Genomic DNA, 111884 nt, shown 5'->3' with positions numbered 1-111884 from the left:
AACGCACCTGATCGCCATCCTGATAGCGCACGCAGAACGGCATGCCCCAGGTCTGGCTGGCGCTGGCGGCCGATCCCAGCGGCAGGTAGCGCTGCTGCCGCAGCTTGAGCGAAGGCGTCTTGCCGTCGCAGTCGACGTCCACCTTCACGTAAGGCACGCCGGGCTGGTCGATGAAGCTCTTGAACGCGCGATCGACACCGGCCGGGTCCTTGCTCTGCGCCGCTACCGCCGCGATGAGATCGCCGCTGGTGGCATTGCCGCGCGCGTGCGCCTTCAGGTAGCTGCGGATGCCGTCGCGGAACGGGGTCTCGCCGATGTAGGTCTCGAACATCGACAGCACCGCGCCGCCTTTCTGGTAGGTGATGCCGTCGAAGGCGGACTGGATCTCGGTGAAATCGTTGATCGGTTCATGCACGCGGCGGGTGCTGACCAGGCTGTCCTCGCCCATCGCCTCCAGCGCGCCTTCCAACAGGCCGCGATCGGCGTGGAAGCCGGGTTGCAGCTGGCCGGTGATCTTGGTGCCCATCCAGGTGGCGAAGGCCTCATTGAGCCAGAGGTCGTCCCACCACTTCATCGTCACCAGGTCACCGAACCACTGGTGCGCCAGTTCGTGCGCGCTGACGCCCCAGTACGCCTGGCGCTCGCGCGGGGTGGATTTCTCGTCCGGGAACATCAGGGTGTCGCGATAGACGATCAGGCCCGCGTTCTCCATCGCGCCGGCCCAGAAATCGGGTGCGGCGACGTTGTCGAGCTTGTCGAATGGATACGGCGTGCCGAAGTACTCCTCCAGCTTGGTGACGATCACCGGCGTGTTGTCCAGCGTGTAACGCATGCGTTCGCCCTGCCCGTGCGCGGCCACGCCGCGCAGCGTGATCGGGGTGCTGCGGATGGCGGTGGCCGGAATGTCCGGTCCCTTCGGCACGTCCCAGGGGCCGACCGCGAACGCGATCAGGTAACTGGGCAGCGCCTCGGTGCGAGCGAAGGTGACCTTCTTCCAGCCATTCCCCAGCGACTCGGTTTTCAGTTCGCGGCTGTTGGCGACCGCCACGTCCTGCTCCGGCACGATCAGGGTGATGTCCCAGGGCTGCTTGAAACTGGGTTCGTCGAAACCGGGGAACGTGTTGCGCGCCCCCAGCGGTTCCATCTGGGTGACCACGTAGTCGCGGCCGTCCGGCTTGACACGATAGGCGCCCTGCAATTGCCCGAACGGCGCTTCGAAGACGATTTCCAAGACCGCCTTGCCGGCCGGAATCGATTCTGCCGCGGTCAGCTTGAGCACGCCGGACACGTCGGCCGATTCGGCGGCCAGCTTGACCCGGCGCCCGTCGGCCAGGATCGCGGTGGCCTGGCGGATGTCGAGATCGCGGCCGTGCATCCACAGGACGGAAGTGGCTTCCCTGACCTCGGCATCGATGCGGGTGGTGCCACTGAAGCGTTCCTGGCGCGGATCCAGCCTCAGTTCGAGATTGACCAGCGACGGCACCACGGTACGCGGCAGCGGGCCCTTGGGAACCGCCGCGGACTCGGCCGCCTGCCCGGGCAACGAGGCCGCCAGCAACAATGCACACGCCAGCGCGCTGCGACGCAATACGGTCATCTCCGAACCCCACAGTGGAAAGCCTTCGAACTTACGACCGGTCGCCACCGGTGCCCCCCTGCCGAAAGTACCAGTCGCCCGTGACCTTGGCCGGGAATCATCGAGTCCCCATATCGATGGGCAGGCTGACTACGGCAATCGATAGACAGAATCTATTGATACAATCTTATCAATCCATTGGATTGATTAGGCTACGCCTATTAACCTAGCTCCCGTCGCTTCATCCCCTGTCCTTCCGCAACCTCAAGAGGAAACCTGATGTCCCTGATCAACACCCAAGTCCAGCCGTTCAAGGCCACCGCGTTCCACGCCGGCGAGTTCGTCGAAGTCACCGACGCCACCCTGAAGGGCAAGTGGTCCGTGCTCATCTTCATGCCGGCCGCCTTCACCTTCAATTGCCCGACCGAAGTGGAAGACGCCGCCGACAACTACGCCGAATTCCAGAAGGCTGGCGCCGAGGTGTACATCGTCACCACGGATACCCATTTCTCGCACAAGGTGTGGCACGAAACCTCCCCGGCGGTGGGCAAGGCCCAGTTCCCGCTGGTCGGCGACCCGACCCACCAGCTGACCCGCGCCTTCGGCGTGCACATCGAGGAAGAAGGCCTGGCCCTGCGCGGCACCTTCATCATCAACCCGGAAGGCGTGATCAAGACCCTGGAAATCCACGACAACGCGATCGCCCGCGACGTCACCGAGACCCTGCGCAAGCTGAAGGCCGCGCAATTCGTCGCCAACAACCCCGGCCAGGTCTGCCCGGCCAAGTGGAAGGAAGGCGCCAAGACCATCGCCCCGTCGCTGGACCTGGTCGGCAAGATCTGATTTCCACGCAGTACCCGTTGTAACGGCGCCCGGGCTGCATGCCCGGGCGCTCTCCCCCGCAGACGGACGTTTGCACCAGCGGCCTGCGCCGCGCCAGTCCTCTCTCCCCTGGCTCCCTCCCTCCGGCCCAGGCCGCTACTGCAAACGCCCTTGCGGTCTCCCCGACCGCACCCGTGTTCTTCCTTCCGCCTTCACCAAGGAGTCCCCGCATGTTGGACGCGAACCTCAAGACCCAGCTCAAGGCCTACCTGGAAAAAGTCACCCGGCCGATCGTGATCACCGCGTCGCTGGACGACAGCGAATCGTCGAAGGAACTTCAGGCGCTGCTGGCCGACCTGGTTTCGCTCTCGGATCGGATCAGCGTGACCGAATCCCGCGACGACAACGAGCGCAAGCCGTCGTTCGCGCTGGGCACGCCGGGTCAGGACATCCACCTGCGTTTCGCCGGCCTGCCGCTGGGCCACGAATTCACCTCGCTGGTGCTGGCGCTGCTGCAGGTCGGCGGGCATCCGTCCAAGCTCGGGCAGGACGTGATCGAACAGATCCGCGGCCTGGACGGCGAATACGTGTTCGAAACCTATTTCTCGCTGTCCTGCCAGAACTGCCCGGACGTGGTGCAGGCGCTGAACCTGATGAGCGTGCTGAATCCCAACGTCCGCCACGTCGCCATCGACGGCGCGCTGTTCCAGCAGGAGGTCGAGGCGCGCGAAGTCATGTCGGTCCCGACCATCTTCCTCAACGGGCAGGTGTTCGGCGCGGGCCGCATGGGCGTGGAAGAGATCGTCGCCAAGCTCGATACCGGCGCCGCCTCGCGCGAGGCCGAGAAGATCAAGGCCAAGGCGCCGTATGAGGTGCTGGTAATCGGTGGCGGCCCGGCCGGCGCGGCGGCGGCCATCTACGCCGCGCGCAAGGGCATCCGCACCGGCGTGGCGGCCGAGCGCTTCGGCGGCCAGGTGCTGGACACCATGGCGATCGAGAACTTCATTTCGGTGCCCTACACCGAAGGCCCCAAGCTGGCGGCCGCGCTGGAACAGCACGTCAAGGACTACAGCGTCGACGTGATGAACCTGCAGCGCGCCGAGAAGCTGGTGCCCGGCAATGACCTGATCGAGATCCAACTGGCCAGTGGTGCATCGCTGAAGGCGAAGACGGTGATTCTCTCCACCGGTGCCCGCTGGCGGCAGATGAATGTCCCGGGCGAGGACCAGTACCGCAACAAGGGCGTGGCGTACTGCCCGCATTGCGACGGTCCGCTGTTCAAGGGCAAGCGGGTGGCGGTGATCGGTGGCGGCAACTCGGGCGTCGAGGCGGCGATCGATCTCGCCGGCATCGTCAACCACGTGACCCTGATCGAGTTCGACGACAAGCTGCGCGCCGACGAGGTCCTGCAGCGCAAGCTGCGCAGCCTGCCGAACGTGCGCATCATCACCAGCGCGCAAACCACCGAGGTGCAGGGCGACGGCAGCAAGGTCACCGGCCTGGTGTACAAGGACCGCGCCGGTGGCGACAGCCACCGCATCGAACTGGAAGGCGTGTTCGTCCAGATCGGCCTGCTGCCCAACACCGAATGGCTGAAGGGCGCCGTCGCGCTGTCTCCACGCGGCGAGATCGAGGTCGACGCGCATGGCCGCACCTCGGTGCCGGGCGTGTTCGCCGCCGGTGACGCGACCACCGTCCCGTACAAGCAGATCGTCATCGCCATGGGCGAGGGCTCGAAGGCCGCGCTGAGCGCGTTCGATCACCTGATCCGGACTTCGGCCCCGGTCGAGGCGCCGGAAGAAACCGCGGTCGCCTGAGCCGGGCCGCCGGTCGGGCTGCGCCGGGGACGCGTCGCGTCCCCGGAATCGGCGTACTCTCTGGGGTGGTCGAGCCCGCCGCGCCGAGCGCCGGATCGGACGGGCCCCGCCACCGGCTTCCCAACGGACTCACCCGGATGAATCTTCGTGATCTGAAATACCTGGTGGCGCTGGCCGATCACAAGCACTTCGGCCATGCCGCGGCGGCCTGTTTCGTCAGCCAGCCCACCCTGTCCACCCAGATCAAGAAGCTGGAGGACGAACTGGGCGTGCCGCTGGTCGAACGCGCCCCGCGCAAGGTCATGCTGACGCCAGCAGGACGCGACGCCGCGGATCGCGCGCGCCGCATCGTGGCCGAGGTCGAGCAGATGAAGGAAGCCGCCCGCCGCAGCCAGGATCCGGAAGCTGGCACGGTGCGGCTGGGGATCTTCCCCACCCTCGGCCCCTATCTTCTGCCGCACGTGGTACCGCGCATCCGCACGCGCTTCCCTCAGCTGGAACTGCTGTTGATCGAGGAAAAGAGCGACGTCCTGCTGTCCCGCCTGCGCGAGGGCAAGCTGGACGCGGGCATCCTGGCGCTGCCGCTGCAGGACGATCAGCTGCATACCGAATTCCTGTTCGAGGAACCGTTCCTGCTGGCCGTGCCGGAAGCGCATCCGCTGGCGGCGCGCGATTCACTGTCGCTTCGCGAGCTGTCCGACCAGCAGTTGCTGCTGCTGGAGGATGGCCACTGCCTGCGCGAACAGGCGCTGGACGTGTGCCGGATTTCAGGCGCCAACGAAAAATCCGAATTCCGCGCCACCAGCCTGGAAACCCTGCGCCAGATGGTAGCCGCCAACGTGGGCATCACCCTGCTGCCGACCCTGGCGGTGAAACCGCCGGTGGCGCGTTCGGACAGCATCCACTTGCTGGGCTTCACGGACTCGCATCCCAGCCGGCGGATCGCGATGGTGTGGCGCCGCAGTTCGGCCATGGCCGCGTTCCTGCAGGAACTGGCCCGGGTGTTCCGGGAACTGCCCGAATCACTGTTCGATCCGGCACAGGACGTGAACCCCGCCGCAACGCGCGGCGGCACTCCGCGCGCCCTTCGCGCGGGCTGAACGACGGTGGCTTGAACCGCGGCCGGCAAACGGCTACGGTAAGCCACACAAACCAACCACGAATGGGCGGCGCGGAAACGCGGCGCCCATTTTCCTTGTTCAACATCCGAAAAGAGGACACGATGAGTACCGCGCATACCAGCGGCCTGCCGCCTTCGCTGATCATTTCCAGCCGCGACTTCAACCGGCTGGAAGCCCTGCTCGATTCCCCCGCCCTGCGCCGCCTGCCGGCCGCGGTGGCCCTGATGAACGAACTCAACCGCGCCGAAGTGCTGCCGCCGGAACAGATTCCGGAAGGCGTCGTGACCATGCACTCCACCATCGACTGCATCGATGAGCTGACCGGCGAGCACCACAACCTGACCCTGGTCTATCCGAACGAAGCCAACGTCGACAAGGGCTACGTCTCGGTGCTGGCCCCGGTGGGCAGCGCCCTGCTCGGCCTGTCGCTGGGCCAGACCATCGACTGGCAGGCCCCCGGTGGCCGCCACCTGCGCCTGCAGGTCACCGGCATCCGCTACCAGCCCGAGGCAAACGGCGAATTCCATCGTTGACCGCTGAACTGGCGGGCGGCGCGAGGCATACTGTGCCTCCCCTCTCGCCGTCATGAGTGTTGCGATGAATTCCCCCGCTTCCCCGTCCAAGCTGGCCCAGTTGCGTGAACTTTCGGTCGTGGTCGCCGATACCGGCGACTACGAGGCGATCAAGCGCCTGAAGCCCGTGGATTGCACGACCAACCCGACGCTGGTGAAGAAGGCGCTCGACCTGCCGGTCTACGCCGATCTCATCGAGCGCGAACTCGGCTGGGCGCGTGGCCAGGACGGCGATCGCGCGGCGATCGTCAACGAAGTGGCCGACCGCCTGACGGTCGGCGTCGGCGCGATGCTGAGCGCGCTGATTCCCGGTCGCGTCTCCACCGAGGTGGACGCGGATCTGGCCTACGACACCGCCGCCACCGTGACCAAGGCGCGCAAGTTCGTCGCCATGTACGCCGAGCGCGGCATCGGCCGCGACCGCATCCTGATCAAGGTGGCATCCACCTGGGAAGGCGTCGAGGCCGCGCGCCAACTGCAGGCCGAAGGCATCGACTGCAACCTGACCCTGATTTTCAACCAGGCCCAGGCGATTGCCTGTGCCGAAGCCGGCGCGTTCCTGATCTCGCCCTTCGTCGGCCGCATCCTCGACTGGTATGTCGCCAACGGGCAGACGCCCGCGAACATCGATGCCGATCCCGGCGTGGTGTTCGTGCGCGGCGTGTACGCGGAGTTCAAGCGCCGCGGCTCCCCGACCGTGGTCATGGGCGCGTCGTTCCGCTCCACCGCCCAGATCGAAGCGCTGGCCGGCTGCGATCGCCTGACCATCTCGCCGGATCTGCTGGAGAAGCTGGATCAGGATCACGGCGCGCTGCCGCGCAAGCTCGAACCCGTCGCGGCCGGGCCGGTGACCGCCGCGGCCATCAACGCGGCAAGTTTCGCCGCGGCGATCGAAGCCGATCCGATGGCCAAGGAGAAACTCGCCACCGGCATCGAGATCTTCGCCAAGGATCTGGTCGCCCTGCGCGACACCATCGCCCAGCGCCTGGCCGAAGCCGCCGCCTGAGCCTGCGCATGCGCTGCCCCCGGAACTTGCTGGTCGGCCTCGCCGGCCGACCAGTGGTTCCCGGCCATCCGCGAAAACGAATCGCATCTGCGCGGTGACGCGGCTGCAACCCGCGCACCTCCCCTTGTGGGAGCGACGTGAGTCGCGAATGCCGCAGCAGCACTGAACCCGGACGACTGGGGGGAGACGAGCCGCGTCTCTCTCAGGAAGAAAGTCGCGCGGCCCATCGCGACTCACGTCGCTCCCACATGACAAAAAAGGACGACCGACGAATTCGAGGCCCGCAACGATCGCGAACGCCTCGCGTGCAGGGCGACGTGAGTCGCGACCTATCAACGCCACGGAAACACGGGTACGTTCGCGGACGATCCTTGTCGCCTGGTGCGGGTTGACGGACGACCTCGTGGCGCGGTCGCGACTGACGTCGCTCCTACAGGTGACGCGTACTAGGCATCCAGGCCGATCGCGCAGCTCACGCCGGTGCCGCCGAGACCGCAATAGCCGTTCGGATTCTTCGCCAGGTACTGCTGGTGGTAGTCCTCGGCGTAGTAGAACTCCGGCGGCGGATACAGGATCTCGGTGGTGATGTCGCCATGGCCGGCTGCGCGCAGGCGCTGCTGGTAGGCGTCACGGCTGGCGAGCGCGGCGTCGTACTGCGCCTGCGAATGGCACAGGATCGCCGAGCGGTACTGGGTGCCGAGATCATTGCCCTGGCGCATGCCCTGGGTCGGGTCGTGGTTTTCCCAGAACACCCGCAGCAGTTCCTCGAATCCAATCCGCTTGGGGTCGTAGATCACCCGCACGACCTCGTTGTGCCCGGTCAGCCCGGAACACACTTCCTCATAGGTCGGGTTGGGCGTTCCGCCGCCGGCGTAGCCGACCGACGTGCTGTACACCCCCGGCAGGCTCCAGAACTTGCGCTCCGCACCCCAGAAACAGCCCATGCCGAATTCCGCCTGCAGCAGGCCGGTGGCCTCCGCGCGCAGCGGCCGACCGTGAACGAAGTGGGTGTTGTTGAGCGGCAGCGGGTGGGCGCGGCCGGGCAGGATTTCCTCCGCGCGCGGCATGCGCTGTTTGTGGGCACCGATTCCGAGCATGGGACACCCCGCAGATGATGGATGTCTCCGGATCTGGGCGCGCCCGGTCCGCTTTCAAGCGCAACGGACTGTCGCGCCGGGGAGCGCCGGTGTAGGCTGCGCCATCTCCCACTGCCCGCGCCCTACCCGGCATTTTTCCGCGCCACGAATTGGATCGATACAAACCGATGATTTCCCGCTACGCCCTGCTCCTGTGCGCCGCCACGGCGGCTACCCCGGCGTTCGCCGCCGACACCCGTCCGCCCGCCGAATTTGGCGCCGACTGGGACGACCCGCGCACCGCCGAGCCGAAGGTGGTCCGCCCGGACATCCGCCATTGCACGGTGGAAATCGTCCGCCACGGCTTCGCCGACTTCGAACCCTACCGTCAGGCATTCACCCCGCCGGCCGACTGTCCCGGCCCGTGGCACAAGGTGGTGCTGGACATGGAGGGCAGTGTGAAGGGCCGCCAGTACGACCGCATGGGCCAGATCAGCGTCGGCGGCGTGACCCTCCTGCGCACCAGCACGCCCGAACCGTCCCGCGAAGGCATCCGCTGGCAGGTCGAGAAGGACGTGAGCGCCTATGCGCCTTTGTTCACCCGCGAGCAGCCGGTGGTGATGGAACTGGGCAACCTGGTCAACGAAACCTACACCGGCGTGTTCGACATCCGCGCCACGCTGACCTTCTACCCCGCCGACGCGGCGCACGCGCCGGCCGCCACCGCCGAACGGATCGTCCCGCTGGATGAGGCCCACCGCGCCGGCGCGGATCTGGTCGGCGGCTTCACCCTGCCCGCCGACACCCGCCGGCTGGTGGCCGAGGTGTACGCCAATGGTTCCGGCGGCGGTTGCGAGGAGTTCTGGTACCTGAGCGTGGCGCGCAAGGAGTATTCCTGCGCGAGCGAGCATGGTCCCTATCGCGAACTGCAGGTGCTGATCGACGGCAAGGTCGCGGGCCTGGCGGCGCCGTACCCGCACATCTACACCGGCGGCTGGTCCAATCCATTCCTGTGGTACGCGATCCCGGCGCCGCATACCTTCGACCTGCATCCGCAGCGCTTCGAACTCACGCCCTTCATCGGCCTGCTCAACGACGGCAAGCCGCACGAACTGCGGGTGCGCGTGGTCGGACTGGCCCACGATGCGACCGGCTGGACGCTGCTGCCCCACCTGCAGATCTGGCGGGACCCGAAGGGCGCACGGACGCGCGGCGAATTGACCTCGCACGTGCTGGGCAAGCCCGCGCGGAACGATGCCTTCAGCGAAGAGAACGGCCGCACGGTGCTGCGCGCTTCCGGCGCCGGCGAACTGAAGCTGGCGGGCTGGATCGAGACCTCCGAGGGCCGGCGCGACATCGAGGTGGCCTATCGGGTCGGCATGCAGAGCCGGCACGATTGGGACAAGGACGAAAACGACGACCGCCTGAAAGCGGAATGGACCGACTCGCAGCGGATTTCGACCCGCATCGCGGGCAAGCCCGCCGTCGTGGAAGAAAACGCATTGGCTTTCAGCCTGGATGGCGGCATCCGCACCGCTCCCGAAGCCGGCAACCCGCGCCTGACCACCGATCTGATCATCCAGGCCAACGAAACCAGCCAACGCCGGCAAGGTGATGCGGCCGCCAGCTGGATGAAGATTGAAAACCGCTTCCAGGGCGAAGCGGCCTACACCCAGAAGGTGCCGCGCGAGCAGCGCCGCGCGACCGGCCATTCCCGCCAGGAGTTCCGCATGACCGACAGCGCCGGCGCCTGCCAGGCGCGCCATATCGCGACGGTCAACGGTTACTTCACCGAAGACGACACCACCTGCGTGCGCTGACGCTCCAGCAGCATGCCTCCGGATGCCTGCCTTTGCCTCCCCCTTGACCAGCCATTCGGCTGGTCAAGGAGGCTGATCCTCGGTTTTTTTGTCGGGCGTTGACCTCGCAGTAGCAGCACAGGTCAAAGAAAGCAGGAGCGACCACGTGGCACGCCCCCGCCACGGCCTCGCGGCCCGTCAGGCCGGCAACGGACTTCCTTCCGGCGAATCCGCCGCGGATTCATCCCCTTCCGGCGGCTTCGCCAGCGGCAGCCGCGCCACCACGTCCTGCGCCTCCGGCCAGGCCGGGTCCGGCACGCAGACCCGCAACACGCCGAACAGCGGCAGTTCGCCCATGCCGCCCATCAGCGATTCGCCAAACACGAACGCCGGCAAGCCGGCGTCCTCCAGCGCGTGCTTGACCATGTGGGCATCGAAGAGGTTGTCGGCCAGGTAGACCACTCGCATCGGCGCATCTCCAGCAATCGCCCGCAGGCTACACCGTCCGGGCTTTACGGCGCCTTGCGGAACGCCTCGGTGCCGGGCACGGATTCGGTCTCCAGCGCCCCCGCCTCGCGCCACTCGCGCATCGCCGGCAGCGCGAACAGCGCCTGCATGTAGTCCTTCGCCACGCCATCCACCGGCACGCCGTAGCCGTCGAAGCGGATCGCCACCGGCGCGAACATCGCGTCGATGATGCCGAAGCCGCCGCACAGGAAGTCGCCACCCTGGCCGAAACGGGCGCGCAGCTCCGACCACAGCGCCAGCACCCTGTCGATGTCGCGCTGGGCCGCCTCGTCCCAGCGGTAGGCGTCAGGCTGGCGGCGGCTGTTCATCGGCAACTGGGTGCGCAGGCCGGCGAACCCCGAATGCATCTCGGCGGCGGCCACCCGCGCCAGCGCCCGCGCGGTCCGCTCGCGCGGCCAGCCGGCGCCGTCCAGCCAGCGTTCGTTGACGTACTCGCAGATGGCCAGCGAATCCCACAGGTGCAGATCCCCGTCCCACAGCGCCGGCACCTTGCCGGTGGGGGAGTAGCGCTGGACCTCGGCAAAGAACTCCGGCGTGTCCAGCGGCAGCCGGATCTCGTCGAACTCGACCCCGAACTGGCGCAGCAGCAGCCACGGCCGCAAGGACCAGGACGAGTAGTTCTTGTTGCCGATGATCAGGATGGGGCGGCTCATGCACGGGTTCCGGCGCGGAAAAGGGCCTACAGGATAGGCCCGGCGCGACGCGGGCGGCGAGCGGACCGGCTAAACTCTCCGTTTGCCCCGAACCGCCCTGCCCCGCATGTCCGAGCCCCCCGCCCCCGCCACCGCCACGCCGGAGAACGCCGCCCCCGAGAAGCGGGACTTCATCCGCCAGATCGTGCGCGAGGATCTGGCCAGCGGCCGCCACCACGCCATCAAGACCCGGTTCCCGCCGGAACCGAACGGCTACCTGCACATCGGCCACGCCAAGGCGATCTGCCTGGACTTCGGCATCGCCGCCGAGTTCGGCGGCGTCTGCAACCTGCGCCTGGACGACACCAACCCGGCCAAGGAAGACCCCGAGTACGTGGCTGCGATCCAGGACGACGTGCGCTGGCTGGGCTTCGACTGGCACGACCTGCGCCACGCCTCGGACTACTTCGAGGTGTACTACCTCGCCGCCGAGAAGCTGATCCGCCAGGGTGACGCCTTCGTCTGCGATCTGACCGCCGAACAGGTCCGCGAATACCGCGGCAGCCTGACCGAGCCCGGCCGCAATTCGCCGTGGCGCGACCGCTCCGTGGAAGAGAACCTGGACCTGTTCCGGCGCATGCGCGCGGGCGAGTTCGCCGACGGCGCGCGCACCCTGCGCGCCAAGATCGACATGGCCAGCGGCAACATCAACCTGCGCGATCCCGCGCTGTACCGCATCAAGCACGTCGAGCACCAGAACACCGGCAATGCCTGGCCGATTTATCCGATGTACGACTACGCGCACTCGCTCGGCGACGCGGTGGAAGGCATCACCCACTCGCTGTGCACGCTGGAGTTCGAGGACCATCGACCGCTGTACGACTGGTGCGTGGACAAGGTCGATCTGGCCAACCATCCGGAACTGCTGGCGCCGCTGCTGGACAAGGGCCTGCCGCGTGAAGCCGGCAAGCCGCGCCAGATCGAATTCTCGCGGCTGAACTTCAACTACCTGGTGATGAGCAAGCGCAAGCTGCACGCGCTGGTCACCGACCGGCTGGTCGACGGCTGGGACGATCCGCGCATGCCGACCCTGCAGGGCATCCGCCGCCGCGGCTACACGCCATCCGCGCTGCGCCTGATGGTGGACCGCGTGGGCATCAGCAAGCAGAACTCGCTGATCGACTACAGCGTGCTGGAAGGCGCGCTGCGCGACGACCTGGATGCGGCGGCGCCGCGCCGGATGGCGGTGATCGATCCGCTGAAGCTGGTCATCACCAACCTGCCGGACAGCCACGGCGAATCGCTGGTATTCCCGAACCATCCCAAGGACGAGGGCTTCGGCTCGCGCGAGGTGCCGTTCTCCAACCAGTTGTGGATCGAGCGCGAGGACTTCGCCGAAGTACCGCCGAAGGGCTTCAAGCGCCTGATTCCCGGTGGCGAGGTGCGCCTGCGCGGCGCCGGCATCTTCCGCTGCGACGAAGTGATCAAGGACGCCGATGGCCAGATTGTCGAGATCCGCGGCGAACTGGATCCGGAATCGCGCCCCGGCATGGCCGGTGCGGACCGCAAGATCAAGGGCACCATCCACTGGGTCAGCGCGCGCCACGCCGTGCCGGCGGAAATCCGCCTGTACGATCGCCTGTTCACCGTGGCCGATCCGGATGACGAGTCCGAAGGCAAGACCTATCGCGACTACCTGAATCCGGATTCGCGCCGGACCGTGCAGGGCTACGTGGAGCCGGCCGCCGCCGCCGCGAAGCCGGAGCAGGCGTTCCAGTTCGAACGGATCGGCTACTTCGTCGCCGATCGCTACGACCATGCTTCCGGCAAGCCGGTGTTCAACCGCAGCGTGACCCTGCGCGACACCTGGGCCAAGGCATGAGCATGCTGTATGCCCAGGTCCACCTGACGCTGCCGGCCTGGGTGCACGACGCCGTTGACGGCGCCGTGGCGTACCCGGGCGACGAGGACAAGGTCGGCCTGGCCATCGCGCTGTCGCGCCGGAACGTGGAGGCCAACAGCGGCGGTCCGTTCGGCGCGGTGGTGTTCGGTCCGGATCACCGGGTGATCGCGATTGGCGTGAACCGGGTGATGCCGCATACCTGTTCGCTGGCGCATGCCGAGAACATGGCCTACATGCTGGCGCAGCAGCGCCTGCAGACGCCGCGCCTGAACGAACGGGCCGGCCCGATCACCCTGGCCACCTCGTCGCAGCCCTGCTGCCAGTGCTACGGCGCCACCGTCTGGGCCGGCATCGATCGCCTGCTGATCGGCGCGCGCGCCGAGGACGTGATGGAACTGACCGAGTTCGACGAAGGCCCGCTGCCGGCCGACTGGGTCGGCGAATTGAACAAGCGCGGGATCGAAGTGGTGCGCGACCTGCGTCGCGACGACGCGCGCGCGGTGTTGAAGCAGTACGGCGAATCCGGTGGCGACAAGTACTGACACCGGCGTCGCTCGCGGAGCGCGGCGATGAGCGGCCTGCTCGGTTTCTGCCGCCAGGGCTTCGAGCCGGAGCTCGCCGCCGAGCTGACCGAACGCGCGGCGATGGCCGGCATCGCCGGTTACGCGCGCGCGCAACGCAACGACGGCTACGTGCTGTTCGCCAGCGACGAGGCCGACGCGCTGGACCGCGCCCTGCCGTCGCGGGATCTGGTGTTCGCGCGGCAGAAACTGCGCGTGCTCGCCGAACTGCGCGACCTGGATCCGCGCGATCGCATCAGCCCGATGCTGGCCGCGCTGGAAGGCCAGCGCTTCGGCGACCTGTGGGTCGAACATCCCGATTCGGACAGCGCCAAGCCGCTGGCCGGACTGGCGCGCAGTTTCGGCAATGCGCTGCGGCCGGCACTGCGCAAGGCCGGTGTGCTCACCGCCCAGGACGATGCACGGCTGCCGCGACTGCATGTGGTGTTCGTGCAGGGCGATCACGCCTTCCTGGCCCGCAGCCAGCCGCGCGATGCCTCGCCCTGGCCGCTCGGCATACCGCGCCTGAAACTTCTGCCCGATGCGCCGTCGCGCTCGGCATTGAAGCTGGAGGAAGCGCTGCTGGTCCTGCTCGATGCGGAGGAACGCGCGCGCCTGCTGAAACCCGGCATGACCGCCGCCGATCTGGGCGCCGCGCCGGGGGGCTGGACCTGGGTCCTGACCCGCCAGCATCTGCGCGTCACCAGCGTCGACAACGGGCCGTTGCGCCAGCACGTGCTGGACACCGGCCTGGTCGAACACCTGCGCGCCGATGGCTTCCATTGGAAGCCCGCGCAACCGCTGGACTGGATGGTCTGCGACATGGTCGAACAACCGCGCCGGGTCGCCGAGCGCATGGCGACGTGGTTCCGGGAAGGCTGGTGCCGGCATGCCATCTTCAACCTCAAGCTGCCGATGAAGAAGCGCTGGGACGAAACCCGGCTGTGCCTGGACCTTTTCGCCGAACAAGCATCGCGACCACTGACCGTGCGCGCCCGCCAGCTCTATCACGATCGCGAAGAGATCACCGTTCTCGCCACCCCGCGGCATTCCTGAGCATCGCGCCGCTGCGCGCGGGTTAACATCCCCGCAGTCCCACCCGCACCCCTTCGCGGTGCGCAGGAGTCCCATGGCCGCCACCTGGATCACCATCGCCGCTTCTTCGCTGCCGGAAATCATCCGCCTGGCGAAGCCGCTGTTCACCCGTACCCCGCCAATCGACACCACCCAGGCGCAGCGGCTGGCGATCATCGACGAGCAGATCACCGAACTGCAGGGCGCCGCGACCCGCAATGCCGATTCGATCACCCGGCTCGCCACCGACATGCAGAAGACCATCGAAGTGTTGCAGGTGGGCGCGGATCGCATGGAGCGCCAGATGCATCGCGCCAATCGCCTGGCCGCGATCGCCACCACGGTGGCGGTGCTGGCCTTCGCCACCGCGCTGTATGCCCTGGGCCGCTGAGGAACCGAACCATGAACCTGCGCCACTGCCTGTTCGCCGCCATCCTCGCCTCGACCGCTTCTGCCAGTGGCGCCGCCGAACCCGAATACGTCGCCCGTGACTATGTCGGCGACGGCGTGTTCTCGCAGGGCATCGAAGGCCCGGCGGTGGGGCCCGATGGTCATCTCTACCTCGTCAGCTTCGAACGCGACGGCACCATTGGCCGCGTGCGCGCGCAGGCCGACGGTAGCGGCAAGGCCGAACTGTTCGTCGAGCTGCCGGCCGGGAGCACCGGCAACGGCATCCGTTTCGCGCCGGACGGTGTGATGTACCTGGCCGACTACAGCGGCCACAACATCCTGCGTATTGATGCCGAAGGCCGCATCGAAGTATTCGCGCACGAGCCGCGCATGCACCAGCCCAACGATGTCGCGCTGGCGCCGGATGGGCGCCTGTATGCAAGCGACCCCGACTGGAAGAACGGCGGCGGCCAGTTGTGGCGCATCGATCACGACGGCAGCACCCACCTGCTGGAAACCGGCATGGGCACCACCAATGGCGTGGAGGTGAGCCCGGACGGCAAGCACCTTTACGTCAACGAGAGCGTGCAGCGGAACCTGTGGGTGTACGACCTGGATGGCGACGGCAACGCCTCCAACAAACGCCTGCTGATGAACTTCCCGGATCATGGCCTGGACGGCATGCGCACCGACATCGACGGCAATCTCTACATCGCGCGCTATGGTGCGGGCACGGTGGCCGTGGTCTCGCCGGAAGGCCGCCTGCTGCGGGAAGTAAAGCTGAAGGGCGAGAAGCCCACCAACGTCGCCTTCGGCGGCGAGGACGGTCGCACGGTCTACGTGACCCTGCAGGATCGCGGCGCGGTGGAAGTGTTCCGCAGCGGCCGGCCGGGGCGCGAGCACGGCCGCTGACCCATCCGGCGCACGGCCCGTCCGGGTTTTGTGAGCTCCGCCGCACGGGGTCTCAGGCCGTGACATGCCCACATGGCAAGATGCTTCCCTGACCCGGAGCCCCTCCCATGCTGCCCATCGAACTGAAGGATCCCGCCGCGTTCGGCAACGAATTCCTGCGCCTGACCCTGCTGCAGGGGTTCCAGTCGCTGACCAAGCGGGATCTGGAACTGCTGATCTTCGTGCTGCTGGAACGCGACGGCGCCATCGATCGCGCCGAGTCCAACTTCACGGTCGCCGGCAAGCTGCGGGTCACCCCAGCCAAGGTGAAGGCGCTGCGGCGCGACGGCTATGCGCGCTGGCGGGCACTGGTGCCCGAGGAGCGCGAGGCCGCGCTGCAACGCATCGTCGCCACCGTACTGACCGAGGCCAACCTGCGCGCCGGGGCCAAGCATGTCAGCGAGCGCAGCCGCAAGGATGGCTTCCTGGCGGTCCGGGTCGAGCATCCGGACGACCAGCAGCAGTTCGAGCAGGCCATCCTGGATGTCGGCGCGTTGCCGGTTTACGAACGCAACCGCGAAGTGGTCGCTGTGCGCTTCGACACCCTGCTGGCGATCGCCGAGCGCTGGGGCTTCCTGCAGACTGACCCCGCGCATATCCGCGGTGAACTGAAGAAGCTGGCCCCCACATCGGAGGAAGTCGCCGAACTGCTGAAGAAGGATGTCGGCAAACTGCGTTGGCAGGACGCCCGCAACGCCCTCAACAGCCTGGGCGCGGACGCCATCGCCAGTACCGCCGAGGGTGGGTTGAAGGCATTGCTCAAGCTGGTTTTCCCGTTCCTGCCGGGGTGATTAGCCGCGCCGGGCGCCGAGCAAGTCCACTTGTAGCGCCGCTTGCGTTGGAGCGCCCCCACCCCAGCCCTCCCCCGCACGCGGGGGAGGGAGCCGTTTGCGTGTTGCGCTCGTTTCTTCGCGGGTGTCGCCCTTCCCCCGCGCGCGGGGGAGGGGGCCGTCTGCGCGTTCGCGCGTTTCCTCGCGGGTGTCACCCCTTCCCCCGCCTGCGGGGGAAGGTTGGGATGGGGGCAATCCTGTCATCGCGCGGAAACGACACGCCGCACTTGCGTTGAGGCACCGCCAAGAAGAGCAGCGGAGCGAGCTCCGCTCTGCGATTACAAGCCGGAGGCGCGGCGCCAGAACAGATTGGCCAGCGGTGGAAGGCGGCCGGCCAGGCCCAGCAGGGGTCCGCGCAGCAGGGTCAGGTGCAGTTCGTCATTGGAGAACAGCCGGTTGATGCCGTCGAAGGCATAGGCGGCGGTCGTGCTTTCGCTGCGGCGCTGGCGCGCCCAGCGCGCCAGCCGGTGCGGGGCGCTCCAGTCGACCCGGCGCGACTGGGCATCGCGGACCAGCGCATGCAGTCCGGCCACATCGCGCAGGCCAAGATTGACGCCCTGCCCCGCCAGCGGATGCACGACGTGCGCGGCATCGCCCATCAGCAGGATCCGTCCCGACACGTAGTGCTGTGCCAGTTGCCGGCGCAGCGGGAACGCCGCCCGCGCGGAGACCGGCCGCGCCTCGCCGAGGCGGGCCGCCGATGCACGGGTGAGTTCCCGGGCGAAGGCTTGGTCATCCAATGCCAGCACGCGCGCTGCCTCGGCGTCCGGCAGCGTCCACACGATCGAACTGCGGCCTTCGGTGAACGGCAGCAACGCCAGCGGACCGGTGGTCAGGAAGCGCTGCCAGGCCGTGTCTTCATGTGGCCGCTCGGTCTGGATGTAGGCGACCACGCCGCGCTGGGCATAGTCGTGCTGCGACACGGCCACGCCGGCCGCCCTGCGCAGGCTGGAATCGGCGCCGTCGGCGGCGATCGCCAAGCGCGCATCCAGCCGGGTGCCGTCCTCCAGCTTCAGGCGCACGCCCGCGTCGTCCTGCTCGACCTCCTGAACCCGCGCCGGGCAATGCAGGCGTACGCCGGCCGCCGGCAACGCCGCCCACAGGCGGTCGACCAGCAAGGCGTTCTCCAGGATCCAGCCCAGTTGCGCATGGCCAAGCGTGTCGGCATCGAACACCATGTCGCCGCCGCCCGCCGCATCCCAGACGCACATGCGGCGATAGGGCTGCACGCGCGCCTCGCGGATCGCGCGCCACACGCCCAGCGTCTCCAGCAGCGCGGCGTTGTCCGGTGCGAAGGCATAGACACGCAGGTCCGGTACGTCCGGCGACCAGCGCGGCGGTTCGCGCCCTTCGATCAGCGCCACTTCCAGGCCGGCTTCGGCCAGCGCCAGCGCACAGGCCGCGCCGACCACGCCGCCGCCGACGATGACCGCGTCCATCTGCCCGCGCCGGCTCATGCCGCCACCTCGCGGCACAGCGCCGGCACGTCGCCGCGGAAGCCCATCGCGCCGCCGACCAGATACGCCTGCAGCGTGGGCGACACGTCCACCGCCGCCAGGCCCAGGCTTCGCAGCGGCCGCAGCAGCGGGGCCGGATTGGCGGTCAGCCGGGCCAGCCCGTCGGAGAACGCCAGGGTACGCTGGCGATCCTCGGCGCGCCGTCCGGTATAGGTCCGCAGCAGACTGTCAGCGCCGGGATCGCCGCCCTGCCCGATCAGTTCGGCCAGGGTCAGCGCATCGCGCAGGCCCAGGTTGAATCCCTGCGCGCCGATCGGATGGATGGTTTGCGCGGCATTGCCCATCAGCACCGCGCGCGGCGCGGTGAGGCGTTCGGCCACGACCCGGGCAATCGGATACATGCTGCGCTCGCCGCTGGCCAGGAAGCGTCCGATCCGCCAGCCGAACGCCTGCTGCAGGCGAGCCAGCCAGGCCGCTTCGTCCAGCGCCCCGACGCTCGCCGCCTGCTCCGAGGGCACGCCGTGGATGGCACCGAAGTGCCGATCCCCGCGCGGCAGCAGCGCGGTCGGGCCGGTCGCGGTGAAGCGCTCGTAGGCGGTGCCATCCGGTGCCTGCTCGGCGCGCACGCGGGCGACGAACAGGGTCTGCCCGTAATCGTGTTCCTGCGCGCCGATACCCAGCGCCTCGCGCAACTGGCTGCGGGTGCCATCGGCGGCCACCAGCAGGCGCGCTTCCAGCATCTGCTCGCCGGCATCGCCCGCCAGCCGCAACCGGCGGGTCCCTTCGCCACCCTCCTCCAGCGCGACGAAACGCGCAGGACGGTAGCGGGCGACATGGTTCAATTCCCGCAGCCGCGCTTCCAGCGCTTCGCCAAAATCGCGTGCCACCACCACCTGGCCGAAGCTCTCGCGGCCATAATCCGCGGCGTCCAGGCGCACCCGCCCGAAGTCACCCTGGCGGCTGATGTGGATGCGGCGGATCGGCCCGGGCGAGGCCCGCAGCTTCTGCATCACGCCCAGCGCGGTGAGCGCATTGACCGTGGCGGCGGCGAAACTGAGATTGCGCTGGTCGAACACTGCCGGCATCGCCGCCGCCGACGTCGCCTCCACCAGGCCCACGTCGATGCCCAGGCGGTCCAGGGCGATGGCCAGGCTGGCGCCGACCAGGCCGCCTCCCACGATTACCACGTCATGCCGTTGCGTCATGCCCACATGATACCGGCTCGGCCGGCGCGGACCGGTGCCCGCGCGCCGGCCGGGCGCGGCGTGCGCCGCGGTCCGCTAGAATGGTGCGCTGAGCCTCCGGAATCCGTCTGCATGAACACGAACTCCCAACGCGCCGCCATCCTCGTCCTGCTGGTCCTGCTGATGACGGCCACCCGCCTGCACCTGCCGGCCACGCTGACCCACTTCGGCCCGGTGCCGGATGCATCGTGGGCGGTGTTCTTCCTCGGCGGTTTCTACCTGCGCGGCTGGACCCGCTGGGCGTTCCCGTTGCTGATGGTGCTGGCCGTCGCGGTGGATTACCTGGTGATCAGCGGCCAGGGCATGAACTTCTGGGCTCACTACTGCACCTCGGCGGCGTACTGGTTCCTGGTACCTGCCTATTTCGCCCTGTGGACGGGCGGCCTGCTGGTCCGTCGTTTCCATGCCACCCACGCCGGCCAGCATGGCCGCGTGCTGGCGGTGACCGTGGCCAGCCTGTTCGCCTCGGTGGTGGTCTGCCACCTGCTGAGCCAGGGCAGCTTCTACTGGTTGTCCAGCGATGTCGTGCCCAACCCCACCGTCGCCGGCTGGTGGAAGAACTACAGCGACTGGTTCGTCCCCTACCTGCGCGTGGCCGCCATCTACGTCGGCCTGGCCGTGATTGCCCACGTCGGCATCGAACAACTCGCACGCCTGGGCCACCAGAAGGCGTCGCGCTGAGCGAAGGGACGCCGCGATGGGCAACCGCCTTTCCAAGATTTACACACGCACGGGCGACGACGGCACCACCGGCCTCGGCGACGGCAGCCGGGTCGGCAAGGATTCGGCGCGGGTCAACGCCTACGGCACGGTCGACGAGGCCAACTCGGCGATCGGCGTGATCCTCGCCGCGCCGAACGTCCCGGAGGACGTCGCCGCGCTGCTGACGGTCGTGCAGCACCAGATGTTCGACCTGGGCGGCGAACTGTGCATTCCCGGCCACGCCGCCATCACCGGCGAGGACGTGGATGCGCTGGAAGCGCGCCTGGATCACTACAACGAAGCGCTGCCGCCGCTGAAGGATTTCATCCTGCCGGCCGGCGGCGAAGCCGCCGCGCGCTGCCATCTGGCCCGCACCATCGTGCGCCGGGCCGAACGCGAGACCGTCACCCTGGCCCGCCACGATGCGGTGCGGCCGGAAGCCATCCGCTACCTCAACCGGCTATCGGATCTGCTGTTCGTGCTGGCGCGAGTGCTGGCCCGCGCGGACGGCCACGGCGAAGTGCTCTGGAACCACGAGCGGCGGCGTCCCACCTGACGCCGTGATCATCTACACCCATCCCGCCTGCCTGTCGCACGATCCCGGTCCCGAGCATCCGGAACGGCCGGCACGGTTGGAGGTGGTGCTGGAAGTGCTGCGCCGCGGGCATGGCGACCTCGAATGGCGCGAAGCACCGCTGGCCAAACTGGGTGACCTGCGCCGCGTGCACGACGAGGCGCTGCTGAAGGACGTGCTCGATACCGACTTCGAAGGCCATCGCATGCTTGACCCGGACACGGTGATGGTCCCGGCCTCGCGCGCGGCCGCGCTGCGTGCCGCGGGAGCCGGCATCGCCGCGGTCGACGCGGTCATGCACGGGGAAACCGGCACCGCCTTCTGCGCCGTGCGCCCCCCCGGTCATCACGCCACTTCCGGTACGGCGATGGGTTTCTGCCTGTTCAACAACATTGCGGTGGCCGCCGCCCACGCGCTCGATAAACACGGCCTGGAGCGGGTCGCCATCGTCGATTTCGACGTGCATCACGGCAACGGCACCCAGGCGATCTTCTACAACGACCCCCGGGTGGCCTACTTCAGCACCCACGAATCGGGCCTGTTTCCCTACAGCGGCGCGCCCTACGAGCGCGGCACGGGCAACGTGTTCAACGCCCTGCTCCCGCCGGGCAGCGGCGGCTTCCGCTTCCAGAACACCTGGGCCGACCAGCTGCTGCCGGCGCTGGAGGAATTCCGCCCCCAGTTGCTGTTGATCTCGGCCGGTTTCGACGCCCACATGCGCGACCCGCTGGCCGACCTGATGCTGGAAACCGAGGATTTCGGCTGGCTGACCCGGGAGCTGCGCCGGATCGCCTGCCGCCACGCCGACGGGCGGGTGGTCTCGATGCTGGAAGGCGGCTACGACCTGGAGGCACTGAAGGAGTGCGCGGCCGCCCATGTCGACGAACTGCGCTGAGGGCACCCGCTGGCGACGCCTTCGGGCTGCATGAACCAGACCCGAAACCGGCCGGGGGTTTTCATTGCCGCGATGCCGGGGATCCGGCAAGCTAACCGCCGTTTCTGAACCGAACCGTCCCGGAGCCCGGTACCGCGTGCGTCCAGTCCTTCGCCTGCTGCCCCTGCCCTTCAGTATCGCCCTGTGCCTGCCTGCACTGGCGGCGGACGAGAAGCCCGAGAGCTGGGCGCTGTGCCCGATCCAGGATCCCGTCCCGGCCTTCGCCGGCGTTCCCCAGCCCGCCGCTGGCGCCAACACCGAGCAGGCCCGGGCCGCGCGCGCGAACCAGGACACCCACATCGAGGGCAACGAGCTTGGTGGCACCGAACAGAACCTGGAATACAAGGGCGACGTCGCCCTGGTCCGTGGCGACCAGTTCCTGGGCGCGGACAACCTGACCTACGACCAGGAAAGCGACACCTACTCCGCCGAAGGCCACGTGCGCTACCAGGACGCGGGCATCCGCCTGGTCGCCGAAAGCGCGCGCGGCGATCAGAACGCCGACCGCCACCAGATCGACAACCTGCAGTACCAGCTGGTTTCGCGGCGCGGCAACGGCGGCGCCGATCGCATCGACATGAAGGGTCCGGAAGGCAGCCTGCTGCACTCCACCTACTCGACCTGCGATCCCTCCGATCGACGCTGGGAGCTGCGTTCGCGGCGCATCGACGTGAACACCGAAACCGGTTGGGGCGTGGCGCATGGCGCGACCGTGCGGCTCGGCCATGTGCCAGTGCTGTACATGCCGTGGTTCAAGTTCCCGATCGACGACCAGCGCCACACCGGCCTGCTGTACCCGGCGCTGAGCCATTCCGGACGCAACGGATTCGACTACCGTCAGCCGATCTACCTGAACCTGGCGCCGAACTACGACGCCACCCTCAATCCGCGCTACATGAGCGAGCGCGGCTTCGCCCTCGGGGCCGAGTTCCGCTACCTGTACAGGGGCGGTGCCGGCAAGCTCGAGGGCAATTACATGCATCGCGACGATCTGCTGGAAACGCGCTCCCACGAACCGGAATTCGTGCCCGAACGCAATCCGGATCCGGACGACAGCCGCGGCCTGTTCCGCTTCAACGGTTACCACAACCTCGGCAAGCATTGGCAGGCCCGCGCCAATCTGGTCTGGATCAGCGACTCCCGCTATGTCGAGGATTTCGCCAACAATCTCGGCGGCCTGACCGCCAGCACGCTCACCAGTACCGCCGGCCTGTACGGCGTGGGTCAGTTCTGGAACGGCGGCATCATGGCCGATGCCTGGCAGTTGTCGGATTTCAACCTGACCAAGGCTTCCCTGCCGTACAACCGGTTGCCGCGCGCCTATTTCAACTACGAGCGTCCACTGGGCCAGTGGCTTAATATCGGCCTGCGCAGCGAGGCCGTGCGCTTCCAGCACGATTTGCATGACGGCGGAACCCGACTGGATTTGAAGCCCACCGTCGGCTTGAACTTCGAAGGGCCGTCCTGGTACATCCGTCCCACGCTGGCATGGCGCTATACCGACTATCGCCTGGATCCAGGCCTGGCCCGTAGCATTGCCGTCACCCGCGCGGCGCGCGCGCTGGGCGTGCCTGCCGGCAGCGTCACCGACGCGATGATGCGTCCGTACTATGACGAATCACCCAATCGCAGCCTGCCGATCGGCTCGGTGGACATGGGCCTGTTCTTCGATCGCGAAACCGAGATCAAGGGAAGTCGCTTCCTGCAGACCTTGGAACCACGGCTGTTCTATCTCAACGTGCCTTATCGCGAGCAGGATGGCATCCCGCTGTTCGACACCCGCCCCTTCACTTTCAGCTGGGGCCAGATGTTCCGTGACAACCGCTATTCGGGCCCGGATCGCCAATCCGATGCCAACCAGCTGACGATGGCGTTGACCACCCGTTTCCTGCGCCAGTCCGATGGCTTCGAACGGGCCTCCATGAGCCTTGGTCAGATTCGTTATTTCGAGGACAGCCAGGTCACCCTATCCCCCTCCGAGGCCCCGCTGTTGAAGGGCAAATCGGCGTGGATTGCAGACGCCAACTACGCCCCGACCGATCGCTGGACCATCGGCGCCTCCTACCAGTGGGATCCGAAGTTCCGCCGGGAAGATCTGGCCAGCCTGCGCGCGCGTTACCTGATTGGCGACGACGGCGTGGTCAACCTGACCTACCGCCATCGCCGGGATCTGCTGGAACAGGGCGATTTCTCGTTCCTGTACCCGGTCAGCCCGTCCTGGAGCATCGTCGGCCGCTACTACCACTCGTTCATGGACAACAAGCTGCTGGAAGGCATCGCCGGCATCCAGTGGGATAGCTGCTGCCTGGCGGTCCGCGCGGTGGTGCGCCGCTACGTGCGCAACCGCGAGGGGGAAATGAACAATTCCATCCAGGTCGAATTCGTCCTCAAGGGCCTCGGCTCGGCCGGCCAGGACACGGAGCGCACCCTGCGCCGTGGTATCCTCGGCTATTACCGAGACGACCTCTATCTCGTCCCGCCGAGCAATACCGCGCCGGATCCGGACGACGACAACCGCTACGCTCCGGATATGCTGCCATGACCATCAAGTTGTACCGCCCCCTTGCCGCCGTCCTGCTGGCCGCCGCCTGCGTGTTCCCGCTGTCGGCCCAGACGCTCCAGCCGCTGGACCGGATCGCCGCGATCGTCGATGAGGACGTCATCCTGCAGAGCGAGCTGGACCGCGCGGTCGCCAATGTGGTCAACCAGTACGCCAACCAGCCTGGCCAGTTGCCGCCGAGGGAAGTGCTGGAACGCCAGGTCATGGAACGCCTGATCCTGATGAAACTGCAGGTGGCCCGCGCCAACGGCAGCGGCATCCAGGTCGGCGATCAGGAAATCAATGGCGCGGTGGCCGCGGTCGCCCAGCAGAACGGCATGACCGTCGACGCCCTGCGCGCACGCCTGGCCCAGGACGGCATGTCCTTCAACGATTTCCGCAACTCGCTGCGTGACGAAATCACCGTCCAGCGTCTGCGCCAGAGCTTCGCCCAGAGCAAGATCCAGGTCAGCGAGGGTGAAGTGGACGCCGCCCTGGCGATGCAGGCCAGCTCCGGCCAGCAATACCACCTCGCGCACATCCTGGTCGCGCTGCCGGACGGCGCCACCGCCGAACAGATCACCACGGGCCAGCAGAAGATCGACGGCATCAAGGCACTGCTGGACAAGGGCGAGATGGACTTCAACGCCGCGGCCGTGCGCTATTCCGACAGCCCCAACGCGCTGGATGGCGGCGATCTGGGCTGGCGCAGCATCGACGAAATCCCGACCGCATTCGTGGAAATGCTCAAGACGATGACGGCCGGCCAGGTCGTCGGCCCGCTGCGCGGCGCCAGCGGCTTCCAGTTGCTCAAGCTGGTGGAGACCCGCGACGCCTCGCAGGCGGAGAAGCGGACCGTCACCGAGTACCACGCCCGCCACATCCTCGTGCGCATCACCGAGGCCCAGGACGCCGCGGCGGCCAAGGCCAAGATCGACACCCTGCGTGCCCGCATTGCCGGTGGCGCGGATTTCGCCACCGTCGCCAAGGAATCCTCGGAGGATCCCAACAGTCGTGGTGAAGGTGGCGATCTGGGCTGGTTCCCGGGGGATGCCTTCGGTCCCGCGTTCGGCGAGCAGGTGGCCGGTGTGGGCGACGGGCAGGTCACCGAGCCATTCCGCACCGATGCGGGCTGGCACATCGTGCAGCGCGTGGAAGCGCGCCAGAGCGACGTCACCGATGCCAACCAGCGCGCCCAGGTCCGCGAGACCATCGGCCGCCGCAAGCTGGAGGATGAGTACAACCGCTTCCTGCAGGAAATGCGCGGCGAAGCCTACGTGAACATCCGTACCGGCGCGCAGGCCCAGACCGACGGCACGCCGGCCAATGCGCCGGCGCCGGCCGAAACGCCCGCGCCCGCTCCCGGCAGCTGAGCATGCTGCCCCGCCTGGCGCTGGTCCCGGGTGAGCCGGCCGGCATCGGGCCCGAACTCTGCGTCAGGCTTGCCCAGCAGCCACGCCGGGATTGCCGGCTGGTGGCGTTCGCCGATCCCGACGTGATGCAGGGGGCCGCCGACGCGCTGGATCTGCCGCTGCGGCTGCTCGACGAACAACAGGAAGCCCGCGCACCGGGTGAGCTGTGCCTGCGGTCGCTGGTCAATCCCGCTCCGACCCGGTTCGGCCACCCCGATCCCCGCAACGCCACCACCGTCATCGCCGCCCTGGCGCAGGCTTCCGATGCCTGCCTGAGCGGCGAATTCGATGGCGTGGTCACCGGCCCGGTGCACAAGGCCGCCATCAACGCCGGCGGCATCGCCTACACCGGCACCACCGAACTGCTGGCCGCGCGCGCAGGCCGCGAGGTGGTGATGATGCTGGCCAACGACATCGTCCGGGTCGCCCTGGCGACCACCCACCTGCCCCTGCGACAGGTGCCCGACGCCATCACCGCCGACGCGCTGACCTCGGTGCTTCGCATCACCCACGCCGCCATGCGTTCCGATTTCGGCCTCGAAGATCCCGTCATCGCGGTGCTCGGTCTCAACCCGCATGCCGGCGAGGCCGGTCATCTCGGCCGCGAGGAAATCGACGTCATCGAACCGGTGGTGGCCGCCCTGCGCGATGAAGGCATGCGGCTGGTTGGCCCGCTGCCGGCCGACACCGCCTTCCTGCCGCAGAAACTCGCCGGCTTCGACGCGGTGCTGGCGATGTACCACGACCAGGGCCTGCCGGTGCTCAAGTACAGCGGTTTTGAGCAGGCGGTCAACTTGACCCTCGGCCTGCCCTATCCCCGCGTGGCGGTCGATCACGGCACCGCGCTTGAAATCGCGGGCCAGGGCGTCGCCGATCCTTCCAGCCTGTTCGCGGCGGTGCGCACCTGCGCGCGCATCGCCCGGCAAAAGCCGGCAAGCTAGCCACACCCGCGCAGCCCCGCTTCCCGCCGTACCTGTTCGCACCCCAATCCCGGATTCCCAGACCACGCCATGTCCCATTTCAAGGCGCCGCCCAAGAAATCGCTGGGCCAGCACTTCCTCACCGACCGCGGCTACATCGAGCGGATCGTGCTCGCGGTGGATCCCAAGCCGGGCGATCGGCTGGTCGAAATCGGCCCCGGGCAAGGCGCGATCACGATGCCGCTGCTGCGCCGCCACGGCGAACTGACCGCGATCGAATTCGATCGCGATCTGATCACCCCGCTGATGGAAGCCTCGGAAGGCGTCGGCCGCCTGACCATCATCCACAAGGATGTGCTGGCGGTGGATTTCGGCAAGTTGGCCGGTGACGATCGCCTGCGCCTGGTCGGCAACCTGCCCTACAACCTGTCCTCGCCGATCCTGTTCCATGCGCTCGAACACGCCGCGTCGATCCGCGACATGGTCTTCATGCTGCAGAAGGAAGTGGTCGATCGCATGGCCGCCGGTCCGGGCAGCAAGGTATACGGCCGATTGAGCGTGATGCTGCAGGCGTACTGCACGGTGACCCCCCTTTTCGTGGTTCCGCCGGGCGCGTTCCGGCCACCGCCGAAGGTCGACTCGGCCGTGGTGCGGATGGTGCCGCGACCACCCGCGGAAATCGGCGTGACCGATCCGCAGCGCTTCACCGAAGTGGTGCGGGCCGCGTTCGGGCAGCGTCGCAAGACCCTGCGCAATGCCCTGTCCGGCGTATGCGACGCCGCCGCCATCGAAGCCGCGGGACTCAGTCCCGATGCCCGCGCCGAGCAGGTCGAGGTGGCCGGTTTCATCCGCCTGGCCAACCAGGCACCGGCGCCACCGGCGGGCTGATCACCGCCGCGCCTGCACGGCGATTCCTGTTTCACGCCGCAATGCATACACTGTCCGGCATGAAACACGACTACGCCATCGATATCGACGTAGCCACCCGCTTCCTCGACGATCAATCCGCGCCCGAGGACGGGCGCTATGTGTTCGCCTACACCATCCGCATCCACAACCGGAGCAACGTGCCCGCGCGCCTGCTGGGTCGCCACTGGGTCATCACCGACGCCAACGGCAAGGTCCGGGAAGTGGAAGGTGCCGGCGTGGTCGGCGAGCAGCCATGGCTGCAACCGGGCGAGGACTTCGAATACACCTCCGGAGCGGTGTTGGAAACCGACATCGGGACCATGAAAGGAAGCTACGACATGATTGCCGACGACGGCACCCGCTTCGACGCGCCCATTCCCCAGTTCACCCTCTCGGTTCCGCGGACGCTGCACTGATGGCGGTCTGGGCGATAGGCGATCTGCAGGGATGCTACGACGCGACCCAGCGGCTGCTGGAGCGGCTGCGGTTCGATCCCGCGCGGGATCGGCTCTGGTTCTGCGGCGACCTGGTCAACCGCGGCGGGCAATCACTGGAAACCCTGCGGCTGGTGCATTCGCTGCGTGACCAGAGCGTGGTGGTGCTGGGCAATCATGATCTGTCCCTGCTGGCGATCGGCGAACGTTCGCCGGAGGAGCAGCGCAAGGTCAATCCGGACCTGCAACGGGTGGTGCTGGCCGACGATGCGCGCGTGCTGCTGGACTGGTTGCGCGGACAGAAGCTGGTGCATGCCGACCGCGAACTGGGCTGGATGATGATCCACGCCGGACTCGCGCCCAAATGGACCACCAGTCTCGCCGAGCGCTACGCGCGCGAGGTCGAGCAGCAACTGCACGGCAACGGCTACCGCAAGCTGTTCCGCAACATGTACGGCGACAAGCCCAACTGGTCCTCCGGCCTGGCCGGCTACGATCGCGCGCGCGCCATCATCAACGTGCTCACCCGCATGCGCTACTGCACCCCGCGCGGGCGCATGGCGATCGAGGAGAAAGGCGCGCCAGGCAGCCAGGCGCAGGGGTTGTATCCCTGGTACGAGGTGCCCGGCCGCGCACCGCGCGATCTGAAAATCGTCTGTGGCCACTGGTCGACCCTGGGCCTGATGATTGGTCATGGCGTGCACGCGATCGATACCGGCGCGGTCTGGGGCGGCAAACTGACCGCGCTGCAGTTGGATACCGACGAACTGCGCATCGTGCAGGTGCCGGGGCGCGACGTGGATCCGGCTTCCTTCCCGGGCCGGGACTGACGCCCCCGAACATCAGGCTCGCACCCGCTTCCGGTGCACCGACCCGGTGTTCCTGCCGGAGGTTCCATCGCGTTGCTCCTCTACAATCGGGCCATGCGTACTCCGACGGTTCCTCCACGCACCTTCGCCGTGGCCCTGTTGTCCGTCCAGTTCCTGGTGGCGTGTGGACGTGCTCCGGCCACGGCGACTTCCACGCATGCTCCCGCGCCCGCCGCTGTCTCCGTCGCGATCGGCGCGCCCGCAAGCGCCGTGTCCCCTCCCCTGGTCGCTGCCGCCCGGTCGCAGATCGGGGTCACCCGTCGCTACGATCCGGCGTATGTCCGGCTGGCGTACCCGGGCGGTGATGTCCCGCAGGATCGCGGTGTCTGCACCGACGTGGTGACCCGCGCCCTGCGTACGCAGGGGCTGGATCTGCAGCAGGCCATCCACGAGGACATGCGCGTCCGGTTCCGCACCTATCCGCAGGACTGGGGCATGTCCGGCCCGGATCGGAACATCGATCATCGCCGGGTTCCCAACCAGATGCACTGGTTCAAGCAGCGGGGCTGGCAACGCGCCATCGGCGCACGGGCAACGGATTACGCGCCAGGCGACATCGTCGCCTGGAAGCTGCGAGGCAGCGGCCTGCTGCACATCGGCATCGTCTCGGACCGACGGAGCGCCGACGGCGTGCCGCTGGTCCTGCACAACATCGGCGCGGGGACGCAGGAGGAGGACCTGCTGTTCCAGCACCCCGTCATCGGCCACTACCGGCCGGTGCTTCCGTAACCGCGCTTCGATTTCGGGTCAGGCCGTCCGCACCCGCAGGTAGTCGACGAACTCGAACGCATGCGCATGACGCGCATCGACCGGATGCGGTTCGCGCCGCACCACATCCCACTCGGCGGCGTCGAAACGGGGAAAATGCGCGTGCGCGTCCTCGACCACCGTGTCGACATGGGTCAGGTACAGCGCATCGGCAAGTGGAAGGGTTTGCGCGTAAATCTCGCCGCCACCGATCACGCAGACTTCCGGATTGTCCTCGCTGGCCGCCCAGGCCAGCGCCAGCTCAAGCGACGCCACCGCTTCCATGCCGGTGAACGGCACCTGCCCTCGGCGGGTCAGCACCAGATTGCGCCGGCCCGGCAGTGCGCGACCGAGCGACTCGGCGGTGCGCCGGCCCATGAGTACCGGCTTGCCCAGGGTCAGCGCCTTGAAGCGCTTGAGATCGTCGGGCAACCGCCACGGCAGGTCGTTGTCGCGGCCGATGGCATGCCGGCGATCGAGCGCGGCGATCAGCGACAGGGAAACGGATGGATTCATGCGGGCTGACTTCCGGCGTATTGCAGACGTGGGGAACGCGGCGTACTTTCGCCACACACCATCTTCGGGGAAGGCCGGATGCCCTCGCAAGCCAGAACGATGCTGTTGGCCGGTGGATTGTTGCTGGCCGCGGCCGCCGATGCCGGCCAATCCCTGCCTGCGCGCTTCGAATCGGACCGCGTCTACCTGGAAGCGCAAGGCGCCCCGGGCGAACATCTGCGCCTGTACACCGACACCGGCGGCGGCCTCTTCCTCAAGCAGGAAGCGGTCGAACGCCTGAAGCTGCCGCTGGCGCCGCTGGAGGATCCGGAAGCACGCCGCGAACTCGGTGATCGCGCCAAGGTGACCCGCCTGCCTGCGTTCGCGGTGGAGGCCGGCATCCCGCCACCGCTGGCCGACGACGGCCGCATGATGGTATTGCCGAGCGCGCTCGCCGGCCCGCAGCTGCCGGGCACCAGCCAGGACGACGGCATCCTGGGGCAGGCCTGGTTCTCCGGCCGGATCTGGACCTGGGACTATCCCGCCCGCCGCTTCCGCCGCGAAGCCGGCGACTGGAAGCCTTCGCCGGAGCTGCGCCGGCTGGCGCTGGGCTTCAAGACCGACGAGCACGGCAAGCGCGTGACCGACTTCCCGCGCCTGCAGGTCGTCATCGACGGCAGGACGCATTCGCTGCTCCTCGACACCGGCGCGATGACGGTACTGACGGCGAACGCGCAGGCCGAACTGGCCGACGGCGGTCCCTCCGAGCGCGCCACCAGCATGATCGCCGACAGCGTGTTCCAGGCCTGGCGCAAGGCGCATCCGGATTGGCGGGTGATCGAGAACGCGCAGGCCGGCATGGGCTCGGCGATGATCGAGGTGCCGGAAGTGATCATCGCCGGTTACAAGGTGGGACCGGTGTGGTTCACCCACCGCGAGAACCGCAACTTCCACGACTTCATGTCCAGCTTCATGGATGCGCGGGTGGATGGTGCACTGGGCGGCAACGCCTTCCGCCACTTCATCATGACCGTGGACTATCCCGGCGCGGCCGCGTACTTCCGCTGCATCGCCGGTTGCCGCGACACAACGCCGCGCTAGCGCGGCGCGGCGTCGGCCTGCCAGTTCGCCAACAGCGCCTGCATGCGCGGCTCGCTCCACCAGCGGTCCGGCACGTAGGCATGCCGACCGGATTGCCCGTGCTCGTAGAGGAAGCGTCCGCCCGCCACCCGCACCACCTTGCCACGCGCTTCGTAGCGTACGTTCGGTCCGGCGCCGAACCGCAACACGCCGGCTTCCACCGACAGGCGCAGGTCCGGCATGGTGTCCAGGCCAGCGAGCGCGGTCCGCTTCCAGCGGCGGAATTCCAGCCACGGCATCACGCCCTGGGCCAGGCCGGCCGCGGCAATCACCACGGCGGGCAGGCGCAGGCCGGGAGAATCCGCGAAGAAAATGACCACCAGCGCGATGATTCCCAGCAACAGCGACACCAACCAGATCCAGCGGCGCCAGCCACTGCGGAACAGCCACCACTTGGAGTACTGCTCGCGCAGGTAGGCATCGTCGCGGCGGAAACCGATCTCCGCCGCCTCGTCAACACCGCTCATACCGCGACCGGCGCCTTGATGGCCGGATGCGGGTCGTAGCCGAGGATTTCGATGTCCTCGTACGTGAAGGCGAACAGATCGGTCACGTCCGGATTCAATCGCAGCTTCGGCAGTGAGCGCGGCGTGCGTGCCAGCTGTTCGCGCGCCTGCTCGTAGTGATTGGAATACAGGTGCGCGTCGCCCAGCGTGTGCACGAAGTCGCCCACGCCCAGCCCGGTCGCCTGCGCGACCATATGGGTCAGCAGCGCGTAGCTGGCGATGTTGAAGGGCACGCCCAGGAAGATGTCGCCGCTGCGCTGGTACAGCTGGCAGCTCAGCTTGCCGTCGACCACGTAGAACTGGAACATCGTGTGGCACGGCATCAGCGCCATCTTCGGCAGATCGGCGACGTTCCAGGCGCTGACGATCAGCCGGCGCGAATCCGGGTTGCGCTTGATCTCCTCGACCACCCATTTGATCTGGTCGATCTCGCCGCCATCGGCGGTCGCCCAGCGGCGCCATTGCTTGCCGTAGACCGGGCCGAGCTCACCGTCGGCGTTGGCCCATTCGTCCCAGATGCTGACCTTGTTGTCCTTCAGGTAGGCGATGTTGGTCTCGCCTTTCAGGAACCACAGCAGCTCATGGATGATCGAGCGCAGGTGCAGCTTCTTGGTGGTGACCAGCGGGAAGCCCTCGGCGAGATCGAAGCGCATCTGCCAGCCGAACACGCTGCGCGTGCCGGTGCCGGTGCGATCGGATTTCTCGGCGCCCTGCTCCAGCACATGGCGCAACAGATCGAGATAGGGCTTCATGCGGATTCCTTGGCCGGAACGACGGGTTGCAGGACGGGCGAGCGGCGCGACAGCCACAGCAGGTACAAACCCAGCAGGATCAACGGCACGCTCAGCAGCTGGCCCATGGTCAGCCAGCCGAAGGCGAGGTACTTGAGCTGCTCGTCCGGCACCCGCACGAACTCGACCAGGAAGCGGAACACGCCATACAGCAGCGCGAACAGGCCCGAGACCGCGTAGCGAGGCCGCGGCCGGCTGGAGAACCACCACAGCGCGGCGAACATCACCAGTCCTTCGAGGAACGCCTGGTACAGCTGCGAAGGGTGGCGCGCGAACTGATCCAGCGCGCCGGCCGCGTACTGCGCCTGCAACTGCGCGGCGCTGAAGTCCTTCAATGCCGGATCGGTCGGGAAGATCACACCCCAGCCGGCCTGGGTGTACTTGCCCCACAACTCGGCGCCGATGAAGTTGCCGATCCGGCCGAAGCCCAAGCCGAGCGGTACCAGCGGAGCGACGAAATCCATGGTGTCGAAGAAGTGCATGCGCTGGCGGCGCGACCACCACAGCGCGGCGGTCATCACGCCGAGCAGGCCACCGTGGAAACTCATGCCGCCTTCCCAGACCTTGAAGATGGACAGCGGATTGGCGAGGAACCCTTCCAGGCCATAGAACAGGATGTAACCCAGGCGTCCGCCCAGCACCACGCCGATCATCGCGTAGAACAGCAGATCCGAGAATCCGTTGGCGTCCACGCCCGGCAACCGGCCCGCCCGCACCCGCCGCTGGCCCAGCCACCACGCCGCGATGAAACCCAGCAGGTACATCAGGCCGTACCAATGCAGCTTCAGCGGCCCCAGCGACAGGGCAATCGGGTCAATCTGGTGAAGGTAGATCATGCGCCTCGGGGACCGGCAGGGAATGCCCTATTTTGCCCCAGCCGGGTTGGCTTGCGCCGTCCGTCCCGCCCCGGGGACAGCCGGCGGCAAGGCTTGCGGCCGGACTCGCGTTCCGGTGCCGGCTCAGAAGACGTGCGGCTGGTTGGGCAGTTCGTCCTCATCCCGCTGGCTGCCGTCCTGCGGAAAGAATGCCGCCAGCAGGTCCGACACCGCGGTGATGCCGCGGATCACCGCGGCTTCGGCGTCACCGGCCCGCAGGCGTTCCTCCATCAACTGGCACACGCCACGCCACTGTTCATCGCTGACCCGGCCGCGCAGGCCGCGGTCGGCGACGATCTCGATGCGGTGATCGGCCAACAGCAGATAGATCAGCACGCCGTTGTTGGCTTCGGTGTCCCAGGTGCGCAGGCGCGCGAACGCTTCCAGCGCGCGCTCGCGGGCCTGCATGCCGCGCGCTACCGCCAGCAGCGGCAGATCCGCCTCCACCGCGAACATCACTTCGCCGCGATGGCGCTGTTCGCCCTGGTGGATGGCATCGGCGATGCGCTGCAGGCTGTCGGCGGGGAACAGACGGCGCGCGGAAGGCGGGAACAGATGGCGCAGCAGTCGCATCACCAGCTCCCCGAGGCGCCACCGCCTCCGGACATGCCGCCGCCACCGCCCCAGCCGCCTCCACCGAAGCCGCCGCCACCGCCGAAACCGCCTCCTCCGCCCCAGCCGCCACCGCCACCCCAGCCCCCCCAGTCGCGATGACGGGCATAGCGGCCGCCGGTGGACACCGACAGCAGGCCATAGATCAGGCCGAACACGCCGGCGATGCCGGCCACGGGAATCAGCGATGACAGCAGGAACGCGGTACCACCGGCGGCGCCGGCGGTGAACAGTCCGCGGATGCCCGCGGGCGCGCGGCCGAACACGCCGCGCACGATGCTGGCGATGATGAAGGCGGCGAACAGCGCGAACAGCCAGTCGCCACCGCGCGAGCGCTCCGGCCGGTTGTCGCTCACCGGCGCCGGCAGTTCCTCGCCATCGATGAGCTTGACCAGCACCGCGGTCGCGTCGGTGATGCCGCCGCCGTAGTCGCCGCCCCGGAACTTCGGCACCAGGTATTCCTGGATGACCCGGTTGGCGATCGCATCGGGAATCGCGCCTTCCAGGCCATAGCCGGGCTCGATGCGCACGCGCCGGTCGTTCTTGGCGACCAGCAGCAGCACGCCGTCGTCCACGCCCTTGCGCCCCAGTTTCCATTGCTCGAACACGCGCAGGGTGTACTGCTCGATGCTCTCCGGCTCGGTGGTCGGCACGATCAGTATCTGCAACTGGCTGCCCTTGCGTTGCTGCAGGGCCAGCGCCTGCTGCTCCAACTGATGTTTCTGCGCGGCATCCAGGGTGCCGGTGGTATCGACCACCGGCGAATCCAGGGCGGGAATGGCCGCCAACTGCTGCGCGGCCGCCGGCAGCAGCAGGCAGCACCACAACAGCAGCCCGGAAAACGCGCGGCGCAGCATCGGCGCGATCGCGATCGGTCAGTTGGCCGGCGCGGGCGCGGGCTCCGGGCCCGGCGGCTGGGCCGGCTGCGGCGCCTGCGGAGCCGGCGCCGGAGTACCGAAGTCGACCTGCGGGGCCTGCTGGATCTGCGCCTCGTTCTCGACCGTGAAATTCGGCTTTTCCTTGTAGCCGAAGATCTTGGCGGTGATCACCTGCGGGAACGAGCGGATGTAGGTGTTGTAGTCCTGCACGGTCTGGATGTAGCGGCCACGCGCGACGGTGATGCGGTTCTCGGTGCCTTCCAGCTGCGCCTGCAGATCACGGAAGGATTGATCCGATTTCAGGTTCGGATAGTTCTCGGTGACCACCAGCAGCCGCGACAGCGCGCTGGACAGTTCGCCCTGCGCCTGCTGGAACTGCTGCAGGGACGCAGCATCGTCGGCATTGACATGGATCTGGCCGACCCGCGCGCGCGCATTGGTGACGTCGGTCAACACCTGGCGTTCCTGCTGGGCATAGCCCTGCACGGTCTTGACCAGGTTGGGAATCAGATCGGCGCGGCGCTTGTACTGGTTGAGCACTTCCGACCAGCCGGCCTTGACCGCTTCATCCTTCTGCTGGATCGAGTTGTAGCCACAACCGGACAGCAGGGCCGCCAGGGCGACCAGTGCGAGCGAACGGACGAACAGGCGCATGACACCACTCCTTCGGCAGGGACGGCGGCATTGCAGCATCCGCCGGTGAAGGATGCAACCGCGCTGGCGCGGTCCGCGGCACCACCGTTGCCACCCCGTCAGCCGGCCCCAAACGCCGACGCCCGGCGGAAACCGGGCGTCGGGGGAGACGGAAACCTCGGCGATGGCTTACCAGTTGCCTGCGCCCGGGATGTGCTTCTGCGCGGCCCGGCGGCGCATCATCAGGTTCAGCCACTCGACCATCACCGAGAAGCCCATCGCGAAGTAGACATACGGCTTGGGCACGTGGATTTCCAGACCATCCAGGATCAGCACCACGCCGATCAGGACGATGAACGCCAGCGCCAGCATCTTGATGGTCGGGTTGGCATCGATGAAGCGGCCCAGCGGGTTGGCCGCCAGCAGCATCACCGCCACCGCCAGCAGGATCGCCGCGACCATGATCGGAATGTGTTGCGCCATGCCGACCGCGGTGATGACCGAGTCCAGCGAGAACACGATGTCGATGATCGCGATCTGGGCGATGACCAAGCCGAACACCGCCGAGGCCTTGGTGGTGGACGGGTCCTCGTCCTCGCCGCCGGTGATCAGCTCCTTGATCTCCATGCCGCCCTTCACCAGCAGGAAGATGCCGCCCAGGATCAGCACCAGGTCGCGGATGGAGATGCCCATGCCGGCGACGGTGAACAGGTCGTTCTGCATGCGCGCCAGGAACGCCAGCGACACCAGCAGCGCGATCCGGGTGATGCAGGCCACCGCGATGCCGAAGCGGCGGGCGCTGGGACGCTGGTGCGCCGGCAGCTTGCTGACCGCAATCGAGATGAACACCAGATTGTCGATGCCCAGCACGATTTCCAGCGCGCTCAGCGTCACCAGGGTCAGCCAGACGTTGGGGTCGGCCAGGAACTCGAGACTCATTCGATTTGCAACCTTGCTAGATCAGGAAAAAAGTTCGGACAAGCGGGGCCAGAAAATCAAGCCCCAGCACAGCAATACGTTCATCATCAGCACGAACACCGCCGCCGAGCCCATGTCCTTGGCGCGCCCGGCCAGTTCGTGATGCTCCGGGCCGTAGCGCTCGATCACGGCTTCGATCGCCGAGTTCAGCAGTTCGGCCGCCAGCACCAGCAGGCAACTGCCGATCAGCAGCACCCGCTCCACCGCGGTGTCGCCCAGCCACAAGGCCAGCGGCGCCAGCACGATCAGCAGGTAGACCTCCAGCCGGAACGAGGATTCGTGCAGCCAGGCCGCGCGCAATCCCTGCATCGACCAGATCGCCGCCTTGAGGATGCGCCCGGGCCCCCGGGGCATGTGTCCGATTTCATCCGCCATGCCTGCTGGATCTCCGGTCAGCCCGCGGTACGGGCGGGCAAGCGGTGCGGAAGACGGGGCGTCGCGGCAGCGGGCATGGAAGGCGGTGGGTCCGTGAGAACCCCGATCTTGCCATATCGGGACACCTTCCCGGCACGTATCGGTTTGCCTTTGGCCGCCCCGGCTGGTTCACTGGCCCTCTCTTCCCGTCCCGGAGACCCGCGCCGATGTCCCGTTTCCCGCTGCCCGCGCATCGCCTAGCCTGCCTGCTGCTGCCGGCCCTGCTGGCGCTGTCCGCCTGTGCCGCCTGGTCCGGTGGTTCCCGCCCGACGCGGATGCCGGCCATCCCAACCGAGGTCTCCAATGCGGAATGGGAAAAGGACATGCAGCGGTTCGCGGCCGAGGACGCCAGCCATCCGCCGCCGCAGCACGCGGTGCTGTTCGTCGGCAGTTCCTCGATCCGGATGTGGGAGTCGCTGGCCCGGGATTTTCCCGATGCCACGGTCATCAACCGCGGCTTCGGCGGCTCGGAGATCCGGGACAGCACCTGGTACGCGCCGCGCATCGTGCTGCCCTACCAGCCGGCGACGGTGGTGCTGTACGCGGGCGACAACGATATCGCCAGCGGCCGCACGCCGCGGCAGTTGCATGACGACTTCGTCGCATTCGCCGAACTCCTCCATCGCAAGCTGCCGAAGACGCGCCTGGTCTACATCTCCACCAAGCCGAGCCCGTCCCGCGCGCACCTGCTCGACGCGCAACGCGAGGCCAACGCGCTGATCAAGGCCGAAGCCGCGCGCCGCAACTTTGTCTATGTCGACGTCTTCACCCCGATGCTGGACGCCAACGGCAAGCCGCGCGAAGAGCTCTTCCTGGCGGACCGCCTGCACATGAACGCGGCCGGCTACGCGCTCTGGCGCGAGCTGCTGGATCCCTACGTGAACTGAGCCTCGGGCGCGTGGCGCCCTTCCCGTTTCCGGACGGGAGCTTTCTAGACGGGGACATAACTCCCGCAGGCGTAGCGTCGGCCTCCCGCAGAGGAGACCCGTCCATGGCTACCACCACGTACCGGCCGCAGGGCTACCACAGCGTCACTTCCTATCTGATCGTCGACGACGCGGCCAAGGCGCTGGATTTCTATCGCGACGCGTTCGGCGCCGAGGAAATGTACCGGCTGCCGATGGGCGACCGCATCGGCCATGCCGAAACCCGCATTGGCGATACCGTGCTGATGCTGTCCGACGAATGGCCGGACATGAACGCGCTGTCGCCGAACACCCGCGGCGGCGCCACTTCCAGCTTCATGATCTACGTCGAGGACGCCGACGCCGCCTATGCCCACGCGGTCAAGGCCGGCGCGCGCGCCGATCGCCCGGTCAAGCAGGAATTCTGGGGCGACCGCATCGGTTCGGTCGTGGATCCGTTCGGACACAAGTGGTCGCTGTCGACCCATGTAGAGGACGTCACGCCGGAAGAAATGCAGCGGCGGATGGAAGCGTGGTCGCAGCAGTAGGCCGCCACCTGAGGTATGCACGACGCCGCCCGCGGACACAGGAGCCACGGGCGGCGTCGCCTCGGCGGACGCGGGCGCCAGCCTATTTCCGTCGCGGCAGGCCGGCGTCCTGGTGCAGGCTAAGCACATTGCGATCCGGATCGACGAAATCCAGCGACAGCCCGCCGTCCGGCGACTCGCTGACCGGCACGACGATCTCCACGCCCCGCCCGGCCAGCGCCTCGGCGTAGTCGTCGATGCCGCCGCCCAGGCTGAACACCACCACCGGCGATTCGCCGGAGCGGACCGCCTGGACGATGAACACCAGGGTCAGCTCGCCGACCTCGGCCAGCGCGAATGGGCCGTCATGGCCGTCGATAGCGTTGACCGGCAGACCAAGGGTGTCGCGGTAGAAGGCGACCGAGCGGGCCAGATCGCTGACGAAAAAGACGATCGCGCCGACCTTGCATTGGGAAAGCATGGGAATCCTCCTTGTGGTTGGTTGTGGTCCCGTCTATCCGTTGCCGCCGGGGCGCCAGGTGTGACCGGGCCGGCGGATCACCAGCAGGTGGCCGTCGGCATCATGGGTGGCCAGCCCGGCACTGCCGCCTAGCGCGGTGCGGAGCCGGCGGCGGACCAGGCCGAACTGGAGATCGACGCTGCGCGCCGGATCGCGCACGTAGGCCATGGCCAGGCTCTCCGCACGGGCGGCGGGCGGCAACTCGCCGAGCGCCTTGCGGATGCGGCTGAGCCGCTGGCGGAAGGCCCCGGGCGACAGCGCCAGGATCCAGCGGATTTCCTCGGCCGACAGGCCGTGCAGCGCCAGCACGGCCACCCGCCGCAGACTGGCCGGCCAGGTGTCCAGCCATCCGGGAGCCGCCGGGGATTCCGTGCCTGCCATCGCTTCTCCGGAGGTGTCGTCGTCCGCGACCAGCGCCTCGCGGCGACGGCGGCGCACCGCGGTGCGCGCCTGCATCGCGGCCAGGTTGCGCATCGTCCCGGCCATCCAGGGTGCATCGGCGCGGCCGGCGGCCAGCGCCGCGGCCAGGGTGTCCTGCACCAGATCCTCGGCGTCCGCGGCGGAGCGCGCCAGCCGGCGCGCCTGCGAACGCAACTCGCGATAGGTATCCAGATCCATCCGCCGATGATGCCGCAGAAGCGCGGCCGGCGGAGCCGGCCTACTGCGAGCGCAACGCCTCGATCGGATCCAGCTGGGACGCCTTGCGCGCCGGGTAGTAGCCAAAGAACAGGCCGGTGGCCACCGAGAAGCCCGCGGCCAACCCGATGACCTGCCCGTTCAACGCCACCGGCAGCTCGCTGAACTTGCCCACCAGCAGCGCGCCGACGATGCCGATGGCGATGCCGAGCACGCCGCCGATCAGCGAGATCAGCATGGCCTCGGCCAGGAACTGCCGGCGCACGTCGCTCGGTCCGGCGCCGACCGCCATGCGCAGGCCGATTTCACGGATGCGCTCGGTCACCGACACCAGCATGATGTTCATGATGCCGATGCCGCCGACGATCAGCGAAATGGTCGCGACCGCGCCCAGCAGCAGCGACATCAGGCGGGTGGTGGCGGTACGGGTGGCGACGATTTCGGAAATGTTGCGGACGTTGAAATCATCGTCCTCGCCCGGCGCGATCTTGTGGCGCTGGCGCAACAGCGCTTCGACCTCGCCCTGCACGTAACCCAGGTCCTTGGCGTCGGCCACGGTGAGCGCGATCTGCATCACCGCGCTGGGTGGCAGGCCCATCGAGCCCATCAGCCGGCGGCGCGCGGTTTCCAGCGGCACCATCATCACGTCGTCCTGGTCCTGGCCGAAGCCGCCCTGCCCCTTTGGGGCCAAGGTGCCGACCACGGTGAACGGCACCCGGCCGATACGCACGCTCTGGCCGATCCCGGTTTCCTCGCCGAACAGCTCGCGGCGCACGGTCTCGCCCAGGATCACGACCTTGCCCGCGCTGCTGTAGTCCTGCGTATCGAACCCTTCGCCGTTGGCGATCGTCCAGCTGTTGATGTCGAAGTAGTCCGGCTGCACGCCCTGCCAGCTGCTCGACCAGTTGTTCTCGGCGTACACCACCTGGCTGCTGCCGCGCAGCGCCCCGGCCACGTACTGCACTTCCGGAATCTCGTTGCGGATGGCATCGACGTCGCCCTCGCGCAGGGTGAAGAAGCTGCTGCCGCTCATGCGCACGCCGCCGCCACCGCGGCCTGCGCCGGGGTTGATGTCCAGCCGCTGCGAACCCAGGCCGGAGACCAGCTTGTCGATTTCCGCCTGGGTGCCCTGGCCCACCGAGACCATCACGATGACCGCGGCGATGCCGATGATCACGCCCAGCGAGGTCAGCGCGCTGCGCATCCAGTTGCCGCGCAGGGCGAAAATCGCGGTGCGCAGAATATCGGTGAAATTCATGGACTGCCTTCCCCCAATCCCGAATCCCGTTTCCCGAATCCCGGCTCCTCATGCAACTCGCCGTCGCGCATGACCAGGATGCGATCGGCGTGGGCGGCCACGTCGGCGTCGTGGGTAATCAGGATCACCGTGTGGCCCTCGTCGCGCAGGCGCTTGAACAGCGCCAGGATTTCCTCGCCGGTACGGCTGTCGAGCGCGCCGGTGGGTTCGTCGGCCAGAATGATCGGCGGTTCGTTGATCAGCGCGCGGGCAATCGCCACGCGCTGCTGCTGGCCACCCGACAGTTCGCTGGGACGATGGCCGCCGCGCTCGGCCAGGCCGACCGCCGCCAGCGCCTTGCGTGCGCGTTCGGTGCGCTCGTGCGGCGGCACCTGGGCATAACCCAGCGGCATCGCGACGTTCTCCAGCGCGTTCATCCGCGGCAACAGGTTGAAGCCCTGGAACACGAAGCCGATCTTGTCCCGGCGCAGCACCGCCAGCTCTTCCGCGTCCAGCGTCGCCACATCGACGCCGTCGCAGTGGTAGCTGCCGGAAGACGGCGTGTCCAGGCAACCGATCAGGTTCATCAGGGTCGACTTGCCCGAACCCGAGGGTCCCATGATGGCGACGAAATCGCCCCGGCCGATGCGCACGTCCACGCCCTTGAGCGCGACCACCTCGGCTTCGGTGCCGGGCGAGTACACCTTGCTCAACGCCCGCGTCTGGATCACCGGCACCTCGCCGGCTGCCGTGTTCATGGCGCTCATTCCTTGGCGCGCTCGCCGACGATGACCTGATCGCCGGCCTTCAGGTTGCCCGCGACCTCGGTTGCGCTGCCGTCGCTGGCGCCCAGTCGTACCATGATCCGTTCCGGCTTGCCGGCCACCAGCTTGTACAGCGGTGCGCGCTTGGCTGACAGCAACGCCTTGAGTTCGTTGTCCCAGCGCTGCTGCTGCGCCGGCTCCAGGCTGGCGCGGAATGCGGCGAAATCCTGCTGGAAGCGCTCGGCCATGCGCTGGCGGATCTGCGCCTGCATCGCGCCGCCGTTGCCACCGCTGGTCACCATGCGCGGGCCGCCGCCGGGGCCGCCGGCGAACAGGCGGTTGCCACCATCCTGCTGGGCCTGGGCCATCCGCGCGGCCTGGCGGTCGCGTACCGCCTTCACCGCCGCGTCGAACGCGGCGCGCTGTTCGGGCTTCAGTTGCAGGCTGCCGGCGATACGCTCCATATCCTCGGTGACGCCGCCGCCACGGACCTGCGCCATCTGCGGCGCGCCCTGCGCCTGGTCGTCCTCGGCAGTGGGCTTGTAGCGCAGCGCCGCGTTGGACACCTTGAGCACATTGTCGCGCTTGCTGACCTCGATCTCGGCGTTGACGGTCAGGCCCGGCAGCAGGATCTCGTCGGCGTTGTCCACGGTCACGACCACCGGATAGGTCACCACGTTGTTGGTGGTGGTGGCGGCCAGGCGCACCTGCTCGACCAGGCCCTTGAACTGGCGATCCGGAAAGGCGTCGACGCTGAAGGACACGGTCTGCCCGACCTTGACCTGGCCAATGTCGGCCTCGTCCACCGCCAGTTCGATCTTCATCTTGCGCAGATCCTCGGCGATGGTGAACAGCTCCGGCGCCTGCAGGCTGGCGGCCACGGTCTGGCCCGGCTCGATGCTGCGGGTCAGCACCACGCCGTCTACCGGCGAGCGGATCACGGTGCGCTCCAGGTTGACCCGGGTGGTCTGGGTGGACGCGGTCTGCTGGCGGATCTGCGCCTGCGCCGAGTTCAACTGCGCGCGTGCCTGGTCCCGCGCCGCGCGGGCCAGGTCGACATCGCTCTGCGCCACCAGTTTCTGCTGGCCAAGGTCGGCCTTGCGGCGATAGTCCAGCTCGGCGTTGTGCAGGGTCGCCTGCGCCTGCGCGAGCGACGCGCGGGCGGCGGCGATCTGGGCCGTGCCCTGCTCGATCTGCGCCTCATAGGTCTTGGGGTCGATGCGGGCCAGCACGTCGCCCTTCTTCACTGGACTGTTGAAGTCGACCAGCACGTCGGTCACCTGGCCGGAGATCTGGCTGCCGACGGTGACGGTGGAGATGGCGCTCAGGGTACCGGTGGCGGAGATCGCCACCCGGATATTGCCCCGCTCGACCTGGGCGGTGCGATAGGCGCCTTCCTCGGCCTTGGCCTGGCGCCCCTTCCAGTACCAGACGCCCGCGCCGATGATGGCGAGGACGGCAATGCCGAGGACGATGCGGGAAATCAGCGGGGAACGACGGCGGGACGGCTGGCTCATGCGGGCAAGTCGGCAATGTCGGTGGGAGAGGTATGCGCCCATTAACGCATGCCGGGCGCGGCGGTTGACAGCGCGTGGACGGCGGCGGCGCCCGTTGGGCTGCCGCTCATCTTTCCGTTCCCGGAGGCTCAGGTGGAGATGCTCAGGTGAAGCGGATGGTCGCGGCCGTGCCCTTGCCCAGTTCGCTCTCGAATTCGATCTTCCAGCCGAACCGATCGCAAAGGCGGCTGACGATCGACAGGCCCAGCCCGCTCCCGCGCGGGCGGGAAGGATCGGCGCGATAGAACGGCTCGAACACCCGCTCCATCGATTCGGCGGACATGCCGATGCCGGTGTCCTTGACGATCACCCGGTCGGCCTCGACCAGCACGTCGATGCGGCCGGCGTCCGTGTAGCTGCACGCATTGCGCAGCAGATTGCTGACCACCACCTGGAACACCCGTGGCGGTGCGTGCAGGCGGGGTTTGGCCACGCAGGTGACCTCCAGGTCGACCGGCTTGCCGATCAGCAGCGCGCGCGCGTTCTCGGCCTCGTCCAGCACGATGTCGGCGACATCGAAATCCTCGCGTTGCGGCTCGACCTCGGCCTCGCGGGCGAGGATCAGGAAGGCATCGATTACTGCTTCCATGTCGCGGCCGGCGCGCTGGATGCGCTGCAGCGAACGCACCACCCGCGGCGAGGCTTCCTCGGCCATGGCCATGTCGCTGGCGACCCGGATCACGGTCAGCGGGGTGCGCAGCTCATGACTGGCGTCGCGGGTGAAGTCGCGCTCGCGCGCCACGTGCGAGGCCACGCGCTGGGCCAGGCCATGCAGCGCCGAAGCGAGCTGGCGCGCCTCGCCCTGCACCTCGGCGGGCAGGCGATCCGGCGCCAGCCCGCTGACGTCGGGCCGGCGCGGATCCCATTCGGCCACCTGACGCGCCAGCCAGCTGACCGGCGACACCAGCCGCTTGGACGCCCGGTAGGTCAGCCACGACACCACGTAGATGGCGATCAAGGTGAGGATGATCGGCAGGGTGCCGAAGTAGAACGCCAGCCGTTCGGCCTGCGAGCGCAGGAACACCAGGTAAAGCCGGCCGGCGGGCTGCTCGTCCACCAGCACCAGCATGTCGTCGGCCTTGAGCTCGTGGAAACCGGGCTTGAGGCCGCGCAGGTTATCCGGCAGCACCAGGTTGGAATGCCCCTTGACCACCAGGTAGCCGCGCAGATTGTGGGTATTCGGCGGCGGCTGCGCGGTGGAGGCGTCGTACAGCTCCCAGAAATGGGTCGCCTCCTCCTGCAGCGCGGTATTCATCAGGCTGTGCTTGATGACCGCCGAGATCAGGTAGACGCCCAGCACGATGGCCAGGCTCACCATCACCGCCTGCAGGATGAAGGCAATGCGTAGCTTTCGCGGCAACCCCTGCGGCATGACGGCTCCCCTCCCCGGCCGGATTATGCCGTGGCCCTCAGCCGATGTCCGCGATGCGATAGCCGGCGCTCTGGACGGTATGCAGCAGCGGCTTGTCGAATGGCTTGTCGATCACCTTGCGCAGGTTATACAGGTGACTGCGCAGGGTGTCCGAGTCCGGCAGCCCGTTGCCCCAGATTTCGCGCTCGATTTCCTGCCGGGTGACCACCCGCGGCGATTCGCGCATCAGGATGGTCAGCAGGCGCAGGCCGATCGGCGACAGCATCAGTTCGTTGCCGCCGCGGGTGGCGCGCATGCTCACCGGGTCGAGTACCAGGTCCGCGACCTTCAGCACCTCGGCGCCGACCTGCCTGCGCTCGCGCCGGATCAGCGCGCGCAGGCGCGCTTCCAGTTCCTGGATGGCGAAAGGCTTGGTCAGGTAATCGTCGGCGCCGGAACTCAGGCCGGTCAGCTTGTCGTCCAGGGTGTCGCGGGCGGTCAGCATCAATACCGGCGTGGACTTGCGCGCTTCATTGCGCAGCTTCTTGCAGACCTCCATGCCATCCATGCGTGGCAGCATCAGATCCAGCACGACCACGTCGTAGCTGTTCTCGGTGGCCAGCCGGTAGCCGTCCAGTCCGTCCGAGGCGTAATCGACCTCGAATCCCCGGCCTTCCAGGTATTCGCCGACCATTTCCGAAATGTTGCGGTTGTCTTCGACGACCAGGACCAATCCCGCGGTTTCCTGTGAGTGGCGCATATGAGGCTCCTGTGCTTCAGGTTTGTGAAGCTACCCGGCCCCAGGTTGAGGTCACGTGAAGGGACACCCTGCCATTCAGCCGCCAGTGAAGCTAGGCTTGCGCGTCCTCCCGCCTTCCTCCTCCCCATGCTCGCCCGCACCCTGCCCCTGCTGCTGCTGCTCGGCTCCAACATCTTCATGACCTTCGCCTGGTACGGGCATCTCAAGTACCGCAGCGCACCGCTGCTGCTGGCCATCTTCGCCAGCTGGGGCATCGCCTTTTTCGAGTACACGCTGATGGTGCCGGCCAACCGCCTGGGCAGCACTGTTTATTCGGTGGTGCAATTGAAGACCATCCAGGAAATCCTGACCCTGGTGGTGTTCGCCGGCTTCTCCACCTGGTACCTGGGCCAACCGCTGAAATGGAACCACTACGCTGCGTTCGCATTGATCGTCGGCGCGGCGTTCCTGATGTTCTACGAATAATCCGCCGCGCTAGGCCGGCACGCCGTCCCCGCGCTGCACGATCGCGATGACGAGATCGGTCAGTGCCTGGCGCGCCTGCGCCGCTTCGATCGCGCCCGCCGCCGCCGCGTAGGACAACGATTCCGCCGCGCCCAGCAGCGCCCACAGGCTGGCCGCCGGCAGCGTACCGCGTGGTGCGAACGGCGCCAGCAGGCCGTGGCATTTGGCCATGAAGGCGCCCTGGTACTCGCGCTTGATCCGCTCCATTTCCGGCGATCCCGCCAACGCGGCGACCACGCCGGGAATCTCGCGTCCCTGCGACAGCACGCAATCCACGAAACAGGACGCGATGATGCGCGCGCGCGCGGGCAGATCCTCGGCCCCGTGGCGGAGCGCCTCGTCCATCAGCGCGGACTGGCGCGAATCGAAATCCTGGTAGAGCGCGGCCAGCAGGCCGGCGCGGGTGCCGAAGTGGTCGTACACCACCGGCTTGGTCACGCCGGCCGCTTCCGCCAGGCGTCCCAGCGACAGCGCCTCGGTACCCTCTTCGCCGATCAGGCGCCAGGAGGCGTCCAGCAGTTGCCGGTAGCGCTGCTCGCGCGCGAGCCGTCGGCGCGGAGCGGGCGTGCCGGCTACGGCAGTCTCCTGGGTGGCTTTGCGGCGGCTTGACATCGCTATATACCAAAAGTAAGTTACGCTTCGTAAGTTACTCGAAGTATATACGCCACCGCCCACTCCCGGAGCCTGCCGTGCATGCCCTGATCGTCACCGCCCACCCGCTGACCCAATCGTTCACCCATGCCGTGGCCCGCCGGCTGGCCGATGGCGTGGAGGATGCCGGGCACACCGCCGAGATCGCCGACCTGGCCAGGGAAAGCTTCGATCCCCGCTTCACCGCGACGGATATCGCCCGTTTCCTCCAGCAGGGACCCGCCGACGCCGACGTGCGCGCCGAGCAGGCGCGCATCGACCGGGCCGATGCGCTGGCCCTGGTGTACCCGGTTTACTGGTGGTCGATGCCCGGCCTGCTCAAGGGCTGGATCGACCGGGTGTTCTCGCAGGGCTGGGCGTACCAGGAAAAGGATGGCCGCGACGAACGCAGGCTCGGTCGCCTGGCCGTGCACCTGCTGGCGATCGGCGGCGCGGACATGCGGACCTACGCGCGGCACGGCTACTTCGGCGCCATGCGCACGCAGATCGATCACGGCATCTTCGAATACTGCGGCGCGCGGGTGTCCACGTCCGAACTGCTGGCCCCGCTCGCAGGTGAAGCGCCGGCGCGGCATCTGGCGACCGCCTTCGACATCGGCCATCGCCTGTTCGCCGCCCACCGGGAACGCGACCTGGCCAAGGTGGCCTGAGCGCGCAGGCTCAGAAGCGAATTCTGCCGGTCAGGATGTCCTTGAACATCACCCAGTCGCCGGCGAAGGAATAGAACGGATGGCGGAAGGTGGCCGGACGGTTTTTCTCGAAAAAGAAATGGCCGATCCAGGCAAAGCCGTAGCCGCAGAACAGCGCGGCCAGCAGCCACCATAAATTGCCCGAGGCGAACGCCCAGGCGACCAGCAGCAGCACGCCGCAGCTGCCGACAAAGTGCAGCCGTCGTGAAGTGCGGTTGCTGTGCTCGCTCAGGTAGAACGGATAGAACTCGCGGAAACTGGCGAAACGGCCCATGGTTCGCTCTCCCGACCCTGATGCGCACCGATGCGCGGCGATCGCCGTGGATGATGGCGCCGTGCGCTGGCAGACGCAACGCCGCGCAGGAATTCAGCCCGGCCGCGGCGCGAACATGATCACCGCCATGCCGAGCAGGCACAGCCCCGCGCCCAGCAGATCCCAGCGGGTCGGCTTGACCGCGTCGACCGCCCACAGCCAGCCAATCGCGATGGTGACATAAACGCCGCCGTAGGCCGCGTACACGCGACCCGAGGCGGTGGGGTGCAGGGTCAGCAGCCAGGCGAACAGGGCCAGGCTCGCCGCCGCCGGCACCAGCAACCAGGCGCTGCCGTCCTTGCGCAGCCACAGGTAGGGCAGATAGCAACCGACGATTTCCGCCAGCGCGGTGATGACGAACAGCAGCAGGGTCTTCATGTGTCCCCTCCTTCGCCGGCACCGATACGGAAACTCACTCCGGCGTGCCCCGTTCGCGCTGCTTGGCCTGCTGCCAGAGCGCCTCCTGCCGCTCCAGCGGCAGATCCTTCATGGTTTCCCCGCGTTCGGCCGCGATGGCTTCCATCGCCCGGAAGCGGCGTTCGAACTTGAGGTTGGCGCGACGCAGCGCGGCGCCCGGATCGACCTTGGCATGCCGCGCCAGGTTGGCGGCGACGAACAACAGGTCGCCGATCTCGTCCTCCAATCGATCATGGTTGGACACGACATCGCCCCGCGCCAGTTCGACCTGCACTTCGCCGATTTCCTCATGCAGCTTGTCGATCACCGGTGCCGGACCGGGCCAGTCGAAACCGACCCGCGCCGCGCGTGACTGCAATTTCACCGCGCGCTGCCATTCCGGCAACCCGCGCGAGATGCCGGCCAGCGCGGAGGCGTCGGCGTTGCCGGCGGCGGCGCGCTCGGCCTGCTTGATCGCTTCCCAGTTGCGGGTCTGCGCTTCGGCATCCTCGAAACTGGCTTCGCCGAACACGTGCGGATGGCGCCGGATCATCTTGTCGCAGATCGCCGCGACCACGTCCAGGAACGCAAACGCGCCCTGCTCCTTGGCCATCTGCGCATGGAACACGACCTGCAGCAGCAGGTCGCCCAGTTCGTCCTTCAGGTCATCGAGATCGCCACGGTCGATCGCGTCGGCGACTTCGTAGGCTTCCTCGATCGTGTACGGCGCGATGGTGGAGAAGTCCTGCTCCAGATCCCACGGGCAACCGCCTTCGGGATTGCGCAGGCGCGCCATGATGTCGAGCAGTTCGCGGATGTCGCGCGGATCAGGCGGTCTGTTCAACGGCGCCATCCTCCAGCCATTCGCGCCACGGCAGCGCGGGATCGCCCAGGGCGATGAAATCGCCGTTGAGCAGGGTCTCGCGGCGGTTGTAGCGGAACGCGCGTCCGTCCGGTGCCAGCAGCGCGCCGCCGGCGGCTTCCAGCACGCACTGCGCGGCGGCGGTATCCCATTCCGAGGTGGGTCCGAAACGTGGATACACATCCAGGGTGCCTTCGGCGATGCGGCAGAACTTCAACGACGAACCCAGCCCCACCAGTTCGATGTCGCCCATCCGCGCCAGCACCGACTCCGTGCGCGCGTCGCGGTGCGAACGGCTGGCGGCCACCCGCAGCGGTGCTTTCGCTGGCGCGCGACTGCGCAATTGCTCGTCCACCTGGCCGCGCCGGCGATACGCGTGGCGGCCGCGTTCGGCGTGCCAGATCTCGCCGGTCACCGGCGCCTGCACCACGCCGAAGATCGGGATGTGCTGTTCGATCAACGCGATGTTGACGGTGAACTCGCCATTGCGCTTGATGAACTCGCGGGTGCCGTCCAGCGGATCCACCAGCCAGTAGGTCGGCCAGGCGCAACGGGTTTGCCAGGGGATGTCGGCCGCCTCCTCCGACAGCACCGGCCATTCCGGCGTCAACCGGCGCAGGCCTTCCGAGATCACCCGGTGCGCGGCCAGATCGGCGGCGGTCAGCGGGCTGTCGTCGGCCTTGCGGGTCACGTCGAAGCCCTGTTCGTACACCGCCATGATCGCCTCCCCGGCTTCGCGGGCGATGACGAGTACGGCTTCGTGCAGGTCCGAGGTCATCCGGCTCATGCCGAGGTACGCAGCCATTCACGGGCAATGAACAGCGCCGCCAGCGAACGACCTTCCGAAAAATCCTCGCGCAGCATCAGCTGGTCGAGGGCATCAAGCTTCCACGGCACTACTTCCAACTCCTCGGGTTCGTCTCCGGGCAGGCGCTCCGGATACAGATCTCGTGCGACCACCAGCCAGGACTGGTGGCTCATGTACAGGGGCGCCTGGGTCAGGCTGCGCAGCACGTCGACGCGCCGCGCACCGTAGCCGGCTTCTTCCTTGAGTTCGCGATCGGCGGCCTGTTCCGGCGTCTCGCCGGCGTCGATGCGACCCTTGACCAGGCCCAGTTCATAACGATGCACGCCGGCGGCGTACTCGCGCACCAGCAGCACGGTGTCGTCGTCGATCAGCGGCACCACCACCACCGCGCCATGCCCTTCCGCGCGAACGCGATGGAAGCGCCGGCGCTCGCCGTTGCTGAACTCCAGATCGAGTTCCTCGACGTTGCGCTCCAGCGGGCCGCCGGAGCGCTCGGTCACGCCGTGGATGATCGGCAGGCGCCGGCTCATGGCTGCGCTCCGCGGACGGGAACCGGGCGACGGAAGGGCAGGCACGCCGATATCATGGCGGGATGGCGGAAACGAATCATGAAACCCGAATGCTAGCAGAGGCCGACGCCTGGCGTTCGCGCGATCTCGCGGTCCTGTGGCACCCGTGCACCCAGATGCGCGAGCATCCCCATACCCTGCCGTTGGTTCCCATCGCCCGGGGCGAAGGCGCCTGGTTGATCGGCCAGGATGGACGGCGCTATCTGGACGCGGTCAGCAGTTGGTGGACCAACCTGTTCGGGCATGCCGAACCGCGCATCGCCGCCGCCATCGCACGCCAGGCCGGACAACTGGAACAGGTGATCCTGGCCGGCTTCAGCCACCCGCCCGCGGTGGAACTGGCCGAGCACCTGCTGGCGCTGGCGCCGCGGCAACCCGGACGCGCGCCATTGGCGAAGGTGTTCTATGCCGACAACGGTTCGGCCGGGGTGGAAGTCGCCCTGAAGATGGCCTTCCACTACTTCCACAATCGCGGCGAGGCGCGGCGGACGAAGTTCATCGCGCTGGAGAACGGCTACCACGGCGAAACCCTGGGGGCGCTGGCGGTCGGCGACATTCCGCTGTACCGGCGCATCTATGCACCGCTGCTCGCCGAAGCGCTGTTCACGCCCTCGCCCGACGCCTGGCAGGCCGAACCGGGCGAGAGCGACGCCGACATCGCCGCGCGCGCGGCCGATGCACTGGCGGATCTGCTGGACCGCCACCCCGGTGAAATCTGCGCGTTGATCCTGGAGCCGCGGGTGCAGTGCGCCGGCGGCATGCGCATGCACCATCCGGATTATCTGCGACGCGCACGCGAGCTCTGCGATGCGCACGGTGTGTTCCTGATCGCCGACGAGATCGCGGTCGGCTTCGGTCGCACCGGCACCCTGTTCGCCAGCGAACAGAGTGGCGTCATGCCGGATCTGCTGTGCCTGTCCAAGGGCCTGACCGGCGGCTTCCTGCCGCTGGCCGCGGTGCTGACCACGCAGGCGATCTACGACGCCTTCCTCGATGATTCCCGCGAACGCGCCTTCCTGCATTCCCACAGTTACACCGGCAACCCGCTGGCCTGCGCCGCCGCGCTGGCCAGCCTGGACATCTTCGCCCAGGATGACGTGCTGGCCCGCAATCGGGCCACCGCCAGCCGCATGGCGACACTGGCCGCGCCGCTGGAGGAACTGCCCTGGGTCGCCGACGTGCGCCAGGCCGGCATGATCCTGGCGATCGAACTGACCCGCGACGGCGACCGCCGCCATCCGTTCGAACCCGGCCGGCGCATCGGCCTGCACGCCTATCGCGCTGCGCTGGCGCGCGGCGTGGTGTTGCGGCCGCTGGGCGACGTGCTGTACTGGATGCCGCCCTACTGCGTGGACGAGGCGCAACTGGAGCTGCTGGCCGCCACCACACGCGCCGCCATCGAGGAAGCCATCGCATGCGCCTGACCCGTTGCCACGTCGACCTGCCGCTCGCGCCGGCGCGGACCTTCGCGCTGCCGGAGTCCGCAGCCAACCATCTCGGCCGGGTCCTGCGCCTGCGCGAAGGCGACGAGTGCGTGCTGTTCAACGGCGACGGCCATGACTACGCCGCCCGTCTGGTCGGCGTGGGCAAGCGCGAGGTGCGCGTCGAAATCCTGTCCGCGTTGCCGGTCGATCGCGAATCACCGCTGCGACTGACCCTGATCCAGGGCATCGCCCGCGGCGAGAAAATGGATTTGATCCTGCAGAAGGCGACCGAACTCGGCGTCGCCCGCTTCCAGCCGGTGAACGCCGAGCGCACCGAAGTGAAGCTGGATGCCGAACGCCTGGACAAGCGGGTCGCGCACTGGCGCAGCGTGATCGTGTCGGCCTGTGAGCAGAGTGGCCGCGGCCGGGTGCCGGAGTTGGCGCCGCCGACCGGGCTGATGCAGGCGGCGCAGGCGTGCGCGGCGTCCGATCTGCGGCTGCTGCTGGACCCGGTCGGCGAATTGTCGCTCGCCGCGATGAGCGTGCCGCCGGATGCCGGCGTCGTCGTCGCCATCGGGCCGGAGGGCGGCTGGTCGCCGCGTGATCGAGAGATCCTGCTGGCGTCCGGATTCCAGGGCATGCGGTTGGGGCCGCGCATCCTGCGCACGGAAACCGCCGGCCTGGCCGCAATCGCGGCCCTGCAGGCGCGCTTCGGCGATCTCGCCTAGACGCGGGTCGCGCGCCTCATCGCCAGGCGGCCAGTTCCTCGGCGGTGATGCGGCCATCGTGGTTGCGATCGACCAGCTTGAATTCGCTCGCCAGTGCGTGGCCCTCCGGTACTTCCTCGCGGCTTACGACGCCATCGCCGTTGCGATCGAGATCGGCGACGGTGACCCGGTAGTCGGCGGCGTTGGGCAGGGTTTCCGGTTGCCCCCAGCGCACGGTGACCGGTCCGCTCTGTTCCTGCAGCTGGCGACTCTGGCCACCGCCGTGATAGGTGGTCAGCGACTCGGTGCGCACCGGCTGCGGCGATCCCTGCTGGGCAGCGGCCTGCGCGGCCAGCAGGCAAAGGGGAAGAAGAATCCAGGCTTTCATGACGGCCTCCCGTATCGCGGTGGAGAAGCTGCGCTCGGCAGCGCGATCACGCTGTCACCGCCGCCGCAAACCAGGCGTGAATGCCCGTCGCCGCGCCGGCAAAAGTTCAGCGCGGTGGAAACCGCGTGAACGGATGCGTCCTCAGGCGGCCTGCAGCGCCTCGTGGATGCGGTCCTCGACCAGTTGCAGGTCGGGCAGGATCGCCACCTCGTCGCCGAGCAGCACGCGCACCTGCACGCCGGCCGGCAGTTCTTCCTCGGTCGCGTCGGCCAGCAGGCCGTCGCGCGGCACCGAGACCAGGCGCGGGAACGACGGCGTCAGCAGCGCGTAGTAAGGCAGTTCAGCGCGTCCGCCCAGCGCTTTCAGCACCACGATCTTGTTGTTGGCCTGCGCCGTTTCGCCGCCCAGTCCGGTCAGTCGCGCGAAGGCGACCAGCGGTACCCGCCAGCCATGCCAATCGATGGCGCCGGCCAGCCAGGCCGGTGCGCCCTCGATCGGCATGATCGGTGCACGCGAGAGCACTTCGGCGATCGTCGCGTTGGGCAACAACAGGCGATCATCGCCGCTCTGCACCAGCACGCCACGGATCTCGTCGTTCGAATGTGCCATGAAGAAAGTCTCCTCAGATCCAGCGTTCGGCCAGTTGCCGGGCCATGTCGACCGGCGAGGCCAGCGGTCCGCCGCGTGCGGCCAGCGCATGCGATGCGGCGGGGTCGTAGCAGCCCTCCGGCGCCTGTGCGGTCACCCAGGCGCCCTGCGCCGCCAGGGACCACGCCGCGTCGACCCAGTGACTGTCGCTGCCGCTGAGCAGCAGCACCGCGCTGTCGCGCGCCGGCAGTTGCGCGATCGCGGTCTCGAGCTCGCCATGAGCGCGGAAATCGATCGCACCCTGTTCCACGCCGACGCCGACGTCGCCCGGCAGCACGTAGACATGCCCCGCCTCGGCCGCGTGCCCGGCTTCGGCCAGCATCACCGGCATCGTCGATACCCGCGCCATCTGGCGCACCAGGTTGTCATAGCGTCCGCCATCCAGCTTCAGGTGGATGATCAACGGACGGCCGAAATCAGGCGGCAACTCGGCCAACAACTTGCGTATGGCATCCGGGCCGCCGATGCCGGCGAACACCAGCACCGCGCCCGGCGTACGCGGACCGCCGCCCGCGGCGGTGGGCTCCAGCGGTTCCAGCGACAGTTCCCACTTCGACGGCGCCGGGTTTCCAGCCAGCGGCGGCGGAACGGCCGGCGATGCCGGGGACGAAGCCGCGGGTTCCGTGGTCACCGGCTCCAGCGCCAGATCCCAGACCGGCTCGATGGCCGGCGGACGCGACGGAGGCGGCGGGATTTCCACGGACGGTTCTTCCTTCGGTGCCGCGCCACGCAACCACTCGTCCGCATCGACCACCGCGGACTGGGCGGTCGCCGATGGCGGCCGGTAGGCGAAATCGTCGTCGGGAAGTTCCCAGGCGCGATCCACCGCCTCGTGCAGGTGCGGTTCGATCGCGGCATCGGCATGCATCTGCGCGGGCGTGGGCGGCAGGCCCGGTTCCAGCGCCAGCGACGCATCCTCTTCGCGACCGGGCGGCAACACGTCGTCATGGCCGTTGATCTTGGCCGCCAGATGGCGGGCCCAGCGCCGCGCTTCCCAGCCATCGCGGCGTGCGGCCAGTTCGGCTTCCTCGAACAGCACGGCGATCGCCGGATCGTCGAGCACGGCATCGAATCGGGCAAGGCTGTCCTCGATGGCCGGCTCCAACGCCACCAGCACCACTTCGGGGGCCGCGTCGGTCACCGTCTGCGCATCGATCGCCGCCGGATCGTCTTCCAGCACGATGTCCGCACCCACCTCGTTGAGTGCGCTGCGCAGGCGTTCCCGCGCCGGTCCGGAGCGGGCCAGCAGGGCGACGCGCTTGACCTCATTCGCGGACACGGGCGATTCCCAGCAAATCGTAGACGTTGCGCATCAAATCCAGTTCCTGGTACGGCTTGCCCATGTAGCGCTGCACCCCGATGTCGAACGCGCGCTGGCGGTGCTTGTCGCCGGTTCGCGAGGTGATCATGACGATGGGCACGTCCTTGAAGCGCGGGTCGGCCTTCATCGCGGTTGCCAGCTCGTAGCCGTCCATGCGCGGCATCTCGATGTCCAGCAGCATCAGGTCCGGCACCCGGTCTTCCAGCTTCTCCAGCGCTTCGACGCCATCGCGCGCGGCGGTGACCTCGAAGTTGTGGCGCTCCAGCACGCGGCCGGTCACCTTGCGCATGGTCAGCGAGTCGTCGACCACCATCACCAGCGGCACGCGCCGCTGCTCCTGCACCGGCGCGGCCGACGCCGGTTGCTGCGGTTGGGCCAGATGGCGACGCACCAGCGGCGCGATGTCCAGGATGACCACCACGCTGCCGTCGCCGGTGATGGTGGCGCCGTAGATGCCGGGAATGGAGGCCAACTGCGGACCGACGGCCTTGACCACGATTTCGCGGTTGCCCAGCACCTGATCCACCGCCACCGCCGCGCGCATGTCGCCCGCGCGGATCAGCAGCAGCGGCACCTGCGCCTCGCCTTCCGCGCGCGCCGGCGCATGGCCGACCAGGTGGCCCAGGTTGTACAGGGTGTATTCCTCGCCGCCGTAGACGTAACCGCCTTCGCCGGCTTCGAAGCGCGCATGGCTGATGCGGCCGATGCCGCTGACCGACGCGACCGGCACGGCGAACTGGGTTTCACCGATCTGCACGAACGCGGCCTGGGTCACCGCCAGCGTCTGCGGCAGGCGCAAGGTGAACTCGGCCCCCTCTCCCTGGCGCGAGGCGATGTCCAGCGAGCCGCCCAGCTGTCGCACTTCGTTGTAGACCACGTCCATGCCGACGCCGCGTCCGGCCAGCTGGCTGACGCTGTCGTAGGTGGAGAAACCCGATTCCAGGATCAACCGATCCAGGTCGATGTCGTCGATGGCCGTGCCCGGCTGCAACAGGCCGCGCTGTTCGGCGCGCTCGCGGATCGCCGCGCGGTTCAGGCCCGCACCGTCGTCGCGGACGCTCAACACCATTTCCGAACCTTCGCGGCGCAGGTGGACCTGCACCGTGCCTTCCTCCGGCTTGCCCGCCTTGGTGCGCTTCTCGGGCGACTCCAGGCCGTGTGCCACCGAGTTGCGCAGCAGGTGTTCCAGCGGCGCGGTCATGCGCTCCAGCACGTTGCGATCCATTTCGCCGTGGGTGCCTTCCAGCAACAGGCGGACCTGCTTGCCGGTATCGGTCGCGGCCTGGCGCAGCACGCGCCGCAGGCGCGGCACGATGCCCTCGAACGGCACCATGCGCGCGCGCATCAGGCCATCCTGCAGTTCCGAACTCACGCGCGACTGCTGGTGCAGCAGGCTGTCGTAGTTGCGCGCCAGATCGTCCAGGACGCCCTGCAGGCCGCTGATGTCGGCGGCCGATTCGGCCAGTGCGCGGCTGAGCTGCTGGAGGGTGGAGAAGCGGTCCAGCTCCAGCGGGTCGAAGGTGGCGTCCTGGTGATCCTGCTCGCGCTGGTAGCGCGCGACGATCTGCGCCTCCGTCTCCAGGTCCAGGCGGCGCAACTGGTCATGCAGGCGGGTGTTGGTGCGTTCCAGTTCGGCCATCGCACCGCGGAACGCACCGAGCTGCTGCTCCAGGCGGGCGCGGTAGATCGCCACTTCGCCGGCATGGTTGACCAGGCGGTCCAGCAGGTCCGCGCGTACGCGCACCTGTTCCTGCTGGCTATGCGGAAAGAACTCCTCGTCCTGCGCGAATTCGGTCTCGACCGGTGCCGACAACGGCGCCAGCGTGACCGGCGCGGGGGCCGGCTCGACCACGCGTTCGGGTCCGGTGGGCGGCTCCAGTCCGCGCGCGTGGGCGACGAATTCCCCGATCAGTCCTTCCGGCAGGCGGACCGCGCGATGCGCGGACACCCGCTTGAGTTGTTCGTGCAACGCATCGAAGCCGCGTTCGAGCAGTTGCACGCCGCGCCGGTCCAGTTCGGTGCGCTGGGCCACGATCGATTCCAGCATCGATTCGATCGCGTGCCCCAGATCGCCGACCGCGTGGATGCCGGCCATGCGTGCGCCGCCCTTGAGGGTGTGCAGATCGCGTTGCAGGCCGGTTACCAGGCTGCGGTCTTCCGGCGTTTCGCGCAGCCTGGCCAGCAGGTCGTCGGAATGGTCGAGCAGGTCATTGCCTTCCTCGACGAAAATCTCGACCAGATCCAGGTCCAGACCGGTCAGATCGAGCGCGTCTTCGGGCTGTTCTTCCATGGCTGCAGCCTCGGCGGATGCCTGTACCGCGTCTTCCGCCACAGCGGAAGTCTCGATCGCCGCGGGCGCCGGCGACGTATCGGCGTCCGTACCTGCGGTCTCCGCTTCCGCGCGTTCCGGGGCCGGCTCGGCCGCGGGCAGGGCTTCGGATTCCGCCTCGATCACGGCCGCATCGAAGGTGGTTTCGGTCGCTGTGGTGGCTTCGGTTTCCGCAAATCCGGCTTCCGCCAGATCCGGTTCGGGTTCGGGTTCCGCTTCGGCCAATCCGGCGATCAAACCGGCGTCGCCGGCTTCGAGGTCGGACGGCGGTTCGTCGCCCGCGCCGATCTCCGGCCTGGCAAAAGATGCCTCCGATTCAATGTCGGCGACTTCAACGTCGACGGCAGCGGAAACCGGTTCTCCATCCGCTTCCGACCCTGGCTGGCCGGCGCTTTCCGTGACGAACGCGTCGGCGGCGGAAGCTTCCACTTCCACGGGCGTGATTTCCGAATCCGGGGAAGCAACGATGTCTTCTTCCCGACCATCCGATTCGTCGGCGTCGTCGCGGATGGCGGACACAGGGGACGCTGGGTCGACGCTGGCTTCCTCGACCAGCGCGACGCTCTCCCATACCAGCGCGTCGTCCAGGCTCGCGGTATCGCCAACGGTCGTGGCATCGTCGAGCGCGATTTCCTCGCCGACCTCTCCATCTGTCGCGTCGAGGCCAATCTCCTCGACCACCAGCGCATCGCCGGAAAGCCCGGCCGTTGTCTCGACCGTCGTTTCCGGTGCAGGCTCGGTAGCCGGCGTCGCATCATCGGCGGAACCGGACGCCGCATCGATCGCGGGGACGGATTCGGCATCGGACCAGGGCGTATAGACATACGAGGTGCGCACGTCGTGCACATCGTAGAAGTTGATGGTGCTGGCGGCCTGCGCCGCCGCGGTGGCATCCGCGACCGAGGCCTCCGGCGCGCCTTCGGACGGGGCGACTTCGGAGGAGGCCGAATCGACCATTGCGGAATCGAGCGCTGCAGGTGCAAGCGGCTCGCCCGCTTCCACGGGTGGCAACGCCCCGGTCTCCTGCACGTCGCCTGCGTCCGTCGTTGTCGCTGTTCCGGTCGTATCACGCCAGCCGGTGACGCCGAGCGCGTCGGCCTGCGAGGGCTCGATGAAGCGGGACAGATCGTGTGGCGCCAACTGCACGTCTTCCAGCGGTGCCGGGCCCGCGGTGCCGGATACGGTCTCGACATAGGTGCCCTGGGCACTGTCGTTGACCAGTTGGGCCCCGGCACGCACGTCGGGCAGGCTGTCTCGCAAGGCGGCCAGGCGCGCGGACAGCGCCGCGAACACGGGGATGCGCGGCGAGGGCCTGTTGAGTGCATCGATGCTGCGGGCAATCGCTGTGGCCGCGTCGGAAAGCGCGTCCACGCCTTCCGGCGCGGGCGTGCCGGCAGCGGCGAGCAACCGCTTGATGTACTGCTCGGCCGGTGCGGTGACTTCGATGATTTCGGGCACGTCCGCCATCGCGAACGCGCCATTCATCGTGTGCATCGCGCGCAGCAGCGGTTCGGTTGCCGGTTGTGGCGCGATACGCGCCGCCGACAGCCAGCCGTGGACGGTTTCCAGATGCGTGGCGACTTCCGCTTCCAGGATCTCCCGCAGGACCGAGTCCACCGAAGCCGGCGTGCCGGACAGGAAATCCGGTTCCGATTCGGCGATGCGGCTGTCCGCGTTCCCAGTCGGCTCGAGCGCCGCGGGTCCTCCATCCTCGACCGACTCGATTGCTGCGATTGCTTCGGCGCCCGCCGTGTCCTGCTTCGAGTAGAACGCTTCCTCGCCCGCCGCGATCCGATCGGCCACGGCCTTGATGCCTTCCAGGTCCGCACTGACCGGCGCCTGTCCGCGCAGTGCCGCGTTCAATTGCGGCAGCACGTCGCAGGCCTGTTCCAGCAGCACCGCCACTGCCGTGCTCGGCGCGCGCGTACGATCCAGCACGCGGTTGAGCATGTTCTCGACTTTCCAGCTGAACTCGCCCAGCGCCTTCGCGCCGACCAGGCGGCCACTGCCCTTCAGGGTGTGGAACACGCGGCGGATCGGACGCAGCCGTTCCAGATCCTCGGGGACCGTCCGCCAAGCTGGCAACAGCTGGCGCAGATTGACGATCTCCTCGTCGAATTCCTCCAGGAATACTTCCCGGATCTCGTCGTCGATGTCGCCACCCTCGACTTCGAATCCCCCGGCCAGCGCCGTCACCGCCGCGACCGGTGGCGGCGCGTGCGGTACCTGCGGAACGGCCTGCGGCTTGGCATGGCCATCGCCGGTCGGCGCCAGCGCGCTGGCCGCCGCGTCGATGTCGGCCATCACCGCGGCGAGTTCGACGTCGTCGCCGGTCGTATCCGATTCGATTTCCAGTTCCGCCGGTTCCCAGCTGACCGGGACCGTGCTCGGCGGCAGCGGCGCTTCCTCGGTGAATTCGAAACCCACCGGATCGAAGGGATTTGCCTGCGCGTCGGTGCCGTCGATGGCAGCGGTGGCGGGTGCCATCGGCGCCCCGGTTTCCGGCTGCGCCGGAGCCCGCGGCTCTTCCTCGGGCGCATCCGCCCGGGCTTCCTCCGGGAGCGGCCAATACCGCAGGTTTTCCAGGCTGCTGCGGGTGATTTCCAGGATATCGTCGCGATTGGGGCGCCGCTCGCGCAGCGCTTCCAGGTAGTACTCCAGGCTGGCCAGCGCATCGGCGAGCGTGTCGAGCTGCTGCCCTCCGGGCACGCGACGCTTGCCGATCAATTCATTGCTGACGTAGCGGCGCACACCCAGCAGGTAATCGCCGGCCTGATCCAGTTCCAGCATGCGCATGGCGCCGGCGACTTCGTCGAGCAGGCGCGGCACTTCGGCCAGTTCGGCGTGATCCCAGTTGGTCTCGATGAAGGCGACGAACTTCTCGCGTGCCGAAGCGAAATTGATGATCGCCTCCTGCGCCAGCACCTCGACGGTGCGCTGCGATTCGACCGCGCTCGGATCCTGCTGGCCTTCGTCGGCCGGACCGCCCAGGCGCGCGACCTGGTCGTCCAGCGACGCGTCCACGTAGAGCAGCGCACCGGCGATATCGAGCAGCGTGCCCTCGTCGGCCTGGCGGCGGCCTTCGGCCACATCGCGCAGCGCGTCGCGCTGCTGCTGCACGACATCGCGTGCCACGCCCAGGCCCATCATGCCCAGGGTGTCGGCGACATTGCCCAGTTCGGAGACCTGCTGTTGCAGCGAAGCGGCATCACCGCGCGTGCGCAAATGCAGGTCCAGCGCGTCCTTCACCCGCAGCAGTTCCTCCTTGACCGCGCCGCCCACCGTGTCGAGCAGTTCGCGGTTGCGCCCGCTGATGCTGCTGCGCGCGTGATCGATTTCCTCGGCGCTCGGCTGCGGCGCCACGCTCGCCGGGGTTCCCGGGGGGAACAACATGCTTTCGTTCAATCCGGACGCGCCGCGGGCGTTGCGGATCTCGTTGAGCAGCGGCAGCAGCACGATCGGGATGTCGCGATGACCGTCCTGCAGGCGCTCCAGGTAGTCCGGCAGCAATACCGCGCCGCGCATCAGGGTGGCGCAGGCTTCGTCGCGGTCGGCGACGTTCCCTTCCTGCAATGCCTGCGCCAACTGCTCCAGTTCCTCGGCGACCATCGCCGGGGCGTACAGCTCCACCATCCGCAGCGTGCCCTGGACCTGGTGCAGGTAACCGGCGCAGAACCGCATCCGGCTGCTGTCGGCCGGGGTCTCGACGAACGCTTCGATCTCGCCGCGCGCCAGGCGCAGCGTCTCGTCCAGCTCGGGTTTGACCCAGCCCAGGACGGCATGGCTCATGGCCTCTCGCAACGCGCTCATCGGCACGCTCCGTCAGCAAGCGGTCGGCATCCCGTGCGGGACGGGTGCCATGCGGTGGAAATTCGGGCTTTCATCCGTGCGATCCGTCCTCAGCCCGGCAGTTTGAAGTCGGCGACCGAACGGCGCAGGTCCGCCGCCAGTTGCGCCAAGTGGCCGATCGAGTCGGCGGTCTGCTTGGCGCCGAGCGAGGTCTGCGAGGTGATCTGGCGGATCACGCCCATCGTCTCGGTGATGTCCGAGGCCGCGGCCGACTGCTGCTGGGCTGCGCCGGAGATGTTCTTGATGAGGTCGTTGAGATCGCTGGACACGCGCTCGATCTCGCCCAGCGCGGTGCCCGCGTCCTCGGCCAGGCGCGCGCCGGACACCACTTCGGCGGTGGTCTGTTCCATCGAACTGACCGCCTCGTTGGTGTCGGCCTGAATCGCCTGCACCAGCGATTCGATGCGGCGGGTCGCGCCGGAGGGGCGTTCGGCCAGCCGCTGCACTTCGTCGGCCACCACCGCGAAACCGCGGCCCGCCTCGCCCGCCGAAGCGGCCTGCACCGCGGCGTTCAAGGCCAGGATGTTGGTCTGCTCGGAAATGTCGTTGATCAGTTCCACCACCGATCCGATTTCCTGCGAGGACTCGCCCAGGCGCTTGATGCGCTTGGAGGTTTCCTGGATCTGGTCGCGAATCTGGTCCATGCCGCGGATGGTCTCGCGCACCACGCCGGCGCCCTCGGTCGCGATCTGCACCGAGCGCTGCGCCACGTCCGCCGACTCGGTGGAGTTGCGTGACACCTGGTCGATGCTGACCGCGATTTCGTTGATGCGTTCGGAAGCGTTGGTGATCTGGTCGGCCTGGTGGCCGGCCGCTTCGGCCAGTTGCAGCGCGGTGGCCTGGGTTTCCTGGGTCGAGGCGGCCACCTGCACCGAAGTGTCGTTGATGGTGGTCACCAGGTTGCGCAGTTCGTCCACCGCGTAGTTGATGGCGTCCGCGATGGCGCCGGTCATGTCCTCGGTCACCGAGGCCTTGACCGTCAGATCGCCTTCACCCAGCGAGCTGATTTCGTCCAGCAACCGCATGATCGCCTGCTGGTTGCGGCTGTTGAATTCGACCTGGGTCTGGTAGCGCGTTTCCTGTTCGCGCTGGCGGTTGCGGTACAGGCTGAAAAGGAAGCCGCCGATCGAGACCAGCAGCAGGAAGCCGGCACCCACCGAAATCCAGAAGTTCGGGAACAGGCGGGTATCGCGCACGGAACCGAATGCGGTGAACGCCTCGAACAACCGGGTGCTGTCCTCCAGCATCTTGCCGGCGCCATTGGTCAGCGCCGCGGCCGAGGACTGCGCGCCGAACAGGTTGCGCGAGCTGCCCAGGATCGCGTCCAGATCCTTCTTCATGTTGTTCCACAGCGCCTGCGACTGATCCAGCGCGGACAATGCGCCGGCGTTGCGGACCGCGGCGATGCCCAGGTCGGCGTTGCCGTTGCGCAGGCCTTCCAGTACCTGGCCGAACAGCACCGCGTCGCGGCCGAGCGCGTCGCCGGCCATCGAGGCGCCGGCGCCGCCGGCGCGGATTTCGGTCACCCGACGGGCCATCGTGCCGGCCAGCACCACCTGTTGCAGCGCGCTGTAGATCTGCGAGGACGGAGCCCCGCCTGCCGACATCGCGCGCACCACTTCATTCAACTGCGCCTGCAGCTGCGGCACCTGGCCGGCGAAGCGGTCGGCGTTGCCGGACAGGGCCAGCACCGCGGCCTCGCTGGCGATGATCTGGTCGGCGCTCTTGTCCAGCGGCGCCCAGGTCGCCTTCAGCTGGGTCAGCGGTCCGACGATGGCGCCTTCCTTGCCGAATCGGCCTTCCAGTTCGGTGACCGTGGTGTCGATGCGTTCCTTGGTGGTCCGGAACGCCTTGAACGCCTCGGCGTTGCCGGCCACGGCCTCGCGGCCGTAGTTGGCCAGCTGTTGCGACAACACGCGCATGTCCGATGCGCCGGTGCTGGCGCCGGACAACCGGCTGCCCTGCCAGGTGGCGACGCCCGTGTTGGCGCCGAACAGCAATACCGCAATCACCAGCAGGACCAGCCAGGACGTGCTGCCCAGGCCGCCCAGCTTGCTGGTGTTGGGGGAATCCGCCGCAGTGCTCATTTCCAAACCCCTGGCTGTTTCTAGTTGTCGTCCGCGTCAGAGCGCGGCTTGTCGGAACTCCGGTGTGCGCGCCAGCAACGACAGCGCGAACACCCCCCAATCGTGCTCGTCGCCGTGATACGCACGGTCGACGAAATATCCATAACGCCCTTCGGCCAGGCTCCCCGGCTCGGTCCGCTGGGTTTCATTGAAGCTGCGTTGTCCGTACAGCTCGTCGATGGTCAGGGCGACGTCCCCGCCCGGCTGGCGCATCACCAGCACCCGCTGCCCCTCGTGCAGCACGGTGCGCTCGCCTTCCAGGAACTGCTTGAGATCGACCACGGGAAACAGGTTGCCGCGCAGGTTGCCGATGCCCAGCAGCCAGGGTTGCGCGCCCGGCACCTGCGTCATCGGCGGCAGCGGCACGATTTCCACCACTTCGGCGAAGTTGGACACCAGCCGGCGCTGGCCGACCCGATAGCCGACCCCGCGCCATTGGTCGGGCGCCTGCTCGACGGCGGGCAGCACGACCGCATGCGCCAGGCTGCGGCGCTCGTATTCGGCGAGGATATCGAACGGCGTACGACTCATGTCCCGCTCCCAGTGCGCGGTGTGGCAGTCGGCGTCACGGCACTCAAGTGCTGACGTGCGCGCGGATCGCGCCGAGGAGTTCCTCGCGCGTGAACGGCTTGGTCAGGTACTGCTCGGATCCGACGATCCGGCCGCGGGCCTTGTCGAACAGGCCGTCCTTGGAGGACAGCATGATCACCGGGGTGCTCTTGAACACCTGGTTGTTCTTGATCAGCGCACAGGTCTGATAGCCGTCCAGCCGCGGCATCATGATGTCGACGAAGATGATCTGCGGCTGCTGGTCGGCGATCTTGGCCAGGGCCTCGAAGCCGTCCGTCGCGGTCACCACCTCGCAACCTTCTCGTTTCAATAGGGTCTCCGCCGTGCGGCGGATGGTTTTCGAGTCATCGATAACCATGACCCGGAGGCCATTGAGTTCCCCGGCCCGGTCAGCGTTCTGCGTCATTACTGGAATCCCCGTGCGCGCGACGCTTCATTGACCAACCGGCGTCGCTGCGATGCCCCTATATTCCAGCCCCGGGGCGGACTGTCAAGTTGAGCCTCGGGAAAGGCCCCAGCTGAACACGGCGATGCGAACTCCGTCTCACTTGGCTCCCAGGCTTCCCGACGGCCCGGCGGGCGCGGCCTGCTACCATCGCGGCACTTTCCGCACCGGTCCGCCGCCTCCCCGCCATGCCGTTCGATGTCATCGTCGTCATGGACCCCATCGGGTCCATCAAGATTGCCAAGGACACTACCTTTGCCATGCTGCTGGAAGCCCAGCGCCGCGGCCATCGGCTCCACTACGTGGTCCCGGGCGGGCTGTCGCTGCGCGGCGGCGAGGCCTGGGCGCGCACCGCCCCGCTGGCGGTGAAGGACGACAAGGCCGGCTGGTTCACCCTCGGCGAACCGGTCAACCAGCGCTTCGGCCCCGGCCAGGTGGTGCTGATGCGCAAGGACCCCCCGGTGGACGGCGAGTACCTGTACGACACCCACATCCTGTCGGTGGCCCAGGCCGCCGGCGCCTTGCTGGTCAACGATCCGCAGGGCCTGCGCGACTTCAACGAAAAGCTGGCCGCGCTGCTGTTCCCGCAGTGCTGCCCGCCCACCCTGGTCAGCCGCGACCCGGCCGCGCTCAAGGCCTTCGTCCATGAACACGGCGAAGCCGTGCTCAAGCCGCTGGACGGCATGGGCGGGCGTTCGATCTTCCGGGTCCGCGCCGGCGATCCCAACACCAACGTCATCCTCGAGACCCTGGTCGGCCCCGGCCACCTGGCCCTGGCCCAGCGCTTCATCCCCGGCATCAAGGACGGCGACAAGCGGGTCCTGCTGGTCGATGGCGAGCCGGTGGACTACGCGCTGGCGCGGATACCGCAGGGCGACGAGTTCCGCGGCAACCTGGCCGCCGGCGGTCGCGGCGAAGGCCGCCCGCTGAGCGAGCGCGACCGCTGGATCGCCAGCCAGGTTGGCCCGGAAATGAAGCGCCGCGGCATGCTGTTCGTCGGCCTGGACGTGATCGGCGACTACCTGACCGAGGTCAACGTCACCAGTCCGACCTGCGTGCGCGAACTCGATGCCCAGTTCGGCCTGAACATCGCCGGGCAGCTGTTCGACGTCATCGAGCGCAAGCTGGCCGGCTGACGTGGACGCGGTTGCCGTTGCCCCGCCCCGCGTCGGCGAGAACGAACGCCTGGGCGCGACCCTGGCGCTGTCGCTGATCCTGCACGGCATGCTGGTGCTGGGCGTGGGCTTCAGCCTGGACGAGGCGGCGCCGGTGGTTCCTACCCTGGACGTGGTGCTCAGCCAGACCCAGACCCCGCTGACCCCGAAGGAAGCCGACTTCCTGGCCGCCGCCAACCAGCAGGGCGGCGGCGACCACGACAAGGCCCGGCGTCCGCGCGACAGCCAGGCCGGCTGGGTGCCGCAGCAGGAGACCGGGCTGGCGCCGCAGCCGTTGCGCGCGCAGTCGCCGGCGCCCGCACCGCCGCCGGAGGCGCGCGTCATCACCACCCGCGACAGCGCGCAGCGGGTGCCGCCGGCCGAATCGACGCCACCGATCGAACGCCCCGACCTGCCGCGGGGCGAGCGCAAGATCCAGCACGATGCCGAGATGGCGCGGCTGGCCGCCGAAATCCACCTGCGCTCGGAGCTGTACGCCAAGCGGCCCAAGCGCAAGTTCGTCTCCGCCAGCACCCGCGAATACGCCTACGCCAACTACCTGCGCGCCTGGGTCGATCGCGCCGAACGCGTGGGCAATCTCAACTATCCGGACGAGGCGCGCCGCAAGCGGCTGGCCGGACAGTTGGTGATCAGCGTGGCGGTACGTCGCGACGGCTCGATCGAGCAGACCCGCATCATCCAGTCCAGCGGCATCCCGCTGCTCGACTCCACCGCGCTGCGCATCGTCCGCCTCGCCGAACCCTTCCCGCCGCTGCCGGAAACCGACGAGCACATCGACATCCTGCACGTCACCCGCACCTGGAATTTCCTGCCCGGCGGTGAAGTGCGGGACGAGTAGTCGCCAGCCACCGATGCCCGCCGCCGCATCAGCGTGTGTCCGGAAGCGCTGATCTGCGGCAACCCGCTGCATCCAGCCAACAATGGATCAACCCGGGGAGGCGCGCGACACGCGTGTGGCCCAGATGAACTGCACCGCGAGCGCAAGCACCACCAGCGACACGGGCACGACGATTCTTGAAATGGGAACGAGTCCGAACCATTCCAGCCCCAGGTACCAGCGATAGGCATACAGGGGCAGCATCAGGAATCCGACCCCGCAGATCAGGACTTCGGGATCCGTGCGCATCCCCAGCAAGGACGCCAGTCCGTTGTCCGGGGCGCCAAACATCCTGTTCGCCAGAAGCATCCTGCCGGCCAGCCCGGCTCTCTCCGATGTCCCGATCTTTCCTTCATACCATTTGAACCGGATTACCAGGTTCATCCAGATCATGAGTGAAGTGAAAACAAGGCAGGCTTGGCCAATTCCTCCCAGCATCAACACCGTTGCCGGCGCCAATCCTTCATCCAGGAGCGTCCTGGCCAGCGGATTCGCTTCGTATTCCAGATCCGGTGAGTGGTGCAACGTCGCGTAGATGTCGAATGTCGCTCCACCGACGATGAAGGCCGCACCAGCCAGCAGAGGAATGGTCACGCGGCCTCTTTTCCATGCCCGGCGGAATCCAAACGCCAAGACAGCACAGATTCCCAGTCCGATCAGGCAGCCAGCAACCATTGGAAGCCGTAACCCCGGCAGAACGTCGAACAGACATAGGGCCAGGATCAGCGCAGTGAAACCAGCTCCTCGGTAAAACATCCGATACACATTCATTCATCACCTGAACGGAAGTATCCCCAGCCATGCGGAATGCATGGCTGGGGCAGTCATCGACATGAAGTCGGATCCACTTATTCGGGAGGTTCCTCCCCCTTCCGCAATCCGCCGGTCGTGGCGCATCCGGAAAGCAATGCAATTCCGATCGCCACCAGTACCGGGGCGAATCCGCCTCCAACCGCCGCCGTTTCGCTCGCTGAAAGTTCGCGCATTTCCGTACTCCTAAAGACGACGCAAACCCCCTGCGTCCGGGACAGGAAAATCCAGATATCTATCCACCGGGCATTTCCTGCGCCCCCTTTCTCATACGCGACCTTCAGCCCGGTCAATTAACATTGAGCGATTCCTTGCACTAGTTCACCGTGTGAGTCTTGAATCCATCAATGCACAACACTCGAACAGATGCATTCGTCCCGATTCGTTCGCAATATCATTCGCCTGGTACAGCAGACAGCCGTTGGCTAACAACTTCCGCAAACGCAACTTGCAATGTGAGAGTCAATGTTAGTTGCAGCGATGCGAATGCGCGCACTACGCTCGTTGCTCCTTCACTGCTGGAATGACGACATGAAACTCACATCACGCATCCGTATCGCCCGCCAGAATGCCGGACTGTCGCAACAGGAACTGTCCGAGCGCATCGGCGTTACCCGCGGCGCCGTCGCCAACTGGGAGTCCGATTCCGAGATCACGCCCACGGTCGAACACATGATCCGATTGGCGATACTCACCGGCGTGAGCTTCGAATGGCTGGCGACCGGACGCGGCGCGGGGAATGACGATCAGGCCTCTTCGCAACCCGTCACCGCACCGGAAGAATTCGCCCGCGACAGTGACGAACGTTGCCTGCTGCAATTGTTCCGCGAGGCGCCGAAGCAGCAGCGTCCGCTGATCCTGGACGTCATCGAGGTCCATGCGCGCAAGCGACGCGCATGAAGCGGGACATCCCGTCCGCGTCATCGCGCGCGGGCGGGATGGACGGGTGATCTTGTGTTACTTCGATGCCCGCAAGGCTTCCTGCTCGGCCAGCGTCAACGCGACGTTGTCGCGCAGGTAGGCCGGTTCCACCCGCTCGGGCGCGACGGTTTCGCCGCGCGCGTACGCCAGTGATGCCAATTGCACCAGATCGGACGCATGCGGCAGGACATGCGGATCCACGCTGGCAAGCCAGGGTTGAAGGCGGGCCTGCAATGCGCCGTCAAGCGCGGCGAAGCCGGTGCCGGCGCCGTGCCAGCGGCCGTCCTCGTCGGGGAGCACGACCGCGTCCGGCGCGGATACGGTCTCTTCCGACAATGCCACCAGGTCCGCGCCATCGCGCACGAAGGCACCGGCATAAACCTCGCCCATGCGCGCGTCGATGGCGGCGAGAATGCGTTGCTTCGCCCCGACCGGCTCGGTGGCATACGGCAGCACCAGCGACGCCGCCACCACCTTGAGGGTGGAAATCGGAACGATCGGCCGGTCCAGCGCCATCGCGATGCCCTGCGCCAAAGCGATCGCCAGGCGCACGCCGGTGAACGCGCCGGGCCCGCGGCTGATCGCGATGGCATCCAGCTCGGTCCGCGCCACCCCGGCGTCCGCCAGCAGCGCATCGGCCCAGGGCAACGCCAGTTCGGCATGCCTGCGGGGCGCGATCTCGAAGCGCTCGCGCACTTCGCCGTCCAGATACAGGGCCACCGAGCAGGCTTCGGTGGCGGTCTCGAATGCAAGCAGCTTCATGACAGATCCATTTCCCTCTGGCCCGTCGATTCTGGCGCAAAGAACGCCTGCACGTCTTCCACCCGTCGGGTGCGCGCGAACGGAGGCAGCGAATCCAGGAACACCCGGCCATAGGACTTGCCCAGCAGGCGCGGATCGCACAGCACCAGCACGCCGCGATCGGTCTCGCTGCGGATCAGCCGGCCCACGCCCTGCTTGAGCGCGATCACCGCCTGCGGCAGCTGTTCGTCGCGGAACGGATTGCCGCCATGCCGGCGGATCGCATCCAGGCGCGCTTCGAATACCGGATCATCCGGCGCCGCGAACGGAAGCTTGTCGACGACCACCACCGACAGCGCATCGCCGGCCACGTCCACGCCTTCGCGGAAGCTGGCCGCGCCCAGCAGCACGCCGTTGCCGGATTCACGGAACCTTTGCAGCAGCAGCGCGCGCGGCGCTTCCCCTTGCACGAACAGCGGCCAGGGTCCGCCGCGCAACAGGTCCGCGGCCTCGCGCAGCGCGCGATGCGAGGCGAACAGCAGGAACGCGCGTCCCTGCGAGGCTTGCAGCACCGGCTTCACCGCCTCGATGACGGCGCGGCCGAAATCGCGCGAGCCGGGATCCGGCAGGTTGCCGGGCAGGTAGCACAGCGCCTGCCGCGGCCAGTCGAACGGACTGGGTTGCAGCAGGGTGGGCGGATCTTCCAGGCCCAGGCGCTCGGCGTAGTGGTCGAAGCGACCGCCCACCGCCAGCGTCGCCGAAGTGAACACCCACGCGGCGCGCGACTGTTCGCGGTGTTGGCGCAGCGGCGCGGATACGTCCAGCGGCGTGCGTTGGCAGCGAAAACCGCGCTGGGTCAGTTCGTACCAGAACACGTCGCCGGCGGCATCATGCGCCTGTTCGTCGTCATCGAATCCGGGAATCGCTTCGCTCTCGCCTTCGCCCAGCCAGCGCGACAGTCGCGTGGACAATTCGCGCGCGCGGGCGGCGCAGGCATCCAGGCCGATGGACGCCTCGGCCATGCCGACCACGCACTGGAAAAGCTCGGCCAGCGCTTCGACCACGTGATCGAAACCCTCGCTCACCTCGATCTTGCCCAGCGCGCGTTCGCGGGTACCGCGTACCGGCAACCCCTCCATCGCCAGGCGCAAGTCGCGCAGCCCCAGTTCCAGCCGCTGCACCGGCGCCTGCAACGCAGCCAGCGCGCCGGGCACGTCCTTGCACTCGCTGAGGCAATCGCGCGCCAGTTCCTGCAGCGGACGCATGCCGAAACCTTCGCCGAAGAAATTGGCCGCCAGTTCGGGCAACTGGTGCGCCTCGTCGATCACGAAGGCCTGCGCGCCCGGCAAGATTTCGCCGAAGCCTTCCTGCTTGAGTGCCAGGTCCGCCAGCAGCAGGTGATGGTTGACCACCACCAGATCGGCCGCCTGCGCGCGCTGGCGCGCCTGCACCACGAAGCAGTCCTCCCAGAACGGGCAATCCGATCCCAGGCAGTTGTCCACCGTGGAGGTGACCATCGGCAGCAGCGGCGAGTCGTCGGGCAGTGTCGCCAGTTCGGCCATGTCGCCGAATTGGGTGCGTCCGCCCCAGGCGACGATGCGTTGGAACTGGTCGACCTGTTCGCGCGAGGTGAAGCGCGGCTCGCCCTTGGCCTGTTCCAGCCGGTAGCGGCACAGGTAGTTGGCGCGGCCCTTCAGCAGCGCGCTCTTAAACCCGATGCCTAGCGCGTCGCGCACGCGCGGCAGGTCACGGTGGTAGAGCTGGTCCTGCAACGCGCGGGTACCGGTCGACACGATCGTCTTCAGCCCGGACAGCAGCGCCGGTACCAGATAGGCGAAGGTCTTGCCGGTACCTGTGCCGGCCTCGGCGATCAGCACGTCGCGCTGATCGAAGGCATCGGCAATCGCGCGGGTGAGGCGCAATTGCGCCTCGCGGGGAACGAAAGCATCGAGACGGCTGGCCATGGCGCCGCCCTCGCTGAGGGCTTCGCAACTGGCTTGGGCAAGCTGGGACATCCTTACATTCTATTGATGCCGGGCACCGTGCAGGCATCGAATTGCTGGCCGGCCTCGCCGATGGCGCGATCCAGCGCCGCGAGCTTCGCCGCCTGTTCGTCCAGTTGCGCCTGGTTGGGACGCTTCAGCGGCGCGGCTGCCTGCTCGCGACGGCGTTCGCGGACCTGGCGGACGGTTTCCCAGTGCCGGCGGCACAGCGGGCCGACCGCCGAACCGAGCGCGGTGGCACGCGCGGCGAACTGCTCGGCGCGATCGAACTCACCCTGCGCCAGCGCGACCTCGGCGCGCTCCTGCAACACCGCCGGATCGTCGGCGACGATGCCCAGCGCCTTGTCGAGCGCAGCGGCAGCGGCGGCGGCATCGCCCGCGGCCAACGCCTTGCCGGCGGTGTCACGCAGATCCTCGACCTCGGGATCGCGCAGCGGCTGCACGTTCAGTTCGCGCTCGTCGCCACCCTGCGCGGCCTTGTGGACCACGGCCAGCATCTGCGCGGGCGTGCGCAGGGCCACGGCAGGCGCCACGGGTTCGGGCGGCGTGGTGACGCAGGCGGCGAGTGAAACGGCGGTGGCGAGCACGACGATGCAGGGAAACGACTTCATTTTCATGGCGGCGATGCGGGCGGGGGAGTGTCTTCGGCGGGCGGGGCTTCTTCGGGCTTGCGATCCAGGCCGAACCAGCTGCGCCAGCCGCCGCTCTCTTCTTCCGGCGCCACCGGCGCCTCGATGACGCAGGCGCTGTAGGCGGGCGCGAAGCCGGCCACGAACGGCAGCTGGCGGGCACCGGGACAGCCGGGATCGGTGGTGTTGGAAGCCATCACCCACTGCCAGTCCAGACCCTTTCCGGACACGTTCAGCGGTGCGCTGGGCAGGCGCGCGAACAGGTTCGACCACACCCGCATGCCGCCGGTGGCACCCTGCAGGCCGGTCTGTTCGTTCTTGTCGTTGCCCATCCAGACGACCGCGAGGTGATCGCCGGTGTAGCCGGCGTACCAGCTGTCACGGCCATCGTTGCTGGTGCCGGTCTTGCCGGCCGATTGCAGCCGGCCCAGGCCGTCGCCGAGCAATCGCCGGCCGGTACCGTTGCTGACCACTTCCTGCAACGCCACGCTGATCAGGTTGGCGGCGATGGAATCGCCCTCCTGCGCGGGCGCGGGGGTCTTGTCATAGCGCTTGAGCAGCTTGCCGTTGGGATCCAGCACGCCGCGCACCGCGTGCAACGGCTGGATTTCGCCACCGGACGCAAGGAACTGGTACAGCTGCGCGATCGCATACGGACTCTGGTCGGTCGAACCCAGGATCAACGCGGGATTGGCGTCGGCCTTGATCCCGGCCAGCACGCGCAGCAGCTCGGCCAGCCGTTCCGGATCGACCTTCATGCCGATGCGCACGGTGGCCTGGTTGTACGAGCGCGCGAGCGCGTCGATCAGGCGCACCGTGCCATGGCTGCGATTGTCCGCGTTGCCCGGCGTCCAGCGCCGGTTCTTGCCCAGTTGCACCGTCACTGGCGAATCGTCGACCCAACTGGCCAGCGAATAGCTGTCCGGCTGCGCCAGCGCCAGCAGGTACACGAACGGCTTGAGCAGCGAGCCGACCGGACGCTGCGCTTCCACCGCGCGGTTGAAGCCCGGCTGCGACACGTCGCGGCTGCCAACCACCGCCACCACGTCGCCGTCGTGCACGTCGGTCACCACCACGCCCGCCTGCAACGGCGGCCGGCGCTTGTTCTCCAGTGCCTTGATGGTGCGGGTGACCGCGCCTTCGGCATAGGCCTGCGCGGATGGCGACATGCCGGTCAGCACGGTCAGGCCGGCGCCCTGCAGCGCGCTTTCCGGATAATCGCGCGCCAGTTGCCGGCGGACCAGATCCACATAGGCCGGGAAGCGATTGGCGGCGGCCATGCCCGGGGTCTGGGTGACACCCAGCGGCGCGGCCAGCGCGCGCTTGTATTCCTTCTCGTCGATGAGCTTCGTTTCCAGCAGCTTGCCCAGCACGAAGTCGCGACGTCCCTTCGCCCGCTCCGGATTGCGGCGCGGGTCGTAATGGGAAGGCCCCTTCACCATGCCGATCAGCAGCGCGACCTGCTCGGTGGTCAGCGAGTTGAGGTCGCGGCCGAACCAGAATTCCGAGCCCGCGGCGACGCCATGGATCGCCTGGCTGCCACGCTGGCCGAGATAGACCTGGTTGAAGTACGCCTCCAGGATCGTGCTCTTGTCATAGCGCGCTTCCAGGATCAGCGCGAACAGGATTTCGTTGAACTTGCGCGAGGGCGTGACTTCCTTGCCGATGCCGAGCAGGCCGCTGCGCGCGAGCTGCTGGGTCAGGGTGCTGGCGCCCTGGCGGGTTTCGCCGCCGGAACGCAGCGTCACCCAGATGGCGCGCACGATGCCGCTGAGATCGATGCCGTGGTGATCCTTGAAGTCGCGGTCCTCGACCGCTTGCAACCCGGTCACGAGCAGCAGCGGAACTTCCTTCAGCCGGACCAGCCGACGCTCTTCCTGCTTCTGGCCGTACAGGGTCGCGATGCGGGCGGGATCCAGCCGCGCCACCTTCAGGTTCTGCCGGCGATCGGGATCGCGCACCCCGGCGACCCGACCGCCGGAAAGGCTCACCTGGACCCGGCGGGGCGCCACCTGCCCGTCAACATCGACGAAACCGCGGCTGGAAATGGTGAAGCGTCCGCCTTCACGGGCGTAGGTGCCGGGCAGCTTGCCGGTGCCGTCATCGCGGTAGGAGGCGGCGGCCAGCTCGGTATTCAGGGTCTGGGCGTCCATCGCCACCCCGGGCGCCAGCGCGAGCGGGCGCGCGTAGACGCGCGTGGGGACCTGCCAGCGCAGCTCCCCGAACCGCTGGGTGACCTGATGGTTCAGGTACAACGTATACGGAATCAGGAATCCCAGCCCCAGGCCCAGGGCTGCCAGGCCCCAGGTGATCAGTCGCTGGCGCCAGGCCGGGCGGCCCTCGGTGTCGTCCTCGTCGTACTCGTAATCGTCTTCGTCGTCGTAGTCGGTATGGGCCACGGGGATGCGACAATGGGAATTCCGGGCAGTCTACCCCAGTCCTGGCAACGGCCAGGATCCGGATGGCCCGCAATTCAGTATCCGCCCAGCTAACCGTGCTCCCACTGATAGGTTTCCATTGGCACCGGCTGCTTTCCAGGCTGCATCGCGTGCGCGTCGCCCTGGCGTCCAGGGGCATGGGCCACCTGTTGGACAGGCTGCGGGCCAGTCGGGCAGTCGAACCACCGGCGCTGGCTTCGCCCGCCGCGCCGCGCCCGCCGGCGATCCCGGCCCCCGACCCGCGGGATCGCTTGCTCGTCATAGACGGAAGTCTGCCGCGACCGGATCACGATTCGGGTTCCGTCCGCATGCTGGCGATTCTGCGCCTGATGAGGAAAGCCGGCCTCGATGTCGACTTCCTGCCGGAGGACGGGCGGGAAGAAGGCGCGGATGCCGATGCATTGCGGACGTTGGGCGTGCGTATCCTCGGCCGAAGCTGGTCCTCCACGCCGGCGAGTCGGTTGCTGCGTTCCGCACCCCATGCCGGTGTGCTGGCATGCCGCTATCACCTGGCCCGCTACTGGTTCCCGCTCCTGCGGCAACACGCATCCACGACCCGACAGGTGCTGGATACCGTGGATCTGCATTTCCTGCGCGAAGGACGCGAAGCCGAGCTGATGAACAAGGCCGCGCTCGCGCGTGCGGCGCGCGCGACCCGTCGACAGGAACTCGAGCAGATCGCCCGGGCGGACACGACCTGGGTGGTCAGCGAAGTGGAACGCGACCTGCTGGCCGAACTCGTGCCCGGCGCGACGATCGAAATCGTGTCCAACATTCACGCACCGCGCGCGACGATCCCGCATTTCGCGCAGCGCCACGGCGTGTTGTTCGTAGGCGGCGGCAGGCATCCGCCGAACGCCGATGCGGTGCGCTGGCTGGTCTCCGGGATCCTGCCGCGACTGGGCGAAGGGAAAAGGCAGGCGATCGATGTCCACCTGGTGGGAGCTGGGCTGCAGGAAGCATTGGGCGGCCTCAGCCTTCCCGCGAACGTGCAGGTGCATGGCCACGTCCCCGATCTGTCCCCCTTGCTGGAGCGCTGTCGCGTGGGTGTGGCGCCGTTGCGCTTCGGGGCCGGGGTCAAGGGAAAAATCAACCAGTACATGTCCCACGGACTCCCCACGGTGGCAACGTCCCTCGCAGCCGAAGCGATGCACCTGACCGATGGCCAGGATGTACTGCTCGCGGATGACGAATCCGGTTTCGCCGCCGCGATTGAACGGCTCCATGCGGAAGGGGATCTGTGGCAGCGACTGTCCGGGCACGGCCTGGCCAACATTCGGCGCCATTTTTCCGAGGAAGCGATGCTGCCTGCCATCCTGCGCACCTTCCCGCCGGCATCGACCTCCATCCGCTGACGCCGATCAAACTCGCCGCGCAATGAAAGAACCGACCACATGCGATTTCTGCTGATCGCCTACGAATTCCCGCCGAGTCCTTCGCCACAATCGCTGCGCTGGGCTTACCTGGTGCGCGAACTGATCGCGCTCGGGCATCAGGTCAAGGTCCTGACCATCCACCTGGGCGGAGAAACCCCGGGTCTGCCGCATCTTCCGTCCACGCTGGAAACGCATCGGACCTTCGCCGGGCCTGTGCGCGGCCTGCTTGCCTATTTGCGGGACCGCCGGCAGGGACAAGCTCCTCCGGCGGGGTCCGACGCCGGTTCCCCTGCGCCTTCTTCCTCTCCCCTGCGACCACCCCGCAGTTGGAAGCAATCGCTGTCGGAGACCGCGCAGGGGCTCGCTGCGCGCTTCGTGTTCCCGGATGTACGCGGTGAATGGTTTCCTTGGGCCAGACGCGCCCTCACCCGGTGCCTGGACGAGTTCAAGCCCGACATCGTGATCAGTTCCCACGAGCCGGCGACGTCACTGGAACTGGGGCTGATCGCCAAGGCGAAGGGCTACCCCTGGATCGCTGATCTTGGAGATCCCGTACTGGCACCCTACACGCCTGCGCGCTGGCGCGGCCGCGCGCTTCGGGTGGAAGGTGAAACCTGCCGGAAAGCCGACCACCTGATCGTCACCAATCCCGGAGCCGCGGCACTGCTGGCGGAGCGCCATGGACACAGGGACGACATCAGCGTCATCTCCCAGGGCTTCGCGCCGGAGCCTCCGGCCGCTTCCACGAATGTTCCGTTCGATCCGGCGCGGCTGGAATTGCTGTACACCGGCAGCTTCTACCATTTCCGCAAGCCGGACGATCTGGTGGCCGCCATTGCCGCCCATCCGAAGGCGAGGCTCAACATCGCCTCGGTCACCGTACCCGAATCGTTGCTTCGCGCCGCCGAATCCATGCCGGACCAGATTCGCCTGCTGGGATTCCTTCCCCATCGGCATATCCTGCAGTTGCAGCGCTCGGCCGACGTGCTGATCAACATCGCCAACGACGATCCTTCCCAGGTTCCGGGCAAGCTCTACGAATACCTGGGATCGGGCCGTCCGATCCTGCACGTGACACGCCAGCACGACATCAGCTCGGAGTTGATCACCACCGCTCGTCGTGGCTGGGTGAGCGACGGTTCCCTGGCTTCATTGCAAGGATGGCTCGACCGGGCCAGCGTGCTGAAGGAGGCGGCCAGCCTGGACGAGGGTCTGGAACTCAGCCTGGAATCCGTCGCCCAATACAGTTGGCCCACGCTCGCCGGCAGGCTGGAAGAAATCGCGAAGCAGGTGCTGCACGCGCCAAGGCGCTAGCGCTGCGCCTGCCGCGCCAGCCTGACCCGCTCGGCGAAATCGGACAGGCCGGGTGCGCGCGGCTCGATTCCGCGTGCTTCCTCCAGCGCCTGCGTCGCGAAGGCGACATCGCCCGCACCCAGGCGCTCGTCGCCGACCGCAATCCATTTCTGCGCCATCCGCCGGCGCGCCTCCGCCAGGGCGGGATCGCCGGGACGGATCGTCTGCCACGCGGACAGGCAGGACTGGGCACGGCGCACCCGGTTGCCACGCCACTCCTGTTCGAAGCACTGCTGCGCCGCCGCCAGCACACGGGAGGCGGCGCGGCGAACGCGCACGTCGTCGGGAGCCAGCGCCTGCGCCGCGCGCAACCTGTCGTAGGCGCTTTCGCCCGGTGGCGTCATCCAGTCCCCGCGTGCCTCGGCCTGCGCCATTCCCGCCAGCAGGCTCTCCACCCGGCGCAGCCGCTCCCGCGGAGGCAGCGATGGCGGCAGGCTGGCCCGGGAAGCGCGTGCACGCTCCAGGTACTGGGTGGCCTCGCGTATCGCCGGCGATTGCGGCGCCAGTTCGCGCGCCTGCGCCAGCGCGGTCTCGGCCTGTTCGAACCGGTAGTCGCCCGCCTGTCGCCGCGCCGACTCGGCATAGGCGGCGGCGAGCCGTTCGATGCCCTGCCGCGCGCGCGCGTCGTCGCCCGCGGCGGCCTGCACCGCCCGATAGCCCTCCGTGGCCCTCGCCAGGCGTCCGCGGCGCAGGTCCGTATCCGCACGCCGCAGACGCTCGTCGATTGCGCGCGCCAGCGACGCCTGCGCCGCGGGCAGATCCACGTGGCCACCGTCGTAGCCGCGTACCTGGGTGATCAGCCGACCGGCCGCTTCCAGATCGCCGCGCGCCATCACCGTGCCGGCCTGTTGCAACAGGTCGCTGAGGATGTCCTCGCGCGCCTCGAGTGCTTCGATGCGACCGGGCTGCAGCGCCAGCACGCGCTGGAACAACGGCAGGGCGGCGGCGGGGTCGCCATCGAGCCGGCCCGCGGCCTGTGCCTGTTGCGCCTGTCGCAACAGCGATTCGATACCGGCATCGGCGGCCTCGCGTACGCGCAGCTGTTCGGTCACCACGACGGCATCCGCGCGGGGCACCTGCAATTCATTGGCCAGCGCGAGCGCAGTGTGCGCGGCGGCGAAGTCCCCGCGCGCGGTGGCGCGCCGCGCCTGGTCCAACGCTGTCCGGGCCACCCGCGCCAGCCCGTCCCGGGCCTCGCTGCGATCACTGTCCAGGGCTTGCGCGGCTTCGTAGTACTGGCGCGCGCCGGTGCCGTCGGGCGCGGTCAACCGGCCCGCGGTGAGTGCGGCCTGGCCATTGTCCAGCAACTGCTGGATGCGGGTGTCGGGCCAGAACAGGTTGGCCAGCGGCTGCCGGAACACCGCCAGCAGGGTCAGCAGCACCACCACCGCCAGTGCGCCCCAGCGCCAGGTCCGTCGTGCCCGCCACAACGGCGGCGCACTGCGCCGGGGCGCGTCATCGCCGCGGAAACGCAGATGTTCCCAATCGGCGATCGGTTCGATCCGGCCGTCCTGGCGGGATTGCTCGGGGCTGTGCTCGGGCATCACCGACCCAGCATAACCATTCAGGCTGAACGTCGCGCTTCCTCGACCCCAGGCAGCGCATCGAGTTTCCCGAGCAGGGTGGACAGTTGGCCGAAATCGGCGACCTTCAGCCGCAGGCGCAACTGCACCCGGCCACTGGCACCGGCCTGGTCGCTGTTGATGCCCAGCACGTGGGCGTCCTCCTGCGCGATCAGCGTGGTGATGTCCTTGAGCAGCCATTTGCGGTCGATGGCCCGCACCTGCACGTCCACTTCGTAACCGCCACCGGTCTGCCCCCACTCCACCGGCAGCACCCGCTGCGGGCTGGAAGCGGCCAGGCGCTGGAACGCCGCGCAGTCGGTCCGGTGCACGCTGACCCCGCGACCGCGGGTCAGGTAGCCGCTGATCGCCTCTCCCGGCACGGGTTGGCAACAACGCGCCAACTGCACCAGCAGATTGCCGACGCCTTCCACCGTGAATTGCGACCTGGACGGCGGCGATGGCTTGCGTCCGCCCGGCTTGCGCAGCGGCAGGCCCGGCGGCAGACCCTGCGGAGCGGCCGATTGCGCGGCCGCGCGCTGCTCCTCGTGCAGCGCGCGCACCACCTGGTTGGGGCCGACGTCGCCCAGGGCGATCTGGATATGGAGTTCCTCGACGTTCTCGGCATGGAACTTCTTCGCCACGCCGGACAGGTCGGCGTGGTGCAGGCCCAGCCGCTTGAGTTCCTTCTCCAGCAGTTCGCGTCCGGCCTGCAGGTTGCGCGCGCGATCGAGCTTGTGGAACCAGGCGCGCACCTTGTCGCGGGATCGACCCGAGGCGAGGAAGCCGTTGGCCGGCAGCAGCCAGTCGCGGCGCGGCTCCCCGGTCTTGGAGGTCATGATCTCGACCCGGTCGCCGCTGCGCAGGGCATGGTTCAGCGGCACGATGCGGCCATTGACCTTGGCGCCGCGGGTACGGTGGCCGACCATCGTATGCACGTGGTAGGCGAAGTCCAGCACCGTGCCGCCCTGCGGCAGGTCGATGACCTCGCCTTTGGGCGTCAGCACGTAGACCCGGTCCTCGACCAGTTCCGAGTCCAGGTCGCCGGCCAGTCCGCCGCCCTCGCCCCCTTCCTGCGACTGGTCCAGCAGCCGGCGCATCCAGGCGATCTTGCGATCGAAGGCGCGGTCGCCGCCGCCTTCCTTGTAGCGCCAGTGCGCGGCCACGCCGAGTTCGGCCTGCGCGTGCATCTCGTGCGTGCGGATCTGCACTTCCAGGGTGCGGCCTTCCGGGCCGACCACGGCGGTATGCAGGGAGCGGTAGTCGTTGGCCTTGGGCCGGGCGATGTAGTCGTCGAACTCGCTCGGCACCGGCGTCCACAGCGCATGCACGATGCCCAGCGCGGCGTAGCAGGCGCCGACGTCGTCCACGGTCACCCGCACCGCGCGCAGGTCATACAACTCGTCGAAGGAGACCTGCTTGCGCTGCATCTTCCGCCAGATGCTGTAGATGTGCTTGGGCCGTCCGCTGACCTCGGCGACGATGCCGTGCTCGGCCAGCGCCTGGCGCAAGGTCGACTTGACCGATTCGATGTAGCGCTCGCGGCCGGCGCGCTTGTCATCCAGTTGCGCGGCGATCTGCCGGTAGGTATCCGGCTCCAGGTAGCGGAAGGCCAGGTCCTCCAGCTCCCATTTCAACTGCCAGATGCCCAGCCGGTTGGCCAGCGGCGCATGGATGTCGCGGGTCAGCCGCGCCAGCGCGCGCCGCTGCGGGTCGTCCAGCAGGCCCGCGTTGCGCATCCGCGCCAGTTGCCGCGCCAGCAGGATCGGCACCACGCGCAGGTCGCGCACGATCGCCAGCAGCAGCCGGCGCAGGCCTTCGTTGTTGGCGCTGCGGTGCTGCTCGGCGTGCAATGCCCAGACCTGCGCGGCCGCCTGCTGTCCCTCCAGCAGATCGACGATGCCGGCGGGCGCGGTCTTGCGTGATCCGGATTCCTCCGGGAGCGGTGGGAGCGCGAACAGCCAGGCGGCGGCGATCACTTCACCATCGGCGGACAGCGCGGCCAGCGTCTCCAGCGTGTCGACCAGCACCGCCAGCGGATCCTGCAAAAGCAGCTCCGGTTCGGGCGAGGTTTCGATGCGTATCTGGATGGCCTGGCGCGAATCCGCCGGAAGCATCGCGGCCGAGGGCCGTTGCAGCACTTCCAGCAGAGCTTCGCGCGATACGGAGAACACGATCGGATCCTGAGGGGTCTTCCAGCTACGTTACCCGCACGCGACGCGGACGAACAGCCTTGCCGTGGTTTCCCTTCATGCCGGCCGGTTGTGTGCTGCTAACCACGCAGCGCCTGCAGGCGCTGGGCCAGTTTCTTCGGGGAAACGCCGCCACGCGCGCCCAGTTCCTGGGCGAACATCGAAACCCGCAATTCCTCCAGTTCCCAGCGCAGCGCCTGCCATCCCGGCTGGCGCGCCACGCCAAGCCGCGTCGCATCGGCCAGCGCATCGGCGAACGGTTTGATCTCCAGCATGCGGGACTGGTCACGCGCGGGATCGCGCAGGGCGCGCTCGGCGCGCAGGCGCATGCCCTTGAGGTAACGCGGCATTTCCGCCAGCGCATGGGCCGGGGTGTCGCGCAGGAAGCCTGGATGCACCAGGCCGTCCAACTGCGCGCGCAGGTCGTCCAGGTTGCCGCGCGCCCAGCCCATCAGCGGCGATTCCAGTTGCGGCTTGAGCTCCGCGACCGCCGACAGGATCGCCTCGGCCAGCTTCAGCCGCTCCATCGCCTCGCCGAACAACCGGCGGCCGGCGTCATCGCGGCGCTGCTCGAAACTGGCGCGATCCCGGATCCCTTCCAGGCCGTCGGCCAGCACGGCATTGAGCGCGGCGTCGGCGATGTCCGCGCGCAGGCGCTCCTTCTCGCCCGCCTTGTCGCCCTCGGCGAAACGCTCTATCGCCGCGTAGAGCAGGCCCACCTTCGGCGCCACCGGCAATTGCTTGCGCGCCTGGCGCACGCGATCGGCCAGGGCGATGTCGAGCAGGCGGCGCACGCCACCCGGGTGGGCGGCCTCCGCCTCCACGCGGTCGGCGAACACCTGCAACGCCACGCTGTCGCCGTCGTCGCGCAATGCCGGGAACGCCGGCACGCCGGCCTCGCCAGGCACCTGCAGCGGGATCGGCTGGGCCGGGAACTCACGCAGACCGCTGGCCGCCAGCGCGCGGCCGGCGCGGGCGGCGAACGCCTGCCCAGCACGGTCGCCGAAGCGTGCGCGCAGTTCGTCCAGATCCCGCGATTCGGCCAGCACCCGCGCTTCCCCGCCCTTGCGCGGATCCTCGCGCAGGCGCAGGTTCATGCGCAGGTGCGGTTCCAGCGCGGACTCGTCGAAGTCGGTGGCGGCCACCGCGGCACCGGTCGTGCGCGACAGGAACCGCGCCAGTTCGCCGCGGATGTCATCGGCGGTCGGTTGCGGATAGGCCTCGAAGAACGCCCGCCCGAAATCCGGCGCCGGCACGTAGTTGCGCCGCATCGCCTTGGGCAGGCTGCGGATCAGGCCCGATGCCTTGTCGCCGATGAACCCCGGCGCCAGCCACGACAGGCGCGCCGGATCCAGCGCGTTGAGCAGGTGCAGCGGCACTTCCAGGGTGACGCCGTCGTCCGCCGCGCCGGGCTCGAACCGGTAATGCAGCGGCAGGCGCGCGTCGCCCAGCGCGAAGTACTTCGGGAAGCGCTCCTCTTCGCTGCCCTCCCCCGGCAGCAGGTCGGCCAGCGTCCACAGCAAGCGGTGACGCGCTTCCGGCAACTGGCCCTTCCACCATGCATCCAGGCCGGCGACGGAATGGATGTCCGGCGGAATCCGATCCAGGTACCAGCGCGCCTGCCAGTCTTCGTCGGCCACCAGGCCGGCGCGACGCAGCTTGGCCTCTTCCTCGCGCGCCTGTTCCAGCGTCTTGAGGTTGTCGGCGACGAAGCCCGCACGGGCGTTGATCTCGCCGGTGACCAGCCCCTGGCGAACGAAGATGTCGTGCGCCTCCATCGGCGCGATGCGGCCGTAGTGGACCGGCTTCTTCGGCGCCAGCACCAGCCCGAACAGGCTGATCTGCTCCGACGCCAGCACGTGCCCCTGCGCGCGTGACCAGTGCGGATCGAAGTGCTTGCGCATCAGCAGGTGCGGCACCTCGGCGATGACCCAGTCCGGTTCGATCGCCGCGTTGGTCAGGCCCCACACGCGCTGGGTATCCAGCAGGGTGGCGCTGAGCACCCACGGCGGCGGCTTCTTCGCCAGCGCGGAACCGGGAAACAACTGGAAGCGGCGCTGGCGGGGCGCCTGGAAATCACCTTTCTCGCCGCGATGCCCCACCTGCGTCGGCAGGCCGGCAATCAAGGCGCGATGCAGGGCGACGTACGCCGCTTGGCGCTGTTTTTCGGTGGGGCCGGCGGCCGTGCCAGGCGCGGCGGTCGCATCCGAATCGCCACGCTTGCGTGCACGCTCCGGTGTCTTGCGCGGGACGTCGCTGTTGGCCGCAGGCATTCCTTCCAGCGTCCAGCCCAGCTCCTCGCACAGCAGCAGCAACTGCCGATGCAGCTCGCGCCATTCGCGCATGCGCAGGAAGCCGAGGAAGTGGCGTTCGCACCAGTCGCGCAGCTTGGACTGGGTCAAGTCCTCGTGGGCCTGCCGGTAGGCGTCCCAGAGCTTGACGATGCCGAGGAACTCCGAGCGGGTGTCGGCGAAGATGGCGTGTGCGTTGTCCGCGGCCTCGCGCGCTTCCGGCGGGCGCTCGCGCGGATCCTGGATGCCCAGGAACGCCGCGATGATGATCATCTCCCGCAGGCAGCGGTGCTGTTGCGCGGCCACCAGCATGCGCGCCAGTTTCACGTCCACCGGCAGGCGCGCCATCTGCCGGCCGATGGTGGTGAGCTTGCGATCCTTGTCCACCGCGCCCAGTTCGGCCAGTTGCTGCCAGCCATCGGCGATGGCGCGCTCGTCCGGCGGTTCCAGGAACGGGAAATCCTCGATCCGGCCCAGCCCCAGTTGCAGCATCCGCAGGATCACCCCGGCCAGGCTCGAACGCCGGATTTCCGGATCGGTGAACTCGGCGCGGGCCTGGAAATCGGCCTCGGCATACAGGCGATAGCAGACGCCTTCGGCGATGCGCCCGCAGCGGCCCTTGCGCTGGTTGGCGCTGGCCTGCGAGACCGGCTCGATGTGCAGGCGATCCAGTTTCTGGCGCGGACTGTAGCGCTTGACCCGCGCATAGCCGGGATCGATCACGTAACGGATGCGCGGCACGGTCAGCGAGGTTTCGGCCACGTTGGTGGCCAGCACCAGCCGGCGCTTCGGGCCGGGGTTGAACACCCTGTCCTGGTCTTTCGCGGACAGCCGCGCGTACAGCGGCAGCACTTCGGTCTCGCGGTACTTGCGCCGCTCCAGCGCCTGGTGGGCATCGCGGATCTCGCGCTCGCCGGGCAGGAACATCAGCACGTCGCCGCGCGGGTCCTGGCGCGTGATCTCGTCCACCGCCGCCACGATGGCGTCGTTGACCGTGCGCTCACCCTGCTGCTCGCCCTCGCCCTCCAGCGGGCGGTAACGCACCTCCACCGGATAGGTCCGTCCCTCGACACTGATCACCGGCGCGTCGTCGAAATGACGGGAGAAGCGCTCGGTGTCGATGGTCGCCGAGGTGACGATGACCTTCAGGTCGCGGCGCTTGCGCAGCAACTGCTTGAGATAGCCGAGCAGGAAATCGATGTTGAGGCTGCGTTCGTGGGCCTCGTCGACGATGATGGTGTCGTAGGCCGACAGCCAGCGATCGCTGGCGATTTCGGCCAGCAGGATGCCGTCGGTCATGAACTTGACCCGGGTGTTGTCGCCGACCTGGTCGGTGAAACGTACCTGGTAGCCGACCGCATCGCCTACGCCGGTCTCCAGTTCCTCCGCGACCCGGCGCGCGACCGCACGGGCGGCGATCCGGCGCGGCTGGGTGCAGCCGATCATGCCGGCCACCCCGCGTCCGGCCGCCAGGCACAGCTTGGGCAACTGGGTGGTCTTGCCGGAGCCGGTCTCGCCGGCGATCACCACCACCGGATGGCGGCGGATCAATTCGACGATCCGCTCCCCTTCACGGGCAATCGGCAGGGCTTCGTCCAGACTCACGGCCGGCACCGAGGCCGCGCGCGCTTCGCGCTGCGAGACCGAGCCGGCCAGCGCCTGGGCGAAGGCCTCGCGCGCGGCGGCATCGCGCGGCCGTGACTGCCAGCGCGACCAGAGTCCATGCAGGCGGCCGCGATCCCGGCTGAGTGCACCGTCGATGGCACGGCGGGCGGCCTGGAGATCGCGGTCCGGGGAAGATTCGATAGCGTTCATCAATCCAATCGGGTGAAACGTTTTATTACCCAAACGGGTATAGGGTAGTTATTGTGAGCCATTGACCCCCATAAGGAGAGTGCAGATGTCCAAGACCAAGGCAAAGACCAAGCAGGCCGCCGCACCCGCGGCCACCTCCCCGAACATCGACATCGGGATCACCACCGGCGATCGCAAGAAGATTGCCGAAGGCCTGTCACGGTTCCTCGCCGACAGCTACACGCTGTACCTGAAGACCCACAACTTCCACTGGAACGTCACCGGACCGATGTTCAATTCGCTGCACACCATGTTCGAGACCCAGTACACCGAACAGTGGACGGCGCTGGACGAGATCGCCGAGCGCATCCGCGCACTGGGCTACAACGCCCCGGGTTCCTATGGCGAATTCGTCCGCCTGTCCTCCATCCAGGAGGAATCCGGCGCCGATGGCGTGCCCGGCTGGCAGGGCATGGTGAAGCAGCTGGTGAGCGGCAACGAGGCGGTGTGCCGGACGGCGCGCAAGGTCCTCAAGACCGCCGACGACGCCGGCGACGACCCGTCCGTGGATCTGCTGACCCAGCGCCTGCAGACGCACGAGAAGTATGCCTGGATGCTGCGTTCGCTGCTGGAATGATCCCGCGAAGCGCGGCGTTGTCGACCCAAGCGCCCGGTTCCCCGGGCGCTTTTTTTTTGCGGGGGACGGGCACCGGCTTGCCACCGCCAACGGTAAGGACCCACATGCCGCCCGCGGTTCCTCGGACGCCCTTCCGGGGCATTTTCCGAACGCCGGGGGCCGGCTGTCCTGCTACCCTATCGCCATGTCAGAACGTCCCACGGACCTGCTGCAGCGGGTCTTCGGCTACTCCCGCTTCCGCGGCCACCAGCAGGCCATCGTCGAACAGCTCGTCTCCGGCCAGGATGCCCTGGTGCTGATGCCGACCGGCGGCGGCAAGTCGCTGTGCTACCAGATCCCGTCCCTGCTGCGCGAAGGCGTGGGGATCGTGGTGTCCCCGCTCATCGCGCTGATGCAGGACCAGGTGGAAGCGCTGCGCCAGCTCGGCGTGCGCGCCGCCTTCCTCAATTCGACCCTGGACGCCGCCACCGCCGCCGAAGTGGAGCGCGCCCTGCTCACCGGTGAGCTGGATCTGCTGTACGTGGCGCCGGAACGGCTGCTCACCCCGCGTTTCCTGTCCCTGCTGGATCGCAGCCGCATCGCGTTGTTCGCCATCGACGAGGCCCACTGCGTCTCGGCCTGGGGCCATGATTTCCGTCGCGAATACCTGGAACTGACCATCCTGCACGAGCGCTGGCCGGAGGTGCCGCGCATCGCCCTGACCGCCACCGCCGACCCGCCCACCCAGCGCGAGATCGCCGAGCGCCTGGGCCTGACCGAGGCGCAGCGCTTCGTCAGTTCCTTCGACCGCCCCAATATCCGCTACACGGTCACCCAGAAGGACAACGCCAAGCGCCAGCTGCGCGATTTCCTCCAGGCCCACAAGGGCGAGGCCGGCATCGTCTACTGCCTGTCGCGCAAGCGGGTCGAACAATTCGCCGACTATCTGCTGGAGCAGGGATTCAACGCCCTGCCCTACCACGCCGGCCTGGACGCCGAGGTGCGCGCGCACCACCAGCGCCGTTTCCTGCGCGAGGAGGGCATCGTGATGGTGGCGACGATCGCCTTCGGCATGGGCATCGACAAGCCCGATGTGCGCTTCGTGGCGCACGTGGACCTGCCCAAGTCGCTGGAAGGCTACTACCAGGAGACCGGTCGCGCCGGCCGCGATGGCGAGGCCGCCGACGCCTGGCTGTGCTACGGGCTGGGCGACGTGGTGCTGCTGAAGCAGATGATCGAACAGTCCGAGGCCGGCGAGGAGCGCAAGCGGCTGGAACGGCGCAAGCTGGATCAATTGCTGGGCTACTGCGAATCCATGCAGTGCCGCCGGCAGGTGCTGCTGGCCAGCTTCGGCGAGACCTATCCGCAGGAATGCGGCAACTGCGACAACTGCCTGCATCCGGCCGCCACCTGGGACGCCACCGAGGCCGCGCAGAAGGCGCTGAGCTGCGTCTATCGCAGCGGCCAGCGCTTCGGCGTGAACCACATCATCGACGTGCTGCGCGGCAGCGAGAGCGAGAAGATCCGCCAGTGCGGGCATGACCAGCTCACCACCTATGGCATCGGCCGGGATCTGGACGCCGGCACCTGGCGCAGCGTGTTCCGGCAATTGGTGTCCTCAGGCTTGCTGGAAGTCGATGCCGAAGGCTATGGCAGCCTGCGCCTGACCGAGGCCAGCCGGACCGTGCTGCGCGGCGAACGCCGCCTGCTGCTGCGCAAGGAGGCCCCGGCCCGCGAACGCGAACGATCCCCGCGTACGGGCGTGGTGGTCTCCCCGTCCGACCAGCCGCTGTTCGGCGCCCTGCGCGATCTGCGCGCGCAGTTGGCAAAACAACAGAACGTCCCGGCCTACGTCATCTTCCACGACAGCACCCTGCGCAACATCGCCGAACACCGGCCCGGCACCCTGGACGAACTGGCCCAGGTCGGCGGCATCGGCGGGACCAAGCTGGCCCGCTACGGCGAACAGGTGCTGGAAGCGATCCGGGCGGCGGGTTGAGCGCGGGCCCGCACGATAAAAATGCGGCCGCAGGACTCCTGCGACCGCGATGAGAGAGCACAGCTATATTGTGGTTGTTATGCGGGGGAACCGCCCGGCGGACACGACGGGAATCCGCCGGAGCGGTCCGGCACGGCCATGATTCCCGTTGCGGGGAGCCACGGCGACGCCATCAAGTCACCATGACCTTCGTCCTAGCCGGAAAGTTCAGGCCGGAATCCAGCCTGGGTTCAAGCGGCAGCTGCTAGCGTCTGGCGACTGGCGCATGGATCGCGCGAATCCGCTTCCCCGATCGAGTCGAGGTCCCCATGAAGGCAATCGCCCCGCTGCTGCTGAGTCTGTTGGCCTCCGGGGGCGCGCTTGCCCAGTCGGCGGAGTCCCTCGATCTCACCCTGCCCCGGCCCGCGCTCTATTCGGCCGACCCGCCGGGTACCTACTACGGCGACACCAGCGGGCGGCCTGCCCGCGCGCTGCGGCCGGCGCCGGTGGCCCGCAACGCCTGCGGCACCCCGGTCGACGAGGATGACGGCAAGGTCGATGTCTCCGGCAGCGTCGCCACCGGCATCGGTTATACCAAGGGCTATGGCAGCAGCCACTGGAACGCCGCCAACATCAATCTTTGCAAGTCCTACAACAACGACGAGGGCGAGTCCCGCGCGTTCAACCTCAACATCGGCGTGAGCCGGTACGACGGTCCGGGCTTCCATGGCTACCGCCGGTTGCCCGGCGACGTTGGACCGCCGCCGCCGCGCGGCTTCGGCGGTACGCCGATGCGGCCCTGATCAGCGGAATCGCAAAAGAAAAGAGGCGCCGGATGGCGCCTCTTTTCGTTCTGCCGGACGCGGATCACACGACGCATCCGATCGCATGCCCGGGCAACCCGGCGGAGGTCCGCGTCCAGGGCGGCTCTACTCAGGGAATGCCGTTGCCGCCGTAATGGCGAAAGCCCGGCCGTGCTTCCAGCCGACGCAGGTAGGCGGCCACCGCCGGCAGTTCCGGACGCTCCATCGGGGTCATCTTCCAGCGATTGACCGACAGCCCCACCACGATATCGGCCACGGTGAAGGCATCGCCGGCAACATGCGCACCGGTCCTGGCCAGTTGCGCATCGAGGATTCCCATCCGCCGGTTCCACTCCCTCACGCTGGCTTCGATCTGCAATGGATCAGCGTGGTCGGGACTCTGTCGCACCCGCGCCATGAAGGCGTAGCGCCAGGCGTTGTTGAGTTCCGTGGCCTGCCAGTCCATCCATTGTTCGACCCTGGCCCTTTCGGCCGGCGCTGTTGGCAGCAGATCGTCGCGCTGCTCGCGGCCGGCCAGATAGCGGCAGATCGTGTTCGACTCCCACAGCACCTGCTCGCCATCGCGGAGCACCGGCACCAGCGCATTGGGATTCAATGCCAGGAAGTCGGGTTGCGAGGTGGACCGGTAGCCGCTGCCCCACTCCTCCAGTTCGAACGGCAAGCCGAGTTCCTCGCACAGCCAGAGCACTTTCCGGACGTTGATGGAGGTCGACTTTCCCAGGATTTTCAACATGATTCGCGTCCGTACGCCCGCGGGGCACGGGCACGCTACCTTAGCGTCCAGGGCCTGTTGCCGCACCCCTTGGCGCAGGCCATCGCGTGCCACGGCGGATCCGCTTAAAATCCGCCCAGCCCGTGGCAGGCGGGCAAGGGGAACTCAGATTGTGTTGAAGGAAGCGATGCCGGAACAGACGCAGAACCCGTACAGCGAGAACTGGTTCGATCACAACATCCCGCACTGGCAACAGTGGCTGGGGGGCTTCCGTGATCGACCGGGTGTCCGCGCGCTGGAAATTGGCAGTTTCGAAGGCCGCTCCACGCTGTGGCTATGCCAGCACATCCTCACCGGTGCGGGCGCACGCGTCGATTGCGTGGACCTGTTCGCCCCCGATCCCGTCTATGGCGACTACCACGCGCGGTTCCGCCAGAACACGGCCGCTTTCGCCGATCGGATCACCGAGCATTCGGGTTACAGCTTCGATTCTCTGCGCCGAATCGAGGGCGAGTTCGATTTCATCTACATCGACGGCTGGCACTCGGCTTTCGGCGCGCTTGCCGATGGCGTGATGACCTGGCCGCTGCTGAAGGCCGGCGGCGTGATGATCTTCGATGATTACCTGTGGGTTCCGCCGAAGCAGGCGCCACGAAGGCCGAATGTGCTGGTACGCAACTGGGCCAAGCTGCGGGGCCGCGACTGGCGCCGCGATGCGCTGGAACGCCAGATCGCCCGCGTTCCGACTGAAACGCCCAAGCTCGGTGTCGACGGCCTGCTCGCCACGCTGGCGGGACACTACGAACTGCTCGGCGTGACCAACCAGTTGGCGATACGCAAGACCCGCGGCTTCACCTTGGGGCAGGTCGGATACGATACTTGAGTGGCGGATGCCCGATGAAACAATGCCCGGCCATGCGCCGGGCTTTTTTATGAATATGCCTGCTCGAAACGTGGAAGGCGTCGGCGCCATTCCTGAACCCGCTTGACATCCGTTTCACGGATGCACTCGCACGCTCGGCTCCCGTCAGACGACGATACTGCTGAGCCCGCCATGGACATGCGCTTGATCAAGCGGCAGTTTTCTTCCTTGTTTCTCCTTCGTACGGCACTCGCGCTTCTTGCCGTCGCGATCCCATTCTCCGGCCAGGCCGCCCGCCTCGAGTACGTGACCGGAGTCGACGGCACCATCACCGACGTCACCCCGCAACGCATCCTGTTCTTCGTCATCGAGGATGGCCGGCCGCTGCTGAAGGTCTACAACCGCGCGACCGGGAGCCTGCGCACGGTCCCGGATCCGACGGGCCACACGCCGGGTTACGAAAAGCTGACCGCGCGTGGCGTGGTGTACGGGATTACGGAAGACGACGAAACATCGGTTTACGAATGGAACGGCGGCGCCACGCCGTTGGGGAATGATGGGACGCCTCGCGGCATGCGCGTCAGTCCGAACAACAAGCGTTACGTCATCTGGCCGACCTGGCGCCCGGGACGCTACCTGAACCTGCGCGACGTGATGCTGTACAAGGACACCCTGGTCGGCAACGGCCGCGTCGCCGATCTGGCCGATGTCGGCGACGGAGGCGAAGTCGTCTACACCGAAGGCCCGGCGCCCTACAACGTGTTCCGCTACCGGGCCGGGCAGACCGTGCAGCTGACCCACGCTTCCACCTATTCGCACTTCAATCCGTTGACCGACGGCATCAACGTCGTCTACCGCAAGCAAATCTCGGACACGGCCTCGCAGATCGTCCTGTACAACGACAGTCTCGGCGAGGTGGTGCTGCGCGGTGCCAGCGGCGACTACTTCACGCCCCGGGCGGACTACTTCCCCAGCAGCGGATGGGTCGGCTTCACCCGTTTGAACACCGTGAATGGCAACACCGTCAGGCAGGTGTGGCTGCGTTCGCCGCAGGGCCAGCTGACCGCTGTCTCCCGCGCGGACGCGGACGCATCGATCCATGCGATCGCCGGAGGCCAGGTGATGTTCGTCAGCAATGGCTATCTCTACCTGGGACGGCCCGGCGCGGCGCCCGTGCTGGTCTCGCCCTTTGCCGACGGCACCGGCGGTGCCTGGCTGCAGGGCAGCTGGTACGTATATTTCGGCGGCACCTTGTACCGGGTGGTGGTGTAGCCGCGACGGTCCATCCCATCCGCATACAGCGGGTGGGATGGCAACGCATGGGAGGGAAGCGACCCTGCGGGTATCCCTCAAGGTCGTTCCGGCGAGTCCTCGCGACTGTCATGGGCAACGGCCGGGGAACCTGGCCTGCCGGTCTTCCGCGGCCACGAAAAAAGGCGCTCGCGCGCCTTCGGTCGCCGGATCGATATGGTGGGCCGTGAAGGATTCGAACCTTCGACCAAAAGATTAAAAGTCTTCTGCTCTACCGACTGAGCTAACGGCCCATGCACCCGGCATTGCGCCGGGGTGCGAATTCTACCCCAGCTTGGGGCTGGCTGAAAAATCCGGGGGTCAGGCGTAGCGGGTCGGGTCCGCCACGCCGGCGTCGGCAAAGCCCTGCGCGCGCAGGCGGCAGGCATCGCAATGACCGCAGGCGCGCCCCTGCTCGTCGGCCTGGTAGCACGAGACCGTCTCGGAGAAATCCACGCCCAGGCGCAGGCCCTCACGCACGATCGTGTCCTTGCCCATTTTCATCAGCGGCGCATGGATGCGCAGTCCCGCGCCCTCCACGCCGGCCTTGGTGGCCAGGTTGGCGAGTTTCTCGAAGGCCTCGATGAATTCCGGTCGGCAATCGGGATAGCCCGAATAATCGACCGCATTGACGCCGCAGAAGATATCCGCCGCGCCCAGCACCTCGGCCCAGCCCAGCGCCACCGACAGCATGATGGTGTTGCGTGCCGGCACGTAGGTGACCGGAATGCCGCCGCCGCCCGCCTCGGGCACGTCGATATCGTCGGTCAACGCGGAGCCGCCGATGCTGCGCAGGTCGACATGGACGGTCTTGTGCGCGACCGCGCCCAGCGAACGGGCAACCCGATCGGCGGCCTCCAGTTCCGAGGTGTGGCGCTGGCCATAGCGCACGCTCAGTGCATGCACGGCATAGCCTTGCTCGCGGGCGATGGCGACGACGACGGCGGAATCCATGCCACCTGAGAGGAGAACGACGGCTTTTTTCATGGGGAATCGGGAATCGGGAATCGGGAATCGGGAATCGGGAATCGGGAATCGGGAAAAGCATCCGGCTTTCGTCCCCTTTTGCAACGCTTCTCAACAGCAGCATGGCTGGTCAGAGCGGGCCATGGGGATTCACACGCGATGCGCCGTGCGGGCCGCGCGCCTCTATCCGGCGCTATCGCCCCGGCTCATCGTTCCAGAGCAGCTTGTGCAATTGCATCTGGAAACGTACTGGCAGCCGATCCTCGACGATCCAGTCGGCCAGCTGGCGCGGTTCCAGTTCGGACTTGGATGGCGAGAACAGCACGTCGCAGCGCTCGGCAAGCCGGTGTTCGGCCACCATGTCGCGCGCCCAGTCGTAGTCCGCACGTCCGCACAGGACGAACTTCACCTGATCGCGCGGGGTCAGCAGCGGCAGGTTCTCCAGCCTGTTGCGCGCCATCTCCCGGGATCCCGGTGTCTTCAGATCCACCACCCGCGACACCCGCGGGTCGACCTCGGCGATGTCGAGCGCACCGGACGTCTCCAGCGAAACGTCGTAGCCGGCGTCGCACAGTCGGCGCAGCAGGATCAGGCAGCGCTTCTGCGACAGCGGCTCGCCGCCGGTCACGCAGACGTGGCGGACGCCATGGCGAGCGACTTCGGCCAGGATCGCATCGATGTCCCACCACTGGCCGCCATAGAACGCGTATTCGGTGTCGCAGTACTGGCAGCGCAGCGGACAGCCGGTCAGCCGCACGAACACCGTGGGCCAGCCGGCGGTATTGGCCTCGCCCTGCAGGGACAGGAAGATTTCCGTCAGCTTCAGGCGTTCCTGGGCGACGGGCTCGGGGGTGGGGACAGCGTTCATGGCAGCACATTATCGCCCGTCGGCATCGCGGCCGCCGGGCGGTTCGGGTGAATGACGTTCGGAAATGGTTGGCCTGGCCCGGAAAACCTCCGGAAACCGCCCCCATCCGGGCCACGTGGGCCGTTGCGGGCCGATTCGGTCGGCTACGGAGAACCGCCGATCAGCGCAGTCGGCCGAGCTGGATGGCCTTCAGCCGGTCGTCGGCGGTACGGGCGACATCGCTGCCGGGATAGCGGCTGACCACGTCGGCCAGGGTGCGCTCGGCGGCGTCGACCTTGCCCAGCCCGTACTCGCACAGACCCAGCTTGAGCAGCGAGCCCGGGGCCTTGTCGTGGGTGGGATAGCGCTCCATCAGCGCGCGGAACTGCTCCGCGGCCAGCGCGTAATTCTGGGTGACGTAGTAGCTCTCGCCCAGCCAGTACAGCGCGTTGGGCGCGTAGACCCCGCTGGGATACGCCTGCAGGAAGGCCGTGAACAACTGGGCGGAGCCGACATAGTCGCCGGACTTCAGCTTGTCGAACGCCTGGTTGTAGGCCGTGCGCTCGTCCCCGGCCTGGGCCAGGGAACCGGGATCGCCATGCACGGAGGGCGCCGGTTCGACATTGGTGGCCACCGGCGGGGTCGAGGGCGGGAGACTGCCGCCACTGCTGGTCGCAGGTGGCACCACGGGTGGCGTGGCACCGCCTTCCATGCGGTTCAGCCGGCCATCCAGATCCAGGTATTGGTCACGATTGCGCTGCTGGAACTCCTGCAGATCGTGCTGGAGCTTCTCGATCTGCGCACGCAGTTCGCGGATTTCGCCTTCCTGTTGGCTCAGGCGGTTCAACAATTCCATGTTGGCCTGGGAATTGTTGGCCTTGGCCTCCAGCGCCGCGACGCGGTCCGCCAGGCTCTGGCGTTGCGCCCAGGCGGGAGCGGCGGCCACCAGGGCCGCCGCCGTAACCAGCAGGAAACGCTTGCCGATCGACATCGCGCTCATCGCTTACTTGGCGGTGTAGACGATCTCGACGCGACGGTTCTGCGCCCAGCACGACTCGTTGGACTCGGTGCAGATCGGACGCTCTTCACCGTAGCTCACCACGCTCAGCTGGCTGCCGGAGCCGCCGTTGGCCTGCAGCGCGGACGACACGGCGTTGCCGCGACGCTCGCCCAGACCCTGGTTGTAAGCGCGGCTGCCGCGCTCGTCGGCATGGCCTTCCAGGGTGATGCGCGAGGACGGACGGTCACGCAGGTACTTGGCGTGGCAGCCCATGATGGCCTGGAATTCCGGCTTCAACGAATCCTGGTCCAGATCGAAGTACACCACGCGCTGGCGCAGGCAGGCGTCGGTGTCCAGGTCGTTCGGGCCGTAGACGCCGGAAGTGGTGGGCTCGGTCGGGGTGGTCGGGACGGTGGTGGTGGTGTCGGTCGGCTGGGTTTCCTTCACAGCCTTCTTGCAACCGGCCAGCACGGCCACGGACATCAGGGACAGCATCAAAACGCGGGCAGTATTGTTCATCGTCATTCCTTCGGCTTCTCGCAGGGATGGGGGTAAAACCGTAGACGTTATCTTAACGCTTTGCGCGGTACGGCGACCATGCCGGCTCGCGCACATCGCCATCGGCCAGCACCAGCCGCTGGCGGACCCGGCCGTCGGCGGAGACCGCATACAGTACGCCTCTTCCACCTTCGCGGGCGGCATAGAGGACCATGCTGGCGTTGGGCGCGAAGCTGGGGGACTCGTCCAGCGAGCCCGGCGACAGGGTGGACCAGCGCGGCGAGCCCAGGCTGCGATCCATCAGGGCGATGCGGTAGGTATTGCCGCTGCCCTGCGCCACGGCGATCTTCTTGCCGTCGTAGGAAATCTTCGCCGAGGCGTTGTAGCTGCCTTCGAACGTTACCCGGCTCGCGGAACCGCCGCTGGCCGGCACCTGGTAGATCTGCGGACGGCCGCCGCGATCGGAGGTGAAGTAGATGCTGCCGCCGTCCGGGCTCCAGACCGGCTCGGTGTCGATGCTGGACTGGTTGGTCAGCTGGCGCAGCTGCCGGCTGGCGATGTCCATCACGTAGATTTCCGGATTGCCGCTGCGCGACAGGGTCAGCGCCAGGCGGTTGCCATCCGGCGAGAACGACGGCGAACCATTGATGCCGCGGAAGCCCGAGACCTTCTGGCGTGCGCCGGTGGTGATGTCCTGGATGAAGACGGCCGAGTTGCCGCCCTCGTAGCTCACATAGGCCAGCCGGCGGCCATCGGGAGCCCACGACGGCGACAGCAGCGGCTCGGAGGAGCGCACCACGGTCTGCGGGTTGAAACCGTCGGAGTCGGCGATCATCAGCGCATAGCGCGCGCCCTTGCCGGCGCCGCTGGCGGTGACGTAGGCGATGCGGGTCCAGAACGCGCCCGGGATGCCGAGGATCTTCTCGTAGATGGCGTCGGCCATCTGGTGGGCAACGTCGCGCATGGCGTTGGCGCGCGCGGTCATCGCCAATCCCAGCAGGCGCTCCTGCTTGGCCACGTCGAACAGTTCGTACTCGACCCGGTAGCCGCCGTCACCGGCGTCGACCACGCGGCCGACCACCAAGTAGTCCTGCTTGAGTGCGCGCCAGGTCGGGTACTGGACCTCGCCGCCGCGGGTCGGGCGTTCGACGATGCTGGCCTCCGGCAAGGTGCGGAAGGAGCCGGAACGCTCCAGGTCCGCGCGCACCACGCCGGCCACGTCGGTCTGCGGGGCGCCCGCCGAGCCTTGATACGGCATCGGCACGATGGTGATGGGCAGCGCCGAGGCATTGCCGCCGATGATGTCGATGTCCAGCCCACGCTCCTGGGCGGCAGCGGCGAACGACAGCAGCAGGAGGGTCAGGGCGGAAAGCCAGCGCGGCAGTTTTTTCATGGCAGGTCGGGGGTTCTCGGTCTGTCTGAACGGAAAGGGATACCAGCTTGCGCGTGAACGTTTTCGCAATCGTGAACGGCGCCTGTTCAGGAACGCGATTCTCTCAGCGATCCTGCGCTTCGAACGTGAAATTCAGGGTGCGCTGGAAAACATTCTCGAATCCACGGTACGGCAGGGGCTGGGCGCGCAGCACCGCGGCCTCCACCGAGCGCCGGCCGGCCTCGTCATAGGGGCAGCTCGGGTCGACCTTGGCGTCGATGACCTCGCCGCCGGGCAACTGGCGGATGGTGATGCGGCACCGCTGGCCGACCGGCACGCTGTCCGGGCGGATCCACTGGTTGAGCACCGCCCGCTGGATGGCGGCGGCGTACTGCGCGGTCAGGTCGGTGCTGGTACCGCCCTGCCCCGGCTGGCCGCCGCTGCGGCTGGCGGCGGGGGTGGCCGCGCTGGCCGTGGTGCTGGCGCGCTGGGCCTGCACGTTCTGCAACTGGCGCAGCTTCTGCTCGGCCATCTGCGCCTCGCGGGCGGCCTGCTCGCGGCGGCGGCGCAGGTCGGCCAGCTTCTTGTCGCGCTCGGCCTCTTCCTGCTGCTTGGCCAGCCGCTGCTTGCGCTCGGCCTCCTGCTGGCGCTCGCGCTCGGTCAGGTCGATCTGTTCCTGGCGACGCTTTTCTTCCTGCTCCTTCAGCGCCTTTTCCTGGGAAATGGCCAGGCGACTGGCGGCGTCCTGGTCCTCGGTGTCCGGGACGGGGATGCGTTCCTGCGCCTGCTGCTGCGGCGCCACCGGCGAGTCCTGGGGGCGCGGCTCGGGCAGCGGCTGAGGCGGCGGCACCGTCTCTTCCTCGGCGGTTTCCTCGATCGGGGTCGGCATCGGCTCCGGCTTGGGCGCGTTTTCCATCGCCTGCTGGGCCGAGCGGATATCGGCGCTGGAGATCTCCAGCGAAGCCTCGATCACCGGCGAACCGGCGGCCGCGTCGAAGTCGTGCGAGGGCGACCACAGGTAGGCGGCCAGGAACAGCAGCGCGATCAGCGCATGCACGCCGATCGCGAGTGCGACCGGAACGGCGAGATCGTCTTCTTCGGGACGATGCCGGGGGGGGAGCGCGTCAGCGTGCATTGCCACCGGGCTGGCTCATCAGGCCGACCTTCTTCACCCCGGCCTGCTGCAGCATCACCATCGTGTCCATGACCTTCTGGTAATCAGAATGGCCCGGCGCGGCGACGAACACCGGCGCATCGGGATTCTGGCTGACGAAGGCCTTGAGCTTGGCGGCCAGGGTCGGACCATCCAGCCGTTCCGGCTTGCCGCTTTCCAGGGTCAGCGTATAGGCGCCGTCGGCATTGACGCTGACGATGATCGGATCCTTCTTGCTCTCGACCGATCGGGCGTTGGACTTCGGCAGGTCCACGTCCACGCTGAGGGTCAGCAGCGGCGCGGTCACCATGAAGATGATCAGCAGCACCAGCATCACGTCGATGTACGGCACGACGTTGATTTCGGACTTGAGCTTGCGGCGCTTGCGCACGCGGGAGATGGCGGCGGTCATGGCGGACTCCGCTTATTCGTCGCCCGAGGACTGGCGCTGCAGGATCGAGCTGAACTCCTCGGCGAAGGTTTCATAACGCACCGAGATCCGCTCGACCCGGGTAGTGAATCGGTTGTAGGCCCACACCGCCGGAATCGCCACGAACAGGCCGATGGCGGTGGCGAACAGCGCTTCGGAAATGCCCGGCGCGACCGAGGCGATGCCGGCCTGTTCGCCGCTGTTGAGCATGTCGTGCATGGTGACCATGATGCCGAACACGGTGCCGACCAGGCCCACGTATGGCGCGGTGGAACCGATGTTGGCCAGCAGTTCCAGGTTGCGTTCCAGCTGATCGACCTCGCGCGCGTAGGTCGCGCGCATGGCGCGCTGGGCGCCTTCCAGCTGCGCGCGCGGATCCAGCTTGCGCTTGTCGCGCAGGCGGGCGAATTCGCGGAACCCGGCCTCGAAGATGGCTTCCAGCCCGCTGACCACCCGGTTGCGGTCGGCCGCGCTGGCGTACAGCTTGCTCAGTTCGGCGCCGGACCAGAACCGGCTCTCGAAGTCGTCGGCGTCGCGGTTGGCGGCCTTGAACACCCGCGCCTTGCGGAAAATGATGACCCAGCTGATCAGGGAGCCCAGCAGCAGCAGCACGACGATCAGCTTGACCGGCAGACTGGCCTTGAGCATCAGCTCCAGGTAGTTGATGCCGCTGTGGGCGGTGGCGGCGGTCGCCTGGACGGCGGCGGCGGCAGTGTCCTCGGGCAGGGCTTCGACCACGGCGGCCAGGAGCGGTGCGATCATCCGGTATTCCTCGATGTTTCGGATTGGTCAGTTCGGCGTTTCGAACAACTTGAATTCTTCATACAACGCGTCGGGCAGCGGTTTGGGTCTGAATCCCGCGGCGGAAAGCGCCGCGACCTTCACCTCCGCCGTCAGCAGGACTTCCCCGCCGCGCAAGACGCGCTGGGCGAAGACGACGCTGGCGCGCTTGCACTGGCGTAATGCGAGTTCCACGTGCAGCAGATCGTCCAGGCGCGCCGGTTTCAGGAAATCCAGCGTCATGGCGCGGACCGCGAAGACCAGGTCATGGTCCCCGCGCAGCCATTCCTGGCTGTGGCCGCGCGCGCGCAGCCATTCCGTCCGCGCGCGTTCCAGGAACGCCACGTACTGCGCGTGGTAGACCACCCCGCCAGCGTCGGTATCTTCCCAATAGACGCGTGTCGGCCAACTGAATAGCCGGGAAACGGGGTCATTGGTCTGCGATTGGGCGCTCAAAGGCAGGCTTCTCCGGAAACAGGGAACGGGAACCGGGCCATCCGGCTCAGAACAGGTCTTCACTGCCGGCGGCGCCCGGCTCCTGTTCCCGCCGCGGTTTCAGGCCCAGATGCCGGTAAGCCTTGGAGGTGGCCATGCGCCCACGCGCGGTGCGGATCAGGTAACCCTGCTGGATCAGGTAGGGCTCGATCACGTCTTCCAGCGTGCCGCGCTCCTCGGACAGGGCCGCCGCCAGCGATTCCACGCCCACCGGGCCGCCGTCGAAGCTGTCGATGATGGTCCGCAGCATGCGCCGATCCAGTTCGTCGAAACCTTCCGGATCCACCTTGAGCATCTGCATCGCCGCATCGGCGACCGCGCGATCGATGTGCCCGGCGGCACGCACCTGTGCGTAATCGCGGACCCGCCGCAGCAGCCGGTTGGCGATGCGCGGGGTACCACGCGAGCGGCGCGCAATCTCGGCCGCGCCCTCGGGCTCGCAGGGGATGTCCAGGATCCGCGCCGAACGGCGCACGATGCTGGTCAGCTCCTCGGCGCTGTAGAACTCCAGCCGCTGGACGATGCCGAAGCGGTCGCGCAGCGGCGCGGTCAGCAGGCCGGCGCGGGTGGTCGCGCCGACCAAGGTGAACGGCGGCAGGTCCAGCTTGATCGAGCGGGCCGCGGGACCTTCGCCGATCATGATGTCGATCTGGAAGTCCTCCATGGCCGGGTACAGCACTTCCTCGACCACCGGCGAGAGGCGATGGATTTCGTCGACGAACAGCACGTCATGCGGCTGCAGGTTGGTCAGCAGCGCGGCCAGATCGCCGGCCTTCTCGATGACCGGGCCGGACGTGACCCGCATGTTGACGCCCAGTTCGTTGGCGATGACGTGGCTCAGGGTGGTCTTGCCCAGCCCGGGCGGGCCGAAGATCAGCACGTGATCCAGCGCCTCGCCCCGTCCCTTCGCCGCCTGGATGTAGATGTCCAGCTGCTCGCGCACCGGTTTCTGGCCGAGATATTCGTCCAGCCGCTTGGGCCGGATGCTGGCCTCGATGGCTTCGTCTTCGCGGGTGGCGCCGGAGGCGATGATGCGGTCTTCGGTCATGCCGCCATTATGGGGCAAACCGCCGTGGAAAAAGGGCCGGCGCCGCCCGCGCGGGCCCGGCCCTTCCGGTCATGCGCTCCGCGACGCCGCGCTCAGATCTCGACCTGCGCGCCCAGCTCGACCAGCCGGTTGCCCGGAATGCGGAAGAAGCCGGTCGCCGGCGCCGCGTTGCGGTGCATGACCGCGAACAGTTTGTCGCGCCAGACCGGCATGCCGCGGTGGGCGGTGGCGACGATGCTCTCGCGGCTGGCGAAATAGGTCGTCTCCATCGGATCGAAGTAGATGCCGCCACGGTCGCAGGAACGCATCAGCGCCTGCGGCACGTCCGGGGTCTCCATGAAGCCGAACTTGACGATGACCCGGTAGAACTCGTCGCCGATGGAATCGATCTTCAGGCGCTTTTCCATCGGCGCGAACGGCACCGGCAGGGTTTCCACGGTCAGGAACACGTTGCGCTCGTGCAGCACCTTGTTGTGCTTGAGGTTGTGCAGCAGCGCGTGCGGGACCATGCCGGTCTGCGCGGTCAGGAACACCGCCGTGCCCGGTACCCGTACCGGCGGGGCCAGCATCAGGCCGGGCAGGAAGGTATCCAGCTGGATGCCTTCCTTGCGGATCTCGGCGCTGAGCAGCTCGCGGCCGCGGCGCCAGGTGCGCAGCAGGGTGAACACGAGGATGCCCAGCACCACCGGGAACCAGGCCCCCTGGAAGAACTTGGCGCCGTTGGCGAACACGAAACCGACGTCGACCACGAAGAACACCACGCACAGCGCGATGACCACGCCGCTGCCCTTCGGCCACAGCGCCCGCGCCACCAGCGCCAGCAGCAGGGTGTCGATCAACATGGTCGCCGACACCGAGATGCCGTAGGCCGCGGCCAGTCGGGTCGAATCCTGGAACATCAGCACCACGGTCAGCACCGCCACCATCAGGATCCAGTTGATGCCCGGGATGTAGATCTGGCCGATGGTGTCGTGCGAGGTATGCTTGATCTGCATGCGCGGGATGTAGCCCAGCTGCATGGCCTGGCGCGCCACCGAGAACGCGCCGGTGATGACCGCCTGCGAGGCGATCACCGCCGCCAGGGTCGCCAGCACGATCATCGGGTACAGCGCCCAGCGCGGCACCGCTTCGTAGAACGGGTTCACCACCGCGGCCGGATGATCCAGCACGAACGCGCCCTGCCCCAGATAGTTCAGGAACAGGCACGGCAGCACCAGGATGTACCAGGCATAGCGGATAGGCTTGATGCCGAAATGGCCCATGTCCGCGTACAACGCTTCGCCACCGGTGACCGCCAGCACCACCACGCCGAGGATGAGGACCGACTGCCAGCCGTGGTCGACGAAGAAACGGGCGCCCCACAGCGGGTTGAGCGCCTTGAGCACCTCCGGCGCGTCGATGATGTTGCCGATGCCGATCGCGGCCAGCGACAGGAACCAGATCACCATGATCGGTCCGAACACCCGGCCCACCTTCTGCGTGCCGAACCGCTGGACCAGGAACACCGCCAGCAGGATCACGATGGTGATCGGCACGATGAAGCGATCCAGCGCCGGCGCGGCGACCTCCAGGCCCTCGACCGCGCCCAGCACGGAGATCGCAGGAGTAATCACGCCGTCGCCGAAGAACAGCGAGGCGCCGAAGATGCCGAGGATGCCGACCACGTAGGCGGTGCGCGATCCCTTCTTGAGGGTACGCTGGGTCAGCGCCATCAGCGCCATGATGCCGCCCTCGCCCTCGTTGTCGGCGCGCATGATGATGGAGACGTACTTCACCGTCACCACGATCATCATCGCCCAGAACACCAGCGACAGGATGCCCAGCACCGTGTCGTGGTTGGCCTGCAGGTGGAAGTGTTCGGAGAACGCTTCCTTCAGCGTGTACAGCGGGCTGGTGCCGATGTCGCCGAACACCACGCCGGCCGCGGCGATGACCAGGCCGGGCATGCCCTGCGGCGTGCCGTGCGAATGGCCGTGGCCGTGGCCGCCTGGGGACGAAGCGGCCGAAGGAGAGGAAGCGGATGCGGACATGGCGGGGTAAAGGCTAGCGCGCGGTAGGTGAGGAAAGGCTCTAAACAGTTCAGCGCAGGGCCGACTGCAGCGCCTTGCGGATGATGGTCGCCGCATCGTCGCCGCTGCCGGTGGCGTCGCGGGCCATGCGGGCGGCCTCGGCCGGCTTGTAGCCCAACTGCTGAAGGGCGATGGTGGCTTCGGATTGCGGATCCACCGGCAGGCTGGCGCTGGTCCCGCCACCGCCGCCACCGAGATCCGCGGCGCGATCACGCAGTTCCACCACCATGCGCTCGGCGGTCTTCTTGCCGATGCCGGGAATGCGGGTCAACGCGGTCACGTCGCTGGACTGGACCAGCCGCGCGAACTCGTCGACGCTGACACCCGACAGCACCGCCAGCGCGATCTTGGCGCCGATGCCGCTGACCTTCTGCACGTCGCGGAACAGGCGCCGCTCGCCCTCGCGCAGGAAGCCGTACAGCGACACGCTGTCTTCCTTCTGCGCGTAGTGGGTGAACAGGGTGACCTCGCGACCGACGTCGGGCAGATCGTAGAAGGTGCTCATCGGCGCCTCCAGCTCATACCCCACCCCGCCCACGTCGATGATCAGCCACGGGGGCTGCTTGTGCGAAAGAATGCCGCGCAGTCGTCCGATCATGCTGCCCTCCGGGCACGGGAATAGGGAATCGGGAATGGAGAATCGGAAGAGCGCCGCAACGGCCTCCATCCATTCCCCATTCCCCATTCTCGATTCCCGCACAGAGTCACTTGCGGCTCCATGCCTGGCGGGCATTGACGCCCAGGCGGTTGGCGGTGGCGCGCACGTGCGCGTGGGTGATGGCCACGGCCAGCGCGTCGGCGGCGTCGGCCTGCAGCTTGCCATGCAGGCCCAGCATGATGCCGACCATGTGCTGGATCTGGTGCTTCTCGGCGCTGCCCTTGCCGACCACGGCCAGCTTCACTTCCTTGGCCGCGTATTCGTGCACCGGCAGATCGCGCAGCACCACCGCGCAGATCGCCGCGCCGCGCGCCTGGCCCAGTTTCAGCGCCGAATCCGGATTGCGCGCCATGAACACCTTCTCGATCGCCACCTCGTCCGGCCGCCAGGTCTCGATGATCTCGGCCAGGCCGGTCAGCAGGCACTTGAGTCGCTGCGGGAAATCCTCCGCGCCCAGCAATACCAGCGGCGCATGATGCACATGCGTCGTCCGCCCCGCGCCATCCACGTCGATGATGCCGACGCCCGTGCGCTGCGAACCCGGATCGATGCCTAGGATGCGGGTCATTCTGGGCGGGAATGGGGAATGGGGAATCGGGAATCGAAAGAGCGAAAGCGGATCCCCGCAATGGAATCTTGCTCGGTTGGGCTCGGGAAGAGGACTGGCTGACGATTCTCCATTCCCGATTCCCGATTCCCGTCGCTGTTACGCATACGCATCCGCGCCGAGTTCGGCGTTGGAATAGACGTTCTGCACGTCGTCCAGATCTTCGAGCATGTCCAGCAGTTTCACCACCTGCTTGGCGGTGTCGCCCTGCACGGCGATGTCGTTGTCGGCTCGGAAGGTCACCTCGGCCTGATCGGGCGACAGGCCGGCGGCATCCATGGCGTCCTTCACGGCCTGGAAGGCGTCGGGCGCGGTGATGACGTCGATGGAGCCGTCGTCGGCATACACCACCACGTCGTCCGCGCCGGCTTCGATGGCGGCCTCGGTGATCTTTTCCTCGTCCGCCCCGGGCGCATAGCTCAGAACACCCAGTCGCTTGAACATGAACGCCACCGAGCCTTCGGTCCCCATGTTGCCGCCGCACTTGCTGAAGGCGTGGCGGACGTCGGCCACGGTACGCACGCGGTTGTCGGTCAGGCAGTCGACGATCACCGCCACCCCGCCCGGCGCGTAGCCCTCGTAGCGCACCTCCTCGTAGACCACGCCTTCCAGCTCGCCGGTGGCTTTCTTGATGGCGCGCTCGATCACGTCCTTGGACATGTTGGCCACCAGGCCCTTGTCCACCGCCACCCGCAGGCGCGGATTGTTGCTGGGATCGCCCCCGCCCGCCCTCGCGGCCACGCCGATTTCACGGATGATCTTGGTGAAGATCTTGCCGCGCTTGGCGTCGCTGGCGTTCTTGCGGGCTTCGATCGAGGGTCCTCTACCCATGGGTGTTCCGGAACAAGGCTGCTGACGGGGCCGCGATTCTACTCCATCGCGTCGGCGTGGCCGTTATCGGCTCGTGTTCCGGCCGCCGCTCCGGGCAGTGTTCCGGCTCCGGTTCCACGCGTTTCCGGATGGGCGAAACGTCCGCGGCGCAGGAAATTCGCGGCCTGGCGCGCGGCATCGGCGGAGAACACTAGGCCGGTGTGGCTGGCGGCGACGATGCAGTGGTCGGCCAGGCCCGCCAGGCGGGTTTCCTCCACCGACACGGTGCCGTCGGATTCCCCTTCGAACCGGGCCAGCAGGCGGCCGAAACCACGCGCGACGTTGCCGGCCACCACGCCCACCTGCGCCGGGCCCTGCCAGGCCGCGCAGCCGGACAGCAGCAACGGTCCACTGCGGCCGAGCGCATGCACGCTCCAGGGATGGCTGGCGAGATTCCGCGCGGTCAGGCTGCCGCGCAGCGGCGAGCCCAGGCAGACCACCCGCGGCACCGGCAGATCCGGCGCCTGGCGCAGGGTTTCCAGGGCGATCACGCCGCCCAGGCTGTGGCCAACCAGGCCAATGGGGCCGCCAGTGGACCGCAAATGGTCGATCAGGCGCGGAATCGCGGCTTCGGGACCACCGAACACGCTGTCATAGCCGAACACCTCGGCATCGAATCCTTCCGCGCGCAGCCGCCACGCCAGCGGCGCCACCCACGAGCGCGCATTCCAGATGCCGTGAAGGATGAGGATGCGGGGGAGATCGAGCGCGGGTCTGGACATGCCCGCAGTCTCCCCGATTCGTGCTTCGGCCGCCAACCGGGCGCGTGGATGGATGGTCGGCGCGCGGGAAAGCCGGCGGGCGGATCAGGGCCGCGTGGGCGCTGGCCGCCGCAGGATGAATTCGTGGTCGCGCACGCGGCCGACCGGAAACTCGTAGTCGCCCACTTTCGCGAAACCGTAGCGGGCATAGAAGCGCTGGGCGCCGAAGTTCTGCGACCACACCCCGATCCACAGGGTGCGCGGGCCGTCGCGTTCCAGCCAGGCCAGCGCGGTGTCACACAGGCGCGCGCCCCAGCCGCCGTTCTGGTGTGTCTTCAGCACGTACAGTCGCTTGAGTTCGCCGTCACCGGCCGCGACGTCCGGATGCGGCAGGCCGCACGGGCCGGCCGCGGCGTGGCCGACCGCCACGCCGTCGGCTTCCAGCAACCACACCGCGTAGTCGGGATGGGCCAGGATGATCCGTTGCTTGTCCACCGCATAGGCGTCCGCGAGGAACGCCTGCAGGTCCTCCGGCGGATACAGGTGGCCGAAGGTCTCGACGAAGGTGCGCGCCGCCAGCGCCGACAGGGCTCCGGCGTCATCCGGGGTGGCGCGGCGGATCTCCACGATCACTCTTCCTCGTCGTCCTCGTCCGACTCGTCTTCCTCTTCGGCGTCCTCGTCGTCCTCGCCTTCTTCCTCTTCCTCGTATTCGTAATCGTCCTCACCGAAGTCCTCGCCATCCCAGCGACCCTCGCCGTCCGGCACGAAGGTCAGCGCCATCGCCGCCGGCGAGGTGCCGATGCGCACCACCCAGCCGCCAAACACGCGGGCGCGTTCGGTCACCAGACCCGGCTCGGTGCCCTCGTTGCCCAGCCTTTCCCACTGCAATGCGAATGCAAACTCGGTCATGCCAATACTCCGGAAGAAAGAAAATCCCCTGGCGGGGAATCAGGCGGCGATGGCCGCCACACGAATGAAAGAACGATTCGCGGAACCCGGCCCCGCGAACGCGGGGCCAGGCCACGGTTACTGCGCCTTAGGCGCGACCGGCCGCACCTGGATGTGCAGTTCCGCCAGTTGCTCGTCGGGAATCGGCGACGGCGCGCCGGTCATCAGGCACTGCGCGGTGGTGGTCTTGGGGAACGGGATCACGTCGCGGATCGATTCGGTGCCCGCCATCAGCGCGGCGATGCGGTCGATGCCGAAGGCGATGCCGCCGTGCGGCGGCGCACCGAATTTCAGCGCGTCCAGCAGGAAGCCGAACTTGGCCTCCGCCTCCTCCACGCCGATGCCCAGCAGCTCGAACACCGCGCTCTGCATGTCGGGGCGATGGATGCGGATCGAACCGCCGCCGATCTCGTTGCCGTTGAGCACCATGTCGTAGCCACGCGACACCGCGGTCTTCGCGTTCGCGCGCAGGTCGGCGATGTCGTCGACCGCCGGCGCGGTGAAGGGATGGTGCAGGGCCACGTAGCGCTGCGCTTCCTCGTCCCACTCGAACATCGGGAAATCGGTGACCCACAGCGGACGCCAGCCGTCGGCGACGCGACCGAATTCCTTGCCGGCCTTCAGGCGCAGCGCGCCCATGAAGTCGGAGACCTTGTTGTAGCCACCGGCGCCGAAGAACACGATGTCACCGTTGCCGGCGCCGACATGCGCGACCAACGCCGCGAACGCTTCCTCGCCGAAGAATTTCTGGATCGGCGAGCTGACTTCGCCGTTGTCGGCGATCTTGATGTAGGCCAGGCCCTTGGCGCCGTATTTGGCGGCATGCGCGGCATACTCGTCGATCTGCTTGCGCGACAGGCTGGCGCCGCCCGGGACGCGCAGCGCGGCGACGCGGCCGTCCGGATCCGCGGCGGCGGCCGAGAACACGGCAAATTCGCTGTCCTTGACCAGTTCGGCGACATCGACCAGTTCCAGGTCGATGCGCAGGTCGGGCTTGTCCGAACCGTAGCGGCGCATCGCTTCGGCCCAGGTCATGCGCGGGAAGGGCTCGGCCAGATCGACGGACATCACTTCCTTGAAGATGTCGCGGATCATGCCTTCCACGGTGTCCTGCACGTCGCGCTCGCGCACGAAGGCGAACTCCATGTCCAGCTGGGTGAATTCCAGCTGGCGATCGGCACGCAACGCCTCGTCGCGGAAGCAGCGCGCGATCTGGTAATAGCGATCGAAGCCGGCGACCATCAGGATCTGCTTGAACAGCTGCGGCGACTGCGGCAGCGCGTAGAACTCGCCCGGATGCAGGCGCGCCGGCACCAGGAAGTCGCGCGCGCCTTCCGGCGTGGCCTTGGTCAGGATCGGCGTCTCGATGTCCTGGAAGCCGCGGACGTCCAGCCAGCGGCGCAGCGCCTGCACCAGGCGGATGCGGGTGCGCTGCATGCGCTGCATCTCCGGACGGCGCAGGTCCAGGTAGCGATACTTCAGGCGGATGTCCTCGCCGGCGTTCTCGTGCGCGTGGAACGGCAGCGGCTGCGCCTTGTTGAGCACGCTGATGCGGGTGGCGACGATTTCCACCTTGCCGGTGGCAATCTTCTCGTTGACGCTGTGGCGCGCGCGCACCACGCCTTCGACCTGCAACACGTCCTCGTAGCCCAGGTCCGCGGCCACCGCGAACACGTCCGCGGCATTCCGATCGCCAGCCGCCGGCTCCACCGTCACCTGCACGATGCCTTCGTGGTCGCGCAGGTCGATGAAGCACACGCCGCCGAGGTTGCGGGCAACGTCGGTCCAGCCGCACAGGGTGACGGTCTGGCCGATCATGGCCTCGTTGATGAGGCCGCAGTAATGGGTACGCATGGGGGCTCCGCGAGTTGCATCCGGCGAGGGCCGGAAAGCCGCATAGTCTAACCCGGCCCGGGTCGCCCGCCCCCCGCCGCGCGGGCCTGGCCTACCCGGCCCGCAACGGGATTAAGCTTGCCGCTCCCGACGGGAGACCACCATGAACAAGGCTGTGATGAAGTCGCTGTGCGCACTCTTCCTGGCCTTGCTGGCCAGCCATGCCCCGGCCCAGGTCCAGACCCGGGCCTACGCGCCGGAAAACCTGCGGACCCTGACCGTGGCGGAGCAGACCCGGGTGATCAGCCTGGAGTACAGCGAACAGTCGCGCGGGCGCCGCATTCCCGACGACCAGTTGCGCTTCTACCTCGACCAGGTGCGCCTGTCCGGCTGGCCTTTCAGCCGGATCAAGCAGGACATCGCCACCTCGCTGGGGAGCGGCAACGGCGGCTGGAATCCCGGCCCGGCGCCCGGCCGCACCGTCCGCTGCGAAAGCGTCGACCAGCGTGAGCGCAGTTGCCAGACCGGCTTCGCCAACCGCGTCCGGCTGTCCCGCCAACTGTCCAGCGGGGCCTGCGTCGAGGGCCAGTCATGGCAGCAGCAGCCCGGGGTGATCCGGGTCCGCAACGGCTGCCGGGGCGAGTTCGTGGAAACCTCGCAGGGCTGGGGCAACGGCGGCGGCAACAGCGGCTACACCGTGACCTGCGCCAGCGAGGATGCGCGCTACCGCACCTGCGCCTGGGACGACCGCCGCGGCCGCCCGGTGGTGGTGCAGAACCTGTCCAAGGCCCAATGCCGGGAAGGGAACAACTGGGGCCACCAGCGCAATCTCATCTGGGTCAACCACGGCTGCCGCGCCCGTTTCGGCGTGGCCGGTGGCGGCTGGGGTGGCGGCAATCCGGGCTACAGCGTCCAGTGCGCCAGCCGTCCGGGCGATCCGCGGCTCAACCGCTGCCGTTGGGACGCCCGCCAGGGCCGGCCGCGCGTGCAGCAGGAATTCTCGCAGGGCATCTGCGTGGAGACCCGCGGCTGGGGGTATGACGCCAACCGCCAGGAAATCTGGGTCCGCGGCGGCTGCAACGCGCGCTTCAGCGCGCGCTAGCCCCGCGGTTCCGAACCGGGGACGGGCCGCACGGGCCGTCCCCGCGCAGGCTCAACCCGCGGACGGCGTCGAGGCCGGCTTGGATTCGGTCTTGGCCGGTGCCGCCGTGTCGCCGGAGGACGAAGCGGCGGAGGTGCTGCCGCCTTCGGCCAGGTTGCGCTTCTTGTCGCCGTCCTTCTTGAAATCGGTCTCATACCAGCCGCCGCCAGCCAGGCGGAAGGCGGGCGCGGTCAGCTGGCGCTTGACCGCCGGCCGGCCACAGGACGGGCAGGCCTCGGGATCCGGGTCGGACAGTTTCTGCAGTCGGTCGAAGGCGTGGCCGCATTCGGCGCACTCGAAGGCATAAATCGGCATGGCGGAAACGCAATGATGAGGAAACGCAGGCCCCTATTCTGGGGCCTGGCGGCCTGGATTCAACGGTGGCCTGCCCGCCGCGGCATCATCCGATGAACCGCGCCGCGGCCACCCCGACCTGCCGCAGCACGCCATCACGCGCGTCCGCATCGACCTTTGCCCCCTGCAGATAGGCGGTCAGCAGCCACGGCGCGCGGCCCCGGTCCGGCCACACGATGGCGATGTCGTTAGTGGTGTCCTCGCCGTTGCTGCCGGTCTTGTCACCGACCTTCCAGCCGGCCGGCAGGCCGGCGCGCAGGCGGCGGTCGCCGGTGCGGTTGTCGATCAGCCAGTCCGCCAGCCGGCGGCGGGATTCCGCCCCGAGCACCTCGCCCAGCACCAGCCGGCGCAGGCTGCCGGCCATCGCCGCCGGCGAGGTCGTGTCGCGCGGGTCGTCCGGGCTGAACCGGTTGACCTCCGGCTCGTCGCGGTCGTTGCGGGTGACGGCATCACCGCTGGCGCGCAGGAACGCGGTAACCCCGGCGGGACCTCCCACCAGTGGCAACAGCAGGTTGGCCGCCGGGTTGTCGCTCCAGATCATCGTCGCCTGGCAGAGTTCGCCCACGCTGAGCTGGCCGCCCACGTGTTTTTCCGTCACCGGCGCATGCGGGATCAGGTCCTCGCGGCGGATCGGCACGCGCCGGTCCAGCGCCAGTTCGCCGCGCTCGACCCGCCGCAGCACCGCTGCGGCCAGCGGGAACTTGAAGGTGCTGCACATCGGGAAGCGCTCATCCACGCGCCGTCCCCACTGCCGCCCGCTGGCGGTATCGAACAGGCAGACCCCGAGCCGTCCACCACTGCCGCGCTCCAGTCCGTCCAGCGCGTCCTCGAAGCCGGCCTCCGGTGAACCGGTGGTGTCCTCCCCCGCCAGCACGCGAACGACGGGCAGCGAAACCAGCGCGGCGGCGGACATCTGCAGGAACTGGCGGCGGGCGAGCATGCGGGGTTCTCCATGTGAGGAAAGCTGATTGTTCCCGCGTTGACCGGACGCCACCAGCGAGGTTATTCAATGCCATCCATTAGCCAGGCTCATGACAGGTCATGCTCAGGCCCCAACTGCCGCTCAACGCCCTGCGCGCCTTCGAGGCCGCCGCGCGCCACCAGAACCTGACCCGCGCCGCCGACGAACTGTGCGTCAGCCAGGCCGCGCTGAGCCACCAGATCAAGGCGCTGGAGGAACGTCTGGGGACCGTGCTGTTCCAGCGCCTGCCGCGTGGCGTGGCGCTCACCGACGAAGGCGCGGCCCTGCTGCCGGTGCTCAGCGAGGCCTTCGATCGCATCGGCCTGAGCCTGGATCGGCTGGCCGGCGGCGAAGCGCGCGAAGTGCTGAACCTGGGCGTGGTCGGCACCTTCGCCACCGGCTGGCTGCTGCCGCGCCTGCCCGCGTTCGCCGCCGCGTATCCCGACATCGAGCTGCGCATCTCCACCCACAACAACCGCGTCGATCTGCCCGGCGAGGGACTGGACGCGGCGATCCGTTTCGGCGACGGCGACTGGCCTGGCGAGGTCTGCACGCCGCTGTGGTCCACGCCGTTCGCGCCGGTCTGCGCACCCGCGCTGGCGCAGGCGCTGCGGCAGCCGCGCGATCTCGCCCACGCGACGCTGCTGCGCTCGTTCCGCGCCGACGAATGGCCGCGCTGGCTCGCCGCCGCCGGACTCACCGGCCTGCAGGCGCGCGGACCGCAGTTCGATTCATCGCTGACCCTGGCCAGCGCGGCGACGCGCGGCGCCGGGGTGGCGCTGCTGCCGCTGGCGATGTTCGAACAGGAACTGGCTGCCGGCCGCCTGCTGCAACCGTTCGCGCAGACGCTGGAACTCGGACGCTACTGGCTTACCCGACTGCGCTCGCGCCCGGAATCCGCCGCCGCCGCGCGACTGCGCCAGTGGCTGGAAACCGAGGGCGGCGAGCGCTAGGCCGGACGCGTTCCGGTATCCGGTGCCGGCACGGTGTCCACGGCGACCACCGCACCGGCCGGCGGCTCGGGCGACGACACGGGAGCGTCGCCGACCGTGCCTGCCGCGTCCGCTTCGGGCGCGGCCATCGGATCCACGTCGAACGGCGTGCGGAACACCAGCGACGGCAGCAGCGTGGTCAGCGCCGCGTACAGCAGCAGCGCGCCGAACAACGCATCGGGAATATGGAAGCGCTCGCGCAGGATGCCCGCCAGCACCAGGGTGAAAATCAGCGTAGGCGCCAGCGCCAGCGACACCCGCAGGCTGCTGCGCATGTCCTCGCCGAACATCAGCCGGCGCTGTATCCAGATCACGCCGATGCGCAACGGCAGCACCGCCAGCGTCAGCAGCAGGCCCAGCCCCAGCGCTTCCCAGCTGAGCGCACCCGCCGGCACCTTGGTGCCGGCGTTGAAAAAGTAGAACGGCACGAAGAACGTCGCGAACAGGCGCACCGCGTGCAGGTTCTCGTCGGAAGCCAGGCGCGGCATCTTCTGCCGCAGCAGGCGCGCGATCAGGCCGGCGACGAACGCCCCGACCAGGTAGTACACGCCCAGCTTGTAAGTGGTGAAGGCGGCGATCAGTCCCACCATCACCAGCAACGAGAATTCCGAGCCCGGCGCATGCGGCGCCACCCAGCGCCCCAGCGCGATGAACAGCAGCGGCAGTCCGACCAGCAGCGCGATGAGGATGCCGGAGGAGATCGCCATCTTCATCGGCTGATCCGCCTGCAGCACCAGGAACAGCGCCGCCAGCGCCAGCAGTTCGCCGGCGATGGCCTTGTTGGTGACCCAGAAGCGCTCCTGCTCGTCCAGTCCCAGCCGCCCCAGGGTGTCGATGATGAAACCGGTTGACGGCGTCAACAGCGCCAGCGCCAGCAGGCCGGCCGCCTGCCAGGACAGGCCGGCATAGCGCCAGGCCAGCCAACCGACGCCGCACAGGGTCGCGCTGCGGATCAGCAGGTGCGTGAGCAACGGCCAGAAACCGCGGCGCAGTGCCTGCAGTTCGACTTCCAGGCCGGCAAACAGGAACAGCGAGGAAATGCCCAGCGTCGCCAGCAGCGCGATCACCCCGTCATGCGAGCGCTCGCCCAGCCACAGCATCGCCGCGATGCCCAGCACCAGGCAGGTCAGCGGCGCCGGCAGCTTGAAGCGCTGCAACGCGCGCGGCACCACCAGCAGGCCGAAAATCAAGGCCAGATAGATCAGTTCCTGGTTCATGCGTCCTCCGGCGTCCGGCCTCTCGGCTCAACCCGCTTCGTACAGCGCCGACCAGGCCTGCTCGGCCTGTTCCAGTTCCTGCTGCAGGCGCGTGCGCTGCTGGCCCAGTTCCGCCGCGCGCGCGGCATCGGCATAGCTGCGCGGATCCGCCATTTCGGCATCCACCGCCGCCAGTTGCTCCTCCAAGCCGGTCATGCGCGCCTCGGCTTCCGCCAGCTTGTGCGGATTCGGCGGCTTGCGCGCCGGCGCCGGCTTCGGCGGCGGCGTGGGCGCGGCCTCGGCCATGCGGGTCTTGGTGCCCTGCGCGGCGGGACGCGTGCGCAGCCAGGCCGCGTACTCGTCCAGATCGCCGGCGAACGGCTCCACCTTGCCATCGGCCACCCGCCAGAAGGTGTCGCAGACCAGGCCAATCAGATGGCGATCGTGCGAGACCATGACGATGGCACCGTCGAAATCGCTGAGCGCCTCGGCCAGCGCCTCGCGCATTTCCAGATCCAGGTGGTTGGTCGGTTCGTCGAGCAGCAGCACGTTCGGCTGCTGCCAGGCAATCAGCGCCAACGCCAGGCGCGCGCGCTCGCCGCCGGAGAATCCGTCCACCGACTCGAACGCGCGATCGCCGGGGAAATTCCACTTGCCGAGGAAATCGCGGAACGACTGGGTCGACGCATCCGGCGAGAGCTCGCGGAAGTGATCAATCGGCGACAGGCCTTCATGCAGCGACTCCACCGTGTGCTGGGCGAAGTAGCCGATGCGCAGATCCGGATGCGCGCTGCGCTCGCCGTCGACCAGCGGCAGTTCGCCGACCAGCGTCTTGACGAGGGTCGACTTGCCGGCGCCGTTGGGACCCAGCAGGCCGATGCGATCGCCGGCCTCCAGCCCGAAGCCAACTTCGTGCAGGATGATCGTCGCTCCCTCCCCCGCCC

Annotated in this window: 106 protein-coding genes, 1 tRNA gene and 1 pseudogene (1 of these 108 running past the window's edge); 41 read left to right on the top strand and 67 right to left on the bottom strand. The window is 68.0% G+C overall.

Going from position 1 to position 111884, the window contains the following annotated elements; translation table 11 throughout:
- Positions 1 to 1597 carry the 5' portion of a M1 family metallopeptidase gene (locus tag FG323_RS16575; RefSeq protein ID WP_141455827.1) on the bottom strand. 1109 nt of this gene lie to the left of the window's left edge, so 1597 of the gene's 2706 nt are visible here — the first part of the coding sequence; it begins with the start codon at positions 1595 to 1597; its stop codon lies beyond the left edge, outside the window.
- A 258-nt stretch (positions 1598 to 1855) separates the two neighbouring features.
- Between FG323_RS16575 and ahpC the strand changes: the two genes are divergently transcribed.
- The 5 genes from ahpC to FG323_RS16550 all read left to right on the top strand — a co-directional run bounded on the left by ahpC (position 1856) and on the right by FG323_RS16550 (position 6914).
- Complete coding sequence (gene ahpC / locus FG323_RS16570; protein WP_141455826.1) at positions 1856 to 2419, top strand: alkyl hydroperoxide reductase subunit C; 564 nt, start codon at positions 1856 to 1858, stop codon at positions 2417 to 2419.
- Between the two features lie 209 nt (positions 2420 to 2628).
- On the top strand, positions 2629 to 4215 hold the full coding sequence (ahpF, locus tag FG323_RS16565) for an alkyl hydroperoxide reductase subunit F (RefSeq protein ID WP_141455825.1): 1587 nt from the start codon (positions 2629 to 2631) through the stop codon (positions 4213 to 4215).
- 137 nt (positions 4216 to 4352) lie between these two features.
- Positions 4353 to 5315 (top strand): DNA-binding transcriptional regulator OxyR, encoded by a 963-nt coding sequence (gene oxyR / locus FG323_RS16560; protein ID WP_141455824.1) that lies wholly within the window; start codon positions 4353 to 4355, stop codon positions 5313 to 5315.
- Between the two features lie 122 nt (positions 5316 to 5437).
- Positions 5438 to 5869, top strand: coding sequence for a nucleoside diphosphate kinase regulator (rnk, locus tag FG323_RS16555; protein WP_141455823.1), 432 nt, complete (start codon positions 5438 to 5440; stop codon positions 5867 to 5869).
- 64 nt (positions 5870 to 5933) lie between these two features.
- On the top strand, positions 5934 to 6914 hold the full coding sequence (locus FG323_RS16550) for a transaldolase (RefSeq protein ID WP_141455822.1): 981 nt from the start codon (positions 5934 to 5936) through the stop codon (positions 6912 to 6914).
- A gap of 446 nt (positions 6915 to 7360) precedes the next feature.
- Here the strand turns inward: FG323_RS16550 and msrA are convergent, their stop codons facing one another.
- Entirely contained in the window at positions 7361 to 8011 is a 651-nt protein-coding gene (gene msrA, locus FG323_RS16545; RefSeq protein ID WP_141455821.1) for a peptide-methionine (S)-S-oxide reductase MsrA, read from the bottom strand.
- A 167-nt stretch (positions 8012 to 8178) separates the two neighbouring features.
- Between msrA and FG323_RS16540 the strand changes: the two genes are divergently transcribed.
- Entirely contained in the window at positions 8179 to 9810 is a 1632-nt protein-coding gene (locus FG323_RS16540; RefSeq protein WP_141455820.1) for a peptide-N4-asparagine amidase, read from the top strand.
- A 177-nt stretch (positions 9811 to 9987) separates the two neighbouring features.
- Here the strand turns inward: FG323_RS16540 and FG323_RS16535 are convergent, their stop codons facing one another.
- On the bottom strand, positions 9988 to 10257 hold the full coding sequence (locus FG323_RS16535; protein WP_141455819.1) for a DUF2007 domain-containing protein: 270 nt from the start codon (positions 10255 to 10257) through the stop codon (positions 9988 to 9990).
- A 44-nt stretch (positions 10258 to 10301) separates the two neighbouring features.
- Positions 10302 to 10970, bottom strand: a complete 669-nt coding sequence (locus FG323_RS16530; RefSeq protein ID WP_141455818.1) for a glutathione S-transferase family protein — start codon at positions 10968 to 10970, stop codon at positions 10302 to 10304.
- A 106-nt stretch (positions 10971 to 11076) separates the two neighbouring features.
- Here FG323_RS16530 and FG323_RS16525 point away from each other — a divergent pair, with 106 nt between their 5' ends.
- The 6 genes from FG323_RS16525 to FG323_RS16500 all read left to right on the top strand — a co-directional run bounded on the left by FG323_RS16525 (position 11077) and on the right by FG323_RS16500 (position 16618).
- Positions 11077 to 12831, top strand: coding sequence for a glutamine--tRNA ligase/YqeY domain fusion protein (locus FG323_RS16525; RefSeq protein WP_141455817.1), 1755 nt, complete (start codon positions 11077 to 11079; stop codon positions 12829 to 12831).
- A 2-nt stretch (positions 12832 to 12833) separates the two neighbouring features.
- Positions 12834 to 13394 (top strand): deaminase, encoded by a 561-nt coding sequence (locus FG323_RS16520; RefSeq protein ID WP_141456022.1) that lies wholly within the window; start codon positions 12834 to 12836, stop codon positions 13392 to 13394.
- A 27-nt stretch (positions 13395 to 13421) separates the two neighbouring features.
- Positions 13422 to 14468: a 23S rRNA (cytidine(2498)-2'-O)-methyltransferase RlmM gene (rlmM, locus tag FG323_RS16515; protein WP_141455816.1), complete on the top strand. Its 1047-nt coding sequence runs from the start codon at positions 13422 to 13424 to the stop codon at positions 14466 to 14468.
- 73 nt (positions 14469 to 14541) lie between these two features.
- Positions 14542 to 14877 carry a hypothetical protein gene (locus FG323_RS16510; protein WP_141455815.1) on the top strand — a complete coding sequence of 112 codons (336 nt, stop codon included), beginning with the start codon at positions 14542 to 14544 and terminating at the stop codon, positions 14875 to 14877.
- An 11-nt stretch (positions 14878 to 14888) separates the two neighbouring features.
- Positions 14889 to 15788 (top strand): SMP-30/gluconolactonase/LRE family protein, encoded by a 900-nt coding sequence (locus tag FG323_RS16505; RefSeq protein WP_141455814.1) that lies wholly within the window; start codon positions 14889 to 14891, stop codon positions 15786 to 15788.
- 107 nt (positions 15789 to 15895) lie between these two features.
- Positions 15896 to 16618 carry a hypothetical protein gene (locus FG323_RS16500; protein ID WP_141455813.1) on the top strand — a complete coding sequence of 241 codons (723 nt, stop codon included), beginning with the start codon at positions 15896 to 15898 and terminating at the stop codon, positions 16616 to 16618.
- Between the two features lie 317 nt (positions 16619 to 16935).
- Here the strand turns inward: FG323_RS16500 and FG323_RS16495 are convergent, their stop codons facing one another.
- Positions 16936 to 18114, bottom strand: coding sequence for a UbiH/UbiF family hydroxylase (locus FG323_RS16495; protein WP_141455812.1), 1179 nt, complete (start codon positions 18112 to 18114; stop codon positions 16936 to 16938).
- Positions 18111 to 19319, bottom strand: coding sequence for a 2-octaprenyl-6-methoxyphenyl hydroxylase (ubiH, locus tag FG323_RS16490; protein WP_141455811.1), 1209 nt, complete (start codon positions 19317 to 19319; stop codon positions 18111 to 18113). Before ubiH ends, FG323_RS16495 begins: the two co-directional genes overlap by 4 nt.
- A 111-nt stretch (positions 19320 to 19430) precedes the next feature.
- Here ubiH and FG323_RS16485 point away from each other — a divergent pair, with 111 nt between their 5' ends.
- The 10 genes and pseudogenes from FG323_RS16485 to FG323_RS16440 all read left to right on the top strand — a co-directional run.
- On the top strand, positions 19431 to 20039 hold the full coding sequence (locus tag FG323_RS16485) for a hypothetical protein (protein ID WP_141455810.1): 609 nt from the start codon (positions 19431 to 19433) through the stop codon (positions 20037 to 20039).
- A gap of 16 nt (positions 20040 to 20055) precedes the next feature.
- Positions 20056 to 20616, top strand: a complete 561-nt coding sequence (locus tag FG323_RS16480; protein ID WP_141455809.1) for a cob(I)yrinic acid a,c-diamide adenosyltransferase — start codon at positions 20056 to 20058, stop codon at positions 20614 to 20616.
- Positions 20617 to 20620: 4 nt separating this feature from the next.
- Positions 20621 to 21529 (top strand): histone deacetylase family protein, encoded by a 909-nt coding sequence (locus FG323_RS16475; RefSeq protein ID WP_141455808.1) that lies wholly within the window; start codon positions 20621 to 20623, stop codon positions 21527 to 21529.
- 136 nt (positions 21530 to 21665) lie between these two features.
- Entirely contained in the window at positions 21666 to 24110 is a 2445-nt protein-coding gene (gene lptD / locus FG323_RS16470; protein ID WP_141455807.1) for an LPS assembly protein LptD, read from the top strand.
- On the top strand, positions 24107 to 25480 hold the full coding sequence (locus FG323_RS16465; RefSeq protein ID WP_141455806.1) for a peptidylprolyl isomerase: 1374 nt from the start codon (positions 24107 to 24109) through the stop codon (positions 25478 to 25480). Before lptD ends, FG323_RS16465 begins: the two co-directional genes overlap by 4 nt.
- 2 nt (positions 25481 to 25482) lie before the next feature.
- Positions 25483 to 26460 carry a 4-hydroxythreonine-4-phosphate dehydrogenase PdxA gene (gene pdxA, locus FG323_RS16460; protein ID WP_141455805.1) on the top strand — a complete coding sequence of 326 codons (978 nt, stop codon included), beginning with the start codon at positions 25483 to 25485 and terminating at the stop codon, positions 26458 to 26460.
- A 69-nt stretch (positions 26461 to 26529) separates the two neighbouring features.
- Entirely contained in the window at positions 26530 to 27327 is a 798-nt protein-coding gene (rsmA, locus tag FG323_RS16455; protein WP_141455804.1) for a 16S rRNA (adenine(1518)-N(6)/adenine(1519)-N(6))-dimethyltransferase RsmA, read from the top strand.
- 59 nt (positions 27328 to 27386) lie between these two features.
- On the top strand, positions 27387 to 27764 hold the full coding sequence (apaG, locus tag FG323_RS16450; RefSeq protein WP_141455803.1) for a Co2+/Mg2+ efflux protein ApaG: 378 nt from the start codon (positions 27387 to 27389) through the stop codon (positions 27762 to 27764).
- The gene (locus FG323_RS16445) at positions 27764 to 28612 is read left to right on the top strand and encodes a symmetrical bis(5'-nucleosyl)-tetraphosphatase (RefSeq protein ID WP_141455802.1); all 849 of its coding nucleotides are present in this window, start codon (positions 27764 to 27766) and stop codon (positions 28610 to 28612) included. Before apaG ends, FG323_RS16445 begins: the two co-directional genes overlap by 1 nt.
- 246 nt (positions 28613 to 28858) lie before the next feature.
- Positions 28859 to 29380 (top strand): annotated as a pseudogene (locus FG323_RS16440) (DUF1287 domain-containing protein); the annotation flags it as partial.
- Between the two features lie 18 nt (positions 29381 to 29398).
- Here FG323_RS16440 and FG323_RS16435 read toward each other — a convergent pair.
- Positions 29399 to 29914: a dihydrofolate reductase gene (locus tag FG323_RS16435; RefSeq protein WP_181444272.1), complete on the bottom strand. Its 516-nt coding sequence runs from the start codon at positions 29912 to 29914 to the stop codon at positions 29399 to 29401.
- A gap of 78 nt (positions 29915 to 29992) precedes the next feature.
- Here FG323_RS16435 and FG323_RS16430 point away from each other — a divergent pair, with 78 nt between their 5' ends.
- Positions 29993 to 30994 carry a hypothetical protein gene (locus FG323_RS16430; protein ID WP_141455800.1) on the top strand — a complete coding sequence of 334 codons (1002 nt, stop codon included), beginning with the start codon at positions 29993 to 29995 and terminating at the stop codon, positions 30992 to 30994.
- On the opposite strand, the gene FG323_RS16425 is transcribed toward FG323_RS16430, so the two are convergent.
- The 8 genes from FG323_RS16425 to FG323_RS16390 form a co-directional block, all read right to left on the bottom strand.
- The gene (locus FG323_RS16425; RefSeq protein ID WP_141455799.1) at positions 30991 to 31500 is read right to left on the bottom strand and encodes a hypothetical protein; all 510 of its coding nucleotides are present in this window, start codon (positions 31498 to 31500) and stop codon (positions 30991 to 30993) included. The genes FG323_RS16430 and FG323_RS16425 overlap by 4 nt on opposite strands.
- Positions 31497 to 32291, bottom strand: a complete 795-nt coding sequence (locus FG323_RS16420) for a thymidylate synthase (RefSeq protein WP_141455798.1) — start codon at positions 32289 to 32291, stop codon at positions 31497 to 31499. Before FG323_RS16420 ends, FG323_RS16425 begins: the two co-directional genes overlap by 4 nt.
- The gene (gene lgt, locus FG323_RS16415) at positions 32288 to 33166 is read right to left on the bottom strand and encodes a prolipoprotein diacylglyceryl transferase (protein WP_141455797.1); all 879 of its coding nucleotides are present in this window, start codon (positions 33164 to 33166) and stop codon (positions 32288 to 32290) included. The genes FG323_RS16420 and lgt overlap by 4 nt, the downstream gene beginning before the upstream one ends.
- 123 nt (positions 33167 to 33289) lie before the next feature.
- Positions 33290 to 33778: a TPM domain-containing protein gene (locus FG323_RS16410; RefSeq protein WP_141455796.1), complete on the bottom strand. Its 489-nt coding sequence runs from the start codon at positions 33776 to 33778 to the stop codon at positions 33290 to 33292.
- Positions 33778 to 34674 (bottom strand): TPM domain-containing protein, encoded by an 897-nt coding sequence (locus FG323_RS16405; RefSeq protein ID WP_141455795.1) that lies wholly within the window; start codon positions 34672 to 34674, stop codon positions 33778 to 33780. The genes FG323_RS16410 and FG323_RS16405 overlap by 1 nt, the downstream gene beginning before the upstream one ends.
- Before the next feature lie 18 nt (positions 34675 to 34692).
- The gene (locus tag FG323_RS16400) at positions 34693 to 35349 is read right to left on the bottom strand and encodes a LemA family protein (protein ID WP_141455794.1); all 657 of its coding nucleotides are present in this window, start codon (positions 35347 to 35349) and stop codon (positions 34693 to 34695) included.
- 168 nt (positions 35350 to 35517) lie between these two features.
- Positions 35518 to 36267: a TerC family protein gene (locus FG323_RS16395; protein ID WP_141455793.1), complete on the bottom strand. Its 750-nt coding sequence runs from the start codon at positions 36265 to 36267 to the stop codon at positions 35518 to 35520.
- 21 nt (positions 36268 to 36288) lie between these two features.
- Entirely contained in the window at positions 36289 to 36681 is a 393-nt protein-coding gene (locus tag FG323_RS16390) for a diacylglycerol kinase (RefSeq protein WP_141455792.1), read from the bottom strand.
- Positions 36682 to 36902: 221 nt separating this feature from the next.
- On the opposite strand from FG323_RS16390, the gene FG323_RS16385 reads away from it, so the two are divergent.
- Together FG323_RS16385 and FG323_RS16380 are read left to right on the top strand one after the other, a co-directional pair.
- Complete coding sequence (locus FG323_RS16385; RefSeq protein ID WP_255470225.1) at positions 36903 to 37607, top strand: SGNH/GDSL hydrolase family protein; 705 nt, start codon at positions 36903 to 36905, stop codon at positions 37605 to 37607.
- A gap of 104 nt (positions 37608 to 37711) precedes the next feature.
- Positions 37712 to 38173, top strand: a complete 462-nt coding sequence (locus FG323_RS16380; protein ID WP_141455790.1) for a VOC family protein — start codon at positions 37712 to 37714, stop codon at positions 38171 to 38173.
- Between the two features lie 82 nt (positions 38174 to 38255).
- On the opposite strand, the gene FG323_RS16375 is transcribed toward FG323_RS16380, so the two are convergent.
- From FG323_RS16375 to FG323_RS16345, 7 genes are all read right to left on the bottom strand, one after another.
- Complete coding sequence (locus FG323_RS16375) at positions 38256 to 38633, bottom strand: VOC family protein (RefSeq protein ID WP_141455789.1); 378 nt, start codon at positions 38631 to 38633, stop codon at positions 38256 to 38258.
- 33 nt (positions 38634 to 38666) lie between these two features.
- The gene (locus FG323_RS16370; RefSeq protein ID WP_141455788.1) at positions 38667 to 39290 is read right to left on the bottom strand and encodes a sigma factor; all 624 of its coding nucleotides are present in this window, start codon (positions 39288 to 39290) and stop codon (positions 38667 to 38669) included.
- Between the two features lie 40 nt (positions 39291 to 39330).
- The gene (locus FG323_RS16365) at positions 39331 to 40566 is read right to left on the bottom strand and encodes an ABC transporter permease (protein ID WP_141455787.1); all 1236 of its coding nucleotides are present in this window, start codon (positions 40564 to 40566) and stop codon (positions 39331 to 39333) included.
- Complete coding sequence (locus FG323_RS16360; protein WP_141455786.1) at positions 40563 to 41303, bottom strand: ABC transporter ATP-binding protein; 741 nt, start codon at positions 41301 to 41303, stop codon at positions 40563 to 40565. The genes FG323_RS16365 and FG323_RS16360 overlap by 4 nt, the downstream gene beginning before the upstream one ends.
- Positions 41304 to 41308: 5 nt before the next feature.
- A complete protein-coding gene (locus tag FG323_RS16355) occupies positions 41309 to 42826 on the bottom strand; it encodes an efflux RND transporter periplasmic adaptor subunit (RefSeq protein WP_141455785.1) in 1518 nt (505 codons plus the stop codon).
- Between the two features lie 142 nt (positions 42827 to 42968).
- Positions 42969 to 44237, bottom strand: coding sequence for a HAMP domain-containing sensor histidine kinase (locus tag FG323_RS16350; RefSeq protein ID WP_141455784.1), 1269 nt, complete (start codon positions 44235 to 44237; stop codon positions 42969 to 42971).
- Between the two features lie 37 nt (positions 44238 to 44274).
- Positions 44275 to 44976, bottom strand: a complete 702-nt coding sequence (locus tag FG323_RS16345; protein ID WP_079724910.1) for a response regulator transcription factor — start codon at positions 44974 to 44976, stop codon at positions 44275 to 44277.
- Positions 44977 to 45102: 126 nt separating this feature from the next.
- Here FG323_RS16345 and FG323_RS16340 point away from each other — a divergent pair, with 126 nt between their 5' ends.
- Positions 45103 to 45441: a DMT family protein gene (locus FG323_RS16340; RefSeq protein WP_141455783.1), complete on the top strand. Its 339-nt coding sequence runs from the start codon at positions 45103 to 45105 to the stop codon at positions 45439 to 45441.
- Positions 45442 to 45450: 9 nt separating this feature from the next.
- Here the strand turns inward: FG323_RS16340 and FG323_RS16335 are convergent, their stop codons facing one another.
- A complete protein-coding gene (locus FG323_RS16335; RefSeq protein WP_141455782.1) occupies positions 45451 to 46092 on the bottom strand; it encodes a TetR/AcrR family transcriptional regulator in 642 nt (213 codons plus the stop codon).
- 77 nt (positions 46093 to 46169) lie between these two features.
- Between FG323_RS16335 and FG323_RS16330 the strand changes: the two genes are divergently transcribed.
- Positions 46170 to 46781, top strand: coding sequence for an NAD(P)H-dependent oxidoreductase (locus tag FG323_RS16330; protein ID WP_141455781.1), 612 nt, complete (start codon positions 46170 to 46172; stop codon positions 46779 to 46781).
- A 10-nt stretch (positions 46782 to 46791) separates the two neighbouring features.
- Here the strand turns inward: FG323_RS16330 and FG323_RS16325 are convergent, their stop codons facing one another.
- The 5 genes from FG323_RS16325 to nudE all read right to left on the bottom strand — a co-directional run bounded on the left by FG323_RS16325 (position 46792) and on the right by nudE (position 49729).
- Entirely contained in the window at positions 46792 to 47094 is a 303-nt protein-coding gene (locus FG323_RS16325; RefSeq protein ID WP_141455780.1) for a DUF962 domain-containing protein, read from the bottom strand.
- A gap of 93 nt (positions 47095 to 47187) precedes the next feature.
- Positions 47188 to 47511 carry a YnfA family protein gene (locus FG323_RS16320; RefSeq protein ID WP_141455779.1) on the bottom strand — a complete coding sequence of 108 codons (324 nt, stop codon included), beginning with the start codon at positions 47509 to 47511 and terminating at the stop codon, positions 47188 to 47190.
- Between the two features lie 34 nt (positions 47512 to 47545).
- The gene (gene mazG / locus FG323_RS16315; protein ID WP_141455778.1) at positions 47546 to 48382 is read right to left on the bottom strand and encodes a nucleoside triphosphate pyrophosphohydrolase; all 837 of its coding nucleotides are present in this window, start codon (positions 48380 to 48382) and stop codon (positions 47546 to 47548) included.
- The gene (gene cysQ, locus FG323_RS16310; protein ID WP_141456020.1) at positions 48357 to 49178 is read right to left on the bottom strand and encodes a 3'(2'),5'-bisphosphate nucleotidase CysQ; all 822 of its coding nucleotides are present in this window, start codon (positions 49176 to 49178) and stop codon (positions 48357 to 48359) included. Before cysQ ends, mazG begins: the two co-directional genes overlap by 26 nt.
- Positions 49175 to 49729, bottom strand: coding sequence for an ADP compounds hydrolase NudE (nudE, locus tag FG323_RS16305; protein ID WP_141455777.1), 555 nt, complete (start codon positions 49727 to 49729; stop codon positions 49175 to 49177). The genes cysQ and nudE overlap by 4 nt, the downstream gene beginning before the upstream one ends.
- Before the next feature lie 89 nt (positions 49730 to 49818).
- On the opposite strand from nudE, the gene bioA reads away from it, so the two are divergent.
- Complete coding sequence (gene bioA, locus FG323_RS16300) at positions 49819 to 51192, top strand: adenosylmethionine--8-amino-7-oxononanoate transaminase (RefSeq protein ID WP_181444271.1); 1374 nt, start codon at positions 49819 to 49821, stop codon at positions 51190 to 51192.
- Positions 51183 to 51920, top strand: coding sequence for a 16S rRNA (uracil(1498)-N(3))-methyltransferase (locus FG323_RS16295; RefSeq protein ID WP_141455775.1), 738 nt, complete (start codon positions 51183 to 51185; stop codon positions 51918 to 51920). The genes bioA and FG323_RS16295 overlap by 10 nt, the downstream gene beginning before the upstream one ends.
- A 16-nt stretch (positions 51921 to 51936) precedes the next feature.
- Here FG323_RS16295 and FG323_RS16290 read toward each other — a convergent pair whose 3' ends face one another.
- The 7 genes from FG323_RS16290 to pilG all read right to left on the bottom strand — a co-directional run bounded on the left by FG323_RS16290 (position 51937) and on the right by pilG (position 63536).
- Positions 51937 to 52287, bottom strand: a complete 351-nt coding sequence (locus FG323_RS16290) for a hypothetical protein (protein ID WP_141455774.1) — start codon at positions 52285 to 52287, stop codon at positions 51937 to 51939.
- A 141-nt stretch (positions 52288 to 52428) separates the two neighbouring features.
- Positions 52429 to 52896, bottom strand: a complete 468-nt coding sequence (locus FG323_RS16285) for a chemotaxis protein CheW (RefSeq protein ID WP_141455773.1) — start codon at positions 52894 to 52896, stop codon at positions 52429 to 52431.
- A 13-nt stretch (positions 52897 to 52909) separates the two neighbouring features.
- Positions 52910 to 54214, bottom strand: coding sequence for a chemotaxis protein CheB (locus FG323_RS16280; protein ID WP_141455772.1), 1305 nt, complete (start codon positions 54212 to 54214; stop codon positions 52910 to 52912).
- Positions 54201 to 60395, bottom strand: a complete 6195-nt coding sequence (locus FG323_RS16275) for an Hpt domain-containing protein (protein ID WP_141455771.1) — start codon at positions 60393 to 60395, stop codon at positions 54201 to 54203. Before FG323_RS16275 ends, FG323_RS16280 begins: the two co-directional genes overlap by 14 nt.
- 89 nt (positions 60396 to 60484) lie before the next feature.
- The gene (locus tag FG323_RS16270) at positions 60485 to 62521 is read right to left on the bottom strand and encodes a methyl-accepting chemotaxis protein (RefSeq protein WP_141455770.1); all 2037 of its coding nucleotides are present in this window, start codon (positions 62519 to 62521) and stop codon (positions 60485 to 60487) included.
- A 36-nt stretch (positions 62522 to 62557) separates the two neighbouring features.
- Entirely contained in the window at positions 62558 to 63091 is a 534-nt protein-coding gene (locus tag FG323_RS16265; RefSeq protein WP_141455769.1) for a chemotaxis protein CheW, read from the bottom strand.
- Between the two features lie 43 nt (positions 63092 to 63134).
- On the bottom strand, positions 63135 to 63536 hold the full coding sequence (gene pilG / locus FG323_RS16260) for a twitching motility response regulator PilG (protein ID WP_141455768.1): 402 nt from the start codon (positions 63534 to 63536) through the stop codon (positions 63135 to 63137).
- Positions 63537 to 63763: 227 nt separating this feature from the next.
- Here pilG and gshB point away from each other — a divergent pair, with 227 nt between their 5' ends.
- Positions 63764 to 64711 (top strand): glutathione synthase, encoded by a 948-nt coding sequence (gene gshB / locus FG323_RS16255; RefSeq protein ID WP_141455767.1) that lies wholly within the window; start codon positions 63764 to 63766, stop codon positions 64709 to 64711.
- 1 nt (position 64712) lies between these two features.
- Positions 64713 to 65588 carry a TonB family protein gene (locus FG323_RS16250; RefSeq protein ID WP_249888613.1) on the top strand — a complete coding sequence of 292 codons (876 nt, stop codon included), beginning with the start codon at positions 64713 to 64715 and terminating at the stop codon, positions 65586 to 65588.
- Between the two features lie 87 nt (positions 65589 to 65675).
- On the opposite strand, the gene FG323_RS16245 is transcribed toward FG323_RS16250, so the two are convergent.
- Positions 65676 to 66221, bottom strand: a complete 546-nt coding sequence (locus FG323_RS16245; RefSeq protein ID WP_141455766.1) for a hypothetical protein — start codon at positions 66219 to 66221, stop codon at positions 65676 to 65678.
- Between the two features lie 747 nt (positions 66222 to 66968).
- Here FG323_RS16245 and FG323_RS16240 point away from each other — a divergent pair.
- Positions 66969 to 67337, top strand: coding sequence for a helix-turn-helix transcriptional regulator (locus FG323_RS16240; protein ID WP_181444270.1), 369 nt, complete (start codon positions 66969 to 66971; stop codon positions 67335 to 67337).
- Positions 67338 to 67394: 57 nt separating this feature from the next.
- On the opposite strand, the gene tsaB is transcribed toward FG323_RS16240, so the two are convergent.
- The 4 genes from tsaB to mrcB are packed head-to-tail and all read right to left on the bottom strand — an operon-like array spanning position 67395 to position 73136.
- Complete coding sequence (gene tsaB / locus FG323_RS16235; protein ID WP_141455764.1) at positions 67395 to 68120, bottom strand: tRNA (adenosine(37)-N6)-threonylcarbamoyltransferase complex dimerization subunit type 1 TsaB; 726 nt, start codon at positions 68118 to 68120, stop codon at positions 67395 to 67397.
- A complete protein-coding gene (locus tag FG323_RS16230) occupies positions 68117 to 70114 on the bottom strand; it encodes an ATP-dependent DNA helicase (RefSeq protein WP_141455763.1) in 1998 nt (665 codons plus the stop codon). The genes tsaB and FG323_RS16230 overlap by 4 nt, the downstream gene beginning before the upstream one ends.
- Positions 70115 to 70116: 2 nt before the next feature.
- Positions 70117 to 70719 carry a tetratricopeptide repeat protein gene (locus FG323_RS16225; protein ID WP_181444269.1) on the bottom strand — a complete coding sequence of 201 codons (603 nt, stop codon included), beginning with the start codon at positions 70717 to 70719 and terminating at the stop codon, positions 70117 to 70119.
- The gene (gene mrcB, locus FG323_RS16220) at positions 70716 to 73136 is read right to left on the bottom strand and encodes a penicillin-binding protein 1B (RefSeq protein WP_141455762.1); all 2421 of its coding nucleotides are present in this window, start codon (positions 73134 to 73136) and stop codon (positions 70716 to 70718) included. The genes FG323_RS16225 and mrcB overlap by 4 nt, the downstream gene beginning before the upstream one ends.
- 143 nt (positions 73137 to 73279) lie before the next feature.
- On the opposite strand from mrcB, the gene FG323_RS16215 reads away from it, so the two are divergent.
- Together FG323_RS16215 and FG323_RS16210 are read left to right on the top strand one after the other, a co-directional pair.
- Positions 73280 to 74524, top strand: a complete 1245-nt coding sequence (locus FG323_RS16215; protein WP_181444268.1) for a glycosyltransferase — start codon at positions 73280 to 73282, stop codon at positions 74522 to 74524.
- A gap of 111 nt (positions 74525 to 74635) precedes the next feature.
- On the top strand, positions 74636 to 75859 hold the full coding sequence (locus FG323_RS16210) for a glycosyltransferase (protein WP_181444267.1): 1224 nt from the start codon (positions 74636 to 74638) through the stop codon (positions 75857 to 75859).
- Here the strand turns inward: FG323_RS16210 and FG323_RS16205 are convergent.
- The 3 genes from FG323_RS16205 to hrpA all read right to left on the bottom strand — a co-directional run bounded on the left by FG323_RS16205 (position 75856) and on the right by hrpA (position 83758).
- Entirely contained in the window at positions 75856 to 77442 is a 1587-nt protein-coding gene (locus tag FG323_RS16205) for a hypothetical protein (protein WP_255470216.1), read from the bottom strand. The genes FG323_RS16210 and FG323_RS16205 overlap by 4 nt on opposite strands.
- Positions 77443 to 77462: 20 nt before the next feature.
- The gene (locus FG323_RS16200) at positions 77463 to 79577 is read right to left on the bottom strand and encodes a bifunctional (p)ppGpp synthetase/guanosine-3',5'-bis(diphosphate) 3'-pyrophosphohydrolase (protein ID WP_141456017.1); all 2115 of its coding nucleotides are present in this window, start codon (positions 79575 to 79577) and stop codon (positions 77463 to 77465) included.
- A gap of 155 nt (positions 79578 to 79732) precedes the next feature.
- Positions 79733 to 83758 (bottom strand): ATP-dependent RNA helicase HrpA, encoded by a 4026-nt coding sequence (gene hrpA, locus FG323_RS16195; protein WP_141455759.1) that lies wholly within the window; start codon positions 83756 to 83758, stop codon positions 79733 to 79735.
- An 85-nt stretch (positions 83759 to 83843) separates the two neighbouring features.
- On the opposite strand from hrpA, the gene FG323_RS16190 reads away from it, so the two are divergent.
- From FG323_RS16190 to FG323_RS16180, 3 genes are all read left to right on the top strand, one after another.
- Positions 83844 to 84374, top strand: coding sequence for a Dps family protein (locus tag FG323_RS16190; protein WP_141455758.1), 531 nt, complete (start codon positions 83844 to 83846; stop codon positions 84372 to 84374).
- Positions 84375 to 84558: 184 nt separating this feature from the next.
- The gene (recQ, locus tag FG323_RS16185; RefSeq protein ID WP_141455757.1) at positions 84559 to 86352 is read left to right on the top strand and encodes a DNA helicase RecQ; all 1794 of its coding nucleotides are present in this window, start codon (positions 84559 to 84561) and stop codon (positions 86350 to 86352) included.
- Positions 86353 to 86660: 308 nt separating this feature from the next.
- Entirely contained in the window at positions 86661 to 87134 is a 474-nt protein-coding gene (locus tag FG323_RS16180) for a hypothetical protein (protein WP_141455756.1), read from the top strand.
- 130 nt (positions 87135 to 87264) lie between these two features.
- Here the strand turns inward: FG323_RS16180 and FG323_RS16175 are convergent, their stop codons facing one another.
- Complete coding sequence (locus tag FG323_RS16175; RefSeq protein ID WP_141455755.1) at positions 87265 to 87888, bottom strand: glutathione S-transferase; 624 nt, start codon at positions 87886 to 87888, stop codon at positions 87265 to 87267.
- 166 nt (positions 87889 to 88054) lie between these two features.
- On the opposite strand from FG323_RS16175, the gene FG323_RS16170 reads away from it, so the two are divergent.
- On the top strand, positions 88055 to 88750 hold the full coding sequence (locus tag FG323_RS16170) for a class I SAM-dependent methyltransferase (RefSeq protein WP_141455754.1): 696 nt from the start codon (positions 88055 to 88057) through the stop codon (positions 88748 to 88750).
- Positions 88751 to 89035: 285 nt separating this feature from the next.
- Entirely contained in the window at positions 89036 to 90001 is a 966-nt protein-coding gene (locus FG323_RS16165) for a hypothetical protein (RefSeq protein ID WP_141455753.1), read from the top strand.
- A 196-nt stretch (positions 90002 to 90197) separates the two neighbouring features.
- Here FG323_RS16165 and FG323_RS16160 read toward each other — a convergent pair.
- The 19 genes from FG323_RS16160 to aspS all read right to left on the bottom strand — a co-directional run bounded on the left by FG323_RS16160 (position 90198) and on the right by aspS (position 106317).
- A tRNA-Lys gene (locus tag FG323_RS16160) sits at positions 90198 to 90273 on the bottom strand.
- 67 nt (positions 90274 to 90340) lie between these two features.
- The gene (gene queC, locus FG323_RS16155; protein WP_141455752.1) at positions 90341 to 91006 is read right to left on the bottom strand and encodes a 7-cyano-7-deazaguanine synthase QueC; all 666 of its coding nucleotides are present in this window, start codon (positions 91004 to 91006) and stop codon (positions 90341 to 90343) included.
- 172 nt (positions 91007 to 91178) lie between these two features.
- Positions 91179 to 91853 carry a 7-carboxy-7-deazaguanine synthase QueE gene (gene queE / locus FG323_RS16150; protein WP_141455751.1) on the bottom strand — a complete coding sequence of 225 codons (675 nt, stop codon included), beginning with the start codon at positions 91851 to 91853 and terminating at the stop codon, positions 91179 to 91181.
- Between the two features lie 160 nt (positions 91854 to 92013).
- Positions 92014 to 92823 (bottom strand): tol-pal system protein YbgF, encoded by an 810-nt coding sequence (gene ybgF, locus FG323_RS16145; RefSeq protein ID WP_141456016.1) that lies wholly within the window; start codon positions 92821 to 92823, stop codon positions 92014 to 92016.
- A gap of 12 nt (positions 92824 to 92835) precedes the next feature.
- Entirely contained in the window at positions 92836 to 93351 is a 516-nt protein-coding gene (pal, locus tag FG323_RS16140) for a peptidoglycan-associated lipoprotein Pal (protein ID WP_141455750.1), read from the bottom strand.
- Positions 93352 to 93403: 52 nt separating this feature from the next.
- Positions 93404 to 94723, bottom strand: coding sequence for a Tol-Pal system beta propeller repeat protein TolB (gene tolB, locus FG323_RS16135; protein ID WP_141455749.1), 1320 nt, complete (start codon positions 94721 to 94723; stop codon positions 93404 to 93406).
- Between the two features lie 103 nt (positions 94724 to 94826).
- Entirely contained in the window at positions 94827 to 95837 is a 1011-nt protein-coding gene (tolA, locus tag FG323_RS16130; protein WP_141456015.1) for a cell envelope integrity protein TolA, read from the bottom strand.
- Positions 95827 to 96267, bottom strand: a complete 441-nt coding sequence (gene tolR, locus FG323_RS16125) for a protein TolR (RefSeq protein WP_141455748.1) — start codon at positions 96265 to 96267, stop codon at positions 95827 to 95829. Before tolR ends, tolA begins: the two co-directional genes overlap by 11 nt.
- 12 nt (positions 96268 to 96279) lie before the next feature.
- Positions 96280 to 97047, bottom strand: coding sequence for a protein TolQ (tolQ, locus tag FG323_RS16120; RefSeq protein ID WP_141455747.1), 768 nt, complete (start codon positions 97045 to 97047; stop codon positions 96280 to 96282).
- A 27-nt stretch (positions 97048 to 97074) separates the two neighbouring features.
- Positions 97075 to 97521, bottom strand: coding sequence for a tol-pal system-associated acyl-CoA thioesterase (gene ybgC, locus FG323_RS16115; protein ID WP_141455746.1), 447 nt, complete (start codon positions 97519 to 97521; stop codon positions 97075 to 97077).
- 46 nt (positions 97522 to 97567) lie between these two features.
- Entirely contained in the window at positions 97568 to 98608 is a 1041-nt protein-coding gene (ruvB, locus tag FG323_RS16110) for a Holliday junction branch migration DNA helicase RuvB (protein ID WP_141455745.1), read from the bottom strand.
- Positions 98609 to 98700: 92 nt separating this feature from the next.
- On the bottom strand, positions 98701 to 100554 hold the full coding sequence (locus FG323_RS16105; protein ID WP_249890200.1) for a potassium transporter Kup: 1854 nt from the start codon (positions 100552 to 100554) through the stop codon (positions 98701 to 98703).
- A 133-nt stretch (positions 100555 to 100687) separates the two neighbouring features.
- On the bottom strand, positions 100688 to 101275 hold the full coding sequence (gene ruvA / locus FG323_RS16100; RefSeq protein WP_141455743.1) for a Holliday junction branch migration protein RuvA: 588 nt from the start codon (positions 101273 to 101275) through the stop codon (positions 100688 to 100690).
- A gap of 106 nt (positions 101276 to 101381) precedes the next feature.
- Positions 101382 to 101903: a crossover junction endodeoxyribonuclease RuvC gene (gene ruvC, locus FG323_RS16095; protein ID WP_141455742.1), complete on the bottom strand. Its 522-nt coding sequence runs from the start codon at positions 101901 to 101903 to the stop codon at positions 101382 to 101384.
- Positions 101904 to 102041: 138 nt separating this feature from the next.
- The gene (locus FG323_RS16090; protein WP_141455741.1) at positions 102042 to 102773 is read right to left on the bottom strand and encodes a YebC/PmpR family DNA-binding transcriptional regulator; all 732 of its coding nucleotides are present in this window, start codon (positions 102771 to 102773) and stop codon (positions 102042 to 102044) included.
- 38 nt (positions 102774 to 102811) lie between these two features.
- Positions 102812 to 103534, bottom strand: a complete 723-nt coding sequence (locus tag FG323_RS16085) for an alpha/beta hydrolase (RefSeq protein WP_255470215.1) — start codon at positions 103532 to 103534, stop codon at positions 102812 to 102814.
- A gap of 84 nt (positions 103535 to 103618) precedes the next feature.
- Complete coding sequence (locus FG323_RS16080) at positions 103619 to 104143, bottom strand: GNAT family N-acetyltransferase (RefSeq protein WP_141456014.1); 525 nt, start codon at positions 104141 to 104143, stop codon at positions 103619 to 103621.
- On the bottom strand, positions 104143 to 104424 hold the full coding sequence (locus tag FG323_RS16075; protein ID WP_141455740.1) for a DNA primase: 282 nt from the start codon (positions 104422 to 104424) through the stop codon (positions 104143 to 104145). The genes FG323_RS16080 and FG323_RS16075 overlap by 1 nt, the downstream gene beginning before the upstream one ends.
- Positions 104425 to 104541: 117 nt before the next feature.
- A complete protein-coding gene (gene aspS / locus FG323_RS16070; RefSeq protein ID WP_141455739.1) occupies positions 104542 to 106317 on the bottom strand; it encodes an aspartate--tRNA ligase in 1776 nt (591 codons plus the stop codon).
- Positions 106318 to 106459: 142 nt separating this feature from the next.
- On the opposite strand from aspS, the gene FG323_RS16065 reads away from it, so the two are divergent.
- Positions 106460 to 107398, top strand: a complete 939-nt coding sequence (locus FG323_RS16065) for a DUF3011 domain-containing protein (RefSeq protein WP_141455738.1) — start codon at positions 106460 to 106462, stop codon at positions 107396 to 107398.
- Positions 107399 to 107449: 51 nt separating this feature from the next.
- Here FG323_RS16065 and FG323_RS16060 read toward each other — a convergent pair whose 3' ends face one another.
- Positions 107450 to 107752, bottom strand: a complete 303-nt coding sequence (locus FG323_RS16060; RefSeq protein ID WP_141455737.1) for a zinc ribbon domain-containing protein — start codon at positions 107750 to 107752, stop codon at positions 107450 to 107452.
- Positions 107753 to 107837: 85 nt separating this feature from the next.
- The gene (bla, locus tag FG323_RS16055; RefSeq protein WP_141455736.1) at positions 107838 to 108731 is read right to left on the bottom strand and encodes a class A beta-lactamase; all 894 of its coding nucleotides are present in this window, start codon (positions 108729 to 108731) and stop codon (positions 107838 to 107840) included.
- A gap of 101 nt (positions 108732 to 108832) precedes the next feature.
- Between bla and FG323_RS16050 the strand changes: the two genes are divergently transcribed.
- On the top strand, positions 108833 to 109705 hold the full coding sequence (locus tag FG323_RS16050) for a LysR family transcriptional regulator (RefSeq protein WP_141455735.1): 873 nt from the start codon (positions 108833 to 108835) through the stop codon (positions 109703 to 109705).
- Here FG323_RS16050 and FG323_RS16045 read toward each other — a convergent pair.
- The gene (locus FG323_RS16045; protein WP_141455734.1) at positions 109702 to 110961 is read right to left on the bottom strand and encodes a cation:proton antiporter; all 1260 of its coding nucleotides are present in this window, start codon (positions 110959 to 110961) and stop codon (positions 109702 to 109704) included. The two genes, FG323_RS16050 and FG323_RS16045, sit on opposite strands and share 4 nt — an antisense overlap.
- Before the next feature lie 27 nt (positions 110962 to 110988).
- On the bottom strand, positions 110989 to 111884 hold an 896-nt coding region (locus tag FG323_RS16040; RefSeq protein ID WP_141455733.1), incomplete at its 5' end, for an ATP-binding cassette domain-containing protein.

It is taken from the genome of Pseudoxanthomonas sp. z9, assembly GCF_006542425.1.
Lineage (GTDB): Bacteria > Pseudomonadota > Gammaproteobacteria > Xanthomonadales > Xanthomonadaceae > Pseudoxanthomonas_A.
The sequence above is the reverse complement of the archived record's forward strand: the minus strand, read 5'-3'. Positions and strand labels throughout refer to the sequence as shown.

What these genes read in the sequence shown, in the direction of transcription:
- FG323_RS16375 (WP_141455789.1), bottom strand. Translation starts at nt 38,633, where the DNA reads ATGCTTTCCCAATGCAAGGTCGGCGCGATCGTCTTTTTCGTCAGCGAT.
- FG323_RS16405 (WP_141455795.1), bottom strand. Translation starts at nt 34,674, where the DNA reads ATGCTGCGCCGCGCGTTTTCCGGGCTGCTGTTGTGGTGCTGCCTGCTG.
- rnk (WP_141455823.1), top strand. Translation starts at nt 5,438, where the DNA reads ATGAGTACCGCGCATACCAGCGGCCTGCCGCCTTCGCTGATCATTTCC.
- FG323_RS16175 (WP_141455755.1), bottom strand. Translation starts at nt 87,888, where the DNA reads ATGTTGAAAATCCTGGGAAAGTCGACCTCCATCAACGTCCGGAAAGTG.
- apaG (WP_141455803.1), top strand. Translation starts at nt 27,387, where the DNA reads ATGAAACACGACTACGCCATCGATATCGACGTAGCCACCCGCTTCCTC.
- FG323_RS16530 (WP_141455818.1), bottom strand. Translation starts at nt 10,970, where the DNA reads ATGAGCCGCCCCATCCTGATCATCGGCAACAAGAACTACTCGTCCTGG.
- FG323_RS16170 (WP_141455754.1), top strand. Translation starts at nt 88,055, where the DNA reads ATGCCGGAACAGACGCAGAACCCGTACAGCGAGAACTGGTTCGATCAC.
- FG323_RS16535 (WP_141455819.1), bottom strand. Translation starts at nt 10,257, where the DNA reads ATGCGAGTGGTCTACCTGGCCGACAACCTCTTCGATGCCCACATGGTC.
- FG323_RS16370 (WP_141455788.1), bottom strand. Translation starts at nt 39,290, where the DNA reads ATGGATCTGGATACCTATCGCGAGTTGCGTTCGCAGGCGCGCCGGCTG.
- ahpF (WP_141455825.1), top strand. Translation starts at nt 2,629, where the DNA reads ATGTTGGACGCGAACCTCAAGACCCAGCTCAAGGCCTACCTGGAAAAA.
- bla (WP_141455736.1), bottom strand. Translation starts at nt 108,731, where the DNA reads ATGCTCGCCCGCCGCCAGTTCCTGCAGATGTCCGCCGCCGCGCTGGTT.
- queE (WP_141455751.1), bottom strand. Translation starts at nt 91,853, where the DNA reads ATGAACGCTGTCCCCACCCCCGAGCCCGTCGCCCAGGAACGCCTGAAG.
- FG323_RS16275 (WP_141455771.1), bottom strand. Translation starts at nt 60,395, where the DNA reads ATGAGCGCGTTGCGAGAGGCCATGAGCCATGCCGTCCTGGGCTGGGTC.
- lgt (WP_141455797.1), bottom strand. Translation starts at nt 33,166, where the DNA reads ATGATCTACCTTCACCAGATTGACCCGATTGCCCTGTCGCTGGGGCCG.
- FG323_RS16190 (WP_141455758.1), top strand. Translation starts at nt 83,844, where the DNA reads ATGTCCAAGACCAAGGCAAAGACCAAGCAGGCCGCCGCACCCGCGGCC.
- FG323_RS16230 (WP_141455763.1), bottom strand. Translation starts at nt 70,114, where the DNA reads ATGTCCCAGCTTGCCCAAGCCAGTTGCGAAGCCCTCAGCGAGGGCGGC.
- nudE (WP_141455777.1), bottom strand. Translation starts at nt 49,729, where the DNA reads ATGAGCCGGCGCCTGCCGATCATCCACGGCGTGACCGAGCGCTCCGGC.
- tolA (WP_141456015.1), bottom strand. Translation starts at nt 95,837, where the DNA reads ATGCACGCTGACGCGCTCCCCCCCCGGCATCGTCCCGAAGAAGACGAT.
- FG323_RS16180 (WP_141455756.1), top strand. Translation starts at nt 86,661, where the DNA reads ATGAAGGCAATCGCCCCGCTGCTGCTGAGTCTGTTGGCCTCCGGGGGC.
- FG323_RS16325 (WP_141455780.1), bottom strand. Translation starts at nt 47,094, where the DNA reads ATGGGCCGTTTCGCCAGTTTCCGCGAGTTCTATCCGTTCTACCTGAGC.
- FG323_RS16265 (WP_141455769.1), bottom strand. Translation starts at nt 63,091, where the DNA reads ATGAGTCGTACGCCGTTCGATATCCTCGCCGAATACGAGCGCCGCAGC.
- FG323_RS16075 (WP_141455740.1), bottom strand. Translation starts at nt 104,424, where the DNA reads ATGACCGAGTTTGCATTCGCATTGCAGTGGGAAAGGCTGGGCAACGAG.
- FG323_RS16050 (WP_141455735.1), top strand. Translation starts at nt 108,833, where the DNA reads ATGCTCAGGCCCCAACTGCCGCTCAACGCCCTGCGCGCCTTCGAGGCC.
- tolR (WP_141455748.1), bottom strand. Translation starts at nt 96,267, where the DNA reads ATGACCGCCGCCATCTCCCGCGTGCGCAAGCGCCGCAAGCTCAAGTCC.
- ybgF (WP_141456016.1), bottom strand. Translation starts at nt 92,823, where the DNA reads ATGTCGATCGGCAAGCGTTTCCTGCTGGTTACGGCGGCGGCCCTGGTG.
- FG323_RS16225 (WP_181444269.1), bottom strand. Translation starts at nt 70,719, where the DNA reads ATGAAAATGAAGTCGTTTCCCTGCATCGTCGTGCTCGCCACCGCCGTT.
- ruvA (WP_141455743.1), bottom strand. Translation starts at nt 101,275, where the DNA reads ATGATCGGACGACTGCGCGGCATTCTTTCGCACAAGCAGCCCCCGTGG.
- FG323_RS16395 (WP_141455793.1), bottom strand. Translation starts at nt 36,267, where the DNA reads ATGAGTCTCGAGTTCCTGGCCGACCCCAACGTCTGGCTGACCCTGGTG.
- FG323_RS16290 (WP_141455774.1), bottom strand. Translation starts at nt 52,287, where the DNA reads ATGAAAGCCTGGATTCTTCTTCCCCTTTGCCTGCTGGCCGCGCAGGCC.
- FG323_RS16045 (WP_141455734.1), bottom strand. Translation starts at nt 110,961, where the DNA reads ATGAACCAGGAACTGATCTATCTGGCCTTGATTTTCGGCCTGCTGGTG.
- FG323_RS16340 (WP_141455783.1), top strand. Translation starts at nt 45,103, where the DNA reads ATGCTCGCCCGCACCCTGCCCCTGCTGCTGCTGCTCGGCTCCAACATC.
- FG323_RS16090 (WP_141455741.1), bottom strand. Translation starts at nt 102,773, where the DNA reads ATGGGTAGAGGACCCTCGATCGAAGCCCGCAAGAACGCCAGCGACGCC.
- hrpA (WP_141455759.1), bottom strand. Translation starts at nt 83,758, where the DNA reads ATGAACGCTATCGAATCTTCCCCGGACCGCGATCTCCAGGCCGCCCGC.
- FG323_RS16205 (WP_255470216.1), bottom strand. Translation starts at nt 77,442, where the DNA reads ATGCCCGAGCACAGCCCCGAGCAATCCCGCCAGGACGGCCGGATCGAA.
- FG323_RS16105 (WP_249890200.1), bottom strand. Translation starts at nt 100,554, where the DNA reads ATGCCCGGCCTGGTCATCGCCGCGGCCGGCGTGGTGTTCGGCGACATC.
- oxyR (WP_141455824.1), top strand. Translation starts at nt 4,353, where the DNA reads ATGAATCTTCGTGATCTGAAATACCTGGTGGCGCTGGCCGATCACAAG.
- FG323_RS16510 (WP_141455815.1), top strand. Translation starts at nt 14,542, where the DNA reads ATGGCCGCCACCTGGATCACCATCGCCGCTTCTTCGCTGCCGGAAATC.
- FG323_RS16525 (WP_141455817.1), top strand. Translation starts at nt 11,077, where the DNA reads ATGTCCGAGCCCCCCGCCCCCGCCACCGCCACGCCGGAGAACGCCGCC.
- pdxA (WP_141455805.1), top strand. Translation starts at nt 25,483, where the DNA reads ATGCTGCCCCGCCTGGCGCTGGTCCCGGGTGAGCCGGCCGGCATCGGG.
- msrA (WP_141455821.1), bottom strand. Translation starts at nt 8,011, where the DNA reads ATGCTCGGAATCGGTGCCCACAAACAGCGCATGCCGCGCGCGGAGGAA.
- FG323_RS16085 (WP_255470215.1), bottom strand. Translation starts at nt 103,534, where the DNA reads ATGTCCAGACCCGCGCTCGATCTCCCCCGCATCCTCATCCTTCACGGC.
- FG323_RS16360 (WP_141455786.1), bottom strand. Translation starts at nt 41,303, where the DNA reads ATGAACACGGCAGCCGGCGAGGTGCCGGTGATCCAGACGCGGGCGTTG.
- mazG (WP_141455778.1), bottom strand. Translation starts at nt 48,382, where the DNA reads ATGGCGCCGTTGAACAGACCGCCTGATCCGCGCGACATCCGCGAACTG.
- FG323_RS16365 (WP_141455787.1), bottom strand. Translation starts at nt 40,566, where the DNA reads ATGAATTTCACCGATATTCTGCGCACCGCGATTTTCGCCCTGCGCGGC.
- FG323_RS16335 (WP_141455782.1), bottom strand. Translation starts at nt 46,092, where the DNA reads ATGTCAAGCCGCCGCAAAGCCACCCAGGAGACTGCCGTAGCCGGCACG.
- FG323_RS16380 (WP_141455790.1), top strand. Translation starts at nt 37,712, where the DNA reads ATGGCTACCACCACGTACCGGCCGCAGGGCTACCACAGCGTCACTTCC.
- FG323_RS16420 (WP_141455798.1), bottom strand. Translation starts at nt 32,291, where the DNA reads ATGAAGCCCTATCTCGATCTGTTGCGCCATGTGCTGGAGCAGGGCGCC.
- FG323_RS16505 (WP_141455814.1), top strand. Translation starts at nt 14,889, where the DNA reads ATGAACCTGCGCCACTGCCTGTTCGCCGCCATCCTCGCCTCGACCGCT.
- ruvC (WP_141455742.1), bottom strand. Translation starts at nt 101,903, where the DNA reads ATGACCCGCATCCTAGGCATCGATCCGGGTTCGCAGCGCACGGGCGTC.
- tolB (WP_141455749.1), bottom strand. Translation starts at nt 94,723, where the DNA reads ATGAAAAAACTGCCGCGCTGGCTTTCCGCCCTGACCCTCCTGCTGCTG.
- FG323_RS16285 (WP_141455773.1), bottom strand. Translation starts at nt 52,896, where the DNA reads ATGGCACATTCGAACGACGAGATCCGTGGCGTGCTGGTGCAGAGCGGC.
- FG323_RS16480 (WP_141455809.1), top strand. Translation starts at nt 20,056, where the DNA reads ATGGGCAACCGCCTTTCCAAGATTTACACACGCACGGGCGACGACGGC.
- pal (WP_141455750.1), bottom strand. Translation starts at nt 93,351, where the DNA reads ATGAACAATACTGCCCGCGTTTTGATGCTGTCCCTGATGTCCGTGGCC.
- ruvB (WP_141455745.1), bottom strand. Translation starts at nt 98,608, where the DNA reads ATGACCGAAGACCGCATCATCGCCTCCGGCGCCACCCGCGAAGACGAA.
- FG323_RS16410 (WP_141455796.1), bottom strand. Translation starts at nt 33,778, where the DNA reads ATGCGACTGCTGCGCCATCTGTTCCCGCCTTCCGCGCGCCGTCTGTTC.
- FG323_RS16485 (WP_141455810.1), top strand. Translation starts at nt 19,431, where the DNA reads ATGAACACGAACTCCCAACGCGCCGCCATCCTCGTCCTGCTGGTCCTG.
- gshB (WP_141455767.1), top strand. Translation starts at nt 63,764, where the DNA reads ATGCCGTTCGATGTCATCGTCGTCATGGACCCCATCGGGTCCATCAAG.
- FG323_RS16400 (WP_141455794.1), bottom strand. Translation starts at nt 35,349, where the DNA reads ATGCGCCTGTTCGTCCGTTCGCTCGCACTGGTCGCCCTGGCGGCCCTG.
- FG323_RS16295 (WP_141455775.1), top strand. Translation starts at nt 51,183, where the DNA reads ATGCGCCTGACCCGTTGCCACGTCGACCTGCCGCTCGCGCCGGCGCGG.
- recQ (WP_141455757.1), top strand. Translation starts at nt 84,559, where the DNA reads ATGTCAGAACGTCCCACGGACCTGCTGCAGCGGGTCTTCGGCTACTCC.
- FG323_RS16445 (WP_141455802.1), top strand. Translation starts at nt 27,764, where the DNA reads ATGGCGGTCTGGGCGATAGGCGATCTGCAGGGATGCTACGACGCGACC.
- FG323_RS16355 (WP_141455785.1), bottom strand. Translation starts at nt 42,826, where the DNA reads ATGAGCCAGCCGTCCCGCCGTCGTTCCCCGCTGATTTCCCGCATCGTC.
- FG323_RS16390 (WP_141455792.1), bottom strand. Translation starts at nt 36,681, where the DNA reads ATGGCGGATGAAATCGGACACATGCCCCGGGGGCCCGGGCGCATCCTC.
- cysQ (WP_141456020.1), bottom strand. Translation starts at nt 49,178, where the DNA reads ATGAGCCGGATGACCTCGGACCTGCACGAAGCCGTACTCGTCATCGCC.
- FG323_RS16060 (WP_141455737.1), bottom strand. Translation starts at nt 107,752, where the DNA reads ATGCCGATTTATGCCTTCGAGTGCGCCGAATGCGGCCACGCCTTCGAC.
- pilG (WP_141455768.1), bottom strand. Translation starts at nt 63,536, where the DNA reads ATGACGCAGAACGCTGACCGGGCCGGGGAACTCAATGGCCTCCGGGTC.
- queC (WP_141455752.1), bottom strand. Translation starts at nt 91,006, where the DNA reads ATGAAAAAAGCCGTCGTTCTCCTCTCAGGTGGCATGGATTCCGCCGTC.
- FG323_RS16495 (WP_141455812.1), bottom strand. Translation starts at nt 18,114, where the DNA reads ATGAGCCGGCGCGGGCAGATGGACGCGGTCATCGTCGGCGGCGGCGTG.
- FG323_RS16345 (WP_079724910.1), bottom strand. Translation starts at nt 44,976, where the DNA reads ATGCGCCACTCACAGGAAACCGCGGGATTGGTCCTGGTCGTCGAAGAC.
- bioA (WP_181444271.1), top strand. Translation starts at nt 49,819, where the DNA reads ATGCTAGCAGAGGCCGACGCCTGGCGTTCGCGCGATCTCGCGGTCCTG.
- FG323_RS16200 (WP_141456017.1), bottom strand. Translation starts at nt 79,577, where the DNA reads ATGCTTCCGGCGGATTCGCGCCAGGCCATCCAGATACGCATCGAAACC.
- FG323_RS16500 (WP_141455813.1), top strand. Translation starts at nt 15,896, where the DNA reads ATGCTGCCCATCGAACTGAAGGATCCCGCCGCGTTCGGCAACGAATTC.
- FG323_RS16435 (WP_181444272.1), bottom strand. Translation starts at nt 29,914, where the DNA reads ATGAATCCATCCGTTTCCCTGTCGCTGATCGCCGCGCTCGATCGCCGG.
- FG323_RS16520 (WP_141456022.1), top strand. Translation starts at nt 12,834, where the DNA reads ATGCTGTATGCCCAGGTCCACCTGACGCTGCCGGCCTGGGTGCACGAC.
- rsmA (WP_141455804.1), top strand. Translation starts at nt 26,530, where the DNA reads ATGTCCCATTTCAAGGCGCCGCCCAAGAAATCGCTGGGCCAGCACTTC.
- FG323_RS16320 (WP_141455779.1), bottom strand. Translation starts at nt 47,511, where the DNA reads ATGAAGACCCTGCTGCTGTTCGTCATCACCGCGCTGGCGGAAATCGTC.
- FG323_RS16425 (WP_141455799.1), bottom strand. Translation starts at nt 31,500, where the DNA reads ATGAGCGGTGTTGACGAGGCGGCGGAGATCGGTTTCCGCCGCGACGAT.
- FG323_RS16550 (WP_141455822.1), top strand. Translation starts at nt 5,934, where the DNA reads ATGAATTCCCCCGCTTCCCCGTCCAAGCTGGCCCAGTTGCGTGAACTT.
- FG323_RS16065 (WP_141455738.1), top strand. Translation starts at nt 106,460, where the DNA reads ATGAACAAGGCTGTGATGAAGTCGCTGTGCGCACTCTTCCTGGCCTTG.
- ahpC (WP_141455826.1), top strand. Translation starts at nt 1,856, where the DNA reads ATGTCCCTGATCAACACCCAAGTCCAGCCGTTCAAGGCCACCGCGTTC.
- rlmM (WP_141455816.1), top strand. Translation starts at nt 13,422, where the DNA reads ATGAGCGGCCTGCTCGGTTTCTGCCGCCAGGGCTTCGAGCCGGAGCTC.
- tsaB (WP_141455764.1), bottom strand. Translation starts at nt 68,120, where the DNA reads ATGAAGCTGCTTGCATTCGAGACCGCCACCGAAGCCTGCTCGGTGGCC.
- aspS (WP_141455739.1), bottom strand. Translation starts at nt 106,317, where the DNA reads ATGCGTACCCATTACTGCGGCCTCATCAACGAGGCCATGATCGGCCAG.
- FG323_RS16270 (WP_141455770.1), bottom strand. Translation starts at nt 62,521, where the DNA reads ATGAGCACTGCGGCGGATTCCCCCAACACCAGCAAGCTGGGCGGCCTG.
- FG323_RS16540 (WP_141455820.1), top strand. Translation starts at nt 8,179, where the DNA reads ATGATTTCCCGCTACGCCCTGCTCCTGTGCGCCGCCACGGCGGCTACC.
- FG323_RS16465 (WP_141455806.1), top strand. Translation starts at nt 24,107, where the DNA reads ATGACCATCAAGTTGTACCGCCCCCTTGCCGCCGTCCTGCTGGCCGCC.
- ubiH (WP_141455811.1), bottom strand. Translation starts at nt 19,319, where the DNA reads ATGACGCAACGGCATGACGTGGTAATCGTGGGAGGCGGCCTGGTCGGC.
- tolQ (WP_141455747.1), bottom strand. Translation starts at nt 97,047, where the DNA reads ATGATCGCACCGCTCCTGGCCGCCGTGGTCGAAGCCCTGCCCGAGGAC.
- FG323_RS16350 (WP_141455784.1), bottom strand. Translation starts at nt 44,237, where the DNA reads ATGCCGCAGGGGTTGCCGCGAAAGCTACGCATTGCCTTCATCCTGCAG.
- FG323_RS16430 (WP_141455800.1), top strand. Translation starts at nt 29,993, where the DNA reads ATGCCCTCGCAAGCCAGAACGATGCTGTTGGCCGGTGGATTGTTGCTG.
- FG323_RS16240 (WP_181444270.1), top strand. Translation starts at nt 66,969, where the DNA reads ATGAAACTCACATCACGCATCCGTATCGCCCGCCAGAATGCCGGACTG.